Origin of the sequence: Bartonella schoenbuchensis R1 (genome assembly GCF_002022685.1) — a bacterium.
GTDB lineage: Bacteria > Pseudomonadota > Alphaproteobacteria > Rhizobiales > Rhizobiaceae > Bartonella > Bartonella schoenbuchensis.
This window is the reverse complement of the sequence record NZ_CP019789.1, coordinates 692,059-807,401: the sequence shown is the minus strand read 5'-3', so window position 1 is coordinate 807,401 and position 115,343 is coordinate 692,059. Positions and strand designations below refer to the sequence as shown.

General features: G+C 36.1%; 103 protein-coding genes, 3 tRNA genes and 18 pseudogenes (1 of these 124 running past the window's edge). 72 read left to right on the top strand and 52 right to left on the bottom strand.

From position 1 onward, the window contains the following. Positions 1 to 142: 142 nt before the first annotated feature. Together BscR1v2_RS03455 and BscR1v2_RS03450 are read right to left on the bottom strand one after the other, a co-directional pair. Positions 143 to 1,021: a septal ring lytic transglycosylase RlpA family protein gene (locus tag BscR1v2_RS03455; RefSeq protein WP_078689756.1), complete on the bottom strand. Its 879-nt coding sequence runs from the start codon at positions 1,019 to 1,021 to the stop codon at positions 143 to 145. Between the two features lie 372 nt (positions 1,022 to 1,393). Then, positions 1,394 to 1,469 (bottom strand) — tRNA-Lys (locus BscR1v2_RS03450). Positions 1,470 to 2,388: 919 nt separating this feature from the next. Between BscR1v2_RS03450 and lexA the strand changes: the two genes are divergently transcribed. Beyond that, a complete protein-coding gene (gene lexA / locus BscR1v2_RS03445) occupies positions 2,389 to 3,102 on the top strand; it encodes a transcriptional repressor LexA (protein ID WP_078689755.1) in 714 nt (237 codons plus the stop codon). 273 nt (positions 3,103 to 3,375) lie between these two features. Then, a complete protein-coding gene (gene rimO, locus BscR1v2_RS03440; RefSeq protein WP_078689754.1) occupies positions 3,376 to 4,689 on the top strand; it encodes a 30S ribosomal protein S12 methylthiotransferase RimO in 1,314 nt (437 codons plus the stop codon). Position 4,690: 1 nt separating this feature from the next. On the opposite strand, the gene ttcA is transcribed toward rimO, so the two are convergent. The 4 genes from ttcA to BscR1v2_RS03420 all read right to left on the bottom strand — a co-directional run bounded on the left by ttcA (position 4,691) and on the right by BscR1v2_RS03420 (position 8,274). Then, complete coding sequence (gene ttcA / locus BscR1v2_RS03435; RefSeq protein WP_034990074.1) at positions 4,691 to 5,521, bottom strand: tRNA 2-thiocytidine(32) synthetase TtcA; 831 nt, start codon at positions 5,519 to 5,521, stop codon at positions 4,691 to 4,693. Positions 5,522 to 5,833: 312 nt separating this feature from the next. After that, entirely contained in the window at positions 5,834 to 6,451 is a 618-nt protein-coding gene (rpsD, locus tag BscR1v2_RS03430) for a 30S ribosomal protein S4 (RefSeq protein WP_010703743.1), read from the bottom strand. Positions 6,452 to 6,629: 178 nt separating this feature from the next. Continuing rightward, positions 6,630 to 7,442 (bottom strand): glutamate racemase, encoded by an 813-nt coding sequence (murI, locus tag BscR1v2_RS03425; RefSeq protein ID WP_078689753.1) that lies wholly within the window; start codon positions 7,440 to 7,442, stop codon positions 6,630 to 6,632. Continuing rightward, positions 7,435 to 8,274 (bottom strand): RNA methyltransferase, encoded by an 840-nt coding sequence (locus tag BscR1v2_RS03420; RefSeq protein WP_078689752.1) that lies wholly within the window; start codon positions 8,272 to 8,274, stop codon positions 7,435 to 7,437. Before BscR1v2_RS03420 ends, murI begins: the two co-directional genes overlap by 8 nt. 322 nt (positions 8,275 to 8,596) lie before the next feature. On the opposite strand from BscR1v2_RS03420, the gene sfsA reads away from it, so the two are divergent. Genes sfsA through radC form a run of 3 tightly spaced genes read left to right on the top strand, consistent with a single transcriptional unit; the run spans position 8,597 to position 10,948 of the window. Next, complete coding sequence (gene sfsA / locus BscR1v2_RS03415) at positions 8,597 to 9,322, top strand: DNA/RNA nuclease SfsA (protein ID WP_078689751.1); 726 nt, start codon at positions 8,597 to 8,599, stop codon at positions 9,320 to 9,322. Further along, positions 9,306 to 10,136 carry a type I methionyl aminopeptidase gene (gene map, locus BscR1v2_RS03410; protein ID WP_078689750.1) on the top strand — a complete coding sequence of 277 codons (831 nt, stop codon included), beginning with the start codon at positions 9,306 to 9,308 and terminating at the stop codon, positions 10,134 to 10,136. The genes sfsA and map overlap by 17 nt, the downstream gene beginning before the upstream one ends. A 17-nt stretch (positions 10,137 to 10,153) precedes the next feature. Then, a complete protein-coding gene (gene radC, locus BscR1v2_RS03405) occupies positions 10,154 to 10,948 on the top strand; it encodes a RadC family protein (RefSeq protein ID WP_078689749.1) in 795 nt (264 codons plus the stop codon). Positions 10,949 to 10,997: 49 nt separating this feature from the next. Here the strand turns inward: radC and BscR1v2_RS03400 are convergent, their stop codons facing one another. The 4 genes from BscR1v2_RS03400 to BscR1v2_RS03385 all read right to left on the bottom strand — a co-directional run bounded on the left by BscR1v2_RS03400 (position 10,998) and on the right by BscR1v2_RS03385 (position 14,045). Next, a complete protein-coding gene (locus tag BscR1v2_RS03400; RefSeq protein WP_010701184.1) occupies positions 10,998 to 11,210 on the bottom strand; it encodes a DUF3126 family protein in 213 nt (70 codons plus the stop codon). Between the two features lie 858 nt (positions 11,211 to 12,068). After that, a complete protein-coding gene (locus BscR1v2_RS03395; RefSeq protein ID WP_010703737.1) occupies positions 12,069 to 12,842 on the bottom strand; it encodes an alpha/beta fold hydrolase in 774 nt (257 codons plus the stop codon). Beyond that, positions 12,839 to 13,285, bottom strand: a complete 447-nt coding sequence (locus BscR1v2_RS03390) for a DUF192 domain-containing protein (protein WP_236829018.1) — start codon at positions 13,283 to 13,285, stop codon at positions 12,839 to 12,841. The genes BscR1v2_RS03395 and BscR1v2_RS03390 overlap by 4 nt, the downstream gene beginning before the upstream one ends. 184 nt (positions 13,286 to 13,469) lie before the next feature. Next, complete coding sequence (locus tag BscR1v2_RS03385) at positions 13,470 to 14,045, bottom strand: cold-shock protein (RefSeq protein WP_078689747.1); 576 nt, start codon at positions 14,043 to 14,045, stop codon at positions 13,470 to 13,472. Positions 14,046 to 14,349: 304 nt separating this feature from the next. Between BscR1v2_RS03385 and BscR1v2_RS03375 the strand changes: the two genes are divergently transcribed. The 5 genes from BscR1v2_RS03375 (at position 14,350) to BscR1v2_RS03355 (ending at position 19,217) form a co-directional block, all read left to right on the top strand. Then, on the top strand, positions 14,350 to 15,483 hold the full coding sequence (locus BscR1v2_RS03375; protein ID WP_078689745.1) for an ABC transporter substrate-binding protein: 1,134 nt from the start codon (positions 14,350 to 14,352) through the stop codon (positions 15,481 to 15,483). A gap of 123 nt (positions 15,484 to 15,606) precedes the next feature. Further along, the gene (locus BscR1v2_RS03370; protein ID WP_078689744.1) at positions 15,607 to 16,683 is read left to right on the top strand and encodes a branched-chain amino acid ABC transporter permease; all 1,077 of its coding nucleotides are present in this window, start codon (positions 15,607 to 15,609) and stop codon (positions 16,681 to 16,683) included. Next, positions 16,683 to 17,741 (top strand): branched-chain amino acid ABC transporter permease, encoded by a 1,059-nt coding sequence (locus BscR1v2_RS03365; protein WP_078689743.1) that lies wholly within the window; start codon positions 16,683 to 16,685, stop codon positions 17,739 to 17,741. Before BscR1v2_RS03370 ends, BscR1v2_RS03365 begins: the two co-directional genes overlap by 1 nt. Beyond that, positions 17,738 to 18,520: an ABC transporter ATP-binding protein gene (locus BscR1v2_RS03360; RefSeq protein WP_078689742.1), complete on the top strand. Its 783-nt coding sequence runs from the start codon at positions 17,738 to 17,740 to the stop codon at positions 18,518 to 18,520. The genes BscR1v2_RS03365 and BscR1v2_RS03360 overlap by 4 nt, the downstream gene beginning before the upstream one ends. Continuing rightward, the gene (locus BscR1v2_RS03355) at positions 18,507 to 19,217 is read left to right on the top strand and encodes an ABC transporter ATP-binding protein (RefSeq protein WP_078689741.1); all 711 of its coding nucleotides are present in this window, start codon (positions 18,507 to 18,509) and stop codon (positions 19,215 to 19,217) included. Before BscR1v2_RS03360 ends, BscR1v2_RS03355 begins: the two co-directional genes overlap by 14 nt. Before the next feature lie 103 nt (positions 19,218 to 19,320). Here the strand turns inward: BscR1v2_RS03355 and gatA are convergent, their stop codons facing one another. Together gatA and gatC are read right to left on the bottom strand one after the other, a co-directional pair. Then, the gene (gatA, locus tag BscR1v2_RS03350) at positions 19,321 to 20,805 is read right to left on the bottom strand and encodes an Asp-tRNA(Asn)/Glu-tRNA(Gln) amidotransferase subunit GatA (protein WP_078689740.1); all 1,485 of its coding nucleotides are present in this window, start codon (positions 20,803 to 20,805) and stop codon (positions 19,321 to 19,323) included. A gap of 29 nt (positions 20,806 to 20,834) precedes the next feature. Then, positions 20,835 to 21,122: an Asp-tRNA(Asn)/Glu-tRNA(Gln) amidotransferase subunit GatC gene (gene gatC, locus BscR1v2_RS03345; RefSeq protein WP_078663314.1), complete on the bottom strand. Its 288-nt coding sequence runs from the start codon at positions 21,120 to 21,122 to the stop codon at positions 20,835 to 20,837. A gap of 155 nt (positions 21,123 to 21,277) precedes the next feature. Here gatC and ruvX point away from each other — a divergent pair, with 155 nt between their 5' ends. Continuing rightward, complete coding sequence (gene ruvX, locus BscR1v2_RS03340; protein WP_010703727.1) at positions 21,278 to 21,757, top strand: Holliday junction resolvase RuvX; 480 nt, start codon at positions 21,278 to 21,280, stop codon at positions 21,755 to 21,757. On the opposite strand, the gene BscR1v2_RS03335 is transcribed toward ruvX, so the two are convergent. After that, positions 21,742 to 23,367, bottom strand: coding sequence for an acyl-CoA dehydrogenase family protein (locus BscR1v2_RS03335; protein ID WP_078689739.1), 1,626 nt, complete (start codon positions 23,365 to 23,367; stop codon positions 21,742 to 21,744). The genes ruvX and BscR1v2_RS03335 overlap by 16 nt on opposite strands. Before the next feature lie 112 nt (positions 23,368 to 23,479). Here BscR1v2_RS03335 and BscR1v2_RS03330 point away from each other — a divergent pair. The 4 genes and pseudogenes from BscR1v2_RS03330 (at position 23,480) to dprA (ending at position 27,596) form a co-directional block, all read left to right on the top strand. Then, positions 23,480 to 24,444 (top strand): annotated as a pseudogene (locus tag BscR1v2_RS03330) (aspartate carbamoyltransferase catalytic subunit). After that, the gene (locus tag BscR1v2_RS03325; RefSeq protein ID WP_078689738.1) at positions 24,441 to 25,745 is read left to right on the top strand and encodes a dihydroorotase; all 1,305 of its coding nucleotides are present in this window, start codon (positions 24,441 to 24,443) and stop codon (positions 25,743 to 25,745) included. Before BscR1v2_RS03330 ends, BscR1v2_RS03325 begins: the two are co-directional and overlap by 4 nt. A gap of 8 nt (positions 25,746 to 25,753) precedes the next feature. Beyond that, positions 25,754 to 26,407 (top strand): glycerol-3-phosphate 1-O-acyltransferase PlsY, encoded by a 654-nt coding sequence (gene plsY / locus BscR1v2_RS03320; RefSeq protein WP_078689737.1) that lies wholly within the window; start codon positions 25,754 to 25,756, stop codon positions 26,405 to 26,407. Next, positions 26,364 to 27,596 (top strand): DNA-processing protein DprA, encoded by a 1,233-nt coding sequence (dprA, locus tag BscR1v2_RS03315; protein WP_194284952.1) that lies wholly within the window; start codon positions 26,364 to 26,366, stop codon positions 27,594 to 27,596. Before plsY ends, dprA begins: the two co-directional genes overlap by 44 nt. Here the strand turns inward: dprA and BscR1v2_RS08495 are convergent. Further along, positions 27,526 to 27,732, bottom strand: coding sequence for a hypothetical protein (locus BscR1v2_RS08495; RefSeq protein ID WP_007477340.1), 207 nt, complete (start codon positions 27,730 to 27,732; stop codon positions 27,526 to 27,528). The two genes, dprA and BscR1v2_RS08495, sit on opposite strands and share 71 nt — an antisense overlap. Positions 27,733 to 27,978: 246 nt before the next feature. On the opposite strand from BscR1v2_RS08495, the gene topA reads away from it, so the two are divergent. The 5 genes from topA to BscR1v2_RS03285 all read left to right on the top strand — a co-directional run bounded on the left by topA (position 27,979) and on the right by BscR1v2_RS03285 (position 35,432). After that, a complete protein-coding gene (topA, locus tag BscR1v2_RS03305) occupies positions 27,979 to 30,528 on the top strand; it encodes a type I DNA topoisomerase (protein ID WP_078689736.1) in 2,550 nt (849 codons plus the stop codon). A 59-nt stretch (positions 30,529 to 30,587) separates the two neighbouring features. Then, positions 30,588 to 32,864 carry a ribonuclease R gene (gene rnr, locus BscR1v2_RS03300; protein WP_078689735.1) on the top strand — a complete coding sequence of 759 codons (2,277 nt, stop codon included), beginning with the start codon at positions 30,588 to 30,590 and terminating at the stop codon, positions 32,862 to 32,864. Between the two features lie 606 nt (positions 32,865 to 33,470). Then, complete coding sequence (rpmG, locus tag BscR1v2_RS03295) at positions 33,471 to 33,638, top strand: 50S ribosomal protein L33 (protein WP_007477349.1); 168 nt, start codon at positions 33,471 to 33,473, stop codon at positions 33,636 to 33,638. A gap of 542 nt (positions 33,639 to 34,180) precedes the next feature. Then, complete coding sequence (locus tag BscR1v2_RS03290; protein ID WP_078689734.1) at positions 34,181 to 34,753, top strand: thermonuclease family protein; 573 nt, start codon at positions 34,181 to 34,183, stop codon at positions 34,751 to 34,753. Between the two features lie 43 nt (positions 34,754 to 34,796). Then, a complete protein-coding gene (locus BscR1v2_RS03285; protein WP_078689733.1) occupies positions 34,797 to 35,432 on the top strand; it encodes a uracil-DNA glycosylase family protein in 636 nt (211 codons plus the stop codon). A 525-nt stretch (positions 35,433 to 35,957) separates the two neighbouring features. Here the strand turns inward: BscR1v2_RS03285 and cobT are convergent. From cobT to glpD, 3 genes are all read right to left on the bottom strand, one after another. Continuing rightward, entirely contained in the window at positions 35,958 to 36,956 is a 999-nt protein-coding gene (gene cobT, locus BscR1v2_RS03280; protein ID WP_078689732.1) for a nicotinate-nucleotide--dimethylbenzimidazole phosphoribosyltransferase, read from the bottom strand. A 525-nt stretch (positions 36,957 to 37,481) separates the two neighbouring features. Continuing rightward, entirely contained in the window at positions 37,482 to 38,462 is a 981-nt protein-coding gene (dusA, locus tag BscR1v2_RS03275) for a tRNA dihydrouridine(20/20a) synthase DusA (RefSeq protein ID WP_078689731.1), read from the bottom strand. A gap of 436 nt (positions 38,463 to 38,898) precedes the next feature. Continuing rightward, positions 38,899 to 40,404, bottom strand: coding sequence for a glycerol-3-phosphate dehydrogenase (glpD, locus tag BscR1v2_RS03270; RefSeq protein ID WP_078689730.1), 1,506 nt, complete (start codon positions 40,402 to 40,404; stop codon positions 38,899 to 38,901). A gap of 674 nt (positions 40,405 to 41,078) precedes the next feature. Between glpD and BscR1v2_RS03260 the strand changes: the two are divergent. The 4 genes and pseudogenes from BscR1v2_RS03260 (at position 41,079) to BscR1v2_RS03245 (ending at position 44,290) form a co-directional block, all read left to right on the top strand. Next, positions 41,079 to 41,935, top strand: a pseudogene (locus BscR1v2_RS03260) (DsbA family protein). 225 nt (positions 41,936 to 42,160) lie between these two features. Continuing rightward, a complete protein-coding gene (accB, locus tag BscR1v2_RS03255; protein WP_078689728.1) occupies positions 42,161 to 42,646 on the top strand; it encodes an acetyl-CoA carboxylase biotin carboxyl carrier protein in 486 nt (161 codons plus the stop codon). Between the two features lie 14 nt (positions 42,647 to 42,660). Then, positions 42,661 to 44,007: an acetyl-CoA carboxylase biotin carboxylase subunit gene (accC, locus tag BscR1v2_RS03250; protein ID WP_010703712.1), complete on the top strand. Its 1,347-nt coding sequence runs from the start codon at positions 42,661 to 42,663 to the stop codon at positions 44,005 to 44,007. A gap of 207 nt (positions 44,008 to 44,214) precedes the next feature. After that, positions 44,215 to 44,290, top strand: a tRNA-Thr gene (locus BscR1v2_RS03245). Positions 44,291 to 44,405: 115 nt separating this feature from the next. Here BscR1v2_RS03245 and BscR1v2_RS03240 read toward each other — a convergent pair. From BscR1v2_RS03240 to BscR1v2_RS03220, 5 genes are all read right to left on the bottom strand, one after another. Then, a complete protein-coding gene (locus tag BscR1v2_RS03240; protein ID WP_078690308.1) occupies positions 44,406 to 44,591 on the bottom strand; it encodes a helix-turn-helix transcriptional regulator in 186 nt (61 codons plus the stop codon). Positions 44,592 to 44,676: 85 nt separating this feature from the next. After that, on the bottom strand, positions 44,677 to 45,297 hold the full coding sequence (locus BscR1v2_RS03235) for a lambda exonuclease family protein (protein ID WP_078689727.1): 621 nt from the start codon (positions 45,295 to 45,297) through the stop codon (positions 44,677 to 44,679). Between the two features lies 1 nt (position 45,298). Then, positions 45,299 to 46,090: a recombinase RecT gene (locus BscR1v2_RS03230; RefSeq protein ID WP_078689726.1), complete on the bottom strand. Its 792-nt coding sequence runs from the start codon at positions 46,088 to 46,090 to the stop codon at positions 45,299 to 45,301. A 13-nt stretch (positions 46,091 to 46,103) separates the two neighbouring features. Then, positions 46,104 to 46,862 (bottom strand): antA/AntB antirepressor family protein, encoded by a 759-nt coding sequence (locus tag BscR1v2_RS03225; protein ID WP_078689725.1) that lies wholly within the window; start codon positions 46,860 to 46,862, stop codon positions 46,104 to 46,106. Between the two features lie 52 nt (positions 46,863 to 46,914). Beyond that, the gene (locus tag BscR1v2_RS03220) at positions 46,915 to 47,271 is read right to left on the bottom strand and encodes a hypothetical protein (RefSeq protein ID WP_078689724.1); all 357 of its coding nucleotides are present in this window, start codon (positions 47,269 to 47,271) and stop codon (positions 46,915 to 46,917) included. Between the two features lie 242 nt (positions 47,272 to 47,513). On the opposite strand from BscR1v2_RS03220, the gene BscR1v2_RS03215 reads away from it, so the two are divergent. After that, positions 47,514 to 48,008, top strand: coding sequence for a hypothetical protein (locus BscR1v2_RS03215; protein ID WP_078689723.1), 495 nt, complete (start codon positions 47,514 to 47,516; stop codon positions 48,006 to 48,008). On the opposite strand, the gene BscR1v2_RS03210 is transcribed toward BscR1v2_RS03215, so the two are convergent. The 3 genes from BscR1v2_RS03210 to BscR1v2_RS03200 all read right to left on the bottom strand — a co-directional run bounded on the left by BscR1v2_RS03210 (position 48,003) and on the right by BscR1v2_RS03200 (position 49,465). After that, positions 48,003 to 48,365, bottom strand: a complete 363-nt coding sequence (locus BscR1v2_RS03210) for a hypothetical protein (RefSeq protein ID WP_078689722.1) — start codon at positions 48,363 to 48,365, stop codon at positions 48,003 to 48,005. The genes BscR1v2_RS03215 and BscR1v2_RS03210 overlap by 6 nt on opposite strands. A 176-nt stretch (positions 48,366 to 48,541) precedes the next feature. Next, positions 48,542 to 48,820 carry a hypothetical protein gene (locus tag BscR1v2_RS03205; RefSeq protein WP_078689721.1) on the bottom strand — a complete coding sequence of 93 codons (279 nt, stop codon included), beginning with the start codon at positions 48,818 to 48,820 and terminating at the stop codon, positions 48,542 to 48,544. Between the two features lie 9 nt (positions 48,821 to 48,829). Then, complete coding sequence (locus tag BscR1v2_RS03200) at positions 48,830 to 49,465, bottom strand: S24 family peptidase (RefSeq protein ID WP_078689720.1); 636 nt, start codon at positions 49,463 to 49,465, stop codon at positions 48,830 to 48,832. A 47-nt stretch (positions 49,466 to 49,512) separates the two neighbouring features. Between BscR1v2_RS03200 and BscR1v2_RS03195 the strand changes: the two genes are divergently transcribed. The 8 genes from BscR1v2_RS03195 to BscR1v2_RS03145 all read left to right on the top strand — a co-directional run bounded on the left by BscR1v2_RS03195 (position 49,513) and on the right by BscR1v2_RS03145 (position 55,217). Next, on the top strand, positions 49,513 to 49,845 hold the full coding sequence (locus BscR1v2_RS03195; protein WP_078689719.1) for a helix-turn-helix domain-containing protein: 333 nt from the start codon (positions 49,513 to 49,515) through the stop codon (positions 49,843 to 49,845). After that, entirely contained in the window at positions 49,842 to 50,348 is a 507-nt protein-coding gene (locus BscR1v2_RS03190; RefSeq protein ID WP_078689718.1) for a hypothetical protein, read from the top strand. Before BscR1v2_RS03195 ends, BscR1v2_RS03190 begins: the two co-directional genes overlap by 4 nt. A 157-nt stretch (positions 50,349 to 50,505) precedes the next feature. Then, complete coding sequence (locus BscR1v2_RS03185) at positions 50,506 to 50,871, top strand: DUF1376 domain-containing protein (protein ID WP_078689717.1); 366 nt, start codon at positions 50,506 to 50,508, stop codon at positions 50,869 to 50,871. Then, the gene (locus BscR1v2_RS03180; protein ID WP_078689716.1) at positions 50,861 to 51,958 is read left to right on the top strand and encodes a DUF1376 domain-containing protein; all 1,098 of its coding nucleotides are present in this window, start codon (positions 50,861 to 50,863) and stop codon (positions 51,956 to 51,958) included. Before BscR1v2_RS03185 ends, BscR1v2_RS03180 begins: the two co-directional genes overlap by 11 nt. Then, on the top strand, positions 51,918 to 52,337 hold the full coding sequence (locus BscR1v2_RS03175) for a hypothetical protein (protein ID WP_153301976.1): 420 nt from the start codon (positions 51,918 to 51,920) through the stop codon (positions 52,335 to 52,337). Before BscR1v2_RS03180 ends, BscR1v2_RS03175 begins: the two co-directional genes overlap by 41 nt. 1,203 nt (positions 52,338 to 53,540) lie before the next feature. Further along, a complete protein-coding gene (locus BscR1v2_RS03155; protein WP_078689712.1) occupies positions 53,541 to 54,164 on the top strand; it encodes an antA/AntB antirepressor family protein in 624 nt (207 codons plus the stop codon). Between the two features lie 40 nt (positions 54,165 to 54,204). Beyond that, complete coding sequence (locus BscR1v2_RS03150) at positions 54,205 to 54,945, top strand: phage regulatory protein/antirepressor Ant (RefSeq protein WP_078689711.1); 741 nt, start codon at positions 54,205 to 54,207, stop codon at positions 54,943 to 54,945. Continuing rightward, a complete protein-coding gene (locus BscR1v2_RS03145) occupies positions 54,942 to 55,217 on the top strand; it encodes a hypothetical protein (protein ID WP_078689710.1) in 276 nt (91 codons plus the stop codon). The genes BscR1v2_RS03150 and BscR1v2_RS03145 overlap by 4 nt, the downstream gene beginning before the upstream one ends. 48 nt (positions 55,218 to 55,265) lie before the next feature. Here BscR1v2_RS03145 and BscR1v2_RS03140 read toward each other — a convergent pair whose 3' ends face one another. Both BscR1v2_RS03140 and BscR1v2_RS03135 read right to left on the bottom strand, forming a co-directional pair. Further along, positions 55,266 to 55,577: an addiction module antidote protein gene (locus tag BscR1v2_RS03140; RefSeq protein WP_078689709.1), complete on the bottom strand. Its 312-nt coding sequence runs from the start codon at positions 55,575 to 55,577 to the stop codon at positions 55,266 to 55,268. Beyond that, complete coding sequence (locus BscR1v2_RS03135) at positions 55,564 to 55,866, bottom strand: type II toxin-antitoxin system RelE/ParE family toxin (protein WP_078690285.1); 303 nt, start codon at positions 55,864 to 55,866, stop codon at positions 55,564 to 55,566. The genes BscR1v2_RS03140 and BscR1v2_RS03135 overlap by 14 nt, the downstream gene beginning before the upstream one ends. 420 nt (positions 55,867 to 56,286) lie before the next feature. Between BscR1v2_RS03135 and ssb the strand changes: the two genes are divergently transcribed. The 16 genes and pseudogenes from ssb (at position 56,287) to BscR1v2_RS03055 (ending at position 67,737) form a co-directional block, all read left to right on the top strand. Next, on the top strand, positions 56,287 to 56,706 hold the full coding sequence (gene ssb / locus BscR1v2_RS03130) for a single-stranded DNA-binding protein (RefSeq protein WP_078690307.1): 420 nt from the start codon (positions 56,287 to 56,289) through the stop codon (positions 56,704 to 56,706). 15 nt (positions 56,707 to 56,721) lie between these two features. Continuing rightward, on the top strand, positions 56,722 to 57,258 hold the full coding sequence (locus BscR1v2_RS03125; RefSeq protein WP_078689708.1) for a hypothetical protein: 537 nt from the start codon (positions 56,722 to 56,724) through the stop codon (positions 57,256 to 57,258). Positions 57,259 to 57,363: 105 nt separating this feature from the next. Beyond that, the gene (gene relB / locus BscR1v2_RS03120; RefSeq protein ID WP_010703919.1) at positions 57,364 to 57,591 is read left to right on the top strand and encodes a type II toxin-antitoxin system RelB family antitoxin; all 228 of its coding nucleotides are present in this window, start codon (positions 57,364 to 57,366) and stop codon (positions 57,589 to 57,591) included. After that, positions 57,575 to 57,844 (top strand): type II toxin-antitoxin system RelE family toxin, encoded by a 270-nt coding sequence (locus BscR1v2_RS03115; protein ID WP_010704170.1) that lies wholly within the window; start codon positions 57,575 to 57,577, stop codon positions 57,842 to 57,844. The genes relB and BscR1v2_RS03115 overlap by 17 nt, the downstream gene beginning before the upstream one ends. Before the next feature lie 320 nt (positions 57,845 to 58,164). Then, positions 58,165 to 58,584: a hypothetical protein gene (locus BscR1v2_RS03110; RefSeq protein WP_078689707.1), complete on the top strand. Its 420-nt coding sequence runs from the start codon at positions 58,165 to 58,167 to the stop codon at positions 58,582 to 58,584. A gap of 42 nt (positions 58,585 to 58,626) precedes the next feature. Beyond that, a pseudogene (locus BscR1v2_RS03105) lies at positions 58,627 to 59,418 on the top strand (N-6 DNA methylase); the annotation flags it as partial. A gap of 129 nt (positions 59,419 to 59,547) precedes the next feature. After that, positions 59,548 to 60,123: pseudogene (locus BscR1v2_RS03100) on the top strand (hypothetical protein); the annotation flags it as partial. Positions 60,124 to 60,391: 268 nt separating this feature from the next. After that, positions 60,392 to 60,961, top strand: coding sequence for a hypothetical protein (locus BscR1v2_RS03095; protein ID WP_078689706.1), 570 nt, complete (start codon positions 60,392 to 60,394; stop codon positions 60,959 to 60,961). Then, positions 60,918 to 62,851 (top strand): annotated as a pseudogene (locus BscR1v2_RS03090) (phage terminase large subunit family protein). The gene BscR1v2_RS03095 and the pseudogene BscR1v2_RS03090 overlap by 44 nt, the downstream one beginning before the upstream one ends. Before the next feature lie 3 nt (positions 62,852 to 62,854). Continuing rightward, positions 62,855 to 63,112, top strand: a complete 258-nt coding sequence (locus BscR1v2_RS03085; protein WP_010704175.1) for a phage head-tail joining protein — start codon at positions 62,855 to 62,857, stop codon at positions 63,110 to 63,112. Next, complete coding sequence (locus BscR1v2_RS03080) at positions 63,112 to 64,623, top strand: phage portal protein (protein ID WP_153301975.1); 1,512 nt, start codon at positions 63,112 to 63,114, stop codon at positions 64,621 to 64,623. Before BscR1v2_RS03085 ends, BscR1v2_RS03080 begins: the two co-directional genes overlap by 1 nt. Then, positions 64,613 to 65,467, top strand: a pseudogene (locus BscR1v2_RS03075) (S49 family peptidase); the annotation flags it as partial. The gene BscR1v2_RS03080 and the pseudogene BscR1v2_RS03075, both read left to right, overlap by 11 nt. A 41-nt stretch (positions 65,468 to 65,508) precedes the next feature. Next, positions 65,509 to 65,940, top strand: a complete 432-nt coding sequence (locus BscR1v2_RS08195) for a hypothetical protein (protein WP_236829014.1) — start codon at positions 65,509 to 65,511, stop codon at positions 65,938 to 65,940. Further along, positions 65,937 to 66,302: a head decoration protein gene (locus BscR1v2_RS03065; RefSeq protein ID WP_078689705.1), complete on the top strand. Its 366-nt coding sequence runs from the start codon at positions 65,937 to 65,939 to the stop codon at positions 66,300 to 66,302. The genes BscR1v2_RS08195 and BscR1v2_RS03065 overlap by 4 nt, the downstream gene beginning before the upstream one ends. A gap of 13 nt (positions 66,303 to 66,315) precedes the next feature. Beyond that, positions 66,316 to 67,392: a major capsid protein gene (locus BscR1v2_RS03060; RefSeq protein ID WP_078689704.1), complete on the top strand. Its 1,077-nt coding sequence runs from the start codon at positions 66,316 to 66,318 to the stop codon at positions 67,390 to 67,392. A 1-nt stretch (position 67,393) separates the two neighbouring features. Further along, positions 67,394 to 67,737 (top strand): annotated as a pseudogene (locus tag BscR1v2_RS03055) (head-tail joining protein). Positions 67,738 to 67,776: 39 nt separating this feature from the next. Here BscR1v2_RS03055 and BscR1v2_RS03050 read toward each other — a convergent pair. Beyond that, entirely contained in the window at positions 67,777 to 68,058 is a 282-nt protein-coding gene (locus BscR1v2_RS03050; RefSeq protein WP_010703932.1) for a type II toxin-antitoxin system YafQ family toxin, read from the bottom strand. Next, entirely contained in the window at positions 68,045 to 68,308 is a 264-nt protein-coding gene (locus tag BscR1v2_RS03045) for a type II toxin-antitoxin system RelB/DinJ family antitoxin (protein WP_010703933.1), read from the bottom strand. Before BscR1v2_RS03045 ends, BscR1v2_RS03050 begins: the two co-directional genes overlap by 14 nt. Positions 68,309 to 68,444: 136 nt before the next feature. Between BscR1v2_RS03045 and BscR1v2_RS03040 the strand changes: the two are divergent. The 7 genes and pseudogenes from BscR1v2_RS03040 to BscR1v2_RS03010 form a co-directional block, all read left to right on the top strand. Beyond that, positions 68,445 to 68,976: pseudogene (locus BscR1v2_RS03040) on the top strand (hypothetical protein). Next, a complete protein-coding gene (locus tag BscR1v2_RS03035) occupies positions 68,960 to 69,745 on the top strand; it encodes a phage baseplate assembly protein V (protein ID WP_078689703.1) in 786 nt (261 codons plus the stop codon). Before BscR1v2_RS03040 ends, BscR1v2_RS03035 begins: the two are co-directional and overlap by 17 nt. Continuing rightward, positions 69,742 to 70,083, top strand: a complete 342-nt coding sequence (locus tag BscR1v2_RS03030) for a GPW/gp25 family protein (RefSeq protein WP_078689702.1) — start codon at positions 69,742 to 69,744, stop codon at positions 70,081 to 70,083. The genes BscR1v2_RS03035 and BscR1v2_RS03030 overlap by 4 nt, the downstream gene beginning before the upstream one ends. Further along, positions 70,080 to 70,904, top strand: a complete 825-nt coding sequence (locus BscR1v2_RS03025) for a baseplate J/gp47 family protein (protein ID WP_078689701.1) — start codon at positions 70,080 to 70,082, stop codon at positions 70,902 to 70,904. Before BscR1v2_RS03030 ends, BscR1v2_RS03025 begins: the two co-directional genes overlap by 4 nt. Before the next feature lie 2 nt (positions 70,905 to 70,906). After that, positions 70,907 to 71,815, top strand: a complete 909-nt coding sequence (locus BscR1v2_RS03020; protein WP_236829013.1) for a phage tail protein — start codon at positions 70,907 to 70,909, stop codon at positions 71,813 to 71,815. Positions 71,816 to 71,828: 13 nt separating this feature from the next. Beyond that, on the top strand, positions 71,829 to 72,122 hold the full coding sequence (locus BscR1v2_RS03015; RefSeq protein WP_153301973.1) for a hypothetical protein: 294 nt from the start codon (positions 71,829 to 71,831) through the stop codon (positions 72,120 to 72,122). Position 72,123: 1 nt separating this feature from the next. Continuing rightward, a pseudogene (locus BscR1v2_RS03010) lies at positions 72,124 to 73,749 on the top strand (DUF4815 domain-containing protein); the annotation flags it as partial. Between the two features lie 325 nt (positions 73,750 to 74,074). Here BscR1v2_RS03010 and BscR1v2_RS08190 read toward each other — a convergent pair. Then, positions 74,075 to 74,320, bottom strand: a complete 246-nt coding sequence (locus BscR1v2_RS08190) for a single stranded DNA-binding domain-containing protein (RefSeq protein WP_257787981.1) — start codon at positions 74,318 to 74,320, stop codon at positions 74,075 to 74,077. A gap of 471 nt (positions 74,321 to 74,791) precedes the next feature. Here BscR1v2_RS08190 and BscR1v2_RS03000 point away from each other — a divergent pair, with 471 nt between their 5' ends. Further along, positions 74,792 to 75,358 (top strand): hypothetical protein, encoded by a 567-nt coding sequence (locus tag BscR1v2_RS03000; protein ID WP_078689698.1) that lies wholly within the window; start codon positions 74,792 to 74,794, stop codon positions 75,356 to 75,358. A gap of 600 nt (positions 75,359 to 75,958) precedes the next feature. Here BscR1v2_RS03000 and BscR1v2_RS02995 read toward each other — a convergent pair. The 3 genes and pseudogenes from BscR1v2_RS02995 to BscR1v2_RS02985 all read right to left on the bottom strand — a co-directional run bounded on the left by BscR1v2_RS02995 (position 75,959) and on the right by BscR1v2_RS02985 (position 79,403). After that, positions 75,959 to 77,169, bottom strand: a pseudogene (locus tag BscR1v2_RS02995) (multidrug effflux MFS transporter). Positions 77,170 to 77,588: 419 nt separating this feature from the next. Further along, positions 77,589 to 78,076 (bottom strand): annotated as a pseudogene (locus BscR1v2_RS02990) (hypothetical protein). Positions 78,077 to 78,224: 148 nt separating this feature from the next. Next, on the bottom strand, positions 78,225 to 79,403 hold the full coding sequence (locus BscR1v2_RS02985) for an alpha/beta hydrolase (RefSeq protein WP_078690304.1): 1,179 nt from the start codon (positions 79,401 to 79,403) through the stop codon (positions 78,225 to 78,227). Between the two features lie 374 nt (positions 79,404 to 79,777). Between BscR1v2_RS02985 and BscR1v2_RS02980 the strand changes: the two are divergent. Then, positions 79,778 to 80,214, top strand: a pseudogene (locus BscR1v2_RS02980) (Arm DNA-binding domain-containing protein); the annotation flags it as partial. A gap of 20 nt (positions 80,215 to 80,234) precedes the next feature. On the opposite strand, the gene BscR1v2_RS02975 reads toward BscR1v2_RS02980, so the two are convergent. Together BscR1v2_RS02975 and BscR1v2_RS08490 are read right to left on the bottom strand one after the other, a co-directional pair. Then, a complete protein-coding gene (locus BscR1v2_RS02975) occupies positions 80,235 to 80,735 on the bottom strand; it encodes a phage major tail tube protein (RefSeq protein WP_078689697.1) in 501 nt (166 codons plus the stop codon). Continuing rightward, positions 80,735 to 81,465: pseudogene (locus BscR1v2_RS08490) on the bottom strand (phage tail sheath protein); the annotation flags it as partial. The pseudogene BscR1v2_RS08490 and the gene BscR1v2_RS02975, both read right to left, overlap by 1 nt. Between BscR1v2_RS08490 and BscR1v2_RS08185 the strand changes: the two are divergent. Then, a pseudogene (locus tag BscR1v2_RS08185) lies at positions 81,460 to 81,654 on the top strand (helix-turn-helix transcriptional regulator). The pseudogenes BscR1v2_RS08490 and BscR1v2_RS08185 sit on opposite strands and share 6 nt — an antisense overlap. A gap of 109 nt (positions 81,655 to 81,763) precedes the next feature. Here BscR1v2_RS08185 and BscR1v2_RS02970 read toward each other — a convergent pair. Beyond that, positions 81,764 to 81,848: transfer RNA gene (locus BscR1v2_RS02970), tRNA-Leu, on the bottom strand. Positions 81,849 to 81,993: 145 nt separating this feature from the next. Next, positions 81,994 to 82,614 carry a GTP cyclohydrolase I FolE gene (gene folE / locus BscR1v2_RS02965; protein ID WP_078689696.1) on the bottom strand — a complete coding sequence of 207 codons (621 nt, stop codon included), beginning with the start codon at positions 82,612 to 82,614 and terminating at the stop codon, positions 81,994 to 81,996. 125 nt (positions 82,615 to 82,739) lie between these two features. Here folE and BscR1v2_RS02960 point away from each other — a divergent pair, with 125 nt between their 5' ends. The 3 genes from BscR1v2_RS02960 to thrS all read left to right on the top strand — a co-directional run bounded on the left by BscR1v2_RS02960 (position 82,740) and on the right by thrS (position 85,614). Further along, positions 82,740 to 83,177: an iron-sulfur cluster assembly scaffold protein gene (locus BscR1v2_RS02960; RefSeq protein WP_010703703.1), complete on the top strand. Its 438-nt coding sequence runs from the start codon at positions 82,740 to 82,742 to the stop codon at positions 83,175 to 83,177. After that, entirely contained in the window at positions 83,170 to 83,514 is a 345-nt protein-coding gene (yidD, locus tag BscR1v2_RS02955) for a membrane protein insertion efficiency factor YidD (protein ID WP_078689695.1), read from the top strand. The genes BscR1v2_RS02960 and yidD overlap by 8 nt, the downstream gene beginning before the upstream one ends. Before the next feature lie 120 nt (positions 83,515 to 83,634). Beyond that, complete coding sequence (thrS, locus tag BscR1v2_RS02950; protein WP_078689694.1) at positions 83,635 to 85,614, top strand: threonine--tRNA ligase; 1,980 nt, start codon at positions 83,635 to 83,637, stop codon at positions 85,612 to 85,614. 40 nt (positions 85,615 to 85,654) lie between these two features. Here the strand turns inward: thrS and BscR1v2_RS02945 are convergent, their stop codons facing one another. From BscR1v2_RS02945 to BscR1v2_RS02925, 5 genes and pseudogenes are all read right to left on the bottom strand, one after another. Beyond that, a complete protein-coding gene (locus BscR1v2_RS02945; RefSeq protein WP_078689693.1) occupies positions 85,655 to 86,173 on the bottom strand; it encodes a MerR family transcriptional regulator in 519 nt (172 codons plus the stop codon). A 208-nt stretch (positions 86,174 to 86,381) separates the two neighbouring features. Continuing rightward, positions 86,382 to 86,693: an integration host factor subunit alpha gene (locus BscR1v2_RS02940; protein ID WP_078689692.1), complete on the bottom strand. Its 312-nt coding sequence runs from the start codon at positions 86,691 to 86,693 to the stop codon at positions 86,382 to 86,384. Between the two features lie 75 nt (positions 86,694 to 86,768). After that, positions 86,769 to 87,741: pseudogene (locus BscR1v2_RS02935) on the bottom strand (beta-ketoacyl-ACP synthase III). A gap of 93 nt (positions 87,742 to 87,834) precedes the next feature. Then, on the bottom strand, positions 87,835 to 88,863 hold the full coding sequence (plsX, locus tag BscR1v2_RS02930) for a phosphate acyltransferase PlsX (RefSeq protein WP_078689691.1): 1,029 nt from the start codon (positions 88,861 to 88,863) through the stop codon (positions 87,835 to 87,837). A 135-nt stretch (positions 88,864 to 88,998) separates the two neighbouring features. After that, positions 88,999 to 89,556, bottom strand: a complete 558-nt coding sequence (locus BscR1v2_RS02925) for a YceD family protein (RefSeq protein WP_078689690.1) — start codon at positions 89,554 to 89,556, stop codon at positions 88,999 to 89,001. Positions 89,557 to 89,770: 214 nt separating this feature from the next. On the opposite strand from BscR1v2_RS02925, the gene BscR1v2_RS02920 reads away from it, so the two are divergent. Next, positions 89,771 to 90,244 carry an outer membrane protein assembly factor BamE gene (locus BscR1v2_RS02920; RefSeq protein WP_078689689.1) on the top strand — a complete coding sequence of 158 codons (474 nt, stop codon included), beginning with the start codon at positions 89,771 to 89,773 and terminating at the stop codon, positions 90,242 to 90,244. 77 nt (positions 90,245 to 90,321) lie between these two features. Here BscR1v2_RS02920 and nusB read toward each other — a convergent pair whose 3' ends face one another. The 6 genes and pseudogenes from nusB to glyA form a co-directional block, all read right to left on the bottom strand. Then, entirely contained in the window at positions 90,322 to 90,792 is a 471-nt protein-coding gene (gene nusB / locus BscR1v2_RS02915) for a transcription antitermination factor NusB (RefSeq protein ID WP_078689688.1), read from the bottom strand. A 2-nt stretch (positions 90,793 to 90,794) separates the two neighbouring features. Then, positions 90,795 to 91,253, bottom strand: coding sequence for a 6,7-dimethyl-8-ribityllumazine synthase (locus tag BscR1v2_RS02910; protein ID WP_078690303.1), 459 nt, complete (start codon positions 91,251 to 91,253; stop codon positions 90,795 to 90,797). An 85-nt stretch (positions 91,254 to 91,338) separates the two neighbouring features. Continuing rightward, positions 91,339 to 91,956 carry a riboflavin synthase gene (locus tag BscR1v2_RS02905; RefSeq protein WP_078689687.1) on the bottom strand — a complete coding sequence of 206 codons (618 nt, stop codon included), beginning with the start codon at positions 91,954 to 91,956 and terminating at the stop codon, positions 91,339 to 91,341. After that, on the bottom strand, positions 91,938 to 93,062 hold the full coding sequence (gene ribD, locus BscR1v2_RS02900; protein ID WP_078689686.1) for a bifunctional diaminohydroxyphosphoribosylaminopyrimidine deaminase/5-amino-6-(5-phosphoribosylamino)uracil reductase RibD: 1,125 nt from the start codon (positions 93,060 to 93,062) through the stop codon (positions 91,938 to 91,940). The genes BscR1v2_RS02905 and ribD overlap by 19 nt, the downstream gene beginning before the upstream one ends. Beyond that, positions 93,055 to 93,537 (bottom strand): transcriptional regulator NrdR, encoded by a 483-nt coding sequence (nrdR, locus tag BscR1v2_RS02895; RefSeq protein ID WP_010703690.1) that lies wholly within the window; start codon positions 93,535 to 93,537, stop codon positions 93,055 to 93,057. Before nrdR ends, ribD begins: the two co-directional genes overlap by 8 nt. A gap of 12 nt (positions 93,538 to 93,549) precedes the next feature. Further along, positions 93,550 to 94,862, bottom strand: a pseudogene (gene glyA, locus BscR1v2_RS02890) (serine hydroxymethyltransferase). Positions 94,863 to 95,181: 319 nt separating this feature from the next. On the opposite strand from glyA, the gene argC reads away from it, so the two are divergent. Next, positions 95,182 to 96,117: an N-acetyl-gamma-glutamyl-phosphate reductase gene (gene argC, locus BscR1v2_RS02885; RefSeq protein ID WP_078689685.1), complete on the top strand. Its 936-nt coding sequence runs from the start codon at positions 95,182 to 95,184 to the stop codon at positions 96,115 to 96,117. A 21-nt stretch (positions 96,118 to 96,138) separates the two neighbouring features. On the opposite strand, the gene BscR1v2_RS02880 is transcribed toward argC, so the two are convergent. The 4 genes and pseudogenes from BscR1v2_RS02880 to hfq form a co-directional block, all read right to left on the bottom strand. Next, positions 96,139 to 97,215, bottom strand: a complete 1,077-nt coding sequence (locus BscR1v2_RS02880; protein WP_078689684.1) for a COX15/CtaA family protein — start codon at positions 97,213 to 97,215, stop codon at positions 96,139 to 96,141. 149 nt (positions 97,216 to 97,364) lie between these two features. Then, positions 97,365 to 99,127, bottom strand: a pseudogene (locus BscR1v2_RS02875) (GumC domain-containing protein). 139 nt (positions 99,128 to 99,266) lie between these two features. Continuing rightward, positions 99,267 to 100,627 (bottom strand): annotated as a pseudogene (gene hflX, locus BscR1v2_RS02870) (GTPase HflX). Positions 100,628 to 100,683: 56 nt separating this feature from the next. Beyond that, positions 100,684 to 100,923 (bottom strand): RNA chaperone Hfq, encoded by a 240-nt coding sequence (hfq, locus tag BscR1v2_RS02865; RefSeq protein WP_078689683.1) that lies wholly within the window; start codon positions 100,921 to 100,923, stop codon positions 100,684 to 100,686. 1,157 nt (positions 100,924 to 102,080) lie between these two features. Between hfq and BscR1v2_RS02860 the strand changes: the two genes are divergently transcribed. From BscR1v2_RS02860 to mazG, 8 genes are all read left to right on the top strand, one after another. After that, positions 102,081 to 106,775, top strand: a complete 4,695-nt coding sequence (locus BscR1v2_RS02860) for a rhoptry family protein (protein WP_078689682.1) — start codon at positions 102,081 to 102,083, stop codon at positions 106,773 to 106,775. Between the two features lie 1,054 nt (positions 106,776 to 107,829). Next, a complete protein-coding gene (locus tag BscR1v2_RS02855) occupies positions 107,830 to 110,163 on the top strand; it encodes an NADP-dependent malic enzyme (protein WP_078690302.1) in 2,334 nt (777 codons plus the stop codon). Positions 110,164 to 110,364: 201 nt separating this feature from the next. Next, entirely contained in the window at positions 110,365 to 110,649 is a 285-nt protein-coding gene (locus tag BscR1v2_RS02850; protein WP_078689681.1) for an acyl carrier protein, read from the top strand. An 11-nt stretch (positions 110,650 to 110,660) separates the two neighbouring features. Next, complete coding sequence (locus BscR1v2_RS02845) at positions 110,661 to 111,836, top strand: beta-ketoacyl-ACP synthase (protein WP_078690301.1); 1,176 nt, start codon at positions 110,661 to 110,663, stop codon at positions 111,834 to 111,836. 11 nt (positions 111,837 to 111,847) lie between these two features. Beyond that, the gene (locus tag BscR1v2_RS02840; RefSeq protein ID WP_078689680.1) at positions 111,848 to 113,125 is read left to right on the top strand and encodes a beta-ketoacyl-ACP synthase; all 1,278 of its coding nucleotides are present in this window, start codon (positions 111,848 to 111,850) and stop codon (positions 113,123 to 113,125) included. Between the two features lie 61 nt (positions 113,126 to 113,186). Beyond that, a complete protein-coding gene (locus BscR1v2_RS02835) occupies positions 113,187 to 114,215 on the top strand; it encodes a zinc-binding dehydrogenase (RefSeq protein WP_078689679.1) in 1,029 nt (342 codons plus the stop codon). A 3-nt stretch (positions 114,216 to 114,218) separates the two neighbouring features. Further along, positions 114,219 to 115,151, top strand: coding sequence for a lipid A biosynthesis lauroyl acyltransferase (locus tag BscR1v2_RS02830; protein WP_246316821.1), 933 nt, complete (start codon positions 114,219 to 114,221; stop codon positions 115,149 to 115,151). 33 nt (positions 115,152 to 115,184) lie between these two features. Beyond that, positions 115,185 to 115,343, top strand: partial view of a nucleoside triphosphate pyrophosphohydrolase gene (mazG, locus tag BscR1v2_RS02825; RefSeq protein ID WP_078689678.1) — the 5' end (the start) only. The gene runs 663 nt beyond the window's last position; the window shows 159 of its 822 coding nt (coding positions 1–159); the start codon lies at positions 115,185 to 115,187; its stop codon lies beyond the right edge, outside the window.

Here is a 115,343-nt window from a genome sequence, read left to right as displayed (position 1 = left end):
AGGATTTGCTTATAACATTTCATTCAGTTATTGGCTTGCTGTAAATATATTTAATTCAGCTTTGTTTTTTAATGAAAATATTTATATTTCCTTGGATCATTTGCTACTTTTTGCGTTTTTTCTTAAGATAATTACAATAGGCTTATCTTGAGTTTTCTTTATTGAGTTTATGAGCAAAAGCTAGTTGATTAAGTGATGTAGGTTTATTAATCAAAATAGGGCCAATATCTGGTAATTTTATCGGAAAAGTTCCAATTGATTGTTTTGGATTTACTGCAGCCTTCATCAGCTGTTTTTGGTGACTTGTATTAAACGCAAAAAATACATTATCTTCTTTGTCTTCTAGAGTATTTGCTAATGCTAGCATCATAGATGAATTATAATCTCTAGATGTATAAGAGGCCATTAAATAAGCACTATCATAATCATTTACAGGCGCTTTGCTGACATACTCTACTTTAATATTCGTCACCCCTTTATTGACATAACCAAGAATTGTTGCAGCTTGTTTGGATAAGTCAATAATTCTATCTTTTATAAAAGGACCACGGTCATTTACCCTAACAATAATAGAAGAGCCATTTTCTAGGTTTGTAACGCGAGCATAACTAGGCAAAGGCATCGTAGGGTGGGCAGCAGTTAAGAGATTCATATCATAGATTTCACCATTTGCAGTTAAACGCCCATGGAAATCTGAACCATACCATGATGCTTGACCAACACGTTTATAAGTTGGATCATCTTCTGGATAATACCATTTTCCTTTTATTTGATAAGGTTTACCAACAACAGCTCTACTGCCTTTATTTTTTGATTTATGCTGTGTATTTAAAGCCTTTTCAGGTACAGTAACAGCCTTTCCAGCCTTTACCTTAGGTGTTGTATTGGTGGAACTTTTCCCTGCAAATTGTGTTGTTTGGTTTGCACAAGCTGTTAATAAACCAACAGCAGCAATCATAGGCACAAATTGAAATATCATTTTAACAACGGAGGTTAACTTTCTTTTACTATTTAAAAGCATTTATCAGCCCGCTTACCCTTTTTCAGCTTTTATTGTAATGAAAATTACATTCTTTGTGTATGGTAGAATTTTATACCCATGAATGACTATATTCGTTAGATTTATGGTATTCTAAAAAATAATCTTTCATCAAGCTATTAACATAATATAAAAGAATATTTGTTATAATTTATGAAAGGTGATGTGTGCCTAAGGTTGATAAAAATTAAACAAAATAAATAAGTTATAAGCATAAAATCAGAAACAAAACATCATAATATAAACTGTGAATTAAGCCGAGCTTACTTTATATGAATAATAGAAGGTAGGTATAATTTACAAATAGCATAAATAATTTTTATCAATTTACAAGGAATTTGGAAACATTATTTATGGTGAGCGCGCAGGGATTCGAACCCTGGACCTACTGATTAAAAGTCAGTTGCTCTACCAACTGAGCTACGCGCTCCCACACAATTATTTTGCTTGTGGAAAATGAATGGGAACATACGGTCGACTTTTCATTTGGTCAACACCTTTTATGAAAAAATATTATTTTTTACTTTGTTTATCAAAATACTGTTTATTGCACCCAACCTTCTTATTATTTCATGCACTCTTTTAGGATACAAAATAATACACAACAGCATATTGTACTCTTTACACCCATTAATATAGGTAGAAGATATGCTTTTCAGTAAATGCAAACGACATCATTCAAATGAAAACAGAATATTAATGATTCAAATTTTGAAGAATTCTTTGCTTCTTTTTTACACAATTTTAGTGTGGCTTAATTTTTCAAACAGTAGCTAACATTGTTGTGAATTAATCATTTGATAAAATGATTCTAGCTATGCAATTCGTAACTGGCTACATTCAATTGAAAAGTTGTTCTTTAATTGATCTATTATTATAATAATAAAGTAGGCAAAATATTTGAGTCTATCTCTATAAGGTAGAGATAACGCTTTTCAAAAGCTGATCATAAAATCATACGACAATTATTTATTCAACCTGAGAAAAGTCTTAGTTGATATCCACAAAATCACACTAAAAACTATAATTATGTCTGTTAAAAATACAGCCTAATATAAATTAAAATTTAAGAAATTTTCTATCCATCAATAATCAATTTATATTCTTACCTAAAAAATGATATTCCATATAGCTGATAACTAAAAAATATAAAATTTGACCGGTGATATATACGAATATTGACAGATAAAAAACAAACGACCCCACATCCTTTATTTCTAGGCTTAAATTTCTAGACGCAAATAAAATGAAGAGTTTTGCGTTATTTTAAAAAAATTGTAGAATAATCATAAAATACTTATGCTTTGTCTTCTATTTTTTCTTTTTCGATTTTTTGATTGGAATGTTGAATGCTGACATGTAAACAATATGAGCTACTTTTATTCATTCACAATCATATGAAAGAAACTGGTGTTCCCCCCTCCTTTGATGAGATGAGAAATGCATTAGAGCTTGCTTCAAAATCCAGCATTCATAGGCTTATTACAGCTTTAGAAGAGCGTGGTTTTATACGTCGTTTGCCAAACCGTGCTCGTGCAGTAGAAGTTATCCGACTTCCTGATAAAATAACATTCGATCTTTCCTCTGCACGTAAAATTTTTCCAAGTATGGTAGAAAAAAACAAAAAGAAAACATTTCAAGACCTTGATAATCTTGATCATTCTGACACGAAAAACAAACAAAATATTACTATCCCTATTATGGGCCGTATTGCTGCTGGCGTACCTATTTCGGCAATACAGCAGCAAACAAATACACTTTCTCTTCCACCAGATATGATTGGTTTAGGTGAGTATTATGCCCTGGAAGTTAAAGGTGATTCTATGGTTGAGGCAGGTATTATTGATAGAGATACTATAATTGTTAAACGTCAAAATACAGCAACACAAGGTGAAATTATTGTTGCATTAATTGATAAACAAGAAGCAACTTTAAAACGTTACCGACGTAAAGGGGCTTCGATTGCATTAGAAGCTGCAAATCCTCATTATGAAACGCGCATATATAAGCCTGAACGTGTTCATATACAAGGCAGACTCGTTGGGCTTATTCGTCATTATTAAAAGACAAAATAGTTGAAAATATAAATAAACAGCTGTGTACGTTTTGGAAATGTCTATATACAAAGTCGTCACCGTGATGATTATAGATAACGCTATTTATTAGCGTTTTTGTTTTTTGTATTCTGTGTGCTCGTGATTATAAATAAGTTTACATAACTTTGTAGCAAAATGTATCAAATGCGTCTAAAGGTTAAAGAGTATGCAGACATTATTCCTAAAAAATAGGAATAATGAATCAGTTAGATTTTCGTTAAAGAATTACAAGGATTAATTATGGCAGCACCTCGCATTAGTTTTGTTTCTCTCGGTTGTCCAAAAGCACTTGTAGATTCTGAGCGTATTATTACAAGTCTTCGTTCTGAAGGTTACGAAATCTCACATAAGCACCAAGGAGCGGATCTCGTTATTGTTAATACCTGTGGTTTTCTTGATTCTGCACGAACTGAATCACTTGCTAATATTGAAAAAGCTATCAAAGAAAACGGAAAAGTTATTGTAACTGGATGTCTTGGTGCTGAACCTGAGGTTATCCGTCAAGCACACCCTAGTGTATTAGCTATTACTGGACCACAAGCATATGAAAACGTCATACAAGCAGTTCATACAGTCGTTCCTCCAGTCCATGACCCCTTCGTTGATTTAGTTCCTCCGCAAGGTATCCGCCTTACACCTCGCCATTATGCTTATTTAAAAATTTCTGAAGGATGTTCTAATCGATGTAGTTTTTGTATTATCCCTGCTCTGCGCGGTAATTTGGTCTCTCGCCCTATAGGCGATATTCTCCGTGAAGCAGAAAAGCTTGTACAAGCAGGCGTAAAAGAACTCTTGATTATTTCACAAGACACTAGTGCTTATGGTATTGATATTAAATATGCTGAAAGCTCTTGGAAAGACCGCACAATAAAAACTAAATTTTTAGATCTTTGTCGCGAACTAGGAGATATGGGTGTTTGGGTGCGTATGCACTATGTTTATCCTTACCCTCATGTTGATGCAGTTATTGAACTGATGGCTGCAGGAAAAATCCTCCCTTATTTAGATATCCCTTTTCAGCACGCATCACCAACTGTTTTACGCAATATGAAACGCCCTGCTCATATGGAAAAAACGAATCGTAGAATTGAAGAGTGGCGAAAAATTTGTCCAGATCTCACTTTGCGATCAACATTCATTGTTGGTTTTCCAGGAGAAACCAATGAAGATTTTGAGATGCTTCTTGAATGGTTAGAAGAAACAAAAATTGAGCGTGCTGGTTGCTTTAAATATGAGGCAGTAAAAGGTGCTGCTGCAAACGATCTTGAATTAGGAAACGTCGCGGAAGAAGTGAAAGAAAGTCGTTGGCATCGCTTTATGGCAAAACAACAACAAATTTCTGCCCGTCTTTTAAAGAAAAAGATTGGACAAAGGCTTCAAATCCTTATTGATGAAAGTCAAGGTAAAGTGGCTAAAGGCCGCAGTAAGTATGATGCTCCAGAAATAGATGGCGTTGTTCATATATCATCACGGCGACCACTTCGTAGCGGTGAATTTGTTACTGTTAAAATCGAACAATCCGATGCCTACGATCTTTATGGTATTGCTGTTTAAATTATAGTAAAGCATTAAAAGCGAAAAGTTTTTTATCAAGCAAATGACTTGGGCGTACATTTGTTAAAGCACGAATCATAGTATCTTTCCGCCCTGGCATTCTTTTTTCGATATCATTTAGCATTTCTTTTATTACATTGCGTTGTAAACCACTTTGGCTACCACAAAGATTACAAGGAATAATAGGAAATTGCATTGCTTGAGAAAACTTTTTCATATCTTCTTCAGCTGCATAAACAAGAGGGCGCAAAACAAAAAGATCCCCCTCATCATTTATAAGCTTTCCAGGCATAGCTGCTAAGCGGCCACCATGAAATAAATTCATAAAAAACGTTTCTAAAACATCATCACGATGATGTCCCAGTACTAATGCAGAGCACCCCTCCTCACGTGCGATACGATACAAATGCCCGCGCCGCAACCTGGAACAAAGCGAACAATATGTTTGCGTTGGTGTCAGCTTATCTGTAACAACTGAATAAGTATCCTGATATTCAATGCGATAAGGAATTTGATAATTATTCAAATAATCAGGAAGAATATGCTTTGGAAAGCCTGGTTGACCTTGATCAAGATTACAAGCTAAAATTTCAATTTGTAAAAGACCACGCCATTTTAAATCTAAGAGAAGAGCCAGTAAACCATAAGAATCTTTCCCACCGGATAAAGCAACAAGCCATTTTTTCCCTGAAGATAACATAGAGAAATCATCGAACGCTTGCCGTATATGACGTAAAAGTCGTTTACGTAATTTATTAAATTCTACAGTTGAAGGGGCAACTCGAAACATTGGATGGCAATCATCAACACTCTCCTCCAAAAGACCACCCATACCTACATTTTCTATTGTTCGATATTACTTAGAAAGTTTAATTGATAATACTATACCCTGTATAATAATACAATGGCTCACTTTCAATCATAATACAAACAGCAACAAATATAACAGGATTTAAATTTATGCTAAATCCTGTCTGTAAATTGGATACCCATAATCAAAAAGATAAAAACGTACGTACTCTATCGCAGAAAAAACTGATAACCTCAGCAAATTAATGATGTTATCAGTTCCAACGATTGCGAAACAACGTAGCTCTTTTAAAATACATAATCAAATTAGAGAGTGATAAACCTACTAAAAAATTTAGCGTGAATAAAATTCAACAACTAAATTAGGTTCCATGTGAACAGCATAAGGAACATCTGAAAAAGCAGGAATACGAGTAAAAGTCGCTTTCATTTTGCTATGGTCTGCTTCAATATATTCAGGTACATCACGTTCAGCTAACTGTATAGATTCTAAGACCAAAACAAGCTGCTTTGATTTTTCACGAACTTCAATAACATCACCTGGCTTACAACGGTATGACTGAATGTTGGTACGTCGACCATTTACATTGACGTGACCATGATTGATAAATTGACGAGAAGCAAAAATAGTAGGTACAAATTTTGCGCGATAAACAATAGCATCTAAACGTGACTCTAGAAGACCGATAAGATTTTCACTTGTATCACCGCGACGACGAACAGCTTCTTCATAAATTTTACGAAATTGCTTTTCTGAAATATCACCGTAAAATCCTTTTAATTTCTGCTTAGCACGCAACTGGATACCATAATCAGAAAGTTTACCTTTACGGCGCTGTCCGTGTTGACCAGGACCATATTCACGACGATTTACAGGAGACTTGGGACGCCCCCAGATATTTTCCCCCATACGGCGGTCAATTTTATACTTTGTTGATTCGCGCTTACTCATCGCATTTCCTTTACATAAAAAACAAGGTCAAAATATAGACCTCAAGGAAACGCACCCTCCTCTGCCTTCTAAAGTGAAGACTGACAGGATATCTCACACACAAATTTGAAAGCTATCCACGGGACACGTCAATTAATATTATTTTCTTAAAAGAAAAATTTAAAATAACTTTATTCAATTATACTTTAAAGTCAACTCCCTTTACTATACTAAAACCAAACTTTTGTAATAAATGCTCAGTTGCAACTCCTATAGTTTGCGATGTAAATAAAGCACAGTCTTCATGTTTCTTTATGTTTTTATTTTGTATTTCCTCTAATAATAACGATCTGGTGCGCCTGGCTATAGCTTTTGCTGGATCAATCCAACTTACCGGCCATAAAGCCTGCTTGTGAAATAAATTAATTAAAAAAGGATAGTGTGTGCAAGCCAAGACAATAACATCTGTATATTTGCCATTTTTCTCAACAAAGCACGGTAAGATTTCATGACGCAATTCTTTGTCATCGATAGGATTCCCACGTAAATAATTTTCAGCAAATCCTGCAAGTTTTGTACTCCCTACAAGCTGAACATGGCACTGATTGGCAAAAGAATCTATTAATTTATGTGTATATGCACGTTGAATCGTCCCAGGAGTTGCTAACACTGAAATAAGACCTGACTTTGTCTTTTTAGCTGCTAATTTAATTGCAGGTACAGTTCCAACAAAAAGAATATTAGGAAATTTTCGTCGTAAATCTGTTATCACCAATGTAGAAGCCGTATTGCAGGCAATAACACATAAAATAGGATTATAAAGTTTTAATAGATTTGTAAAAATCTTTAAAATGCGTTGTTTCAAAGCATCTTCACTCCAAATACCATAGGGAAATCCTGCATCATCAGCAACATAAATAAATTGGAATTCAGAAATAAGAGCGCGTACTTCCTCCACCACTGTTAACCCACCAATACCGCTATCAAAAAAAAGAAGTGGTCGCTCACTCATTAATGTTTACACCTGTTGTGATTTTCTTTTTGCGATTACGCCCCACAGGTGCACCGCTACCCCGTGGAAATTCAGGTGAAAAATGATCTAGTGAAGATATAACTCCCCGTAGCAGTCGAATTTCAGATTCACTCAATTTAGCACGTGTAAAAACAGAGCGTATATTGAGGACCATCACTTCTTTGCGTTCTTGCGGTCTAAAATATCCACGAGAATCCAAAGCATTTTCTAATTGCGATAAAAAACCGTGCAGCGTGGCTTTATCCGCTGATTTCATTTCTGCTACACGAAAAGCCGTATCGTTTAAATCATCTAAACCAGATTTCATCCACTCATAAGACATCAACAAAACTGCTTGGGCAATATTCAATGAAGCAAAAGCAGGATTAACCGGAAAAGTAACAATTTCATCAGCAAAGCTAATTTCGTCATTTTTAAGCCCCCACCTTTCTCTACCAAATAAAATACCTATTTTATGCCCAATACCTTCATGATAACGTAAAATACCTGCTGCTTCTACAGCACTTCTAACCGTCTTAAAACCACATCTTTTACGTGCTGTTGTGCCCAAAACATAATTTAAATCTGCGATTGCGTCATATAATGTATTAAAAACTAACGCATTATCAATTATATGATCAGCTTTACTGGCTGCAGCTCTAGCTTTTTCATTTGGAAATACTTCCCGTGGTTTAACCAGCCGAAGATTAGATAGTCCAAAATTTGCCATCGCTCTTGCCACCATACCAATATTTTCTGGCAATTGCGGCTCAACTAAGACAATAATTGGACCATTCATTATATTTTGACGACTCCTATTTGTCCCAGCCATTTCATCTCACCGATCTTCATAAATCATATCTCTATAGCTATTTTTTTCTGCAACTCAACCTCTCAAATCAATACTCCATGAAATAACCTTTTTAGTGACAAATTGTAGTCAATTTTATCTTCTCAATAGAAATTCATTGATTTATCTAAAAAAGGATTAAGTATGAATTCCGAAAGAAAAATGACTCTCGCACTCATAACAATGTTATTGATTGTTACAACTATTATTTTTTATGCCAATGTAACTATATCTGATGTGCTTCAACTCATCTAAATATAATTCTTGAGTTGAATTATAAGATTATGCCCTTTAATAAGGGAATATGTTCTTTGTTCCTGAACTCTATCCTGCAAAGCTTGTCCGCCGTTATAAACGCTTTCTTGCTGATGTTAGAAAGAATGATCAGCATATCTTTACCGTTTCAGTTCCCAACACAGGCTCGATGCTTGGGTTAACAACTCCCGACTCTAATGTTTGGCTTTCATACAGTAATGATCCTAAGCGAAAATATCCATATCGATTAGAAATTGTCGAAGCAGATAATATTTTGGTTGGCATTAATACAACTTTGCCTAACAAACTTGCATTAGAAGCAATTCAAAATGGCTTATTGCCCGAATTAAGCGGATATAAAACCATTTTAAGTGAACAACGTTATGGTACACACTCACGTATTGATTTTCTTCTACAAGATGACACCCTTCCAGAATGTTATCTGGAAGTAAAAAACGTTCATTTCATACGTCAAAAGGGATTAGCAGAATTTCCCGATACCGTAACAAAACGTGGTGCACGCCATCTTGATGAGCTCATAAAAATTGTGCAACAAGGAAAGCGAGCAGCTATGCTTTATATCATTCAACGAGAAGATTGCTCAGCTTTTACAGTTTGCCGTGATCTTGATCCCACTTATGGATGTAAATTTGATTTAGCTTTAAAATCAGGGGTAGAATTTTATGCTATAAAATGTCACGTAAGTATAAAAGGTATTTTTCCGATTCACCAAGTAAAAATAGAAAATAGCAAGAAAAATGACCAGTTATATTGAATATAATAAAGTACCCTTAAAATTTAATGGACAAATTCGTATCTTTGACGACTATGCTTTTTCTGAAATGCGTAAAGTTGGTCGCATTGCAGCAGAATGCCTTGATGCACTCACAGATATCATTAAACCTGGTATCACTACACAAGAAATTGATGATTTTGTCTTTATTTATGGAGCTGAACGCGGTGCTTTACCTGCTGACTTAAATTATCATGGATACAGCCACTCATGCTGCACATCTATCAATCACGTTGTTTGCCATGGCATACCCAATAAAAGGCCTTTGCAAGAAGGTGATATTGTTAATATTGATGTAACATTCATTCTCAATGGTTGGCATGGAGATTCAAGTCGTATGTATCCTGTTGGAAAAATCAAGCGTGCTGCAGAACGCTTGCTAAAAATAACCCATGAAAGCCTTATGAGGGGAATTGCAGCAGTTAAACCTGGTGCAACTACAGGTGATATTGGTGCAGCCATTCAGCGTTATGCGGAATCTGAACGGTGTTCAATTGTGAGAGATTTTTGTGGCCATGGAATTGGTCAACTTTTTCATGATGCACCAAATATTTTACATTACGGAAATTCAGGGGAAGGTGAAGAATTAAAACAAGGTATGATATTCACAATTGAACCCATGATTAACCTTGGCAAGCCACAAGTTAAGATTTTATCTGATGGCTGGACCGCTGTGACACGTGATCGTTCACTTACTGCACAGTATGAACATACAATTGGCGTAACAAATCAAGGATGCGAAATATTTACTGAATCTCCTAAAGATATTTTTTATGTTCCAAATTCATATGCTTAAATAAATGTAGTAATATTATGGCTAAAAAATCAAATAAAAATGGAGTCATGCAAAGCAATTCCTTTGAGCTAACATCAAGTGCTTCGCTTAATCCGACAGCACAAACAAAAAATGAAAAGCTTAAAACAAATTCAAAAATAACTAAACATTATGAAGGACATCGTGAACGTCTGCGTAAACGCTACTTAAAAACGAAGGGCAATGCAATTGAGGATTATGAATATCTTGAGCTATTGCTTTTCCGTACTCTTCCTCGAGTAAACACAAAAATAATAGCCAAAAATTTAATAGAACGTTTTGGCTCATTAACTGATGTGTTAAACGCTGATATTAACCTTCTTCAAGAAGTTCCTGGATGTGGCCCAGCTACTGCAATAGACTTAAAAATTATTTCAGGTGTCGCAGGACGCCTTGCTCGCGCACAACTGTCTAAACGTGATATTTTTTCTACGTGGGATAAAGTATTAGCTTATTGCAAAGCTGTTATGGCACATGAAACACGGGAACAATTTCGTGTTCTATTTCTTGATAAGAAAAACGGCCTACTTTCTGATGAGGTGCAACAAACTGGCACTATCGACCATACTCCTGTCTACCCTCGTGAAGTTGTCTCTCGAGCTTTAGAATTATCTGCATCAGGGCTTATCTTAGTTCACAACCACCCTTCCGGCGATGCTACACCTTCTGATGCAGATATATCAATGACGTACAGATTAAAAGACATTGCCAATGCACTCGGAATTATTCTTCACGACCACCTTATTATCGCGCGTAACGATTACACAAGCTTTAAAGCACTAAAACTTATATAAAACCAATTGAATGCAGAAGAAAATCGTGTTCCAATTACAATTAATTGCGTCACTTTCCTAGATCAATATCTAATATAGCCATTGAAAAGTTATAGGATAATTCATCTTCATCCTCATCCCGGTAAATAATACCCAAAAATTCATCCCCGATATAAACTTCACAAGAATCATCTTTTTTCGGCCGTGCTTTTACTTGCAATGCTGAATTTTGGAACGTCTTTTTAAAATAACTATCAAGTTTTCTTATTTCATCAGCATTCACTGCACTCTCCTACATTTTAAGATTATCAATTAATTCCTTTTTTGCAGATAAAATACTTCTATGATTCTGCAAAGATGGTAAAAATTTTTTATTCCCAATCTTTAATCCTGTTATTTATGTTTAAAACAAGATCATTTTTACAAACTTTATTGAATAACTTTCAATAAAAAGCCTATAATTATTATTAAATTCTAAAATAAAAAAATAAACAACAATCTTCGTTTTATTTTTTTATTTAGCCCCCTCTTCTATAAAGATATTCGAAACATACCTTAAATATCAATCGCCACAATGCTTAGTTATTTTATTTCAAGTAAAGTCATTATAAATAAAAACATTATTTCCTACAAACAATGTTTTACTTACCATGAAACTTTTTGCATAATCTACAGTAATCTTTTTCCAATAATTATTTACTAAGTAAATAAATACCAACAGAAAATATTTTTGAAAAATAAATTTACTCTTTTGTTTTTATTTCTATAAACAATAACTTTGAACTAAAAAGAAAATAAGTTCAATTAATTTATCGTGAAGAAGATTTTTATTCTAGCATAAGTTGTATTAAATTTATAGAAGTTACGATTTGTCTATAAAAATCTATGATATAAAAATTATTCCATTTATTTTGCAAATTAAAAAACTGAAATATTTAATTGAATTATATTATTTATTTCAATATTTTTATATATAAAAATTAAATTATAATATAATCGCTTAATGTAAGCTTTTACCAATATCTTTCTGTTTTTAAACATAAGCTGTACAATAAAACAGAAATTCCGAATAAGCTGTTTATATTTTCAAAACAACAAAATGTTAAATTTTATTTTAGCTTTCTATAAATATAAATGAATTTCATGCAATCGGATAACGAGAAAGAAAGTCGATAACACCTTTTTTATAGACCTGATCTCCCACAGCAAGCATATGATCTCTTCCAGGAATTTCTAACACTTCACCATGTGGCAACAAAGCTACTAATGGTTCTGCCTCACCACTGATATCATCCAACGAACCAACAGCAACAAGTGCAGGTTGCTTGATTTTATGAACATCAGACTCTGTTAATTTTTGTGCTGATGTCATGATACAAGTAGCAAGAGCGCGTCTGTCACTTTTAGTTTGATCTACAAACTTACGGAACATTAGACCACGTGCATTAGTAATAGTTGAAACATCCTCTGCTAAAAGAGCTTCTGAAACGGGTTTCCAGTCACCTCCCCCTGTTACCATACCAATCCCTAAACCTCCAAAAATAACACTATGCACATATGTTGGATACAAAAGCGCCATAAATGCACTGATCCGAGCACCCATGGAATATCCCATAACATGAACTTTAGATAATCCTAGGTGTTGAAGCAATTTAACCGCATCGCCAGCCATAGCTTGAGGAGTGTAAAATAAAGGATCATAACTTTTAACTGAATCACCATGGCCACGATTATCGAGAGCTATAACTCGATAACCTGCTTCAACAAGGCTACGAAACCACCCTGTTGCATACCAATTAATCCGTGCAGAAGATCCAAAGCCATGAATCAACAAAATAGGAATACCTTGACCTTCTTCGCGATAAGCAAATCGTAAACCATCGTGTTCAAAAAAATAAACATCTTTTGCTGTCATTCTCTATTACCTTTACATTTCCCACAAATAGCAGGATGAATAACACGCTGCCCTTTTTGTATGTTTTTATCAGCAACTTCACCAGCATTGAGTTCAATAGCGAAAGCTGCCGGCACTATTGATGAAATAATATCTTCCGAAAATATACGGGTATTTTCAACAATTGAAACAATAATTCCCTCAGAGTTTAAAAAAATCATATCCAAGGGTAAAGGAGTATTTGCCATCCACATAAACATTTCCTGTGTATTCTCAGATGTATTATTTACTGAATTTTTAAATAACATTGCATGATTTTGAGGAAAATTAGTGCGGTACATCAAGCCAGCACTTGACTGAGCTTGTGAAAAAGCAATTTCAACATTGTAAGAAAGTACACCTTGTTTTGTATGAATTATTAAAGGGGTTGAATCAACTGGAATTTGTATAGGCTTTTTTGCCATAGTCACCTTTATACCTACACAAAAAAATACCCCTATACAAAAAAAGATCAATTGAATGATTTGTTTTCTTTTAGAAAACTTCAAATATCTTACTCCTTTTTAATGATTAATTTCATCTTTATCAGAAGATAAAAAACATTAAAATTTAAAACAAAAGAAATAAAATAAATTATAATATTGAAATTTAATGCGTAGCAAATGGAAGTGCTATATCAGGGTAAATTTCTGCTGTCATCAGGCCTTTTTCTCCTTTACCAAAACGCACAATAACAACTTGACCAGAACGGAGCTCTGCTAAACCAAAACGACGCAATGTTTCCATGTGAATAAAGATATCTTCTGTTCCCTGCCCTCGGCTAAGAAAACCAAAGCCTTTATCACGATCAAACCATTTAACAATTGCACGCTCTAAACCACTTTCAGGAGTAACTATAATATGTGTACGTACCGGAATTTCTGATGGATGAACAGCAGATGATAAATCAACAGACTTGACCTGGACACATTTTAATCCCCGTTCAGTTTTCTTTACAACGCAAATAATTTTAGCGCCTTCCAAAGCTGTTTGAAATCCATCTCGTCGCATTACAGTAACATGTAATAATATATCAGGAAGACCACATAAATCAGGTACTATAAACCCATACCCCTTACTGCCATCAAACCATTTAATAACACCACTAATTTCAGTAATTTCACCACAAATATCGAAATTATCTTCAGACAGGGAATAATTTTTTAAGGTATCCTTACTCGTCATAATCAAACATGATTCCTGTAGGGTTAAATTCTACAAATTGATTCTTATCACGTTCAGTAAACATTGCTATTGTATCAACAAGCAAGCCCCAAGATAAGATTTCCCCTACATTGTAGTAACACCTAAAATTTGGCAAATTAATCCACAATATAAATACTTCTCTGAAACGCTTAATCGTATACTTCACACAGTTAATAAAGAACCTTCATACACAATGATTAATTTTTATTAATTGTGTAACTTGCATGATAATAGAGTTCAATATAAAGTGTAAAATTACAATTATAAATAAGGGGAGTATACAATGCAATTGAAGAAATTCCTCACTATAATCGCTACAATGGTGATGCTTATAGCAAATGCTTATGCTAATGCTCCTATTAAAATTGGTGTTTACCTTCCATTAACAGGCCAAAATGCATTTGGAGGCCAACTTGAACTGGAAGGTATACAGTTGGCACATAAAAAAATACCCGAGATACTAGGACGTAAAGTCGAGCTTATTATTATTGACAATAAATCCGATAAGGTAGAAGCAGCTAATGCTGTCATGCGTTTAACTGCAAATGACAATGTTAACGGTATTATTGGAACTTATGGTTCTTCATTAGCATTAGCTGGTGGAGAAGTATCTGAAAAAGCAAAAACTCCTGTTATCGTGACTTCAGCAACAAATCCGCTTATTACGCATGGCAAAAAATACTCTTTTCGCACATGCTTCATTGATCCTTATCAAGGTGCAGGTGCTGCAACTTACGCAATTCAAAATTTACATGCAAAAAAAGCAGCTATATTAAAAGATATATCAAGCGATTACGCAATTGGACTTGCAAATTATTTTAATCGTTCATTCAAAAAATTAGGTGGTGAAGTTATCTTAAATTTAAACTATAATTCTGGAGATCAAGATTTTTCAGCTGCTCTCACACAAATTATAGCACAAAAACCTGATGTTTTATTTATCCCATCTTATTTTTCTGAAGGTTCCATTATCATGAAACAAGCACGTGAATTAGGTGCACAATTCCGCATCATGGGGGGTGATGCTATGGACAACCCAGAAACTATTGCAATTGCAGGACAAGCTGCAGAAAACTTTTTACATACAACACTCCCCTACGATAAAAATATGCCAAATATGTCAAGAGCTGCACAAGAATTTACAAACGAATGGAAGACAGCTTACCCTCATAAAGAGCCAAATATCAATTCAGTTTTAGGGTACACAGCTTACATAATGTTTATGAAAGCTATTGAAAATGCTGCAAGTGCTGATCGTGAAGCAATCACTATAGAATTGAGTAAATTGAAAGATGTACAAACACCTTTTGGTAGTATGTCTATGGATGAAAATCACAATCCTCAAATCCCTATCGGTGTTATTGAAATAAAAGGTGGCAAACGTATCTATTTAAATGAAATCAAGCCTGCCATTTAATTTTAGAACATTGATCATTAAATCAAAAATATAAGATCTGATTGAAAATTATTCTTTCAATTAAATTATTCAAAAATCTTATATTCTACCCTATATGAACTAACAAATGCAGAAGGACAAAAGATGAATACTGAAATGTTCATTCAGCATTTTTTTAACGCGCTAGCATTGGGATCGCTTTATGGGCTTATCGCGATTGGTTATACCATGGTTTATGGTATTTTAAGATTAATTAATTTTGCTCACGGCGATATCTTTATGTTAGGGGCATATTTCGTTTTCTTTTCTACAATTAGCTTTATGCCTGCGTGGGTTGCTGTCCTGCTTATATTGTTAGCTCTCCTCATTTATTATTCAGTGTTTATAGGGTTTAAAAAACGCCCTGAAATTTATTGGATTGCAATTCTTTTTATCCTTATTTTAGGGCTTATTTATTATTCAAAAATTGCTCCACAAAATTTCACACCGATTTGGATTTTGGCCATTTGTTTCTCAATTTTTATCACAAGTGCACTAGGTATTGCTGTTGATCAATGTGCCTATAAGCCTTTGCGTAATGCTCCACGAATTTCGGTGCTCATCAGTGCAATTGGTATTTCCTTTTTCATTGAAAATCTTGCAACTGTACTTTTTAGTGGTGTTCCCAAGGGTGTGAAACAGCCAGATTTTCTTGTCACACCAATCCAATGGCATTTCGGACAAGGATCAGATGCAATTATTCGAATTAGCCCTATGTCCTTTATTGTTCCTGTTGTTTCCTTTATTCTTGTTGTTCTCTTGTTATGGATTATTCATAGAACAAAACCTGGTCTTGCTATGCGTGCAATTTCGCATGATATTGAAACTGCTCGTTTAATGGGTGTTTCTGTTAACAAGATTATCGCATTCACATTTGCTATAGGTTCGGCATTAGGTGCCATAGCAGGAATCATGTGGGCTTTACGTTATCCTCAAATCCAGCCTTATATGGGTATACTTCCTGGACTAAAAGCATTTATCGCTACTGTTATTGGAGGTATTGGATCAATTCTAGGAGCAATGCTCGGAGGATTATTATTAGGTTTTCTTGAAATTATGATTATCGCCTTTTTCCCAGCTTTATCTGGATATCGAGATGCTTTCGCTTTTATTTTATTAATTGTTATCCTGCTGGTAATGCCAACTGGTTTAATGGGCAAAAAAAGTCAAGAGAAAATCTAATGGCAAAATCAACTACGCTTTTTCTATCATTTATCAGTATTGTGGCTCTCATCGGTTTTTTATTTTATGCCGATACTCATTTTAATAACTATACACTGCGTATTATCAATCTTATTGCTATAAACGCCATATTGGCAATCTCTCTTAATTTGATTTACGGATTTACAGGTATGTTCTCTCTTGGACATGCTGGTTTTATGGCTATTGGTGCTTATATATGTGCAATTTTACTTCTCTCTCCTGAACAAAAAGAAATGATGTGGATTCTAGAACCGATAGCTGAACCATTGCAAAATTTGCAATTACCTTTTTTTATTGCTGTCATTATAAGTGGTTTATGTGCTGCAGCTATAGGCTTATTGGTCGCTTTGCCTATATTACGCCTTGGTGGTGACTATCTTGGAATTGCAACATTAGGTTTTGCAGAAATTATTCGCGTCATTATTACCAATGCTACATCTTTAACAAACGGTTCATTGGGAATTAAAGGAATACCCCAAAATGCTACATTGTGGTGGAATTATGGTTGGTTAGCATTTACAATTATTTTTATAACTCTTCTATTACAAAGTAATATTGGTAATGTATTGCGCGCTATTCGTGATGATGAAATCGCCTCAAAAACAATGGGCGTCAACACTTTCTTCTATCGTAGCCTTTCTTTCACTGTTGGTGCATTTTTTGCAGGTATTGGAGGTGCATTAACAGCTGCTCTTATTTCAACCATCGATCCTAAAATGTTCAACTTCCTTCTAACCTTTAATATTTTGATGATTGTTGTTGCCGGTGGTCTTGGTTCTATTACAGGAAGTATTGTAGGCAGCATTATTATTACAGTGATGCTTGAATCACTTCGTATTATTGAATCTCCATTAAATTTAAGTTTTATATATATTCCAGGAATACCAGGACTACGTATGGTTGTTTTTTCACTTCTATTGCTGATAATTATCTTATTCTGGAGAAAAGGATTATTAGGTCAACGTGAATTTTCATGGAATTGGATTTATTCCCTTTTAACAAGGAGGACACTCTCTAGTAGTGAGGAAAAGTCATGAATGACATTATTCTTTCACTTAATGATGTTATAATGCGTTTTGGCGGATTAATCGCTGTTAACAATATCAATATGGCTATTAAACGGGGAACAATTACTGGATTAATTGGTCCCAATGGTGCTGGAAAAACTACTGTTTTTAATATAATTTCTGGTTTTTATACACCTACAAATGGAAAAATTCTTCTAGATGGAGAAAATATTTGTGGTCTTTCACCTCATATTATTTGTAAACGCCATATTGCACGAACATTTCAAAATATTCGCCTTTTTTCAGGATTAACAGTATTGCAAAATGTCATGGTTGGTGCCCACGTTCGGCAAAAATACCCATGGTTTGCTTCCGCTCTTTTATTACCAAGTGCAATTAAAGAAAAAAACAAACTTTATAAAGAATCGATGGAGATTCTTGAACGACTTCAGCTTGCTTATCTCGCCAACCAGCCAGCAACTACCTTGGCTTATGGTGCACAACGGCGTTTAGAAATAGCTCGAGCTTTAGCGACAAAACCTAAATTACTTCTTCTTGATGAACCTGCTGCTGGAATGAATCCTCAAGAAAGCGAAGAACTTAGAAAATTCATAGAAAAAGTAAGAACAGAATTTGATCTTACAATTCTACTCATTGAACATGATATGAAAGTTGTCATGGGGCTTTGCCAAGACATTTGGGTGTTAGAATATGGCCGTTGCATCGCCAATGGCACACCAGATGAAATTCGCCATAATCCTAAAGTTATTAAAGCTTATCTTGGGGGAGATATGTATGAACATTCTTGAAATAAAAAATCTTCACGTTCATTACGGCGCTATTAAAGCTGTTCAAGATATTTCTATGTTCATAAAAAAAGGGAATATAGTAACTTTAATTGGTGCCAATGGAGCAGGAAAAAGCAGTACTGTACGTTCTATTGCAGGACTTAACCGGCCTATTTACGGAGATATTATATATAAAGGTGAATCTATTACAGAAAAGCAGCCCGAAGAAATTTTACAATTGGGCATTGCATTAAGTCCTGAAGGGCGGCGTATTATGCCTCATTTGACTGTTTTAGAAAATCTCCAGCTAGGCGCTTATATTCGTAATGACAAAGTCGGTATTGCTCATGATATTGAATGGATATTTGACTTATTTCCACGGTTACGTGAAAGATCCAAACAATTGGGTGGTACGATGTCAGGCGGTGAACAACAAATGCTGGCTGTAGGACGTGCACTTATAAGCAATCCTGACATGGTGATATTGGATGAACCGTCTCTTGGTTTAGCACCACTTCTTGTACAAGAAATTTTTTCGATCATCCGCAAAATTAATGAAATGGGAAAAACTGTTCTTCTTATTGAACAAAACGCATTTGCAGCTCTTTCTGTTGCCGATTATGCTTATATTTTAGAAGCGGGTAAAATTTCATTTCATGGTAAAAGCCAAGCTATGCTTTCTGATCCACGAGTAAAAGAAGCATATCTTGGCGGCTAAAAAATTATAATACGAAACTACAGTCCACTCCCAAAGATCTTTCCCTGTCTCTTAAGGAGAGAGTATTTTTATTTCTTCATAAAAAATGTAAGCTTGTGATTTTTTATGGCCACCATTTTTCAGCATTTAACGTTCCCGCTGCCTGCTCTATAATGTAAGCTATCTGAAAAATTGTTTCCTCAGCAAAAGGCTTACCAATCAATTGCAATCCTAGTGGTAAACCATTTAATGATAAACCTGCAGGAACAGAAATACCTGGTAATCCCGCCATATTAACTGACACAGTACAGATATCGTTTAAATACATTGCTATTGTGTCATTCTTTATTTTTTCATCAGCAATACCAAAAGCTGATACCGGTGTTGTAGGCGTTAAAATAGCGTCAACACCAGCAGTAAAACATTGATCAAAATCACGTTTAATTAATGTTCGCACCTTTTGAGCTCTAAGATAATAAGCATCATAATAACCTGCAGAAAGAACATAGGTACCAATTAAAATACGCCGTTTAACCTCATCACCAAAGCCAGATGAGCGCGTATTCTCATACATTTCAATGACATCTTTCCCTGGCATACGAAGCCCAAAACGGACACCATCATAGCGTGCTAAATTAGAAGACGCTTCTGCAGGAGCTACAACATAATAAGCGGGCAAAGCATATTTTGTATGAGGTAATGAAATATCAATAATCTGAGCCCCTGCTTCCTTTAGCCAATCCATCCCTTTTTGCCAAAGATCAACAATTTCAGCAGACATTCCTTCAATATAGTATTCTTTTGGAATACCAATTTTCATTCCCTTAATTGATTGACCTATATAATTTTCATAATCAGGCACAGGTACATTAACCGAAGTTGAATCTTTATCATCAAAGGAAGCCATTGATTTAAGCATAATCGCGCAATCACGCACATCTCGTCCGATAGGCCCAGCTTGATCAAGCGATGAAGCATACGCTATGGTCCCCCACCGTGAACACCGCCCATAAGTCGGCTTTATTCCCACAGTACCAGTAAATGCTGCTGGCTGGCGTATTGACCCACCAGTGTCAGTTGCTGTTGCTCCTGCACAAAGTCGTGCTGCAACAGCAGATGCAGAGCCACCTGAAGAACCACCTGGGACAAGTTTTTCATCTGATCCTTTTTTCCGCCATGGATTAATAGCTGGCCCATAATGTGATGTTTCATTAGACGATCCCATCGCAAACTCATCCATATTAAGTTTGCCTAACATAACCGCCCCATCTTTCCACAAATTAGCCGTTACTGTTGATTCGTATTTAGGTTTAAAACCATCGAGAATATATGAACAAGCTTGAGTATGGACATCTTGTGTTGCAAAAAGATCCTTAATTCCTAGTGGAATCCCCTCTAAAATACCAGCTTGCCCTTTCGCAAAACGCTTATCTGATTCAGCAGCCATTTTTGTTGCTTGTTCTGCTGTTAACGCCACATAGACATTTAAAGTTGGATTAGCTAACTCAATTGCTTTTAAATAAGCTTCTGTTAATTCAGTTGCTTTTAGATCTCTCTTTGTTAAAGCATCACGAGCTTGTGCAATCGTTAGGGTTGTTAAATCAGTCATATTGATTCTCGAATTTTAAATATTAAAAATTACTCGACGACCTTTGAAACAAGAAAGAAATTTTCTTCTGTTATAGGTGCATTTGCTACAATTTCTGCAGCTTTATTACCATCTGTAATATTATCTTCACGCATTCGCAAAGCCATAGGCATTACCGATGTTAATGGTTCAACTCCATTGATATCAACTTCATTAAGTTGTTCTACAAACTCTAAAATGGCATTAAATTCCTTTGTCATGCGTTCTGTTTCATCATCATGAATAGCAATACGCGCTAAATGTGCCACTCTTTTGACTGTTTTATTATCAACAGACATATTATGCCTTTCTGCTCAAATTTGATTGCGACATTACTCTCTTCATGTTTTGGCTATACAAGCTCACTTCTATAAGCGCAAGAATATTGATATCTGTATCAAAACTTCACTATAAATATTAACCTAAAATATTAAGAAACTCTAAGTATAAACACATGGCTGTCATTAACATACATGAAATTACTACACATCTTTTACCCAAACAAACGATAGCAGGTTTGGATTTGGGCACAAAAACTATCGGAATTGCTATTTCTGATATCAGTTTAACCTTTTCAAATCCACGTCCCGTCATTCAGCGAAAAAAATTTACATTAGATGCCCTTACACTTGTTCAAATCTTTAATAATGAAAATGTAGGGGTTGCCGTTATTGGCTTGCCTGTTAACATGGATGGAAGTAACGGCCCTCGTGTTCAAGCAACCCGAACTTTTGTTAGCAATATGGGAGCATATACAAAAATTCCATTTGTTTTTTGGGATGAACGATTGTCAACAATTGCTGCACAACGCTCCCTTTTAGAAATGGATGTATCGCGCGCTAAAAGAGCAGCCCGTATTGATTCTGCAGCTGCTGCTTTTATATTACAAGGCGTTCTTGATAGAATTCAGAACCTAAATCACACAGAAGGATAAAGAATCTCCAATAATTGTCCGGGATTATATCGTGCAATCATCATACCATAGGATAGTCTCCATTGTCCTCCAAGGCGGCTTTCCATGTAAGCATTTACAATATATTCCATTTCCTTATAACGTAATGATGCAGTTGCAGCAGCATATGCCACTTGCTCAACAAAAAAACGACCTGCTCCTTCATTTGTTGAAGCCATATGGATAGCAGATTTGATAATTTCAACTGCTCGCGGACCTGCTGACCCAATATTAGTTGCAATTTTTTCTAACAGTTGCTGAAATAATCCAGGTGCTTTATTAGCTATAAGAATCGCGTCCCTCACCAATTGATTAGAATCATTATTTCTAACTATCCGTGCAGATCCATCATGTAACATTTGCGATAATGGATTGCCTTCCACAAAACTTTCTAAACCAAGCTGTGCAATAATTTCACTAACAATAGGAACAACTAATTGATTTACATGACAAGCAATAATAGGCGTCATAATACGTGCAAAAGCTGCTTCAGCGCGACTATTTGTAGCATTATCAAATGCCCGTGCTAAACGTAAAACCAATGCTTGTGAAGCAGCAATATCAAGTGCAATATCAGCAAAAATACGCTCTGTTAGTGGTGGTAAAGGCTGATTTGGCATTTTTTGTCGAAAAAAGTCTATGCCAAATTGAAGTGCTGCGCGCAAAACACCTGTTGATATCACAGACTGATCAAAGCGTGTCATAGTCTCGATATCTTTAATTATTTTAGCCCCCTCCCCAATATTTCCCAAAAGCCAACCATAACTGCCTTGGAAATGGACAACCCCCTCTGGCACTGAATATTCTCCAGAACGCTGCAATAAATAATGAATTGAGATATTATTTATTGCACCATTTTCTTGCACACGTGGAACTAAAAAGCAGCTTAAATGACCATCTATTTCCGCACTGACAAGATATCCATCAGCGACCGGATTAATAACATTGGTTTTCACACTATTTAAATGATACAGATCACGCCCCATCTTTTCATCAAAAGAAACTTTCTGAGCAATTGGAAAACTAGAAGGATATTTTTCACTTTTTGCAACATTATCAAAAGCGCAAGTAAGAGAAGCACCTTTTTTATCATCAATAGGCTTGAGGGATGAATCATATTGACGTGACAAAAGAACGTTTCGCCATCTTTTAAATAACTTAATGTCACCAATTAATACTGCAATAGCTGCACTTGTTATAATAACCTCATTCAAATGACCGGTTTCCAGACCGGCAGATAAAGCTAAACGAATAGCACGTGCCTGATAACGTATTCCACTTTCCGAAGCTATATTTTCCCACAGTGAAGTACTTAACCCCACTTGTCTAGAATATCTTTGAAGAGTATCATAGGCAGGGTGAATTTCTAACTGTTCTGTTAATTGGCTCCATTCGGTATTATAGCGTAATATGGGGCGATGGTGATTTGCTAAACGGGAGAGATCTCGTGCTTCATGGCTAGCTACAAATGCCCCTATTTCTTCAAAACTTGCTAATAAAGATGCAGGCAAATTAGATGCAATACGAAACATAAGTGTATCACTAAGAAACGCATTTTTTCGGTGGCCATTCTGCATAAACAGAGCACTCATAGTATATTCCTTATTCGAATCATTGATATCATAGACTATTTATCTTTTTACATTTATTACATTCAAACAAATACTTGTTTAAATTCTTTAGAAATCTCTAGAAAAGAATGTTATGACTCAAAATACTCTTTTTCCGATTTTCCCCTACCGTCATCTTTTAGGTATTAAAGGTTTAAATGTACAAGACCTTACCACACTGCTTGACCGTGCAGATGCAAATATTACTTTTTCCAAGACAATTGACAACAAAAAACCACACTGCACGGACGTACTCAAATTAATCTTTTCTTTGAAGCCTCCACGCGAACACAATCCTCATTCGAACTAGCTGGTAAGCGGTTAGGAGCCAACGTGATGAATATGGCTATCAGTAATTCATCCGTCAAAAAAGGAGAAACATTGATTGATACAGCAATAACTCTCAATGCAATGAATCCGGACATACTCATCATTCGCCATAACTGCGCCGGAGCAGCTGCTCTTTTAGCACAAAAAGTTGATTGTTGTGTCATTAATGCAGGCGATGGTGCACATGAGCACCCAACACAAGCTTTATTAGATGCCCTGACTATTCGAAGAATAAAAGGACGTATTGAAGGATTAACTGTTGCAATTTGTGGAGATATCTTGCATTCACGTGTCGCACGTTCCAATATTATTAGCCTTAATGCTTTAGGAGCACGTGTTCGTGTTATTGCTCCTTCAACACTTCTGCCAACTGGAATAGCAGACATGAGCGTTGAAGTTTTTAACACAATGAAAGAAGGTCTTAAAGGTGCTGATGTTATCATGATGTTACGCTTACAACGCGAACGTATGGTAGGTGCCTTTATTCCTTCCGTTCGTGAATATTTTCATCATTTCGGTTTACATAAAGAGAATTTAGCTTATGCAAAAAGTGATTGCATCGTCATGCATCCTGGCCCAATAAACCGTGGTGTAGAAATTGCTTCTGACATAGCAGATGGAGTACAAAGCGTGATCCACACACAAGTAAAAATGGGAATCGCTGTGCGCATGGCTGTAATGGAAGCCTTACTCGATTCGCGTCATAATTGGAGTGGAGAAAAGAAATGACAAAACCAATGGTTTTTCAAAACGCTCGTATTGTTGATCCTTCGCGTGCAATTGACGAAATTGGTACAGTTATTATTGAAAATGGACTGATTATAGCAGCTGGCAAAGAAGCTTTAAATCAAGGAACACCCGAAGGTGCAGAAATTATTGATGCGCAAAATAAAGCGATTCTACCTGGACTTGTTGATGCACGAGTTTTTGTTGGTGAGCCAGGAGCTGAGCACCGTGAAACAATCGCTTCAGCTAGCCAATCTGCGGCAGCAGGAGGTATTACTTCCTTCCTCATGATGCCAGATACACAACCAGTTATTGATAATGTGGCGCTTGTTGAATTTATTACGCGCACAGCACATGAAACGTCATTGGTCAATATTTATCCTGTTGCTGCTATCACCCAAGGTTTAGGTGGACAAGAAATTGCCGAATTCGGTTTATTAAAAAATGCAGGTGCTATCGCTTTTAGTGAAGGGAAAAAAACTCTTCAAAATTCATCTGTTATGCGACGCGCAATGACTTATGCGCGTGATTTTGATGTCACTTTGATTCATGAAACACAAGACAAAGATCTTACAGGTCAAGGTGTTATGAACGAAGGTTTATTGGCAAGTTGGCTTGGCCTTTGTGGAATTCCGCGTGAAGCGGAAATCATTCCATTGGAAAGAGATTTACGACTGGCTGCATTAACACAAGCACGCTATCACGCTGCACAAATATCAACAGCTATGTCTGCCGATGCTATTCGTTTAGCAAAACAGAACAATACAAAAATTTCAGCCGGCGTATCCATTAATCATTTATCCCTTAATGAAAATGATGTCGGTGAATATCGTACCTTTTTCCGTTTAATGCCTCCACTGCGTGCAGAAGAAGATCGTATAGCAATGATTGAAGCAATAAAAGATGGAACAGTTGATATTATTGTTTCTTCTCATGACCCTCAAGATGTTGATACAAAACGCTTACCATTCCAAGACGCTCAAGCAGGTGCTATTGGCATGGAAACTCTCTTAAGTGTGGCTTTACTCCTCTATCACAATGAAATGATATCTCTTTTGAGGTTGACTGAACTCTTATCAACAGCACCTGCAAAACTCTTTGGTCTTAATGCTGGAACACTCATAAAAGGTGCTAATGCAGATCTCATTTTAGTTGATCTTGATGAACCATGGATACTATCTTCAGATATGCTTCATTCACGTTCAAAAAACACACCATTTGAGAACACACACTTTCAAGGACGTGTTATCCAAACACTTGTTAAAGGCCAGTCAGTGTTTAAGCTTGATCAACAAATTAAATGAGATTTTTGATGAATGAAATAGAAGTGCTCTTTCAAGTTCATATAGGATTTATTTTTCTGATATCTTATCTCATCGGTTCTATCCCATTTGGACTGCTTTTCACACGCTTTGCTAAACTTGGCGATATAAGGACAATTGGCTCTGGAAATATTGGAACGACAAATGTTTTACGTACAGGAAATAAGACAATTGCAGCTCTTACTTTTCTTTGCGATATGCTAAAAGGAACTATTGTTATCCTAATTGCAAAACTTCTAATCTATCCAGCAGGAAGCAGTATTCCAGTAGAACACAGTATTATTGTTATTCTAGCTGGCTTTTTTGCTTTCTTAGGACACATTTTCCCCATATGGCTTAAATTTAAAGGTGGCAAAGGTGTTGCTACTTATCTAGGTGTATGCTTAGGGTTTTACTGGCCATCAGCAGTTGTTTTTGTCATCATCTGGATAGGAATTTTTCTATTTACGCATTATTCTTCATTATCCGGGCTTATTGCTGTTATTATTGTTCCAATTTTTATTTATTTTTTTTCTCCTTACTTCTATGCTCATTGCATAATAGTAATAATGAGCATACTTGTAATTATAAAACATCACACGAATATCAGTAGATTATTAGTTGGGAAAGAAAGTAAGATTGGCACTAAAAACAGAAATAAATAAAGGGATTCCACTTACTGATCATCAACGTTTAAACTGGTTGCGGTTATTACGTAGTGAGAATGTTGGGCCTGTTACTTTTCGTAATTTAATTGATCATTATAAAACAGCAGAAAATGCTTTGGCTGTACTTCCTGAGCTTAGTAGAAAAGGTGGTCGTTGTGCACCTATTCGAATAGCAACGTTAGAAGATGCTGAAAAAGAGATGCAAAAAGCTGAAAAATTGGGTATTCGTTTTGTCGGCGTAGGAGAACCAGATTATCCAGCATATCTTAAGGTAACAGAAGCCTCCCCACCACTCATTACTATCAAAGGCAATGTTTCAGTTTTTCATAAATCCTCCGTTGGGATTATTGGCTCTCGAAACGCTTCGGCAGCAGGTAAGAAGCTAACTGCTCAATTTTCTCATTTTCTTGGTAACGCTGGTTTTATAACCATTTCTGGACTTGCACGTGGAATTGATAGTATTGCTCACCAAACAAGTTTAAAAACAGGTACCGTTGCAGTTATGGCTGGCGGAATTGATCATATCTATCCTCCTGAAAATAAAAAACTTTATGATGATATTATCACGAATGGTGGAGCAATTATTAGTGAAATGCCTGTTGGTTGGAAACCACGTGCTATCGATTTTCCAAGAAGAAATCGTATTATTGCAGGTTTATCGCTTGGCCTCTTAGTAACAGAAGCAGCTATGCGGTCAGGATCCTTAATTACAGCCCGTCAAGCTGTTGAAATAGGACGATTAATTTTTGCCATTCCCGGTTCTCCACTTGATCCAAGATCAGTTGGTACAAATAATCTTATTAAAGAAGGTGCTTTATTGGTTACACACCCTTCTGATATTATAGAAACACTTACACCATTAGTCTCAAATACTGTAAGTTCTCAGCTCAATCTTTTTGAAAAAGAATATCCAATTCAATTTCAACAGGAAGGTTTTAGTTTACCTAATACAGAAACTGATAAATCTGCTTCTACTAGAAATGATTCAGAACGCCTAGCTGTCCTTTCAGCTCTTTCAACAACTCCAATTGATCTAGATACATTAAGTAGTCATTCAAATATTCCCTTACAAAACCTTTACCTCTTATTAGTTGAACTTGAACTTGCTGGGAAGCTTATTCGACACTCTGACGGTTGTGTGTCATTGTCGGCGTTGAATCCTCCCCAAGCCCCTCAGAGTTATTAATAATACTTTGCCCCTCTTTGGCTACCATATCCAAGAGTAATGCTAAAAGTGGACTATGAGCTTGACGCGCCATTTGACTCATTTGTTTTGACATATCCGTGATATAATGGATAATTTTTAAACGATTTATAAGCATATTTTTTTTATCCTTGAGCATTCTCCCCATCTCTCAATAGATGTTATCTTAATATTTTACCGCATACTTTTTTATATGAGCCACGGAAAATAAGTTATGCAGTCTCTTATAAAGTGTATTTTAAATAATAACAATCAAAAGTTGTATAATATAGTTTTTTTATGTGTTCTTGACTAATTGCCATTAGCTATTCATTTGAAAGGAGTTTATAGAGAGAATTTTTTATTTTAACATTCGGATAAAATCATGGATATCGTTATCGTCGAATCTCCAGCTAAAGCAAAGACAATTAATAAATATCTTGGACCTCAATATAAAGTAGTAGCATCATTTGGGCATGTGCGTGATTTGTCTGCAAAAGATGGCTCGGTTCTACCTGATCAAGATTTTGCCATGAAATGGGATGTCGATACTGCTTCTGCAAAACGTTTAAATGAAATAGCAAAAGCAGTTAAAGAAGCTGATAGTCTTATTTTGGCAACAGACCCCGACCGTGAAGGGGAAGCCATTTCATGGCACATTCTTGATGTTCTTAATCAAAAAAAAGTTTTAAAGGATAAACCTGTTAAACGGGTTGTTTTCAACGCAATCACTAAAAAATCTGTACTTGATGCTATGAATAATCCGCGTGATATTGATATATCGCTCGTTGATGCTTACCTTGCGCGCCGCGCTCTTGATTATCTGGTTGGTTTTACACTTTCACCTGTTTTATGGCGTAAACTACCAGGTTCCCGTTCAGCTGGTCGTGTTCAATCGGTTGCTTTACGTATTATTTGCGATCGCGAATCAGAAATAGAACATTTCATTAAAGAAGATTACTGGTCGATTACAACATCCTTAAAAACGATTCGAGATGATAATTTTTACGCGCGACTGGTAGCATTTAACCAAGAAAAACTTGGAAAGCTTGATATTAAATCCTTAGAACAAGCAGAAAAAATCCGCTCCATGCTGGAGGAGGCAGAATATCGTACTTTAAATGTTGAAGCAAAACCTATAAAAAGAAATCCTTCCCCACCATTTACAACATCCACGTTACAGCAAGCTGCCTCTTCAAAATTAGGTTTCTCTCCTTCTCGTACTATGCGAATTGCACAAAAACTTTATGAAGGTGTTGAAATTAATGGTGAAACATCAGGTCTTATCACTTATATGCGTACAGATGGTGTACAAATGGCAACAGAAGCCATTGATTCAGCACGAAAAGTGATTAAAGAATCCTTTGGTAATAACTATGTTCCTGAAAAACCACGTTTTTATTCAACAAAAGCAAAAAATGCACAAGAAGCGCATGAAGCTATTCGCCCAACAGATTTTCAACGCAACCCCAATCAAATACGCAATTTTCTTGATAGTGATCAAGCAAAATTATATGAATTGATATGGAAACGCGCTATTGCAAGCCAAATGTGTTCTGCTGAAATTGAACGTACAACAGTCGAAATTCAAGCGATTCAAGGAAAAAATAATGCAAATTTGCGTGCAACAGGGTCTGTTATTCGCTTTGATGGTTTTATTTCTGCCTATACCGATCAACGAGATGAAGAAAATAGTGAAGATGATGAATCAGCGCGCCTACCCCACATCAACGCTAATGAAGCACTAACAAAAGAAAAAGTTGAGGTAACTCAACACACTACAGAGCCCCCTCCCCGTTATTCTGAAGCTTCATTAATCAAAAAACTTGAAGAATTGGGTATTGGTCGCCCTTCAACTTATGCCTCTATATTAGCGATACTTTCTGAACGTGGCTATACTGTAACTGATAAACGAAAGCTTGTTCCTGATGCTAAAGGACGTATTGTCACAGCTTTTCTTGAAAGTTTCTTTAACCGTTATGTAGAGTACGACTTTACAGCAAATCTTGAAGAAAAACTCGATCTTATATCGGATGGAAAACTAGCTTGGAAAGATGTTTTACATGACTTTTGGAATGAATTTAATGCATCCGTTACCGATATCCAGAAATTGCGTATAACGCATGTCCTTGATGCCTTAAACGTAATATTAGCACCTCTTGCTTTTCCTACGCGTGAAGATGGAAGTGATCCCCGATCTTGTCCTCTTTGTACAAATGGCCAGTTATCGCTAAAATTAGGGCGTTATGGTGCATTTGTTGGCTGTTCCAATTATCCTGAATGCAAATATACACGCCAACTTGGTATAGATACAGAAGAAGAAAGTGAAGCTGTCCGCAGTGACGAGCCTCTTGTACTTGGCGTTGATCATGAAACGGGAAAAGATATCTTTCTTTGCACTGGTCGCTTTGGTTCATATATTCAACTTGGTCAAGATAAAGGAGCAAAACGTGTAGGGCTACCAAAAGAGTGGGCAAGAAAAAATATTGATCTTAATCAAGCCCTATCTTTGCTATCTCTTCCCCGTGAAATTGGAGTTCACCCTGAAACAGGAAAAATAATCACAGCCACAATTGGGCGATATGGCCCCTATCTTTCTCATGACGGAAAATCTGCAAATCTTTCTGATATCAATGAAGTTTTTGAAATTGGTATCAACCGTGCTGTTACAGTGTTAGCTGAAAAACAAGAAAATAAAACAAAACGGGGCCGGATAACACCTGAAGCACTGATCACATTAGGTGAGCACCCAGAAGGTGGAACTGTCACTGTGCGCGATGGACGTTATGGTTTGTATGTAAATTGGGGAAAAATTAATGCCACATTACCAAAAGATAAAGACCCCGCTGATGTAACACTTTCAGAAGCATTAGACCTTCTCTTAGCCAAAGCATCCACCCCTAAAAAAGGGCAAAGAGTGAATAGGAAAAAATAGTTACACAAGAAAAAGACAACATCGAAAGAATCCCTTCTAAAATAAAAGAGGCATAAATTTTGGTTAAAGGTCAGAAAAAAACAAAATATCTTCAGTCTTCTTATACTGAACGACTACCTAATAAAGCAGAAATTTTGTCCTTTATTACTGATAATCCTAACCTATTAAATAAACGCGAAATCGCTAAGGCTTTTAATTTAAAAGGCGATTCTCGCCGTTGGTTGAAAGATATGCTCGATCAGTTGAAGGATCCTAGCTCTATATCAAAAAAACATAAGAAAATAACGACTCAAGAAAGACTGCCGCCTGTTACTTTAGTTAAAATAAGTGCATCAGATAATAATGGCGGTTTTATTGCACACCCTCTTGAATGGAAGGGTGATTTAACGCCAAATATTGAAATACCTCCTCGCTATATAAAAGGAGTCAGTATTAGTCTTGGAGATCACTGTCTTGTAAAAATTTTTCGAAATAAGACCCCTCAAAGTTTTTCCTATACAGGGCGTATTATACGCAAAATTAATAAGCAAGAAAGGACTATGCTTGGCATAGTAAAAAAATTAGAAAATAACCAATGGCAGCTTTGTTCTATAGACCGTAAAACTAATGACCTAATTATTGAAACACCCTTAGATGTTGATATAAAATCGGGTGATCTCGTTGAAGCTGAAATTAGAAAAAATACAGCTTACAGATCAAAAAACGCAAAAGTAAAAAATGTTTTGGGATCTATCGATAGTGAAAAAGCACTTTCAATGATTGCGCTTATTTCAAAAGGAATTCCTTATGTTTTTCCTGAAGAGGTCTTGAAGCAAGCTAAAGATGCAAAACCTATTGTCAGCACAACAAATCGTGAAGATTGGCGACAGTTACCGTTTATTACAATTGATCCACCAGATGCAAAAGACCATGACGATGCCGTTTATGCCGTAAAAGATGAAGATCCTGCAAATAACGATGGTTGGATTGTCACTGTAGCAATCGCAGATGTCTCTTATTATGTGAAAACAGGAAGTGCTTTAGACCAAGAAGCATTGAAACGAGGCAATTCTGTTTATTTTCCTGATTGCGTTGTACCAATGCTTCCTGAATACATCTCTAATAATTTATGCTCTCTTCTTGAAGGAAAAGACAGGCCTGCTTTAGCTGTTCGTATGATTTTTGATGCAAATGGCAACAAACGCAAACATAGTTTCCACCGTATTATTATGCGTACGGTAGCTAAACTATCCTATCAAGAAGTACAATGTGCAATTGAAGGAAATACAAATGAAAAAACAGCCCCTCTTCTTGAGAATATCTTGCAACCATTGTGGAGAGCTTATACCAAACTCAAAATTGCACGCAATCGTCGAAAACCACTTGAATTAGAGGTACCAGAAAAAAAGATCATTCTTGATCAAAATGGGCGCATTAAAGATGTCGTGGTTCCACCTCATCTAGAAGCACATCGTTTAATTGAAGAATTTATGATACAAGCTAATGTTGCAGCCGCGGAAACATTAAAAGAACATCATCAGCCCTTTATTTATCGCGTTCATGACAAACCATCTCTCGCAAAACAAGAAATACTACAGAACTTTCTTCAGAGTTTAGGGATATCATTTTCTCGAAAAGCAGAACTTACATCAGAACGATTCAATAATATTCTTACGCAAGTCATTAATACACAACAACAGGAATTGGTTAATCAGGTTATTTTACGCTCACAATCTCAAGCTGAATATAATCCTGAAAATATAGGTCACTTTGGCTTAAATCTGCATAACTATACACATTTTACATCACCAATCCGTCGTTATGCTGATTTAATTGTTCATCGAGCGCTTATTAAAGCCCTGCAATTAGGTGACGACAAACTAACAGATTCACAAGAACAAAATTTAACAGCAATTGCCATACAAATCTCTGCATATGAACGCCGTGCAATGATGGCTGAAAGAGAAACTGTTGATCGGCTTGTTGCACATTATTTGGCTAATAAAATAGGCCATTCATTTAAAGGTCGCATTTCTGGAGTTACAAAAGCAGGTCTTTTTATTTCACTTGATAAACTAAATGCAGACGGCTTTGTGCCCATTTCCACACTTAAACGCGATTACTATCATTTTGATGAAACACAACATACCCTTATAGGAAAATGGAGTTGCAAAGGCTATCAACTTGGCGACGAGGTAGAGGTAAAGCTTATAGAAGTACAGCCTCTTGCTGGTGCTTTATGTTTTGAAATATTAACGCAACCTCATTCGTTTACTTTTTCATCCATTCCCTATCGTAAAAACAAATTTACAGCAAAAAAACGGGAACGTAATTCCTATAAACAAAGACGATATTGAAAAAATAAAGCTATATCTTTGTCCTTAGATATTACCTTTTTCTAAGAAAGAATTTAAATTATCACTACGCTATAAGAATATTTATTCTCACTTCAATTGATTCTGTCCGTATTTGAAAAAGTTGCAGTTCATTATTTATAATTAGACTATACAAACGATCACACTTATCATTGTTCAAGAAGCATATAAAAAAATAAGATTAATTTTTTAAAACCCTACCCTGCTTAGATTAAGTGTTAACATTAAAAGCAGAAAACACAATTTGCTTTACTGCTAATGACTAAACAGATTTTTAAAAACATCATTAATTATAGTGAAATCACAACAGTTACCATGGATCATTTTCGATCTAGAATTAGCATACTCATTGAAGTAATTGTTATTGGTCAAGCAACAAATATTTAAAAACTTTTTTATTTTTCCTCTGTGATGATTTGCTTCCTTGGCTGATATATTAATCTAGTACTTACACTTACCTGATAAGAAAGCTAATCAAGTCTTGACTTTTTTTATAACATCCGTAGTGTTGGCAATGAAATATAATTGCATCAAAAATGAGTTTTGAGAGCAAAATAGTATCATTTTCAGTTTAATAGGATCCTTATTATGGCTAAAGCAGCAACTATTAAAATTAAGCTTTTGTCAACTGCAGATACTGGTTTTTTCTATGTAACAAAGAAAAATAGCCGCACAATGACAGACAAAATGAGCAAACGTAAATATGACCCAATTGCTAGAAAACACGTTGAGTTTAAAGAAACAAAAATCAAGTAATTGATTTCATCTATTTAAATTGTAGCGCTGTTTATTTCTGCTAATTATATAAACACACTTAAAAAACACTAATAAGTGTTGAGCGTTTTTTAAAAGCTTTATCTTATAGCTACTATTTAAAGCAAAATTGGTTAAATAATTGGTTTGTATTTTGCTCTAAATAATGGCGATTTATCTTGCCAAAAATTCCATTAATTGTCGGATATTTTGCTGCTTTATTATGGTAAAGGGCTTTTTATATTGAAGGTAGCAAACAAAGGTTGTTCAACTAAGGCAGTTAAAATAGCTCAGACAAATGGATTTTTTTTACTGTATACGTAAAATTATAAGAAAATAAACTCAGTTAGTTAACGAACAACATTATAAATTTGAATATTTGAGTATTCAAAAGGGCTTTTAGCCGTATAATATTAATACTAATGGGTATTGCTCCCTAGATGTTTATTATCATAATGATGTAATCTACATTAAAAAAATAAGATAATTCCACAATATAAATTGTATCTTGACTTAATGGAACACATTATGATATTAACTCTTTCATGAAAAATAATGCTTTTTATTTTGATTTAAGTGACTTTTATCGGAAAGTTACAGTTTTAGGGGCTTTTATAGCCGTCAACGTTTTCATTAATGTAACGATTAATGTGAGGTGCGCTTGGTCGCGACCTCAAGAAGTAGTTTCTGCTTCAACAGAATCCATTACGGGGAATGCGATTGTTATTGATGGTGATTCAATCAGAATTGGCGATGTTATGATCCGACTTGTAGGAATTGATGCTCCTGAACTGCGTCAATTTTGTGGTATCGAGGCAGAGCGTTACCCATGCGGCATTAAAGCCAAAGAGCATTTACAAAAGCTTATAGCAAACCAATTTGTTACCTGTTATTGGGATAAAAAAGATAAATATCAGCGTGTTCTTGGAACATGTAGGACAGAAAAAGTCAAAAATATTAATGCAAAAATGGTGCGTGATGGCTGGGCTATAAGTTACTATGGTTATACCTACCAGAAGGAAGAGCAAAAAGCCAAAGCGCAAAAAAAAGGTATATGGCAATCGTATTTTCAACAACCGCAAGAGTGGCGAAAAGTTCACCCTTATATAAAAAGATAAAATTATTGCTTTTTCGTAATGCTGTCATTAGTTTTTATCTATCATGACGCAGCAAAAATGTGATCAAATTGTTAAATTGGGAGAACAAATTCGTTCTTGTCGTGTTTGTGTTGAACGTCCACATTATTTTCCTCCTCTTCCCCATGAACCAAAACCTGTTGTTTATTTATCCAAAACAGCTTCTATTGCAATTGCAGGTCAAGCCCCGGGATTACGTGTTCATGAAACCTCTATTCCTTTCAATGATCGTTCTGGAGATAGATTACGCGATTGGCTAGGTGTAACAAGCAACGAATTTTATGATAGATCGTTATTTGCTATTGTTCCCATGGGATTTTGTTTTCCTGGTTATGATCAAAATAAATCTGATTTACCACCAAGACGCGAATGTCAAGAAATATGGCATGAAAAAGTATTTCAAGCTATGCCACAAATAAAGCTTGTTCTTGCTATTGGAAATTATGCACAAAAATGGCACATTGCAGAACTTAAACATAAAACCGTTTCAGAAACCGTTAATGATTGGAAAAACATTCTTTCTATCCGTCAACCCCGAGGATACAATGTTATGCCCTTACCCCATCCATCATGGCGAAACACTTTTTGGCTACAACAACATCCATGGTTTAATGATGAATTGATCGTATATCTTCGTCATTTGGTGCGTAAATTTTTATAATTTAGTATTGCAGAAAAAAGGATAAATTATCTTGATCTTAAATTTATCTTTCACAAGAAAATATCATCATTTTCTGTCATCGATTTGCCTTAAAAAAATGATTTTGATCCTCTTTTCTGGCACAAAATTTAAAAACTCTAAAAAATAGTACTATTTAATGTTGTGTTGTTACTTTTTCTTTTTAAAACAGCTGCGTACATCACAGTTCTTCCTATTTGACTCAAGTAACACCGTGAACACCTCTAATATTTTCAAAAATTATAAAAAATTTCACGAAATGATTAAATTTTATCAAATAAAGTTTGAAATACCTACTACTTATTGCGTTTTGTAGTTCCAATATTGAAAGCATAATGGCTTTTATAAAAAATGTTAATTGTTAAATTAACGTTCTGCAGCTTCCCATCTTCTTTCATAATAGAATTAACTGATGGCAATATACCCCTTGATTATATAAAACAGCAAAAAAATGAGTAGAACTCTTAAAACTCTTCTCGATATTTATTGATCACATTATTATTTTTTCTAATCTTCTTGTTCACAAGCTGTCATTTGTGCATGGGTTAAAAGAGCAGCCTTGACCACACCCGCAGCCATAGCCGCACCTGTTCCTTCTCCAAAACACATCTTTAAATCTAAAAGCGGTTCTTTTTCAATTTTTTCCAAAAGCTTACGATGAGCTGGTTCAGAAGAAATATGACCAATAATAATATGATCAAGTATCCTTGGATTTATTTTATATAATACTGCTGCTGCTACTGTTGCTACAAAACCATCCAAGATAACTGGAATTTTTTCCATTCTTGCTGCTAAGATAGCACCCACCATCGCTGCAATTTCACGCCCTCCTAAGCGACGCATAATTTCAAAAGGATCATTTAAATAACCCTCATGCAAAGAAATAGCTGTTTTTATTGCCCTCACTTTGCGTTCATAAAATTCTCCTACAGCCCCCCTACCAGATTCAGCCCATTCTTCAGCCTCCCCACCAAATAAAGCCAGACATAAGGCTGATGCTACTGTCGAGTTACCAATTCCCATTTCACCTATACACAAAAGATCTGTTCCTCCAGCAATTGATTCCATACCAAATGCCATCGTTGCAGCTGTATTACGCTCACCCATTGCTGCATCTTTAGTAATATTCATTGTTGGACATTCTAGAGCTAAGTCAAATACCTTTAGTCTAAGATTATAAGCCATGCAGATTTGATTGATGGCCGCACCACCAGCAGTAATCTTTTTTACCACCTCTTGTGTCATAGATTGCGGAAACGGTGTAACATTTTCCTCAAGAACACCGTGATTACCAGAAAAAATAGCCACTAAAGGCTGTGTTATAATTGGCTTTTCCTCACCTCTCCACCCTGCATACCAAACCGCGATATCTCCCAACTTTCCTAGAGCTCCTTGTGGCTTTACTAATTGTGCTTGCCGTTTTCTAGCCAAAATTATAGAAAACTCATCAGAACTTGGTAAATTTGTTAATAATGCACGAAAATCATCAAATGGACTGCTGTTCATAAAAATATCTTTTTAACTCTATAGCGTATCAATAAAATTTTATCTTATAAACAGAGTATAAATAATTCGTTGTTTTTTTACAGTATAAATATACTACGTTGTAATTGAAGTAATGATTTATCTTTAATTTTTTAAAATCATTTATTTCTAAATGCTGATAATATTGCTAATAATGCGACTTATTTTTATTATAGAAATGCTTATCTGTACCCTACTCATAACATCTATATATAACTAGCATGCTTTAACAAAGGTAAGCTTACCGAATTTATGGATTCTTTACCGCGAAAACATTCCAAAAATCGTAATGTTTCAGTATTTATTACATATGCATTTATAAAAAGTCCTTCACATCTTCTTTTTCAAATTTTAACAGGGTTTCATTATCAATAGATGATCGTATTTAGTACCTCCCCTTTTGATTGTTTAATATATTCATAAAATTATATATAAATTACAACATATAATATGAATAAATTAATGTAAAATATTAGAATATAATTTAGAATTTCAACGAAATTTATCTTAAACAAAAGCAGCAAAAGCTTCTTTTAAAACAGACACATCTGCATCTCTTCTTGTTGCGTCATTTGATAATATTTGCCGCCACCGACGTGCACCATTTCGACCATGAAATAAATTAATCATATGGCGTGTCACATGAGAAAGACGTCCACCTGAAGCTATATGTTTAGCAGCATAATCACACATAGCATCAATGAGATCACAATCACTAAGATCGCTGTGTGGTTGACCATATATTTTAGAATCAATGGACATGAGTAAAGCTGGATTATGATAAACTTGTCGTCCCACCATGGTGGCATCACATAATTTTAAATGTTCTTTGACTTCATCAATTGATTGAATTCCACCATTTATCCCAATAAATTTATGGGGATATTTACGTTTTAATCTATAAACTCTTTCATAATTAAGTTCTGGAATACCACGATTTTCTTTCGGGCTTAATCCTTTTAACCACGCTTTGCGTGCATGCACCCAGAGCGCATCACAGCCGGCGTTCCACACTTGGTCAGCTAAAATATCTAAGGCTAATTCTTCATCTTGTTTGTCTACACCAATACGACATTTAACAGTCACAGATATGGTCACAGCCTGTTTCATTGCTTCTACAGCTCTTGCCACAATATCAGGATGAAGCATCAAACAAGCACCAAACATGCCTGCTTGAACACGATTTGATGGACAACCAACATTGAGGTTTATTTCATCATATCCAAAGTCTTCTGCAATTCGCGCCGCTTCTGCTAATTTTTGCGAATCCGATCCACCTAATTGCAATGCAATTGGGTGTTCTTCATCACTAAAACCCAATAGTCGTTCACGAATGCCATGGATTGCAGCATCTGCTACAACCATTTCAGTATAAAGCAGCGCCTTTTTTGTTAAAAGACGATAAAAAAAACGGCAATGCCGATCCGTCCAATCTAGCATTGGTGCTACTGCAAATTTTACTAATGATGGAGAATTATACAACGTCATAAAAGCATTACTTATACATTTTCATTCATAGCATTTTATTCATGTATACGAGAAATGTCTTTTTTCCTACCCACAATAGTTTTTATCACTTTCTACTATCGGTTGAGGATATAAAAACGCGCTTTATACTTATTGCCTTTTCTAAATTACCTAAATTTTGTTAAAATTAAATAGCAAATACAAAAGGCATTGTTCTCCTTCATTAGATACAGCTAAATTTGCTTTACTATTCCATATTTTAACTACGGAACACTCGTACCTCAAATTCATCTTTGCTATTTTTTCACAACACATTTTACTATTTTAACATCTAAAGGATTTTGATCATTTTAAAATAAGGTAATAACAAGACTAATATTGTGATATCTTAGAAATTGTCTCGGTACAAATATACTAAAAATACCGTAGTGCTAATTAATCAATAAGATCTATAATTTTAGTCGATCTTTCTTTTATCCTTTATATAAGTAGCAAGAACATCAGTTTCTTGTTTATTCAATAAAAGTCCAAGTTTTGAACGACGCCATAATACATCTTCACACGTCTTAGCCCATTCCTTTTCCATTAACCATTTGACTTCTACTTCATAAAGTCCATGCCCAAAATCTTTTCCTCTATCTGCCTTACCATTGGCAAATATTATGAGCGCTTCTGTACCATAGGAGCGAGCAAGCCTGCGCCATGTAAATGCATCTAAATCTGGAAGCAAAAGAGCAATCTTTTTTTCAATCATACCCAGTTGATCACACGGAAAATCACCACCAGGTAGCACTGAATTTATTGTCCACGCCACCCCCTTAGAACCAAGCGCCTTTTCAACAAACTTCATTACATCTTCAGCTAATTTACGATAAGTTGTAATCTTGCCACCATAAAGATTAAGAATTCGTGGAGCACTTCCTATGCCCACTTCTTTTAAAACATAATTACGTGTAGTTTCTTGTGCTTTTGTAGCACCATTATCATAAAGCGGGCGAACGCCAGAATAGCTCCACACAATGTTTTCACGTAATATTGGTTGAGCGAAATATTCATTTGCTGCTGCGCAAATATAGTCAATCTCTGCATTGCTAATACGAATATCAGTAAAATCACCTTGATAGTCACAATCTGTTGTTCCAATCAATGTAAATTTTTCCTGATACGGAATAGCAAAAATAATACGGCCATCATTATTTTGAAAAATATAAGCACGATCATGAGTATAAAGGCTTGGGACTACGATATGAGACCCTTTGACAAGCCGCACTGGTGAATATTCTTTATAATCTAAAACATTGCTTAAAATATGATTGACCCAAGGTCCTGCCATATTTGCAATATAGGAGGCAGAAACAAAATATTCTTGATTATTTAACTTATCATGAAGCGTTATAAGCCATTTTTGTTCTTCTATTTTTAAAGATAAAACTTCTGTGCGTACTTTTATATCAGCCCCTCTTTTTTTTGCATCGCGTGCATTGGCAATAACTAAACGGGTATCATCTACTGTTGCATCGGAATACTCAAAACCTTTATTATAAATTTTCTGAAGTGGAGTGCTAAATTCTTTTGAAAAATCAACCTTTTTGCTACGCCATAGTTTTTGATTCCAACCACCAAGATAGTCATAAAGGAAAAACCCAAAACGTAACATCCAAGCAGAACGCATTCTTTTATGATAGGGAAGAATAAAACGTAAAGGACGCACAATATGTGGAGCCATACGCCAAATAATTTCTCGTTCCTTCAATGCTTCACGAACAAGTCCAAATTCATAATGTTCAAGATAACGAAGACCACCATGAATAAGCTTTGTTGATGCACTTGACGTACCCGATGCAAGATCGTTCATTTCAGCTAATCCAACACTAAACCCACGACCTGCTGCATCTCTTGCCACTCCACATCCGTTTATCCCACCCCCAATAATAAACAAATCATAATGCGTTGTGGCTTTCATAATTTCACTTTCATATTAAATGCATTTTGCTTCACTGTGCTCAATATAAAAGATAATTAAATCGGTATGAATTATTCTCACTCCAATATGGGTCTACTGTTTGTTTATTTAATATAAACAATATTGATACCAGAATAAATTAAAATGGCATTAAATAAAAAAAGAAAATATCACCGTCAAGCTATTGTAAAAACTAAAAAAATATAGCTTCAAAAGAATAGATATATTAGAGCAAAAAATAAACTGTCTAATAAACATTTTAGTGGTCAATATTTAAGGCATTGAGAAAATATTTATGGTTCTTCAAACATTTTGTAAAATTTGCATTGTTTTGCCATACTTTGAGATAACTATAATAGAAAGGCATTATATAACACACAATATAGCAGCTTTAAAAAAAGTTTTTATTAAAATGACCTATGGCATTAAGATTAGAAGAATATTTATTTTTGTGCGTTTATTTCAGGTTTTTCAATACAAAAAACAACCTGAGTAGAAAATATAGCTACTGCAAATCGTGCATCATAGAATAATTTTTCATAGTAGTAAAAAAAGCAATTGATGTTATTTCTATTACCCACTAAGTTTATGCCATGATTCAATGTTTTGTTGCGTATACATAATACTTCCCCTATAGTTTTATAGATACTCTATTAAAATATAAAGATATATAGATGACACATCAGCTTCAACACTTAACAACAACATTTATTGCAAAATTTTCAGTGATAGTTACGTTAAGTATTTTAATCTGCTTACCTCTATCAAGCTTAAAAGCAAAAGAGACAACATTAAATAATTCAATCACAGAAAGCCTTAAAATACAGCTTCTGGAAGATTCCACTTTTTTATCCAAACTTAGTGAAAAACTCACAACACGTACAAACGATGATTATATCCGAGAAATTGTAAAAGACTACCTTCTCCAAAATCCAGAAATTATGATTGAAATGCAGCTTGTCCTCCAAAAAAAGCTGGGGGGATAGAGGAACAACAAGCTTTTGTTGTTAAATCATTAGAAAAGGAAATTTTTCAATCTCCTCACGATGCTGTTTTTGGCAATCCAAATGGTAAAGTAACACTTGTTGAATTTTTTGATTACAATTGTAATTTTTGTAAACGTTTTTACCCTAGTATGGTAAACTTAATAAAAGAATACCCAGACCTGCGAATAATTATCAAAGATTTACCCATTTTAGGTCCTGATTCGATAGAAGCACATACAATTGCTTATGCTTTTCGACAACAATTTCCAGAGAAATATTTCCAATTTTATAAGGAACTTTTAACGAGCCAGAATCGTGCAAACAAGGCCAAGGCTATAAAAATAGCAGTTTCATTAGGAGCAAATGAAAAAGATCTGTATAACGCAATAGAAAACCCGAACCTGCGAAAGTCCTTTAAAAGAAATATTCAAATTGCTTCCACATTAAATATTAACGGTACTCCCTCTCATATTATTGGCGATAAAGTATTCATTGGAGCTGTAAGTGAAGATATTTTAAAAGAAGCAATAGAGAGCATACAATGAAACCCTTTTTTACCCCACTAAAACTATTGAGAGATATCAAAATATATTTTCTAACTTTCTCTTTTTGTTAACAAGCTTATAAGTGTGACTTTGTCGAGCAGAATAAACTAAAACTGCAAAGTGTAATGAAAACACCAGACAAAAAGGTAATGAACCGCCTAGAAACATTTAAGCATAAAAATGTAAATAGCGATGATCTTTATTGATCAAGGAGTTATAAATAAAATGGCAATAAAAAAAACGGATGCGACTAAACATACCGAAATTAATATGGAACTTATCCGCGACCTTGCTAAAATTTTGAATGATACAAATTTAACTAATATTGAGCTTGAACAAGGCGGGCTTCGTATTTGTGTATCACGCCAAAACACTTTAGCGGCTCCTGAACAAACAATTTATGCGTCTATTCCGGCTCCTACTGTAACCTCTTCTTCAAACCTAACGGCTCCAACACCGACAAAAGAAGAGCAATCAAATAACGCAATAACATCTCCAATGGTTGGTACTGCATATCTTGCACCTGCACCCGGTGCACAACCTTTTGTAGAAATAGGACAAAATGTTTCTGAAGGTCAAACATTGCTCATTATTGAAGCAATGAAAACAATGAATCATATTCCGTCACCACGTTCAGGCACCGTAACTGCTGTTCTTGTTAAAGATGCTCAACCAGTTGAGTTTGATGAACCACTTATTATTGTTGAATAAAGCGAGAGGTAGATATGATTCAGAAAATCCTCATTGCTAACCGAGGAGAAATTGCTCTTCGCATCCTACGGGCTTGTAAAGAGCTTGGAATCAAAACTGTAGCTATTCATTCAACTGCTGATGCTGATGCTATGCATGTTCGTCTTTCTGATGAAAGTGTTTGTATTGGCCCTCCTCCATCTCGTGATTCTTATTTAAATATTCACCAAATTATTTCTGCGTGCGAGATTACAGGAGCTGATGCTATTCATCCAGGATATGGATTTCTTTCTGAAAATGCAAAATTTGCAGACATTTTAGAAGCCCATGAAATTACATTTATTGGCCCAACATCTGCGCATATTCGCATCATGGGTGATAAAATTGAAGCAAAAAAAACCGCTAAAAATCTTGGAATTCCTATTGTGCCGGGTTCAGATGGAGCTGTAACTGATGAAAAAGAAGCTCTGCGTATTATTGATGAAATCGGTTACCCTGTTATTATTAAAGCTTCTGCAGGTGGCGGCGGACGCGGTATGAAAGTCGTTCGTTCTGAAAAAGAACTTTCCACTGCTTTCAATACAGCACGTTCAGAAGCTCGTGCTGCATTTAATGATGATGCAGTTTATATCGAAAAATATTTAGAAAAACCACGCCACATTGAAATTCAAGTTATAGGTGATGGAGCTGGCAATGCCATTCATTTAGGAGAACGTGATTGTTCACTTCAACGGCGCCATCAAAAAGTATGGGAAGAAGCCTACTCACCTGCCCTTAATGAACTTGAACGAAAAAAGATTGGTTCCATTGTTGCAAATGCTTGCGCAAAACTTGGTTATCGTGGAGCAGGAACTATTGAATTTCTTTATGAAAATGGAGAATTCTATTTTATTGAAATGAATACCCGTTTACAGGTTGAACATCCTGTAACTGAGGCAATTACAGGTATAGATTTGGTCCATGAACAAATTCATATTGCATCTGGTCAAGGGCTTTCAGTTGCACAAGATGATATTCGTTTTTCTGGCCATGCTATTGAATGCCGTATTAATGCTGAAAATCCAATTAACTTTACGCCATCACCAGGACTTATCACACATTTTCACACACCTGGAGGTTTAGGGGTTCGTGTCGATTCAGGTGCTTATTCAGGTTATTATATTCCACCTTATTATGACAGCTTAATTGGCAAATTAATTGTTCATGGGCGTACACGCTTAGAGTGTATGATGCGTTTACGACGTGCTTTAGATGAATTTGTGGTTGATGGAATTAAAACTACGTTACCTTTATTTCGTGATCTTATTGGTAACCAAGATATTATTGATGGAAACTATAACATCCACTGGTTAGAAAAATATCTTGCTGATAAATCAGCTTGACCAAATTTATAAACAGTAGCAAAAGTGATCAGGTTTGAATAGCGCTTTAGTTATCTCTTATAATAAACATTAAAATTGTAAGAGATAAAAACATAATACAAATCCAACTATTTCAACTTTAAAATATACTTTTTTAAAAATATGTATTGAAATCTATAATTTTCTATTTGCCTTTTTGTAAGTTTGTGTTACTTCCGATACAGTAATGCCCTTATAGCTCAGTTGGTAGAGCACCTGATTTGTAATCAGGGGGTCGGGAGTTCGAGTCTCTCTGGGGGCACCATTATTTATATTTAACATGTTAAAATATATAGATTTTTTTTAATTTTATAATTTTTAGTCCACCCTTTAGTCCACCCTTTGGAGTTTATATAATTTTATCTAAATTGTTGTTATTTTCAGCTTATTTCCTTTGGAGTAAATGCCAAGATTTCTTTTTTTCTCCATCTTACTGATTTACCCAGCTTATATGGTTTGGGAAATAATCCTCGTGTCACCCAATTGCGAATCGTTGTTGTTGATACGCTAAAAAGTTGAGCACATTCACGTGTTGTGACATATCTATCGCCATCATCAAATATCATCTCATTACCTTTCTTTTTTATATTACATAAATTGGGTGGGGGCGCTTTAGAAGGAGACGTGAGGAAAAAAGCACCCCCTATGGGGTTAAGCAGCTTGCGTAAAGACACGCGTTTCTTGTTCTATTTCTTCTAAAAAAGTTTCGACAGCCTTATTGATACGTTCAATCTGCTCATCATCGCGTTGAACGCGTTGAACTTTGATACATAAGTGAGGTGATTTATCTACAAACAAGGGGTTGTAGCTAACAAAATCACACCATTTTCGCCCTGTGCAAGCCATTTGGAATTGCATTTGTAAGATATATTCAGGCTTGATTTCACTATCTAACAAAAAACGTGTATACGTTGTTAGTTGAGGGCATTTGACCTCTATGAGCCCCTCATCACCAATAAGACCATCAGGACTAGCCCCTGCCATTTCAATTGTCGGATGAGGAATAAATCCGCACCGTGTGACAGTAACCAAACGTCTAAGGCTGTATTTTTGAATTGCACTGTCTTCATATTTACGTCCCCATCGCATAGCATGTGTTTCATAAGATAGACTTGTTATGCCCGTTAAGCGTTCTCCAATGAGTTTGAGTTTGTACTCTTCATATTTGCTTGTCGGTGAGCCTTTAGCTGTTTTATCAACGATGCTGTTAATATTTGAAGCTGTGACTTTACCTAAACGAGCTTGAAACCACTCTGGTGTTCTTTGTTCCATATCACACCCCTGGTAGATCTTGTTGAGTTGGTGTGTGTGGTTGTTTTGGTGAAGGCAAAGTTTGTTGCTCTTCTTCCATTTGGAAGCGTTGCCTTTCCTTTAAACCTTCTAAAATAATTTGCCCCGTCTCATGAGACATTTCTGTGAGGCTTGCGACTTTTGCAAAAGAGAGTACCTTTTTTTCTTCTGTTTTTGTTTGTTCCATTAATTCTCTGATTTGTGCAAGCACTTCATCAGATACCCTCTCGTTTTGGGGATTGTGATTAACTTCACTGATAAAAGCCTCATCAATACAATCAGCTTCATATTCGTTATAGATATTAGGAAGACCGAATGCATAACGTGCACACTGTGTAATAGCCTTATGACGTAACATACGAATAGGATATTTTCTCCAATGTTCCGTGTCGCGTTTACATTCTTCCATCTCTTCAGAGATTTCTATTGGATATTTAATGTTCTTCAAATATATAGCGCATTCATAAGCAATTACCTTGCCTTCATTATCGCGTTCTTTTTTTAATTTCATTCCATTAAAGTTAGGACGTGAACGTATGATATTGAGCCATCCTTCAATAGAAGTCATCACACTAATACCGCCCCCTCTTTTAGGGATGACGTATATTTCTTTGTCTAGAGGATTTAACCTATACCTATCGGCAAGGTAGATAAAATCTTCAAAATCTTCCTTAGAAATATTGAAATTGATACAATTCTTTATGATCTTTTTGCAAAATTCTTGTTCTGATAAACCATATTTCTGCGCCACTGTTGCTACGATAGAAGTTGTCATTATCTTTATATCCTTAATGCAGAGTCTGTTTTTGGAGTTCCACACTTAGGCGTGTTAATCCTTTTGGTGTAATTTTTGCATTGGAAACACTCATTTCTCTTCCGCCGGCTATTTGGATAGTTCTAGATACACAATCCATCAGTCCTTCATTGATTTTGCTCTGATAAGGTAACAAAGGTCCTTTTTGAGTACGACGATAAGCCCAACGATGATTAAGCAAATAGTTCGTCAAATCTTTTGTGAGTAAGCCTAACATTTTTGCTGTATCACTTACACAATGCAGACCATCAGATCGTTCTAAACGTTTAAGTGCTTCTGCCTTTGGGATTAACTGAGCAATGACATGATCTTTGCGTTCATTTTCATTTTTTAAGTGCGTAAAAACACCTAACATGACTTGGGGATTTGAGTAGTCAATTTGAGGGGTTGTTACTTGTTTTGCTTTCCGTTCACACTCAATGAAATATTGACGAGCTTGTTTACCTTTCTCATTACGTTCAACCATAGCAAGTTCTTTCGCCATGTCTAAGGTGAGATGGTAGTTTATTACAAGGACAGCTCTAGATTTTGCGCTCCCCAATTTTGGGGACCGCAAATCTTGTGTTTTTATAAAGTCTTTTCCTTCTTCAAATTCATATTGACCAATACGATCTTTAATCCAAGTAGAAAAATCTTTACCAACTTCCAAAAACGTATGTAACTCACGTGCATTGACTGTCTGAACAGGTTCTTGATTAATTGTATTGTTATGAATAGCGATAAGCGCTTCCATTGCAAACCTCATAGTGTTTGGATTAATTTTCAGATGTGTTGGGAAAAAAGGGTTATTGCTGACAATTACTGTAGAATGGACTTGTATTTTCCCGTTCTCTTATTTTGTCTAAGACATCACTGTATGCCCAGCTGTCAGCTATAAAGGGATATGGGGCATCTTCTACAAAATAATAATGGTCATTATCGTTTAAGTATTTTTGAACATAAAGTTCAGCAACTTCTTCAGAAATATCATCATAACGGTTTGAATGAAGATCAATGCGGAGGATACTTACAACATCACCTACACCGTTAATAATGTTCATGATTTCAGTTTCATCAATTGGTCCTGATGAAGAAAGGTGATGACCATCATCACACACAGCTAACAGAATCTCATGATCAGCTATAGAAACCTGTTTACTCATCTTCCATCCCCTCTTATTCGCGTTAGTAGTTGAATTTATATTGCGGACAAACCAGATCAGCTAGCTTTCTTATACCTTTTAATGATATAATTAATTTGCGCTTCTTCGTGGTTTATATACTAAATATGTAGTGAATTTAGTAACAAATGTCAATAAAAATGTAGTGATTTTAGAAACTTTTTGCATAAAAATGCAAAATAGCTCAGAAAATTAAAGCTGTAATTACTAAAAAAGGAGGGGATATGTTTAAAAAAGTTAAAGTTTTAACAGTATATATTACTGGATTTGTAATTTTGCGGTTTTTAAAAATAGAAAAAAACGCTGAATTTATTCAAGCTATTTTAATGTTTTCATCTATTGCTTTTGGGGTAACAATGACTTTCATGACAGCTTTCTTTAACTCCCGACTTGCTTCAGAATTGTATCACAACCCTAAACATCAATATGAAAAAACAACGGATTTGAATATTGTAACAGATTATTTGCACAAAAATTTGTATAGTTTTTTACATCTGTTTATTATAGCGTCTTTGTTGTTACTTTTTCCACGCAATCTTAAACAAGAGATTGTTTTGCCTTTTTTTCCTTGGGACTCAAAATGGGAGTTCCATTTTTATTGGGATGTCTTGTTGTGGTATTTTTTTCTAATTTTCGTGTTTAATATTATATTTCAAATGTACGGCTTCATAAATAATCTTATAAAACTACTTAGGTTAAATAGTGTGCACTTCTCATAACTTATCTATTTGCGATATTATTTGTTTTTGTATCGAATCTTCTTTATAGAGACCATTCTCATCCTTTTCTGCAGTAACAGCCACTTGTTGTTGAAATTCTTCAGTATTAAAAACTGCATCAAAATTATCTTGTGTTTTACCTGTGCAACGTAGTTTTCCTACTTTGTTATTTTTAAGAAAGTTATAAAAAAAATTTTGTATCCAATTGTGATTTTGAACTTTTAAGTCAACAGATAAATCTATTTTGATGATATCATCACGAGGGAATGGTTCGCTTATAGCTTCGTACATATCGGATACTTCTTTAGATGGAAATACTAAATCTGGATTTTTAAGTGGATCATGATTTATACACATTTCAATTTTGTTTATTATTTTAAGTTTTTCAGCAAATTTTTCACTATCAAGAAAAGTAGGCTTAAAAATAACCTTTTTTGAGAAAAGTGTTTTTTGTAATAAGAAACTAAAAGATTATTGAGCTTTTTATTTGAGGCATAAAAAGTAGATATTTTAGGAAGAAAAAATCCAAAAAACTATTTGTTTTGCTCAACTAGTGTTTTAGTACGCGGATTGGTGACTTTTTCAAGTTTATCTGTGTTAGTATCAATAACTTGATTATTATAGGGATCCTTATTTCCTACTAAAACAGAAACCCAATAAGCATCTCGATAGAATTCTTTTATCGTTAAGGTAATGCATTTATCGTCCATTTGATAAGTAGTTGTGGCATCCTGAAAAAGAGCCCCTATATCTTCTACTGTAACAGCTTTTGCATTAACAGATATATCGTAAGAACGGAAAACTATACTCATTTTACTACTTTAAAGTCTTGGTGGTTTTATCCAGTCTATAGGTGCAGCCCATACTAATTGGATATCTTTTATTTCTGGATATAGCCTATTTAAACTTTCTAAATTAAATAAATCGGGTTTACTGCCTTGCTTCACGATCTTTACAAAACAACGTCCATCCTGCGTGTAGACAATTGCTTTTTTGTTAAGAAGTAAATTTGGAGACATGTTTTGTGAGTAAAACAAAATAGATTTATCTTCAATGAATGGTTCCATTGAGTCGCCCTCAACTTTTACTGCGTATGTATCTTTTGTGATGTATGGAGGTATTTCCACTTCCTCAAGCCAACCATCTTCATAGGGAGTAACTTCTGAACCTGCTCCCACATAGCCCATTAAGGGTATAGTTTTCTTGCGCGGAAGAGGATATTTTGTAATTTCTTCAATTGCTATACCCTCTTGCATACTTATTCCCCGTTCTCCTGTTAGCATTTTATTGACTGCAGAACGATAGATAGGGCGCTGCATTTTCTCACTCAGTTGTCTAGCAAGTGATGATTGAGATAATCCAGATTCTTGCAAGGCCTCACTTAACCAAATTTTCATAATGCTATTCATAGTTTTCATTATATCTTTGTTAGAAAAAAAATCTTTTGTGATTTTCATTACATTTTTTGTTGATTTTGTACCGAAATAAGCTACGATAATAAATTATGAAACAATTTTACGAAATAATAGATTTATTGGGTGGTGTTCGTAGAGTATCTCAATTACTTGGGGTTCATAGAACACGTGTATATGTTTGGCTTCGTCCTGTATCAAAAGGTGGGACTGGTGGAAGGATTCCAATAAAGCATATTCCACTCCTTTTGAGTGAAGCCAAGAGAATTGGTGTGCCAATTAAAGCGGAAGATTTTTTGTCATTTTCATACAATTCACCATTACGTGATTCCGTATTATCTCCAACGTCTACATGTACCGATAGTTCCACCGTTAATGAATATCACCAGGATAATTCATCCTGTCAAACAGAAGAAAGATTATGAAAGCAAAGGAAATGTTAAAAGAAATTTATACACGATTTTACAGATTAGTAAGTCGTAATAAGAGAATAGAAAATGCAAGTGTATTAATAGAAGAATACACAGGGGTAATACCACCTGAGGATAGTACAGATGAGTTCGTCATACAATCTTCTACTCAAGAAAATGTTCGCTTACTAAAAGAAAATGTCCCTTCATTAAAAGAGATGTTGCATAAGTCAAAAGTCGAAAGTTGTCTAAAACGCTATGAAGAGGCTCTTGAAGAAGAAGGTCAATTGATTGAAGAAGAGAAAATTGCACTTGAAAATCTGTCTAATCTAATTGAGCAAAAAAATAAGGCGTTACAGCAGCAAAAGAAAAAGCTGGATGTAAAGGTAAAGTTGTTTGATGTACTAAATGGACAAAACAATCCTGAAGTCAACGTAAAACAGCTAGCTAAATCAATAGAGTTTTCATCGCCCAAAAAAGTTATTCCTTTTGAACAAAAGGAATGTGCTCAGGCTTAACCTCGTATTCCATTTAAACGTGGCCATCTCATTAGTTTAGTGTTCAGAGTTCTTAAGAAGGCTACTTTTTCAAAAATATTGTTTCAATAGAGCTACGCGCTAGACGCTCTGTCATAGCGTGCATGGCCGTATATTACCTAAACTAAGGAGGTATGTAATGTCTACTCAAAAAAACTGGGTAAAGTTTTATCATAATCAATTTTTAAAAGAGCTTATGGGTTTGAAGCCAGCAGAAACCGCCGTTTACGCAATATTGGTGTTTCTCATGATTGATAAGGGCACACCTATTTTGAATAATGCTTCTTATTTATCAAATTTGTGTGGCTGTTCAGTGCGGACGTTTAACAAGATATTAGAAGCTTTAATGAGCTATGGTCATATTATTCATTTAGAAGATGACAGCTTATGGCACACATCATTAGCATTTGATGTCAATATGAGTAGAAAAACTTCAGAGAAAGCTTCCAAAGCAGCCACTGCAAGATGGAATAAGAAAAGAGAGGGGGAAAGTTATGTCAACTAAAATGTCATGGACAAGGCTTTTTGCAGACAAGTGGATACTTGATCTGACTTATTTGTCTCCTATTGAAAGCAACGTTTATATAAGATTACAGCTAGAAATGTTGCGTACTAGTGAGCCACTTTTAAATAACATGAAAGTTTTAGCTCGGTATACCGGTTGCACAGTCAAAACATTTGTAAAAGCATTAGATGTTTTACTGAGCATTGGTCATGTTACTCGTTTAGAAGATGGCCGTTTGTGGAGTCAGCAGGTTGAAGAAGAATTAAATGACAGCAAAGAAAACTTAAATAAGTTTTCGGAAAGAGCTTCCAAAGCAGCACAAGCGAGATGGGACAAACAAAAAAAGTTAGATAATTCAAGTAATAATGTTAAGCACAATGCTAGTGATATATCTAGCATTATTAAGCATGATGCTAACGATATGCTTGTTGATGCCATTAACAATAACAATAACATATATAATAAAAAAACTAACACTATCGTGTTATCAAAAAAAGAAAATGCTTTGGAAGATTTAGCAACTGAAGTTTCGGTTCAAAGTGAAACAACCGATGATGCTGTTGAGCAGCAGTTGGATCACGATGCACCCTCATCAGAAAACCAATCACCCGTTTCACAGCAAAAAAGCACTGAAAAGAAAACCAAGCGGTCTGGAGATAAACGGGGATGTCGCATTCCTGAGGATTTCGAACCTAACTTGAAATACGCAATCGACAAGGGCTTAACGCATGATGAGGCGTTGTCAGAGTTTGAGAGATTTAAAAACTTCTGGATAGCCAAGACGGGAAAGGATGCAACCAAAACGGATTGGCAACTGACATGGTACAACTGGGTTACTTCTGACTATGGAACTTTAGCTAAGAAAAAAGCAAAACTGGAAAAGGAAAAACGAAATGGCGTTTATGGAAATTACCCCCAACGGGAAAAAAGCATTGGCGAACGTATCGCAGACAACATCCGTAATCTCAACTCTAGAGGTTTCTTTAAGGCAAATTTGCAAAATGATAGCGCCGGGATTCCCATTACACTTGAAAGCTGGGAGCTCATTGACGAAACAGCAAGAAACGATAGCGTTGAAAGCTTATGAGCGACTTCAAGAACTGTTTGCTGTGAAAGCTGATGGAGAGGTCATTGCAACAGCTATGCGTATACTTTCGTGTGGTTTGAAAATATCGCAAAACTCAGATGATGAAGGTATGTCGCTTGCGTATGGAATGGCTCTTGAGACAGTTTCAGAGTGGGCACTTATAGAAACAGTTAAACGTATTTTGCGTGGTGAAGTGAAAACTATATCCGAGACATTTTTCCCTAGCACTTGTGAATTTGTGCGATTGTGCCGTGATTTAGAAGAAGGTCTTTTGACAACAGCAAATCTTGTTCGCAAGGCTGTTCTGAATACACAAGCAAAGACAGTGAAACAACAAGAGAGACGAGAGAACGTCATTCCACTGACAAAAACGGCTTGATGAGTTTTAGAACAGCAAAATAGAGAAAAGTGCTGATCATTTTTGGATTAGATATGCATTTAAATCAACAAAAACGCACCTTAGAGAAAGATTTGGAAGTTTTTTAATGAATTCCACATCGGGAACATAAAACGCTCTGTACGGGGCTAATTTGAGAAAAGTAGAACAGATGCAAAAATCGGGACAATTGGATATGTTTAAAAAGATTAGAACTGTAGTAACATACAGCATAGGATTTGCGGTGTTGCAGTTTTTACAAATAGAAAAAACACCGAATTTATTCAAGCTGTTTTAATGTTTTCATCGCTTGCTATTTTGATAACCATGATTTTTATGGCAGCCTTCTTTAATTCCAAACTTGCTTCAGAATTGTATCACAACCCTAAACATCAATATGAAAAAACAACAGATTTGAACATTGTAACAGATTATTTGCAAAAATATTTGCATAATTTTTTGCACATAGCTGTTATCGCACTTCTTTTATTAATTTTTCCAAACAATCTCAAACAAGAAGTTGTTTTGCCTTTTTTCTCTTGGGATTCCAAATGGGAATTTCATTTTTATTGGGATGTTTTGTTGTGGTACTTTTTTGTGATTTTCGTGTGCACTATTTACCTTAAAATGTACATCTTCATAAACATCTTTGTAGGATTACTTAGGTTAAATACTGTCCACTTTCTTTAGAGTAAATGGCTTTGAAGAATTAAAGTACTGAACTCAAAATTGAGGGGAGTGATTTTGCAGATTAGATTACTGAACGTATTAATCAATTTGAATTTGTTGAAAATCAAGACTTTGTTTGCTCCCCCATTTTGGGGAGCAAAGGCAGAGGCGGCCGTATGTCTATTAAACAAAGGAAGGATATGACTTTCGCTAAAATTTTAGCGAAACCCCCTTACTTAACTAAGTGCGGTGAATTTTTTGTTTGACAAAATCACGGAAGCGTTTATATATGCGAATCAGGTGCTTAACAAACACCTTAAGTGCATAGCGGATAGATTGCCGAGACAGTCTTTTTTCCGTAAATTAAAGGCTTTGACTCATTGTATGCGTGTAGCGTATAGTGACCTCGTCGGGTGTGGTTATGCTATACAATACCCTCATGGGAAAAGCATAACGACGGACTATGCACCGTGTTTGTTAACACCCGGCGCCCTTCTGGGTGTCATTAACAAACATTTAACTGCATAGGAGTTCATTATGAACACTCTCATAACAATATCAGAACAAACTGTTGGACAGGAAACTGTTCAAACAGTCAATGCACGTGACTTACACGCTTTTTTGGAAGTCGGCAAAAAGTTTGCGGATTGGATTACAAACCGCATTAATCAGTATGAATTTGAAGAAGGAAAAGACTATATTATAACGCTTCCCAAAATTGGGAAACGTAAAAATGTGGTATTAAAAGAATATCATCTCACCTTAAGTGTAGCAAAAGAGCTGTCTATGGTTGAGAATAACAAGAAAGGTAAACAAGCCCGTCAGTACTTCATTGAATGCGAACGGAAAGCAAAACAGCCTTTAAATCTCGCAAATGCTTTACAGAATCCTCTCACAATTAGACAATTGCTTTTATCTATTGACAACATAGCAGGAATACGTCTATATGCGAATCAGGTGCTTCAAAAACACCTTAAAACAACTAGCGGATTGGTTGCCGAAATAATCAGTCTTCCGCACATATTAAAGGCTTTGACTCATTGTATGCGTATGACGTATAGTGATCTTGTCGGGTGTAGTTATGCTATACAATACCCTTTATGGGGAAAGCATAACGACGGGCTAGTTGCCGTGTTTTTGAGCACCCGGCACTCTTTTTGAGTGTCAATCAAAAACGTTTATTACAACTAGGTGAAAAAATATGAACACTCTCATAGAAATAAAAGAAAGCACTGCTAACAGTGCGACGGTTCAAACTATGTCTAGCCATGAAATTGCTGAATTATGTGGTAAAAGGCATGACCACGTTATGCGTGATATCAAGAAAATGCTTGAAGAACTTAACGCCCCCAAATTTGGGGCGGTTAGTTTGATGGGCAATTACTTTGATAAAAAAGGGGAAAGTCGCCCCTGCTATTATCTTCCAAAACGTGAATGTTTAATTCTTGTATCAGGTTACAGCACAACATTACGAGCTAAAATTATAGACCGCTGGCAAGAATTGGAAAAACAAGGAGGAAATTCCCAACTAGACCTCGCAAATGCTTTACAGAATCCTCTCACAATTAGGCAACTGCTTTTAGAGAGCATTACACAATTGGAAGATTTAAGAACTGAAGTTAAAACACTTAAACCAAAAGCAGAAGCACTTGAACATTTAAAACGGTCTGACGGCCTGTTTGCTTTATATGAAGCTGCAAAGATGTTAGATGTACGTCCCACAGATTTTACTAAGCACTTACAGTTTCATAAGTGGGCTTATCGTAATTTTCCGGGTGGACCCATGTTACCTTATCAGGATAAAATTAGGAAAGGACTGATGGATTGTGTAATCCACACCATTCAAAAATCAGACGGAACAAAAATGAGCGTTTCCAGTGCAAAAATCACAGTCAAAGGATTGGCATGCCTAAGAGAACAATTCCATGGAGGTGTGCAATGAGTAACAGTGTCGATTTTTTATGTGATTTGTGGATGACTTTGTTTCAGTTTGCCGATCGTGAGAATATTGAAATAGATGACTGTAGGACTCTGGTTAAAATTATGATTGTAGTAGAAAAGGCTTTAATTGCAAAGCTTCAAAGTGAGACTCCAGATACTCTCAAGATTTTGGCAATTCTTACAGATTTTGGCAATTCAGAACTTCCCCGAACATTGGATCCTTTGTTGAAAGCTTATAGCCCATGTTCGGATGAAGTATCTTATCAACTGTGAAATAAACCACCTTCCCCTTCCCATCTTCTAAAGGTGGGGAGAGGTTCTTTAAGCTTTTTCTAAAGATGTATGTTCTTCATTTTGAATGGGTGTTAGGCTAATTTGCAAATTTAAAGCACTCAAAACATTAAGAAAGGTTGAGAGTTTAGGATCACCTTTGTCGCTTAAAGAGCGATAAAGAGATTCTCTTGACAATCCAGCGTTTTTAGCAATTTTACTCATTCCTTGGTTTTTTGCTATTATCCCAAGAACATGAGCAAGATACTGACTATTTTTAGTTTCAAGAGCGTCTTGTAAAAGAATTTGTTGAGCTTCAGGAGTTTTAAAATACTCACTTGTATCAAATTTAGTGATTTCCATGTTTGAGTTCCTTTACTATTCGCAGGGCTTTTTCGATATCCTTTTGTTGGGTAGATTTATCACCACCATTAAGAAGTAGAATAATTTCTTGCCCTTGTTTTATAAAATAAACCCGATAGCCAGGGCCATGATTTATTTTTAATTCCCCAATGCCATGAAAGAATTTTACATTGCCCAAAAGCCCCGTTTCTATCCTTGCTATCCGTGTTACAATATGCGCTTGTGCAATCTCATCTTTTAAAGAATCTAGCCACTGTATGAAATATTTTGTCTTGTACACTGTAAACATATGTAACTTATAGGATACAGTTGTTACAATGTCAAACATAATTTCTATTTGATGACAGAGAAATTTTCTTAATTATCAAATATGTTTTATTTTAAATTTCCACTGAGGTAGTTTAGAGAGAGTGAGTGCAATTTGTTCTCTGTGACACATGGCTACATTTTCTTCAAAACAAGTAATTGCAATGCGTTTTCTGTTTAAAAAAAGTTGATTGCGCTGGTTTATGATTTGCTTAAAAGCAAACAAATGAAATTATAGCACAAAAAAGCATTTATGCACGGATAAAATAAACAATAAAATGTTTATTTTCAGTTATTTATGCTGTTTTTTCTTTGGAAAAATGCACTGTGTCATGCTATAGTAAAAGCAGCTTTTCATATCCGTATTTCATTTCAATTATTTTCCTTAGAAAAGATAAAAAACATGCTTAATAAAGTAACTTTAATTGGCAATCTCGGTGCCGATCCCGAAAGCAGAACAATGCCATCTGGTGCAGAGGTGGTGAACTTTCGTATAGGCACTTCTCAAAGCTATGTAGATAAAACAACTTCTCAAAGAATAAATAAAACAGAATGGCATTCTATAGTGGTTTTTAATCCGCATTTTGCAAAGGTTGCACTTCAGTATCTAAATAAAGGTTCCAAGGTTTATGTTGAAGGTCAATTACAGACGCGTAAATGGGAAGATAAAAGCGGACAAACACACTACACAACAGAAATTGTCTTACCGCAATATAAAGGTGAACTGAAAATCCTTGATAGTGTTCAAAAGCAAATAATGGCATGGGAGAGCGGTGATCGAGAATATTTAGAAACGACTTTGGATGACAACATCTCGTTTTAATCAGGAGGTTTTCTTATGAAGAAACGTAAGAAACGGGGAAGACCTAGAATAGAAGGTCAAATAAGAGAACCCAATGGACGTATTTCACGTGCAAAAAAGCCTGATAAATCTTCATATCAACAGACACTTGAAATGCGTGCCAAGCGTTATGGGGCGAGTATTCAAGATGCGAAAAATCCGCTTATTGGCACTTATGTAGGGCGGTTATATTTATTGGAAAAAAAGATTAATCAAGATCAGTACGATGCATCACAACAGTATATTCGAGTGTTAAACGATTATCGGTGTGCGAAAGGATTTCCGGGAGTAGTCTATGACGATGTAAATCCTAGTCACGATCAAGACAGTCTTGAGAGATGGGCTGAAATAGCAACTGATCGTTATAAAGCGATGCAAGAGGTTATCAGAGAAGCACAAGGGTTATATCGTCAGTATAACCTTCACGCTGCGTTACAGTATATCGTTATTGAAGATCAACAACTGCCATACCTTGTCAGTTCTCTACGCATGGCTCTCAATGCTCTTCAGAAATATTTTTCGCAAAAGCGTTAAAATAAGATACACAAACTTTCGAAAAAAAAGACATGACGTAAAACGTTTTTCTGTACAATGCGTTATACTTGTATTACAATGAACACAAGAGGTGAGGAATATGCTATGACAATATCTATTCGATTGCCAAGTGATCTTGAAACGCGTTTGAATAATTTAGCCCTTAAAACAGGACGTACAAAGTCTTTTTATTTGCGTGAGATTATTGAACAGGGAATAGAGGAAGCTGAGGATTATTATTTAGCTTCACAAGTAAGAGAACGTGTTCGAAAGGGAGATGCTACTTTTTATAGCTCTGAAGAGGTGAGGAAAGAGCTTGGTTTGGACGATTAAATATGAAAAAAAAGCTCTCAATTTTTTAAAAAAATGTGATAAAAGAGAAGCGCGCCGGATTGTTGATTTTTTAGATAAGCACATTGCCGTCCTTGAAGATGTGCGTGTAGTGGGTAAACCTTTAAGAGGTCCATTATCAGGCTTGTGGAGATATCGTGTGGGAGATTATAGGATATTATGTGATCTCCACGATAAAGAGCTTTTGGTCTTGGTTTTGGCTGTGGGACATAGAAAAAATATATATAAAAACTAAAATAACCATTTGCGCTTAGAAAGTACCATATTTAGGTTGATTGAAATAAAAAATACCAGATTATGATTTTTTAGTTGACATGGGGATATAAATAGTATTTAATGACACTGCGGCGTTAGTTTTATTGCGCCTAAAATTACAGATTTATGTAAATTTTTCTTTTGAGTTTTGTTGTTAAAAGCCCTGCAAATGCAGGGTTTTTTATTAAACAACTCAAATTTAGTCACTCCTATTTATTGACATACACTTATTGACCTCACTCTTCTTTCCTCCTGAGAGTGAGGTCTTTTTTATGTCTCAATCTCTCCAAAGGAATAATTATGGGAAAAGTACAAGTAGTTATCACAAAACCTATGTGTGTTCTTGGTGATAACAAAACAACCGTTCGTTTTGAGCCTTCCACAAAAAGTGAGCCATTCGTTGAGGTTTCTTATCAGGTTTACTGTCGTCTTAAACGCGCCGGTGCTGCCAAAGTTTATCAAGAATGGCTATCACAAAACGTTAATGAAAAACCTAAACCTAATGAGCAAGAGGTTTCTGTAGAAGTTACACAGGTTGTTGAGCAGATTACACAAACGTCTATAGAATCTGACAAACAATCTCAAAAAGAGCCTAATGAGCAAGAAGTCTCTGTAAATGTAGACACTCAAGATGTTGAGCAAACGTCTATAGAATCCGACGAACAATCTCCAAAAGCAAAAACTTCTAAATCCACAACGCGTGCGACAAAGAAAGCTTAAACTGTGAAATCAAATAGCCATGCAAAGCAAGTTGAACGCTTTGCTGAGACTGCTCAAAATTATATCACGCGCTTAACAAGCATTTTAGCAGAGCCAAATACTGAAGTACGGCAAGCCTTTGACAGTTTCTTAGCAAAATTGCGTGATGATTTAAATAACACGACTACAGAAGGCGATGCGATTGAAATGCTTGCACAGCATATTATCATGCTTCCTGTATTTGAAGTGTTGTTTGAAGGGTATCAATTTACTCGTGAAAATCCTGTATCACGTGCTATACAGTGTGTTCTTGATGCGCTTAAGAAAGCTAACTTTGAGCAAGAATCCAAAGATCTTGAGAGCTTTTACGCTGGTGTAAAATTACGGGCCAGTGGAATTACTGATCCACAAGAAAAGCAAAACTTGATTTTAGAGATTTATGAGAAGTTTTTTCGTTATGCTTTTCCACTCACTGCTCAAAAACTAGGTATTGTCTATACTCCTACTGAAGTGGTCGATTTTATTATTAATTCAGTTAATGAGGTATTACAAACTGAATTTGGCAAAACACTTGGTTCACCTGGTGTTAAGATTATGGACCCGTTTACGGGAACGGGAACTTTTATCACACGACTTTTACAATCTGGACTGATTAAAAAAGAGGAGATGGAATATAAGTTCCGTCATGAGATTTATGCCAATGAAATAGTACCGTTAGCATACTATGTCGCGGGCATTAATATTGAAGCCACATATCATAGCATTATGGGTGGAGATTATGTGCCATTTGAGGGGCTTTGTTTAACCGATACATTCCAGCTTTATGAGCGACAGCAGGAAAAAGACCTGCTTACCCCTTAGAATTGTTTCAACGGGTAATTACTGTAAGTCTAGAAACAATGAAAATTGTTCGTCATCTTCCAAAATTGGAAATGAGAGAAGTCGAAAATACTCAAAAAACTCTACACTAAAAAGGCTTAGGTTTTGGGGTTAAAGATCCATGCCAAGTGGTATCTGCAACAAGCAGAAAATACTTTTACTAGTCTTCAAGCACCGCGTCTTCATTGGGCTTTGCGTAATGCCATTAATAGCACAGCAAAGCAGGTTGAACGTTTTGCTGAAAAGAAAGTTGCAGAGGATGCTTCAATTCCACCAAAGCGCGTTAAGAAAGGTATTTATATTAGCGGCAAAGCCACAGCAAAATTTCTTGAAACGGATATCATTGGTTCAGCTTCGCTATTGCCTCTTAAGATTTTTAAGGCAAGGGAAACGAAACGTGGCGTGATTTATAAAATCTTCGGCAAAAGAGAAATTATGCCCCATGGTTTTATTCGGGGAGGAAAATTTCCAGAGCGTGTCAATCTAAAGATGGGAGGACACGTCTTTACAAGAACCTCTGGAGATAGGTTCCCAATTGCAAAACAAGAAGGCACCTCGATTGCTTATGTCATGTCTAAACCAAAGATCTCAAGTTCTATTGAACACCATGCACGTGAGAGGCTAACCAAAAATATACAGAGCCAAATTGCTCGGCAAGAATATATGGTCAATCAAAAGGCCCACGCTCTTAAACTATACCAATTATATACAAACAATATGATGATTTTAATGTTTCAAACCAAATTATCGGAAGAAAAGTTTTTAAAAGGTACTTTCCAGTGGGGTACGTGTGTTGCGGGGCAATCAAGCGCAACATATCGCTAGCGACAGAATTTTTAAATGACTGTACATTGTACACATAAATTATTGGAAAATAACAATTATCATACGCTATCTTCCTTCCATGGTGAGATAGCTTTTAAACCATAACGTTCAATCACGGAAGATTATGAATAAAAAGAACAGACAAGGACTGTCGATTCGTGCTTTTGCGAAGAAGATGGGTGTTTATCCTAATGCAGTTGTTGCTCGTTTTAAAACGGGAAAGTTTGATGAAGCCATTTATGATGACGGTTCTATCAATGAAGAATTAGCCACTGTTCTATGGAATGAGAATCCCACCAAGCAAGCCTATATTGTAGGCGATGATGGAAAACCTCGCACAAAAACAAAGCAGGATTCTATAGAAGGAGCTAACGAATACGAGATAAAACTCAAGAGAATGCAAGTTGCTCTTGAAAGAGAAAAAATTGCTCTTGAGCAGTTACGAGAGACAACTGTTGATCGTGAAGAAATGAAGAAGGCGGTAAGTTGTTTTGCAAGAACCCACCGTGATGCCATGTTGCATTTTCCTCATCGTTACGGTGCGCGTATTGCAGCTCAGGTCGATTGTGATACTGCAAGCCTCATTGGTACCATTGATTACTATATACGAGAAGCTTTACAGGAGGCAGTTGATATTCCTCTTCCTTTTCATGATCAAAACCATCCCGATCATAAGGAGGAGAAAAGTGATTGATACAGTAATTAAGGAAGTTTTTTTAATTGCCAATGAAGCACGTAAACCAGATCCTCCCTATACAGTTTCACAATGGGCAGATAAAAACCGTTATTTGAATACAGTAGCCAGTGCTGAACCTGGATTATGGAGAACTAAACGCACCCCTTATTTACGGGAAATCATGGACAATCTTTCCTCTTACGTACCAGTTGAAACAACGGTAGTAATGAAAGGTGCGCAGATTGGTATGTCAGAGGCTGCGTTAAACTTTTGTGGTTATGCTATTCATCATAGTCCTGGCCCTGCTCTTTATGTGATGCCTACAGTTGATCTGGCTAAGAGAGTGTCTAAGAACCGTCTTGACCCTATGATTGAAGCTAGCCCTGCATTAAGCGAACGTATCTCCCCTGCCCGCGCTAGAGACAAGGGGAATACAATGTTCTCGAAAGAATTTGATGGTGGAACATTGATGCTTACAGGAGCAAACAGTGCTGCTAGTTTGCGATCGATGCCTGTTCGTTATTTGGTCCTTGATGAAGTTGACGCCTATCCGCTGAGTGTTGATAGAGATGGTGACCCATTAACTCTTGCTGAAGAACGCACCTCGTCTTTTGTCAAACGCAAGATTTTTAAATTATCAACACCAACTCATCGTGACATAAGTCGTATAGCTCAAGATTTTGTCTTAGGAGATCAGAGATATTACAATGTGCCTTGTGATGGATGTGGTACGCTTCAGCCCATTGTTTGGTCGCAAATTAAATGGCCAAAAGGGGCTCCTGAAAAAGCTGTGTTTGTTTGTGCGCATTGTGGTCATGAACATGCTGAACATCGTAAAGAAGATTTATTGTCTGAAGAAAGGGGGGCTTGTTGGATACCAACACAAGAGCCAAGCGAGCCTGGTTTGCGCTCTTACCATATTTCAGCACTGTATTCACCTTGGAGAACATGGAAAGAGTGTGTACGCAAATTTTTAAAGGTGAAAAATGATCCTGCGCGTTTACAGGCTTTTGTCAATACTGTTCTAGGTGAACCATGGGAAGATAAATCAGGAGAAGTCATTGATCCGGATAGCTTGTATGCACAACGTGAAGACTATCCTCTTGCCCCTGCTCAAGTAGTCCTCCTTACAGCGGGTATTGATGTACAAAATGATCGCTTAGAGCTTGAAGTTGTGGGCTGGGGGCGTGATGAAGAAAGTTGGAATATTGATTATCAAGTTCTACCGGGTAATCCCTCTTCTCTAGACGTTTGGGATCAGTTGGATGAGTATCTTCAAAAACGATGGCCACATCCTGGTTTCAAAGACGGGATACAAATAGCAGCAGCTTGTATTGATACAGGAGGCAACCATACACAAGACGTTTACAATTATGTGCGTCCTCGTGAAGGAAAGCGTATCTGGGGCATTAAAGGACAAGCAGGACCACGCCCTGTATGGCCACGTCGCCCCAGTAAAAATAACAAAGGACAAATTAATTTATATATCGTTGGTGTTGATTCAGCAAAAAATACCATCACAAGTCGCTTTAAAAATTCAGGTCCTGAAGCGTCAGGAGCTGGTGCAACGCACTTTCATAAAAACCTTGATCGAGAATATTTTGAGCAGCTGACTGCTGAAAAAAGGTGGTCAAATATTTTAAAGGCCATCAGCGAATGGAATGGCATAAAAGTGACACAGCAAGAAACGAGGCTCTCGACTGTAGGGTTTATGCTTATGCTGCCTTACAGGGTCTGATTTTAGCGGGACTTAATCTCAATAAAGAAGTCGACATCTTAGAAGAGCGCTTGAAAAACATTGAAAGCCCTTCAACAGATTCATACTACCCAAAAAGACTAAAACCAGAACCTGAAAAGCAATTTATCAGAACATCGATCAGTGCTTACATGCAAGGGAATAGGGAGTAATTTATGTACGAAAAATCAAACCAAGTGAACTGGAAATACGAAAGACTTGCACAGCTTAAAAAACGACGCGAGCAATTGGAAAACGCACTTTATTCAGGAGCACAATCTGTCCGTCACGGTGATAAGCAAGTCAATCATCGTTCTACTGAAGATATACGCAAAGCCCTTACAATGCTGGCTGAGGAAATAGCAATTCTTGAAGGGTACAAGCCTTTATACCCTTTCTACTCTTTTTATCTTAACACATCACGAGGTTATTAATGATGTCTTCTCTTGTAAATCAAATCAATCATAACCCACATTTTGAAGCCGCAAGCCGTAGCCGTCGATTAAATGGATTTGACCCTGCAAAAAAACACATCAATAAAGCTATTGAAGAATGTGGCGATACAATTGTTGCTCGTTCAAGATGGCTTTACGATAATGAACCCCTTTACGGATCTGCAACGGAAGAATGGGTTTCAGCAGCAGTAAGTGATGGGATTAAGCCCTACCCTAGAATTGAAGGGTTTCAGGAAGAAAAGAAAAAGCTTCTTGATCTTTGGTGGCAATGGGTCGATGAAGCTGATTATGATGAAGATGCTAATTTTTATGGTCTTCAAGCAACAATTGCTCGTGAGGTTTTTTTAACTGGTGAGTGTTTTGTAAGACTACACTATACCGACTTTTATGAGCGCTCACGTGTACCACTTCAATTACAAATTTACCCTTCAGAAATGCTGGACTTAACCTATAACGGACCAGCAGAAACTAAAGGCAACACCATTCGTATGGGAATTGAATTTAATGCAAAGGGTAAGCGTGTCGCTTATCATTTTTGGAAACGTCACCCTCACGATGATCCTCAGATAACTCAGGTATTTACAGGTCAAGAACGCATTAGAGTGCCTGCTGAATTGGTTATTCATATTAAAGATCGCCGCACTGCAGGACAACTGCGTGGATGCCCCAAAGTCACGCGCTGTATGACGAAGATCTTTCAACTTGAAAGTTATGATGATGCAGAACTTGAGAGAAAAAGAACCGCTGCTCTTTTTGCTGTCTTTATCACAGGATCAGACTCTGGTGAGACGATAGCGCCAGACAATCATGGTGAAAATAAATCCGAACCTCCTTCACAAACACTTCCCGACTTGCCAATGACGCCAGGATCAATCAATGTCGTGGATGGCAATAGACAAATTACATTCTCCAATCCTGTAGAAGTTGGAGGTTCTTATGAAGCCTTTCAATATCGCAATAATTTAAAAATTAGTGCAGCTTTAAATATACCTTATGCCATTGTTACAGGTGATGTAACACGAGGTAACTTTTCTAACGTACGCACATCCATTATTCAGTTTAGACGTCACATCAAACAATGGCGTGAAAACATCATCGCTTTTCAATTCAATCGCGTTATTTGGGAACGCTTTGTCCAACTAGCCGTGCTTGCTGGGTGTGTTGAGTTGCCAGGATGGGAAGAAAATCCTTTACCATGGATCCAATGTGAAAGCTTTGCGCCACCACTTGAGATGATTGATCCAAACAAAGACATCTCAGCTGAGAAAGAAGAAATCCGAGCAGGTTTAAAAACACGACGCATGGCACTTGCTGAGCGTGGTTTTGATATTGATACCATTCATGCAGAATTTGAAGAAGAGCAAAAAGACGCACAAGCACGAGGATTATCATTCGACACAGATGGTGAAGATTTTTCTACTGGTTTGAGTAACACTGACGAACCCGATGAAAATGATCACAACAATAAAGCGCATGAAGATGAAGAATAACATTGATATGCCCTTTTTGGTTTCACGACTTTTTAATGTACCGCATATGCTCGCCCCTACAAAGTTTGATGTCATTCTCAATTTAATGACACCACGCCTTTTTGAGGGAAATAAATTTTCCCCTGGGGCATTTTCTCAAGAGGATTCTATCTTTCAAGCTCCTCCAGAAACTTATGTGGTTAAAAATCATGTCGCTATTCTTCCGGTTCATGGCACGCTTGTGCGTCGTGGTGCGTGGCTTAGTGCTGCGTCAGGATTAACTTCTTACAATGGTCTGCGCGAGGCTTTTCAAGAAGCCATTGGGCAACCTGATGTTCGTGCAATTTTACTGGATATTGATAGTGGCGGCGGCGAAGCAGGTGGTGTTTTTGATTTAGTTGACGCGTTTCGTGCGCTTTCACAAGAATACAATAAACCCATCTGGGCACATGCTAATGAAATGGCCTGTTCAGCAGCTTATGCCATTGCTTGTGCGGCTTCTCAAATTTGGGTTGCACGCACGGGTATTGTTGGATCAATTGGGGTTGTGTGTGCTCACCTTGATCAGTCCCGTGCTGATGAAATGGACGGATATAAATGGACTTTTGTCTATGAAGGAGATCACAAAGTTCACGGTAATCCTCACGAGCCATTGGCTGATAAAGCCCTTGAAAAGATGCAAGCAGATTGTGCGCTTCTCTATGACATGTTTGTCGATTTAGTTGCACAAAACAGACCTACAAGTGCTCAAGCGATCCGCGACACGAAAGCAGAGACATTTATAGGCACCCAAGCTGTAGAGCTTGGGTTAGCAGATGCGCAAGGCACATTTGCACAAGCTTTGGAAGCTCTAACCGCTTCCATTCAATAATCATGAATATGAAATCAAACAAAGGAATTAAATATATGGTGAATCTATTACGGACAAGATATCGCGCCAAAGATGATGGTGAGCTTTCTGTACAATCATCTGCAGGAGAGGAAAGCGAAAAAATTGAAGCTTCTGCAGAAGTAAGCGCTGTTGACATTGGTGTTAACGCTGAGGTCTTTAATGAAGACAAGGATGCAGGTATTCAAGCGGCACTTGAACAAGAAAGAAAGCGTGCTCAGAGCTTTATGACTCTGGAAAAGCAAGCTCAGCGTCTAGGTGTTTCTTTTAATGCTGCACAAGCTATTCAAGATGGTATGAGTTTAGAGGAAGCAAAGAGCATTATTCTAGCTAATGCTACGTCACAAAGCGAGGCTTTAGCCGTATCGCCTTATGCACCCCATCCGGAAGGAAACACTCAAGCAAATATTTATGCAAAATGGGATAAAGTTTGGAGCACAATACAATGAGTAAAGTTTTTTATGAAGGCCCTCGTAATAGCGCTTATCTTGGGCGTTATGATCCTGACATGTCAAACGAGGAAGTAATCTTTGCACAAGGAGATGAAGTTGTAGCGGGAACCGTCATGGGGCTTGTGACATCAACGGGTAAATATGTGCCGTTTAATCCTGATGCATCAGATGGCAGTGAAATTCCAGCGGGAATTTCTTATGCCAATGTTGATGTATCACAAAGCGATCAACGTGCAACGATTACAGTGCGTTTATGCACAGTAAAAAAATCTGAACTGATATGGCCTGACAAAATTGACGAAAAGAAAAAGGAAACTGCCATTCAGATCTTAGAAAAAAATAACATTCTATTGCGATAGGAGACATACAAATATGGATATAAGTTTTTTTAATCACAACGCATTCTCAATGGCAACAATGATGAAAGCGATTGAGAATTACGCGTTTAAACCTGATCTGATTGGTTCACTTAACCTTTTTGAGGAAGTTGAGACAAACAAGACAACAGTTGGCATTGAGAGACGTGACAACAAATTATCACTCATTCCAACAAGTGAACGCGGCTCACCTTTAATAGAAGCAGGTAGAGATAGTCGCAACGTTCGGTTTTTTCCAACAACACGTATTGCTAAAAGCGACACAATAAAGGCGGAAGAAATTCAAGATCGGCGAGAATTTGGTACAGAAGATCAGCTTGAAACAGCGATGAAATTTATCGCTAAAAGGCAAAAGAAGCTGATTGAGGAAATTGAACTGACTTGGGAAAATATGCAGCTTGGAGCTATCCAAGGTATTGTTCTCGATGCTGATGGATCAGTGCTTTATGATTGGTATAAGGAATGGGGGATCACACCACCAGAGCCTATTGATTTTAAACTAAATGAGGACACAACCGATGTTTCTTATATGGTTAATCAAATTCGCATCAAGATGGTTAAAGCTTCAGGCAATACATTTTCCACTCGTTCACGAATTATTGGGTTTTGTGGAGATGAATTCTTTTTCAAGTTAAAAAATCACAAAACAATTCGTGAAACTTATCTCAACACATCTTTAGCACAAACATTAAATAGTACAGCAGGTATCGCAACGCCTGGAGCTATTGAATTAGGAAGCTTTGGAAGTTTTGATTTTGCTGGTGCGACGTTTGTTAATTACTGCAACATTCATGATTATAATATGAATACTAAATCCAAGACAAAACGAAGCATAGGTATTAAGCCTGATGAATGTCAATTTGTTCCTGTTAATGTGCCTGGTGTATTCCAAAAAACATTTGCTCCAGGTGAAAGTTGGAAGGTTGTTAATACAGTCGGTAAACCTCTTTATCCTACACTTGTTATAGATCGCGATAATGACGCGTGGGTGAGAGCTGAAGTATACAGTTATCCACTCTTCATTTGCGCGCGTCCTGAAATGCTCTTCAAAGCAGTAGTGAAAGCACAATAAAATGCAATGGTATGGGCTGCTCAGTCAAATGATTGAAGATGTACGCGACACTTTTGGGCAGCCCGTTATCTATACACGAAAGAAAACAGGGCAATCTTTTCATATCATAGCGATTTATAGCATTAAGCATGCAGAGCCAGAAGCTGGGGAAGAGTAAAAACAACAATCCCAAGAAAAGAACTTGATGTTTGCATCAATGATATTGGAGGCGTGCTTCCTGAACTAGGAGATCGTATTGTTCTTCTTGCTTCTCAAGAGAATTTTTCTGTCGCAAATGTACAAGCTTCGGAATCAAATATGTATAAGCTTATCCTTCGTGAGGACGCTGTGTCTGATGTAAAGTAAAAATTATTATTTAAAACAAAAAGGAGATCGATTCTTCAATCATAAATCAAGTTCAGAATGAGAACCAAGACGTACCAAAACCAATCTATCCTGACTGATTAAACGATAAATCAATACCAAATCAGGTCGAATATGACAGTCTCGGTAATCACTCCAATTTCCGGTTAATGCATGATCATGATGCCGCGGTTCTAACGGTTGGTCATTGGCTAATGCTTCAATAATTTTGCGCAAATCACTCTCTAAAAGGTGGCGATACCTTCCTTTCATTTCACGTTTGAAATCACGTTTGAAAATAGTAGTACGCTCAATCGTCCGCATACAAATCATCAAATAATTCGTCTACTGAATTAAACTTTTTTAAACCACCTGTTTCGAGTTCAGCAAAGGCTTCCAATGTTTCTGCATTAGGTTGAAACAACACTGATGGAATAGCTTTATCTTGCGCGATACGGGTCATCAATACTCTAACTACATCACTCACTGACAAACCAGAGGCCTGAATGACCTGACTAGCTACATTCTGAATATCTTCTGGGACACGTGCTTGAACCATACGACTAGTAACCATAACAGTCTCTCCTAACTCATTTGTATTGCACTGTAATACAATATAATACAATTGATATTTAATTTCAAACACAGCGTTGTCTTGTTATTTTAACAGAAAGTACTTTTACCTATTAGACAATATAACAGGATTTAAGATGCATCCACGAGAGACGATAAGAGAAACGTTTGTTGAGTTGATTAAAGCTGGCAAGACATCGGCTGGTGATGAAGTTTACAATATGCGAGACTTTAATTTCTCTACTGGAGATCACCCATTTGTTAATGTATCAACCCAAAGCGAAACAATAGAAGATGGGCACGATTATGGGGCAAGACGACGTATTTTAACGGTTGATGTTGAATGCTATGACACAAGAGAAAATGGAGCACGTTTTGTTGATCAATTAGCTTGGGAAATTGAAGCGATTTTCCATAGCAATCCTAGTCTTAACAACACAGTTGAAAACTGTCGCTTACAAAACATTGCCATGGCCTTTGGTGATAATGGCTCCTTAGCATTGCATGGTTCTATTTTAACCTTTGAAGTCACTTATGTAACCAATATCCCTTCTGAAGAAGAAGATGCTGCCTTTTTTGAGCCTTGTGTAGGCTTTGATCCCGATACAGGTCTTAACAATAAGGATCAATATCAAACCACTGGAAATTCCCCATGTTAGAGCGGCGTGATAGCGAAATTACAGATTTAAAAAGGCGTGTGGCAAATATGGTTATGGTAGGCAAGATTAGCCACGTTGATCATAAAAACGCACGCTATCGTGTTCAAAGTGGTAATATTGTAAGTGATTGGATTCCAGATACACAGGCCCGTGCAGGAAAAACTCGTTCCTATGAAGGGCGTGATGTGGGCGAGCAAGTCATTGTCCTTTCCACATCAGGTGATTTATCACAAGGGATGATTATTGGCTCTATTCATACAGATGCCAATCAAGCAGCTGATAAGGGCAATATCCATACAACCATATACCCTGATGGCACAACGATTGAATATGATGATGAGACAAGCACTTATTCATTGACGATTAAGTCAGAAGGAAAATTCATTTTAACGATATCCGATGGCGTTTCCATGAAAGGTGAAGGGGGTGAATTAGAAATCACCGCTCCGGATGGTATAAAGATTATTTCAGAAAGTGATATGACTTTAAAGGCAGATGGAAACATGACACTAGAGGCACAAGGAGATGTTTCTATCAAGTCAAGTGATGGAGTTTCTCTTGAGTCAGGCAATGATATGTCACTCAAATCAAGTGGTAGTGCATCCCTTGAGTCAGGCAGCCATATGTCCCTTAAATCAAGTAGTGGCACCTCTCTCAAAGCGGGTGGTGAGGTGTCTGTTAAGTCAAGTGGGTTAAAACATAATAGCGTTAACGTCGGAAGCGGCCATAAACACCCTGGTGTTACACCTGGTGGTGCTATGACGGGAGGCCCCATTTGAGTATAGGAATGAATTGTGAAACAGGCAAATCCATGATCGGGCTTGACCACTTGCGTCAGTCCATCATGGATATTTTAATGACGCGGATAGGTACACGGGTTATGCGTCGTGATTACGGATCACGTGTTCTTGATCTGATTGATGATCCGGTCAATGAAACCTTTAAGGTGGCCATTTATGCAGCCGTTGCAGAGGCTTTAGATAGATGGGAGCCTCGTTTTAAGCTTAAACAAGTGAATTTAACTTCTGTTGAAGAGGGAAAAATTTCCATATCTTTTGAAGGAATTTACGTCCCTTCAGGAAAGCCAATAACTATGGAAGGATTACAGATAGGATGAATGAGGATTTCATAAAACCAGAAATCATTCCAGAGCTTTCTATTGAAGAAATACGTGCTGCCTCTCTTGAGAGTTTAAAACAGCTTTTGCCTAATTACACACCTTTGGAAAGTGATCCAGCAGTTAAAATCATTGAGGTTGCAAGTTATAGGGAGTTTTTATTAAGGCAGCGTATTAATGAGGCTGCACGTAATACCGTTCTTGACTTTGCCAAGGGGGAAGCTCTTGATGCTTTAGGGCAATGGCATGGTGTTGAACGCTTGGAGGGTGAAAGTGATGACAGTTATCGTGAACGCATTAAGCTTCGTGTACGGGCTGGTAAAGGGGGTGGAACAGAGCCTTATTACAGATATTTCGCCTTATCAGCAGATAACCGTGTGAAGGATGCGATCATTTATCGAAAAGGGAGAAATCCTACTATTCACGTGGCTATTTTTGGCAAGAATGAACAAGGAACAGCCAGTGAGGATTTATTACAAAGAGTCAAAGAAGTGCTGACGGATAAAAGCGTGATTATGACGAATGATACAATTGAAGTTCACGCTGCAGTAACAACAGTTTTAGATTTAGAAGCAGATGTTTGGCTTTTACCTGAAATTTCTTTAGAGATCTTAACACAAATGGAGGCAAATTTACGGGCAGCTTGGAAGAAAGAGCAAGCCCTTGGTCGTGAATTGAGTTCATCATGGTGGATTTCAAAACTGATGATCCCTGGTGTGCAGAAAGTCATTGCTGTTACCCCTACGCATGATACTGCCGTCTCCAGTGAAGAGGTTTTAGCCATTGGTAAAGTAACACTCAACTTCAAAGGTCGTCTATAGTAATGCTTGGGTGCTTACTTCCAACAAACACAACAAAATTTGAAAAGCGCCTTGCCGATGCTTGTGACTTTCATAAAAGTATTGAAGATTCAATCAATTTTATCTCTCGTGCAAAGCTTGATATCATAGACCCAAGCTTCTTGCCATGGTTGGTTGAAGAATATGGGCTTGGAGAACTGACATCTTATGTTCCAGACTTCTATGTTTTGCTTGAAACGGGACCTGGGTGGCAGCGGGTACGTGGATCTTTAGCAGCTATTGATAAAGGGCTTGAATGGTTAGACCTTAGTGCACATTTCGTAGAGGCATGGCCAGAGCGAAAATGGTGGAATTCATTTCAGCTTTATTTTGATCAATTGCCCGATACAGACAAAATTAAAGCCATTGAAGGGATTGTCAAGCTTTCTGAATGTTTACGCTCTGATTTCTGGCGTGGTGTTCATGGTTATGACGCCCCCATTGTAGAGGGGAATATATCTCGCTTAGATGACAGCATATTTGACTCTCAAAGTGGTGCGTGCGCGACAGAAGGTGGCACAGTATTTTCCTTTGGGCGTTCTACAGAAATAAGCCTTACTTTAACTGAAGAAGACGGAAAGCTCATTGGCAATTGGATTGATGATCAAGAAGAGCTCGTTTGGGAAGGTTTGGATTACTCATGGGATAGAGCCAATTTCCCTTGGGGTTCAGCACAAAAAAGCGAACATAACCTATTGAATTTTGTTGATGATGAGGATGATGAGTTCAGCTGGAAAAGTTTAGATTATCCATGGAATGAAGCAAATGTTCCTTGGGTATCAGATCAAAAAAATGGGCGCGATATATTGATGGCGGATTGGTTTAAAGGTCGCACCCTTTATCTGGCTTTAAGAGATAACGATGATAAGCTGATTGGGTTATCGAAGATGTAACATTGTCCAGCAAGTGACAAGAGTTTCAGATGGAGTTTACAGTCATTCAGGTCATCACTTTACACCATTTATAAAGGGTACAAAAGTTTTGCTTGCTGCACGAACGCAATTTCATGATGTTGATAATAAACAAGCAGCATCTGTCTCTATTTTTGTTCATGCGACCCCTGCAAAACACATTTCGCCTGGCAAACTGTGGTTAAAACCTGATGAGCTTATCGGTGGCGTGGAGATTCTTAAAACCCCTATTTCTCTATCTTTACGTAAAGATATTCGTGAACAATTCAAAATTTTATTGAGGTTTTAATATGGAGCATGAAAGCGGTTTACCGTTTGCAATTGACCGATCTGTAGGTAAAGACGAGCAACAAAGTGTTGTATTCTATGGAGAGCGCCCTTTTATTCAAAGTGCAGAACTCAATGAAGTTCAAACCATTATTCGCGGCCGTCATGACCGTTTAGGAAGACTTGTGGCCAAAGAAGGTGACCGTATTGAGCGTGCAGATGCTTTTGTTGATCAAGAAAACAAAAAAGTTACTTTGACAGAGGGAAAGATCTTTATTGCAGGTGATATCTTCCCTGTATCAGAAGCCATTTTAAACAATATTCCCATGCTTGGACGTGTGGAGATTGGTGTAAAGCTTCAAAAACAATGGATAACGCATGAAGATGATCCACAATTATTAGGTCAAATTCCAGGCACATTGGCAGAAGGTGAACCAGGAGCAGCAAGGGAAACAGCAAAGCTTGTATGGGCTTTGGAAAATGACGAACAAGAAGGTGTTTTCTTCCCTGTCTATATCTTACAAGATGGTACTTTGATTGATCAAAAGCCCCCTTCATTGTTAGAACCTGCTTTGCAAGCTATTGCAACTTATGACCGTGCTCATGGGCATTATATTGTCAATGGTTGTCGGGTGACAGCCTTAGGACAAAATGACGGCAAACAAATATTTAGTATAGAAGAAGGTGAAGCCAATATTAATGGCTTTAAACATAAACGCCTTGCTGCTTTAAGGCATGAAGAGCCAGAAGACTACTGTGAAGGTATAGTGCCAAGTGAAACACATCTCTTTACATCCAAGAAAGCCAAGGCAACTAAATCGGAGAAGGCAAGCTTTACGTTTGAAACTTATTATTTTCCCATCGCAACTGTTCACTCTATTTTACTCACAAAAGAAAAGACCACTAATGTCACACGTGGTGCAGTAGCATCAGGGCGTGATGGTGTTCCCGATAAAAGTATTGTGAGTTTTGTTAAGGTGACTCAGGATAAAAAGGAATTTAAAGAAGGCGTAGACTTTAAAAAGACGGGTGATACGATTGACTGGTCTTTATCCGGTGATGAACCTAAACCAGGTAGCACTTATGAAGTCACCTATCATTATCGTGCAAAGGTGAATGCTGATAAGATTACAGCACGAGAAATTACTGTCTTAGATGGTGCTGAAGGTGGAGATATTATTGTCAGTTACACCTACAAACTGCCTCGTATTGACCGCATAGGCTTAAATGCTCAAGGAAATGTAGTTTATATTCAGGGGATTTCAGCAGACAATCCCATAGCACCTAGTGTTCCTGATGATATCTTATCGCTTGCAACGATCACAAACAATTGGCTTGATTATCCACATGTCGATAATAATGGCACGCGTGTTGCCCCTTATGCTGAAATGTGGCGCTATTTTAACCGTGTTCTTGATCTTGATCGGTTGTTACAGCTTGAAAAGATTAAGAGTAATGTTGATTCAAAAGAACCTGTCTCCAAAAAAGGGATGATTGCTGATCCTTTTCTTGATGATAGCCTTCGCGATGAAGGAATAGAACAAACGGGTGCAATAGGTCATGGTTTATTACGCCTTGCCATTGAGCCTACATTTTACTACGCTACCTTAAATGAGCCTGTCACCCTTGATTGGGAGAATGAAGTAATCCATTGTGATTGAATCACCCGCTGTTTTTCCTGATTCATCCTCAACTTGGATGATGCTATTTTTACCTTTCCCATAAGTGGTGTAATGGGCAATGCTTTTAAAATTTCTGTATTGAGCTCCTTAGCAAAAACGCTAATTGCTAATGGGTCATTGATATCTATTTGTGTTGTAGCCATTTTTAAAAATACCTTTCTTTGTTTTGTTTAAAAAAATGCCGCATTTGTGCGGCATAATCAAGCAACATCACCTGGTTATCTTTAGTGAGCTAAGGTGCATATCTTTTACATGCCCGCTCATAACTTATTCAAACTTTTTAGAATTTTGCTCAATCCATGCTACAAATTGAGCTTTTGTCATAGAGTAAAGCCTTCTCTTGACAAAAATCATCATCATTTTCTCTGCACAGTAGCTTTAATTTACCCTTATATGGCGGCAAGACAATTCCCGTTATGTAACGTTCTTGTCCATTTTTACCTTGCCATTCGTGCGTTTGTAATTGATCTTTAATACAGTAAACTCTGGAGCCTTTGTTGAGATATTGCGGCACAATCTTTGAAAAATGTAGAAAAATTACGACAGAATGTCATTCTGTTTTCTCTATTCTTTATTCTTTGACCTATATATCTTTGAAAGTGGTTATACAAAAGTTCACCCTTTCTACTCTAGATGCCATAGATTATTCCTTTTGAATGATTGAGATATAAAAAAGACCTCACTCTCGAGAACAAAGAGAAGGTCAATAAATCGTCAATCAATAAAAACGAATAAACTTGATATTTTTAACAAAGAACCCCGCATTTGCAGGGCTTCTAGCAATATAGTAAAAAATAAAAATAGTATTGTTACTGTAATTTTTGGCACAATAAAACTCGTATCGTAATGTCATTAAATACTGTATTCTTTTACCCCTGTCAACTAAAAAATCACGATCTAGTATACTTTTATCTCAATCAATCTAAATTAGTGTAAATTGCTCCCTTTCAACGAATCGATTATACGGTAGTAAAAAATTACTGATTAACCAAAAGGTGGGGAGAATATCATGATACGTATCGTCAAATTTATAGTTTTATTACCCGCCTTAGTGATATTTGGATGTACCAATGTAAATGATTTAGATCAGTATAATGCGCTTTATGACAAATATGTGAGTAAAAAATACAAAAATTTAGAACACTACGAAAAAATGCAAAAAGCATCAGCATATATATACTCTCGTGGTTATAATAACTTCTTTTCAAGATTTCATTTAGTACGACATCGTCACATACTTATTACTCTGTGTGGGCGTTATGCAAATTTATTACAGGGTGATTATAATAAAGAAATGTCATGGACAAACTTGCCAGCATATATACGTACACTACGCTATGACTATAATTGGAAAGAAAATGCTTTTATTTCGGCACAAAATTTTAAAGATCCAATGTTTAAGTATGCAGAAAAATTTCTTACTTCTCCTGATGGTATGACCCCAGAAACGCAAATGGCAGATCTAGTGTCTACAATAGATGTAGCAATTACTACACCTGCTTATAGTGAAATTATTAAAAAGGTTCCACAATTTTGTACAGATATTCAAAGAGTATACGATATGATGGAGCCATAATATAAGTTAATAGTTGTAAATAATATCAATTATTAAATATTTTTAATGGAGGATACAAAGATATGATGTTAATTTTAAAATAGTCGAAGCATTTGCCTTAACTTTATATATATTCTTCCTGTATCCAACAGCCAAAACTAACACAACAAACTCCTTATCATAGGAAGTTACAGAGTATCCTGTAATCTCCTGCATGATGCTTCTATAAACCTAATAATTGACCTCTGGACTTACCCATTGCACATACATTTTCGAGAGGAGCAATGTATTGACATAAAAATTATAATCCGCCGTGCTTTTTACTTTATTTTTAAAAATTGGGAACTTTTTTCATATCTATCGTCCAAGCCAAGCTCACGCCGCACCTCCTCAAAGTTATAAAAAGCATCTCCATTCCAAACACGCTCTTTCACTTATCAAGCTAAGTAATAATCCTCCGCTTCCTTTATTCCGTGTTTAATAATCTCTTGCAAATAAAAAGCTTCGTAACATCCTATTTAACAGCTAAATTACTCAAACGTGTTCAAAATTGCTTGTAACCGAAAAAATTGAAACTTCCTCACAAAGCAAAAATTTTCCCATTGTATCCTTTAAGTTAGCTTACGATTTTATCTCCAAAGTCATAAAATAATGCGCTCTTCGAATATAAATGATAAAACCTACTAGGCAATATGTAGCCAATAAAATTGCTACAATCCATGGAATATGTCCAGATATTTTTCCGATAATTGCGGTACTCAATGCAGCGCTACCCAATTGCAAAGCTCCCATAACGCCAGATGCTGCTCCAGCAGCGTGTGAATGAGATGAAATGGCCAATGCAGTTCCCAACGGCAATAAAAAACCATTACCAAAAGTAATAATAGAAATAGTTATTAAACTTGTCACAAGTGGCCATGGGCTTACAAATATTTGTAAAGTAAACAACATTCCCCCTATGACAAAATAATATATCCACGCCGTATAGTTTGTTCCATAGCCTCTCTCTTGAGAAACCTTCTCGCTACTAAATTACCCAAGATATAAGTTAAAGAAACACCAATGTAACTATAACCAATGTAGGCGGACGACAAACCTAAAGCTGTTAGTAAAAAAGGCGATTCTACGATATAAGCAAAATAAGTCACGTAAGCAAAACACGGAATAAGTGCATAAAAGAGAAACTGTTTATTTTTTAAAACCCCAAAACTATTCTTAATGAGTCCTACAGTAGTAAAAGATTGACGTTTTATAGGAGGTAAAGTTTCTGTCAGTACAAAGCAACATAACACAATAGTTAAGAGTATAAAAAGACTTAAAAAGATAAAAGTCGCCTGCCAATGAAAAGTCTGTAATAATATTCCCCCAATGAACGGTGCTAGTGCTGGCGATGCCCCCACAAACGGAAAAATAACTAGATAAAGTTTCCCTGCTTCTTTTTTATCCAACAAATCATTGATAATAGCGCGGCTCAAAACAATCCCTGCACAAGCTCCAAGACCTTGCAAAAAACGCAATACAAGTAAAGCCTGGAGAGTATCTGTATAAATTATACCAAGTGTTGCAAACAGCCATAAAAACAAACCAAATAAAAGTGTCTTTTTACGCCCAAAATTATCGCTAAAAGGCCCATAAATTAGTTGCCCAGAAGCTAACGCCAATAAAAAAATCGCTATTGCATTTTGGATTTGAGATTCAGTAACTTGATAATGATAACGCATATCTCCAAGTGCAGGCAAAAAGATATCCGTAGAAATCAAACCACCTACTGATAAACACACAATAAGTATAATAAATAGCAATGTAGGTTTATAAGTAGGTTTATAATTCATCAAAAATGTACTTTATAAGTTAAAACTCACTTTATTATAATATTTTTATAATCATTTAAATTGTATTTATTTTTTATCCACAAATGAAATACTTATCATAATATATTAATTTTATTTAAGCATAATTACTTTTTATTATTCTGTTAACAAACAATAATTTATATTTTTTCAAATTCACTATAATGAATTCAATTCATAGTGTATTATTATATACTTTAATAATTGAATTTAAGGGAAAATAACACTATAAATTTCAAGGTTATAAGTAATTATCCATCATTATTAAATGATCTCTAAATAAAAAGAACAGTTTTATTTATAATCAGTATTTTCTATTTTGGTAACCGAAAAAATTGAAACTTCATCACAAAGCAGAAATCTCAATCTAGAAAGCATTTTAGTTCTAATTTTATGCAATCTTACTCTTCAAAGAGATGCGGATTTTCAAAAGAAAGCTTTTCTCGTGCTTTTTGTAATCGTTTAATGACTTCATCAATTTTTGACGTAGAACAAGAAGATTCTTGATTATTTAATAGAGATTGTTTCTCTCTACCTTCACAAAAACACTGCATTTGAGATTGAAGTGTTCTAATTTCTTGAAATAAAAAACGACTCGTTTCTTTAAAATTATTATTCAATGAAAATAGTTGATCAGAAATTGATATTAAAACTTGTTTTAAAAAACGCTCATGTTCTTGACGCTTGCGATATTCCAAAATAAGAGCATAACTCATCTCATCTAGCTGCTTTTTAGTAACATCAATTTGACGCAATAAATCTGGGCTTTTTCCCTTGCTATTTTTTTTACCTTCAAAAGCATAGCATAAACATCTAATAGCTTAACTGCAGAATAGGATAAATAATCAACTAATGTAGATGTGTTAACATAGTGCTTTTCTGTAACCATCACAAACTCACCTAATGACTGGTTTTACAAAATTATCCCACTATTCACTTTTACCTTATAAGACTATTCTAAAAAAAGTGCTAAAATACTTACAAAATATTGCCCTTAATTCATTTATAGTAGACATTATGCTTTCTAAGCCTCACATTTAATAATGAGTTAAAGGAGACAAAAGATGTATAGGTGCAGAAAGAATAAAGTCTGTTGTTTTCTTCAAAATATGACCACTATCAGCAAAAATCTCTTGACCAGGTGATAATTCCGTACCCTGCATAATCGCTGAAGCCAAAGACCCTTCCCTAGAAAGAGCCATTAATGTTGGAGAAGATGCAAATACACTATGCGCCCCACCATCAACATTAGAAAAATCTAAAACTGCTATTTTATTCTTGCGCAATATTTCAATACTTGAACCATCCCCTACGCGAGCATGCCCACCCGTAAGACGCCTTGATAAAGCGAGAGCTTTATCCTTGCGAGATACTAAAATAGCTGTTGGATGAGGTAATTTTTTAATATCATGAAGTTGGCGTTCAAATACATCAAGATCAATATCTGGTGCAGCCATTAAGAAGCTTGTAATACGGTAAATTGGTTTATACTTTTTCTGCAAAGCTAAAGTTCTAAATGCTTCCATGATAACGAAATTGCCCATAGAATGCGCAATAACCGAAATTTGATCAGCTGATGTTTCACTGATAACTGTTAAGAGCTCTATTAACCCGTCACGTGCAAAATTAGCACTATCACGATCATAAATATAAAAAGGCATGGATCCAGCAGAAGGCCACGAATAATGTACAGCAACTGTATCTAAAGAATAATCATAAGAAAATTGAGCTGTGCGGAATGTGCCATCTGCAAAATTATTATTATAACCATGAATAAAAAGAAAAATTTCTTTTTTTCCTTTTGGCTTTTTGGCTAATGCAAGATTTAATTGCTGTTTAAACCGTTCTTTATTGTCATATTGTTGCAAAGCCACTGCTGTAAAATATTTATCAAGACTGGGTTTATATGCGTTTTTTTCAACGATACCCTTCATATGCTGTTGAGGAATTCCTACATCAACGCGATTGTAATACACTCTATTTGATCGCTCTGCCCCATAAGGTTGAGAATAATTGTCTTGGGCCCTGCGACTTGTTGCAACATACACTGGAACAATAGCTTTCGGAGAAATTAATCCACCTTCAACTTCTCGTTGCGTAACAATCATAGATGGTGTTGCATTTATCCCATGCCAAAGCACAGCACGCTGATTGGTACACGCTACGAGCAAAGTGGTGCAAATAAAAAATATTACGCATTTTAAAAATATTTTCATTACAACACCACCCAATCTTATTAAAAAAAGAGCTCACGCTTTAAGTTTATAATAAAAAATGACTCTTCACAAACTTAAACAGAATTACTATTAGAAATGTATTATAACAAAAATAGATAAAGAAGGAATTTTTGTGTTCATCCACACTTCCACAATAATAAAAGAAAATACAAATAGTAATAATAAAGAATATAAATAATACTACGAGAAGGCAAAGCAGGCTTTAACAATATGAATCCAATTATATAAAATGGTGCAAAGACGTGCTGTTGTGTATAACGTTTTATCATTCAATAAAAAAATTAATTGTTAAAGAAAAAACCTCATATCAAAAATTAAAAATGGACTAAAAAGTGATCAAGAAAGAGGATTAAGTGAGGGCAATTCATAGGCTATCAGCATCGTTTATAAAGACATCTCCTCAGGGCAAGCATTGTGACGGAGCAGGTTTGTGGTTGAATGTTCGAAAAGACAATACACGCGCTTGGTTTTTTCGTTACACCTACCGCAATAAACGCCGTTGGGGCTTGGTTCTGTTACAAAAATTTCTTTAAAAGAAGCACGCGAGCTTGCTAAACATTATAGCGATATTCTTAAAAGTGGCAATGATCCTATTGTGTTTCGAGAACAAAGCATTTTAAAGCAGCAAAGCAATGTTTTTCAAGAAATTGCTCAAGCAGCTTTTGAGAGTAAAAAAGCTGAGTTAAAAAATGAAGGCAAAAACGGTCGTTGGTTTTCTCCACTAGAGTTACACGTTATTCCACATATAGGTAATCTTCCCATAGAAAAATTAACAGCGAATATTATTCAATTTTTGGTTCTGTAATCATTTTACAATCCTAAAAGTTCTCTATATTCTGCTAATTGATCAACGCCATTGAATTTTCTCACCATGTTGGGACCATCAATCTCAACGATTTCCTTGTCATTTTGAACATATTTGAAATAATGCAACCTATAATCAATCACTGTGGTAGGCTTATTAAAATCATAGCTACCTTTACAGCCCGTGCAACATCCACGTATAGAGATTGCAACCCCTTCTTCTGACGTTCCCCGTACTTGCATTGTACCACGCAGAGAAATACCAATATCGTATTTACTTAAAGCATCCAGAAGTTCTTTAGAACAATCTGCAATAGTCATAGAAAGTGTGAGTGGCTCCATTCCCATCTCAATAGGAATGGGGGCATCCATGCCTCCTCCACGGAAATATTCAAAGACGAATTTTAAACTTGGTAAAGTAACCTTTTCACATTTTTCTCGATAGGGAATCCCATCAACATAAATATTAAGACGCTTCAAATCTCTTGGTAATGGAGGTGCAATCATTAAAAGATCTCCTTTATGTAATCACTGATAATACGTGAACAAAACATGATATGTTCTGTTGACGTTGTTGGTCGGAATTCGACATCAAAATAGATTTTTTTTGCTTTCAATAGCGCTTATTAAGTTCTGTGTTAGTATAATAATCCCCTTCAATGTGACGCCTTGCGCTTTTAAATCACGCTAATAGATATTAATACTTTCATTTATATCGTTTATATAAGTTTTGGAGATGTTCAAAACAACCCCTATACCCATGCAAAATAGCGTCATTGATCATATCTGCAGTTCTCAACATTGATATAAAAGCAAATTTTGGATCTCTAATGAAAGCGTACGATTACCTCATAAGCGATAGCTATTTTCACGAATGATTGTTGTGATACGGCTCTCTTTGAGCAAATTAACGACTAGAACTGTCACCAATGGCAAAATCAATTAGCTGTGTTGTGCCACTAATGCCATTGATCACTTTGTTTGAAAGAGAATTTCAAAAACCAAAGAGTGAAATCTATTTTAGCAATAATACCCGCAGCTGCTGAAATTTCTTGTTCTTGTGAAATTTTTCCTTCACGAACAACACTTACAAATAGCTCAGCTATAATGGCATGTTTGGAATCAAAATCTCTGCTAGCTTCAATCGCTTTTTCATCCGTTGTGTTTGACCATTAATTACAACAATAGCACACAAGTGCTCGGCAATACCAATCAGCTCTACCGCTACGAGATTAGATTAATATTTTATGATGGCGATAGATATGTCACGACACGTGAATGTACACAGCTTTCAGCATATCAATAACAAGGATTCGCAATTGGGTGATGAAAGGAGTATTCCCAAAATCATATAAGGCTAGGTAGGTCAGTAAGATGGAAAAAAGAGACCTTGGCATTTCTGTCAAAGACAATACGCTGTAAATAACAACAATTTAAGTAAAACCGTATAAACTCTAAAGGGTAAACTAAAAGATAGGCTAAAATTATCTAATTAAGTAAAAGTCTATATATTTCAACATGTTAAATAAATAAAATGGTGCGGTCGAGAAGACTCGAACTTCCACGGGTTGCCCCACAGCGACCTCAACGCTGCGCGTCTACCAATTCCGCCACGACCGCACATGGTAGAGGCCAAATACATTACACTTTGGGGGATTTAACAAATCATAAAGCGCGATACAAGCCCATTTTCGTGTTTTTATAACTTATTTTACTCAACTACCACAGTATATTTTAGACACAAACCGCCAAACTCCGCACTTTATCATAACTGGCGAAGTACCATCATTAAATTAGCCTGCGCAACTTGATCTTCTTTATAAGAGCCATGAAAACTTGTTGTAATTGTTGTAGCTCCTTGCTTTCGTATCCCTCTCATAGCCATGCACATATGTTCAGCTTCAATGACCACTGCAACACCGCGGGGTTTTAGATGTGTTTTTAGAGCATTAGCCACTTGAGCTGTCATGGCTTCTTGTGTTTGCAAACGGCGAGAAAAAACATCTATGACACGTGCAATTTTTGAAAGACCAACAATTTTTGTATCGGGAAGGTAGGCGATATGAGCTTTACCAACAATTGGAAGAACATGATGCTCACAATGTGAATAAAAACTAATATCCTTCATAATTATCGGCTCATTATAACCTGAAACTTCTTCAAAAACTGTTCCTAAAATCTCCTCAACTGATTCATCATAACCAGAAAAAAGTTCACTATACACTTTAGCAACACGTTTGGGAGTATTTAAAAGCCCTTCTCGATCTGGATTTTCCCCTACCCATAACAACAACGTACGAACCGCTGCTTCCACTTCTTTAAAACTAGGACGCTTTTTCTCAGATAGAGAAAGATCTTTAGCGATTCCTTTCGTAGGACTATGCATTTAAAAAACTCCAGCTTATTATGTATAAAATAATTTAATACACATTATTTATTTTATAATAATCTTTACGCAAGTGAATTAAAAGCTTGAATAGTGAAAACTCTTAAAATTCCAAGCAACAGCTCATGATGGACAACATTTATAGCGATAAAATTCTTGAATATGCTGCCCATATAAGTAAAATTGGGCGTCTTAATAATCCTGATGCAACGTCAAAAAAACATGCACGTCTTTGCGGATCAACAGTTCTTGTGGATTTAAAAGTAGACAATGATATTGTTATAGATTTTGCCCATGAAGTATATGCATGCGCACTTGGACAGGCTTCATCTTCTATTTTAGCGCATCATATTATTGGCAAAAAAATGCAAGATCTTAAAGCATTACGTGAAACTATCCTTTATATGTTAACAGAAAATGGCCCTCCTCCCCCAGCTCCATTTGAGGCATTTTCCTGTTTGCAACCCATTAAGGATTATAAAGAACGCCATGCTTCAACAATGCTTACCTTTGATGCAGTGGTAGATTGTATTGAACAAATTGAAGAAAAAATAAATGGTTAAATTACAGCCCAAACAAAAAAAAATACAAACTCGCAATTATACAGGTCCTTGGCGAAAAACACCCGGACGATTACTTGGTACTACGTTGATACGTCTTTATCAAATAACACTTTCCAGTTTGATTGGAAATCAATGTCGCCATCTTCCAACTTGCTCAGAATATGCCTATGAAGCGATTGCACGCTATGGTTTGTGGGCTGGTGCATGGATGGGCTTTTTTCGTATCATACGTTGTGGCCCATTTGGAACATATGGTTTTGATCCTGTACCAACTTCTCTTGATTACTCCTATAAACCTTGGCGCTATTGGAAAATTTCTGCTAAACATGATAAATAATTGCTTTTCTTTTTTTATGCATATTGATAGAAAATTAATCTACTAACTCTATCTGGCTATTGTTAAATTTTCACAAAACCATCCGCAATCGTTGGCGGAATTGGACTAAAGGGGTGTTTCATGTCTGACCTTATTTTTCTTTCTTTTCCTGACGGTTCAAAACGTGATTACCCCTCTGAAATGACAGGTTTAGAATTGGCCGAGTCTATTTCTAAATCACTCGCAAAAAAAGCAGTTGCCTATAGCCTTAACGGAATCATCCGAGACCTTTCAGATCCATTAGAACAATCTGGACAAGTGGAAATTATCACTCGCGACGATCCACGTGCACTTGAATTGATACGCCATGATTGTGCCCACGTTTTAGCTGAAGCAGTACAGGAACTGTTTCCTGAAACACAAGTTACAATTGGCCCCGTTATTGAAAATGGTTTTTATTATGATTTTGCACGTAAACAACCTTTTACGTTAGATGATCTCACCATTATTGAAAAAAAAATGCGTGAAATTATTCAACGAAACAAACCTTTCAGAAAAGAAATTTGGTCTCGTGAAAAAGCTAAGAAAATTTTTTCTGAAAAAAACGAATTGTATAAGGTTGAGATTATTGATGCTATCCCTGAAGATCAAGACGTAAAAGTTTATTATCAAGGAGATTGGTTTGATCTTTGTCGTGGTCCACATATGCAATCTACTGGCCAAATTGGCAATGCCTTCAAACTAATGAAAGTCGCAGGAGCTTATTGGCGTGGGGATGCCAATAATCCTATGTTAACGAGAATTTATGGTACAGCATTTGCTAACGAAAATGACCTAAAAGCCTATCTCCATACGCTAGAAGAAGCAGAAAAACGCGATCATCGCCGCTTAGGGCGTGAAATGGATTTATTTCATTTCCAAGAAGAAAGCCCAGGAATGATTTTCTGGCATCCAAAAGGTTGGAAAATGTTCCAAAATTTAATTAGCTATATGCGTCGCCGCCTTGATGATCATAAATATGACGAAGTTAACGCACCACAAGTTCTTGATAAATCACTTTGGGAAATATCAGGTCATTGGGGATGGTATAAAGAAAATATGTTTCAAACAACCCCAGCTGCTGATGATTGGGATGATCAATGTATTTACGCTCTCAAACCCATGAACTGCCCTGGTCATGTGCAAATTTTTAAACATGGTTTAAAGTCTTACAGAGATTTACCTATTAGACTTGCTGAGTTTGGTATTGTTCATCGTTATGAACCTTCAGGTTCTCTACATGGTCTTATGCGCGTTCGTAGCTTTACACAAGATGATGCACATATTTTTTGTACAGATGAACAATTAGCTGATGAATGTCTTAATATTAATGATTTAATTCTATCAACTTATGCAGATTTTGGTTTTGAAGAAATTAGTCTCAAATTTTCAACGCGTCCAGAAAAACGTGTCGGTTCTGACGAATTATGGGACCATTGTGAAGATATAATGTTATCTGTTCTTAAAACTATTGAGAAAAAATCAGAAGGACGTATTAAAACAAGCATTCTTCCAGGTGAAGGTGCATTTTATGGACCAAAATTTGAATATACATTGAAAGATGCTATTGGTCGCGAATGGCAATGTGGAACAACACAAGTAGACTTTAATCTACCTGAGCGTTTTGGAGCATTCTATATTGATAAAGATTCAGAAAAACGTCAGCCTGTTATGATTCATAGAGCTATTTTGGGATCAATGGAGCGTTTTCTTGGCATATTAATTGAAAATTTTTCTGGACATATGCCGCTTTGGCTTGCCCCTCAACAGGTTGTTGTTGCTCCAATCACATCTGAAGCAAATGAATATGCAGAAAAAATAACGAAAAAACTCAAAGCTATTGGCCTTTCAGCCACAGCAGACCTTCGTAATGAAAAAATTAATTATAAAATACGTGAACATTCTTTACAAAAAGTCCCTGTAATCCTTGTATGCGGTAAACGTGAATCTGAAACAAATAGTGTGAGTATGCGCCGTTTAGGAAGCACGGATCAGACTGTTTTATCTATAGAAGAAGTGATGAAACAACTCTCAAATGAAGCAACTCCCCCAGATTTACGCCGTTTAATAAATATTCAATAATGAAAGCAATTACAATATTAAATCTAGAATTGTTGAGCGCTTATCGTGCTCTATCAAGCATGCGTTTACATTCAATCAATTCGAAGAGTGTTTCCTGTAATAATGCTTTATCAGTCTTGTCTTGATGGCTTTTAACAGCACCAACAGATTCTTCTTCACCCTTCATAAACCCTAAAAGTCCAAACGCTGCCTTTTTTGACTTAGTTTTAGTGGATTCATTAATTTTGGTAGATTCAGATGTTTGTTCTGCACATTCTTTTTCTATTATAACATTCATGTCATCAAGATCGCTATTACCAAGCGCAATAACAAAAGAAGTGCCATTTTCTTTTAAAAGGCGTTGCACACCCTTTATAGTATAACCTTTTCCATAAAGTAATTGTTTAATACCATTGAGCAAATCAACATCAACAGGACGATAATAACGCCTTCCACCACCACGCTTTAGTGGCTTAATCTGAACAAAACGTGTTTCCCAAAATCTTAACACGTGCTGTGGTAGCCCCAGTAATTCTGCTACTTCGCTAATTGTCCGAAAAGCATCAGGGCTCTTGTCCATTTTGCAATACCTTATTTAAATTTAAATATTGTACTAATGATTTTATAATAACTGAATAAGTTCAAATTTCTTGCTAAGATTGATCAAAAATAGAGATTATCCTCAATTATATTTTAATACAAAATCTGTTACTTAAACAGAAAAAATTACCCATATTAAATTCTTTATCAAACCTCAGATATTTAAAATATCGCTTATTTGCACGGATTTACTTCTGCTTTGCACGATGAGCATCTAAAATTCTTTTTTTCAGTATATTCGCAGCTTTAAATGTTACCACACGCCGTGGTGGAATAGGTGCTTCAATACCTGTTTTGGGATTGCGCCCAATTCGTTCACTTTTACTACGGACCTGAAAAGTTGCAAAAGAAGATAATTTAACCACTTCATCCTTTACAAGTGAATTGCAAATCTCATCCAAAATCAACTCAACCAAAGCTGACGATTCAGTATATGACAAGCCCACTTTCCTACAAACCGCACTAGCCAAATCTGCACGCGTTACTGTCTTACCTGTCATCATAACCACCTATTAAAATTTAAAGTTACAAAACGATTTATACGTTTTATTCAAATATGGTCAAGCCGCTATAATCTACCAACGAACAAGAATCGCCCCCAGGTAAATCCCCCCCCATGGCTTCTAACATAACGAGATCTCCCTTTTTAATTCTTCCATCTTGAACAGCAGTTGTTAAAGCTAATGGTACTGACGCTGCAGACGTATTACCATGTTGATCAACGGTCATCACAACTTTATCTAATGTGATCCCTAGCTTTTTAGCCGAGGCTTCAATAATGCGCCTATTAGCCTGATGAGGTACAAACCAATTTAATTGAGAAGAATTCATATTAACAGCTGCAAAACAATCATCAATCACATCGGTTATCATACCAACTGCATGTTTAAAAACCTCTCGTCCTTTCATGCGTAAATGACCTGTTGTTTGTGTAGTTGAAGGACCACCATCAACATATAATTTATCTACATATGCACCATTAGAGCGCAATTTTGCAGACAATATACCACTATCAACAATAACATTACCTTCAACTTCTTGCGCTTCCAAAATAGCTGCACCTGCACCATCACCAAATAAAACACATGTCGTACGATCTTGCCAATCTAAAATCCGAGAAAATGTCTCCGATCCAATTACTAAGATTCTTTTTGCTGCTCCGCAACGTAAATATACATCTCCTGTTGTCAATGCAAAAATAAAACCAGAACAAACAGCTTGAATATCAAAAGCAAAACCATGCTTCATTCCCAAAGCATGTTGAATTTCAACAGCAGAAGCAGGGAAAGTATGGTTAGGTGTTGAAGTAGCTAAAATAATACAATCAATATCTTCTATTGTCATGCCTGAATTTTCAAGTGCAGCTTGTGCAGCTGCTACCCCTAAAGAAACAGTTGTCTCATTTGTATCAGCAATGTAACGTTGGCGAATTCCTGTACGTTGAACAATCCACGAATCAGATGTCTCAACAAATTTGGTAATCTCATCATTCGATAAACTTCTTTTTGGTAAAGCACTTCCTACACCACATATAACTGATCGAATCATACAGTCCTCACCCTCTCTTAGAATTTTTTATCTCTACTACGAATACCGATCATATTGTTTGCGTATTAATTGACAGCTCTACCTTCATCATTTTCAAAGTGTCATTTTATTTTCATGAAAGTGTCGTAAATCTTCAACTATTTTTTTCAAAAGTTCATTATTTACCATTTCATAACCAATGCGAATAGCAGAAGCAAAACCGCCAGCATTAACACCACCATGACTTTTTATAACAATACCATTTAAACCTAAAAGCACACCACCATTAATCCGATCAGGATCTATTTTCTGTTTCAGTTGACGGAAAGCACCTCGAGACAAAATGTATCCAAGGCGCGAAAAAATAGAACGGCGCATAACAATATTTAAAAGCCCAGCTATTTGCCGTGCAGTTCCTTCTGCAACTTTTAAAGCAATATTACCGGAAAACCCCTCAGTGACAACCACATCGACTACCCCTTTTCCAATGTCATTGCCTTCAATAAATCCCTTATATTCTAACCCTTCTAATTGCACTTCACGCAATATTATTCCAGCTTTTTTGATTTCATCCAAGCCTTTTACCTCTTCAACACCTACATTCAAAAGTCCAACGCTTGGTTTTTCAACATTATATAAAGTACGAAACATACCGGCACCCATAACCGCTAAATCAACTAATTGATCAGCAGATGCACCAATTGTTGCACCAATATCCAGCACAATACTCTCCCCACGAAGAGTTGGCCAAATACCAGCAATTCCAGGACGGTTAGATTCTGCCATCATTTTTAAACAAAAATGAGACATTGCCATAAGTGCACCAGTATTGCCAGCAGAAACACAAGCATCAGCCTCGCCATTTTTTACAGCTTCAATTGCATGCCACATTGATGATTTACCGCGTCCAATGCGAAGCGCTTGGCTTGGCTTCTCATCCATACGTGTATAACTTTCTGTGTTATAAAATTGCGATGCTGCAACCAAATGAGGATATTTTTTTAAAATTGGCTTAACAACCTCTTCTATCCCATAAAACAAAAAATAAATATTTGGCAAATGTTTTTGCGCAACTGCTGCCCCCTCAATAGTAACCTCTGGGCCATAATCGCCACCCATGACATCTACAGAAATTCTAATCACACTTGCACATCCTATATTTAAATTCACACCGAAATTTTTCGTTATTTAACAAATCACAAAAATTATCACTACAACAGGCTTACAGAAATATTATCCCTTTAACCATATAGCAGGTGTTTTTTACATATTTTATAATCATTTCCATTCTTTCAAAACAGAAAACGGTGATGTTTTTTGTTCAATTTCTTCTGAATTTTTAACTAAACTCATATTATCATCTTCTTTGCGTGGATAATGATTAATCGATAGTTCAAAAAATTCTTCCATAACTGCACCTATGTCAATTTTATCGCCATAAAAAACTTCTGGTATATCTGGTCCATCTGCATCTAAAAGCAATTCCCTTGTATCCTTTGATACTTTTGGTTTAACCAAATTTGAATCTTCAGGAACAAACGTAATCTCAATATTCTCATGAAGAATATTTTCCAACGGCTCCAGTGTAATGACGCATGATTGTACTATATGTGCTTTCAATAAACCTTTTACATATACCCCACGCTTTTTCCACGGTAAAACATGAAACTCTCCTTCACAAGATTTCACTTCAAGTAAATCATGATTCTTGGCTAAATGCGCGCATTCTTGTTGATCTGCGCAAATACGAATTTTTACCCCCTTAGCAGACAATGAGCGTACTGACACTGGATAAGTCAGAGCAAACATCATTTGAGAAACATTTTTAACACTCATTGATAACTCCAAAATAAAAAAATGTAGTATATTGTAACTTCGTTTAATCAACATATTTTATAACTTTTAAAGCAGTTTTCTATAAAATTACTGATTTTATAACAGAAGAAACTCACTGTAAGCTATTGCAGATTATAGCAAATTAAGCTAAAAGTTGGAAAATCGCGGGTCACTTTCTTATCTATACTTATGTGTAAATGGAGATATCATTCAGATGCCTCACTTGGTAAATTTAATCAAACATAAATTATTGATTAGCTTATTTATAGCGAGTATGGCAGCGTTTGCTGGATGTAGTTCAATGCATTCTTTAACTTCAAGTCAAACCTATAAGGAAGGTTATGTTCTTGATCAAAATGCTCTCGATTCTGTTTCTGTTGGATCAAGTCAGGAGCAGGTTCTTTTAGCTCTAGGAACTCCCTCACTAAAAACAAAATATGATAACGAGGTTTTTTATTATATTTCACAGACTCGGTATCGCAAAATGCGGTTTATGAAAACCAAAATTATTGATCGTAAAGTCTTGGCTATTTATTTCAATAGAAATGGTCAGGTCGCAAGGATAGCCAATTATGGTCTACAAGATGGTCAAATATTTGATTTTATCACTCAAACAACACCAACAGGTGGTAGTGATCAGTCTTTTTTAATCCAAGTCGTTAAAGGCCCTGCCAATAATTCACGTTAATCAATTACCTCCCTGTAGTCTTAACTGAACTGACGTTTATAAAATTCTAATAATACTAGGATTTTATTTTATTATCCTTACAGGCGAATTTCTTTTGCTATTCTATCAAGAATTGCATTGACAAGTCTTGGCTCATCACCTTCAAAAAACGCTTTTGCTACATCAACATATTCACTTACAATAACGGCAGTGGGTATGTTCTTGTGATTCATTAGCTCCCATAAACCTGCACGCAAAATTGCACGTAAAATCGAATCAAGACGTGAAAGTGACCATTCTTCAGAAAGTTTTTGCTGAAGCATAGGGTCAAGTTGCTTTTGATTTTGTACAACACCAGCTATAACAGCTCGAAACCACTGAAAATCAGCATCAAGATATTGATCACCATCAATATCTTTTCCTAAACGATAAGCTTTATATTCAGCTGCTATTTCCCTAACACCAATGCCAACTATATCCATTTGATATAGCGCCTGCACTGCAGCAAGCCTTGCTACTCCGCGTTTATTAGCCAAATGCGAAGAATGTTTGCTTTTTATATCAACCATATTTAATGATTATCTCCAAATTTCTTCTTTAGAGCAATCATACATAAAGCAGCTTCAGCAGCAAAACCACCTTTATTCTTTTCACTCTGTTTAGCACGTGCCCATGCTTGTTCTTCATCCTCAACAGTCAAAATACCATTTCCAATAGCCAATTGCCTATGAAGAGTTAAATCCATTAATGCTCGACAAGAATTATCAGCAACAATTTCAAAATGGTATGTATCACCCCGAATAACACAACCAAGCGCTACATAACCATCATAGGGTATTTTATTGTTTTTTTCAGCAAAAGCTATTGCACCAGGTATTTCTAGTGCCCCTGGAACTGTTACAACATCATAACTTACTTCAGCTTTTTGTAAAACATTCACCGCACCTGCAAGAAGTTCATTTGAAATTTTATCGTAAAAGCGTGCTTCAACAATTAACAAATGTAACTTTTTATGTATTTTTTTTGTCACAACAAAACCCCCATCTAAAATCAATAAAGGACTCAAAGATTACATAACCATCAAACTTCAAAAACAATACAAAAATTTTTTCAGTTTACTTATCTTTCATTTTAAAATTAGAAAGCCTGGCAACATAACGAGCAAGCTGATCAACTTCTAAATTCACTTGGTCCCCCACTTTAGCCTGCCCCCATGTTGTCATTTCAAGTGTATGGCGAATAATAAGAACATCAAAAATATTATTTTCAATACAATTAACGGTTAGAGATGTACCGTTAAGCGCAATAGAACCTTTTTCTGCAATAAAAGGCGCTAACCGCATTGAAGCTTTTAAATAAAAACGAATTGCATCACCTTCATTTTTTTGATCAACGATCTCAGCCAAACCATCAACGTGACCAAAAACCAAATGCCCACCTATCTCATCACCAAGCCGCAATGAACGCTCCAAATTAACAAAAGTCCCTTTTGTCCATTGAGCAATATTAGTCAAACACAATGCTTCTTTCCATGCTTCTACAACAAAGCAATTAGCATTCGCTTGTTTTAGCTCACGTTCAATAACGGTTAGACAAATACCTGAACACGCAATTGATGCGCCAATTTCTATAGTCTCTACATCATAATGTGTAGAAATACTTAAGCGTATTCCTTGTTTTAAAGACTGAATGTCTTCAACACAACCGATATCTGTTACAATCCCTGTAAACATAATGTTTTGCGCCTCCATTTGCACAAACGATCATTTCCTAACATTTTCGTCTCAATTTCATTAAATTCTGAAAGATAAGTTGCAAAATGGGGAGCATCAATACGATCTGCACCTAAAATAACTGGTGCATGAAAACATATCAACTGATCCACACAACCAGCATTTAAAAAAATTTCTCCTGTCTTTGCTCCCCCCTCAAGCAAAATACTATTGATTCCACGCTGACAAAGCAGCTGTAAAATAGCAAAAGGCTGCATCAAATGAGCGCTCATTTCTATTGGAAATATACATACACCACACTGTTCTAGTGCTATTTTTTTACTTTTTTCTGCAAAAGTTGCATTACAAATAACCCATGTAGGGATTTTTGTCGCTGTTTGTATAACCTTTGCATCAAATGGAATACGTAAATTTGCGTCTAAAATAATACGTACAGGAGAGCGCATTTCAAGCCCAGGCAAACGGCAACTTAATTGTGGGTTATCTGCTAATATAGTACCAATACCAACCATAATAGCATCATTTTGAGCACGCAGAATATGAGTATATGTATGAGCTTGCGCCCCGCTAATTTCTACCCTCCCCTTCTTTTTTATTCCTATACCATTATCTGCAGAAATTGCCATTTTTAAAGTTACTTCACACCGCTGCAGTTTTTTTATGCATAAATAAGCACTTAACGTTTCAAAAGCCTCCCTAGCCAGAACTCCTTCAACGACTTCAATGCCAGCTGCACGTAAAAGAGCAATACCACGACCACAAACCCGTTTATCTGGATCAGTAAGTGCAATAACAACCCGAGAAATACCTGAATCAATAAGCGCATTTACACAAGGTGAAGTCTCACCATAATGTGAACAAGGCTCTAAAGTAACGTAAGCAGTAGCACCATGGGATAATGGGCCTGCCATTAATAAGGCTTGCACTTCAGCGTGTGGTCTTCCATGGATAGCTGTTACACCATAGCCGACAATGGATGCCTTTCCATCATCATCTCGGACAATTAGTGCGCCAACAGATGGGTTTTGTCCGGTAAGCCCGATGTGACGTTGTGCTAAACGAATGGCCGCGGCCATAAAGCGGTTATCTTGTGCTTCTTTATTCATCAAAATAAGATTTTACATCCGCCACGTCTTTTGAAAGTTCGTTTATAATATCATGAAAATCAGTTGCATTACGAAAGTCGCGATACACGGAAGCAAAACGAATATAAGCAATGTCATCAATGCTCTTCAACCATTCCATTACAAGATGCCCAATTTTTTCTGAAGCAATTTCGGGTTCCCCTAAATTTTCAAGCTGGCGTACAATACCCGAAATTGCTTGTTCAATATGATCAGGGTCAATATTACGCTTACGCACTGCCACATTAACTGATCTCATTAATTTATCACGGTCAAACGGTTCACGCCGACCACTTTTCTTAAAAACTGACAATTCACGTAACTGAATACGCTCAAAGGTCGTAAAACGACCACCACAAACAGAACACACACGTCGACGACGAATTACCGCGCCCTCTTCTGCAGGACGTGAATCTTTGACTTGTGTATCTTCATATTGACAGTAAGGGCAGCGCATCTTTTTCGTGCCTCAACAAGTGCTCAAATGAGAATAAAGAGGAAAATTATCTGTCATATCTCTTACCTTTTTCTTAACAGCGTTTTCAATAGAAGCATTATCTTCAACGCTTTGTGCTGTTTTAAGACCATCAAGAACTTCTGAAATGAAGTCACCAATTTGGATAAATTCATTTTCTGAAAAACCACGTGTTGTTGCTGCAGGTGTACCCAAACGAATACCTGAGGTTACAAATGGTTTTTGGGGATCAAAAGGAATACTATTTTTATTACAGATAATACCAGCACGTCCTAAAGCCAATTCTGCACTTTTTCCTGTTAAATTTTTAGAACGCAAGTCAACCAATAATAAATGATTGTCTGTGCCACCGGAAACAATATCAAAACCACTGTTCTGCAAGCGTTTTACTAAAGTTTTAGCGTTAGAAACCACATTGGTAATATAATCTTTAAAAGCAGGCTGTAAAGCCTCTCCCAATGCAACTGCCTTAGCAGCAATCACATGCATTAAAGGACCACCTTGCAAACCAGGAAAAACAGCTGAATCAATCTTCTTAGCTAAGGTTTCATCATTGGTTAATATCATACCACCACGGGGACCACGGAGTGATTTATGCGTTGTAGTGGTAACAACATGAGCATATGGCACAGGTGAAGGATGAACACCACCAGCAATTAAGCCTGCAATATGAGCCATATCAACCATTAAATAAGCCCCAATCTCATCAGCAATTTCACGGAACTGTTTCCAATCCCATATGCGTGAATAAGCTGTTCCTCCTGCTAAAATAAGCTTTGGCTTATGCTTTTTTGCAAGGCGTTCAATACTCTCCATATCAAGAAGCTGATCTTCTTGACGCACACCATAAGAAACAACATTAAACCATTTTCCTGACATATTAACAGGAGAGCCATGCGTAAGATGACCGCCAGAATTTAAATCTAATCCCATAAATGTATCACCAGGCTGAAGCAAAGCTAAAAATACAGCTTGATTCATTTGGCTACCAGAATTGGGTTGAACATTTGCAAAAGCAGCACCAAAAAGTTTTTTGCTCGTTCAATTGCCAATTCCTCAATTAGATCTACAAAATGACAACCACCATAGTAACGCTTCCCTGGATAGCCTTCTGCATATTTATTGGTTAAAACGGATCCTTGAGCTTCAAGAACTGCTCTTGAAACAATATTTTCTGATGCAATCAGCTCAATCTCATGATGTTGGCGTTTAAGTTCACCACTGATTGCATCAAAGACTGCAGAATCAACAGTTTGCAAATTACTGTTAAAAAAGCACTTTTGTAGATCACTTGCTTTCTTAGTCATAAAGCATGCCCTAACGTTAAAACAAAATAAAAAGTAACATAGTACGTATCACAGACAAAATATTTTTGAATCATTTTAATTCAAAAACTGCAAACACTATAATATCTATCTTATTCTTTTACTATTTAAGCAATAAAATTCTAGCCACACAAAAATAAATGATGCAAAATAAGTGTCGAGCTTTTTAAAAATTCTCTTTATTACAACATCTTCCATGTAAGCAAGACAGACTATAGTCTCAAAGTACTCAATTATTTAGGCTGTATACGATATTCACAAGCTTAATATGACAGAAAACATCAGTTTAAGGTAAAATATAATGGTAACAAAAATCTTTATTGATGGTGAGCATGGAACAACTGGATTGCAAATACAAAAGCGATTAACAGAGCGCTATGATTTAGAATTGCTCTCTATTCCTTATGCAGATCGGCATAAAATTGATGTGCGCCAAGAATATCTTAACCAAACAGACATTGCTATTTTATGTCTTCCAGATGATGCTGCACGCCAAACAGTAGAATTGCTCAAAAACAATAAAAAAATTAGAATTATTGATAGTTCAACAGCACACCGTATTGCACCAGACTGGGTTTACGGTTTTCCTGAAATGACAACAGGACAAAAAAAGCGTATCCAAGAAGCACGTTACGTTTCCAACCCCGGATGTTATCCAACCGGTGCAATTAGTTTAATTCGACCATTACGTGAAGTAGGCTTACTAGACGCTCATTACCCAGTATCAATTAACGCTATATCTGGTTACACGGGTGGAGGTAAACAATTAATTGCACAAATGGAAAATCACTCTCAAGAAGATACTCTTCGAGAAAATTACTTTACTTATGGTCTTAATCTCAAACACAAACATGTACCAGAGATTAAATTTCATGGGCAGATCAGCCAAACACCTATTTTTATACCAAGTGTTGGCTGTTTTCCCCAAGGAATGATTGTAAATCTCCCACTCCATCGTCATTTATTTGCAAAATCAGCTAACTGCTCCAATCTGCGTGAAATTTTCAATGCTCACTATAATGGTCAAGATATTATCTCAATCGCATCGCAAGAAGAAACTGAAACACTTACTAAATTAAATCCAGAATGTTTAGCGCATAAAGACGGTATGAAACTTTTTGTCTTTGGCAATGACAATGAAGGTATTTTCAACTTATGTGCCATATTAGATAACCTTGGGAAAGGTGCATCCGCGGCTGCTATCCAAAATCTTGATTTAATGCTTGCAAATAACTAACCTTTTTCTGATTGCAGATCTTTATTCAATAACGCGATATGCTCCCTTTGTTGCTCGCCAATGTACAACTGAAAAATACAATATAACTAACGCAACACCTTGATGAAGAACTCCCCAACCTAGGGGTACTTCATTTAATAAGGTAACAATGCCAAAAAGCGCTTGAACAACTATGGCAATGCATAAAAAAAACGCACGACGAGCATGCGCTGAATGTGGAATGTTTTTTCGTACATAGAAAGCATGAACAAGCGCTATAATAAATAAAAAGTAAGCAAAACAACGGTGAACAAATTGAACTGTCAAAGGATTTTCAAATAAATTAATCCAAATTGGATCATAATTCAGTAAACCGTCAGGAATAATCTGCCCATCCATCAATGGCCATGTATTATAGACTTTACCTGCATGAAGGCCTGCAACCAAAGCACCAAAATAAATCTCAATTAAAACAAGAAAAACAAGCCAACCTGCAAAACGCTGAACAGCCTGCGTTGCTGGTTTTTCTGTACATTCTGTAAGACCTCGAGACAAATAAGTGACAAAAACAATAACAAAACATGCTGCCATGAGATGAATTGCCAGACGATATTGACTGACACTTGTCAGATTGCTTTGACCAAGCCCTGATGCTACCATCCACCAACCAATAACACCTTGAACAGCGATAAGAATTGGCACAACAATAAGTTGGCACAAAATACCTCTTTCAATACGTTTGGTAATCCAAAACCAAATCAAGCCCAATAAAGCTACAAGACCGACAAGACGACCAAGAACACGATGCCCCCACTCCCACCAGAAAATAACCTTAAATGCACCTAATGTCATATCGCGATTAAGCAACTTATATTGCGCTATCTGTTGATATTTCAAAAATTCTTCCTGCCACTGATCTATACCTATAGGTGGAATTACACCATGAATTGGCTTCCATTCAGTTATAGATAATCCTGACCCCGTCAAACGGGTAGCTCCTCCCACTAAAACAATTGCCAAACAAAGCAATAAAATGGCATAAAGCCACACTTGAATCTGTTTCCGATTTTGTTTTTGCAGCGATGTCAAAGCTACATCATTCAATTTCTCTATTGCCATTTTGGGTTTCCTTTAGTTTGTCTTCAACTGCAAATATTTCTTAAATCTAAAAATTAAATCTCAATTGTTTTTATAAGATTCACCAATACTATGCAAAAAGAAAGTGCTTTTGCCACAATACGTGATTACCGTGCCTGTTTTGCCAATGTTCAATACGAATTCACACGACAAACAGTTTTTGGAAATCTGGATATCATCTGCACTATCCAGTTATATTTATCAAGAGCAGCATTACAAATATAATAATCTGTCGATTGCGCAATTTGCTCAGACCCGTATTTGGGTTCGCTAGTTATTTCTAAAATGATTAAATCATAATTTTTTTAAATTCTTCTAATAAACGGGGAATATCATTTGAAAAATCCTGAGCACGAACAGCACTCGCCAACCCTTGTGGAAGAATATCAACTCCCGTATCGTAATCGCGATAAATAACATCTTGTAACTGCGCATCGCCAGTTAATACATCACTCAATCCTCGATGTGGGCCAATTATTTTTTCTATTTGTTGACCAGAAACATCTACCAACAAAACTGTTTTTTTCTCTTTTACAAGATGAAGAGATAATTTTGCCGCCATCCGAGCAGCCTGTGCCCCAATTATTGAAACAACCATCGAAGAATGTAATTTTAAAAAAACCGATAATCCTTCTATTGTCATAAAAGTTTCAGAATTTTCTATCACTTTAAGCAGTAAAGCATTTCTACTGCTTTCTAAATCTTCTGCCGATTGAGTTTTTCTTGTTCCAGAATATCTTTGAAATAATAATAACCCCACTAAAAAAGCTATCAAACTTGCTAATATACTCACAAGAACACTTTTGCCATAAAGAGCCATAAAAGAAACAGGAGCTACTGCTATTGGAACAATTATGCGAATCTTTGCATTTTGTAATAAAGGAGTATGAAGGTTCATCTCTTTATTTTGCTCATCTATTACTACTTTTACTTTATTTTCCAGTTCATTTAACATTTGATTGAAAGACTGAGATTGATCCTTTACAAAAATTCTAATTTTTTCTCTTAGTTGTATTTCAAAATTTTTTGCAACAGTCTCATCTGAATGAATTTGATTAGTAATCTGCAAAATTTTATCTTCTAACTGGGTAGAAAGTGCTTTTGATTCCGCAATCATCGCTTTGATTTGAGGATGTTCCCAACCTAATTGGGCAGCCATATGAGCTTTCTGTGTTTCCAAAAGATTAATTTTAGCTTCTAATGCAACAATAGCTGGATTATTTGCAATAAATGACAAAGACAATAAAGACTGACCATTTTTACGCATCATTTTTATGGTCGAATTTAAAATTGTTAAATGAATACGCCTTAAAGTTGCATCCGTTAATTTTGCATAAAGGTTATTAAGTTCAGCCTGTTTTGCTTCATGGTGAATGGAAGAATTAGTAGATGAGCGAAATGTCTGAAGTATATTTAATATTGCAGTATTGTCATATTGTTGATCAGCTTTTTTTTCTATCGACAATAATTTTTGATTTCGTTTAATGACTGTATCTGAAAAAGCAGAAAACCAACTTTCTAACCCTTTTTGAGCTTCTTCAGCAGTTTTTGCTTCAAAAGCAAGCTTGATCAGATCATCATCACGAGAAAACCGAATATTTTCATGAAGCTTTTTCTTATGTACATCATAAGGAAAAAATCTTTGTGTATTTGAATTATTAAAAAAGATAGGTTGGGCAAATAGTAATGCAACAATACTATCTTGTTCATCACTTGGTAATGAGATTCCAACAGAATCAGACAACGTAAATGTTAAGGTCGCTTGATAGGACCGTGGCTGAACAAAATAATATAACCAAATCAAAAATACGCATAACATTGCCGAGAAAAAAACAATTAAAGCGTTTTGCGATATTATGCGCATTAACAATCTTTTATCACGCTCAAAATTCATCTTATTTCAACCAACAAAATATTTCACGTTTTCTATTTAAGAGAAAGGAGTAACTATCCTCTTAACTCAAAGCTATATTATTTAAAGCTATGTTATTTTGGATTAGAAAAACGTAAAGATAAAAGAAGTTTTGCTGAGGTCATAGCTTAAAAGAAGTGTTTATACATATTTTTTGAAGATGATCTAACCGTTTCTTTGCTTCACAAGTAAGAAGTGCTCGGATAGTAACAGAACCATCATCATGATTTTCCTGTTCTATCTTACCAGAATTTTTATAAAACCAATCAATAAGCTGCATTTCATCAGGCTTTAAAACCAATTTAACGCTCTGCATTTCTCCAGAAAGCCGCCTTTCAATTGTTATTAACAATTGATTTAGTCCCTCCCCAGTGAGGGCCGATATCATTAATGCAGGATTTAACAATGTTCTTGCACTTGTTTGCAAAACATTCAATGTATGCTCATCCAACATATCAGCTTTATTCCAAACTTCCACGATACGATCTGTATTACCAATATCAACACCTAAACTTGAAAGTATTTCTAATACATCCTGAGCCTGAGCACGATGATCAGGATCTGATATATCTTTTACGTGGATAATTAAATCAGCTTCAATTACCTCCTCGAGAGTTGCTCTAAAAGCTGCAATCAAATGTGTTGGTAAATTAGAGATAAAACCTACAGTATCAGATAAAAAATAGTTTGCCCATGAGGAAGAATAACTTTGCGTAAAGTTGGATCAAGCGTTGCAAACAACATATCCTTTGTTAATACACCTGCATCACTTAAGCGGTTAAAAAGTGTTGATTTTCCCGCATTAGTATATCCTACTAAAGCAACAACAGGATGAGACGTCTTTTTTCTTTTAGCTCGATGAAGAGCACGTGTTTTAACAACATTTTCTAATTCACGACGAATACGAGTGATTTTATCTTGCAGAAGGCGTCTATCTGTTTCAATTTGAGTTTCACCAGGCCCTCCCAAAAAACCACTACCACCGCGTTGTCTTTCCAAGTGTGTCCAACTTCGGACAAGCCTGCTTTTTTGATAAGATAAATGTGCCAATTCGACTTGCAATTTTCCCTCTTTTGTTCGTGCACGACGACCAAAAATTTCAAGGATCAAAGCCGTTCTATCAATAACCTTGCAACTCCATAATTTTTCCAAATTACGTTGCTGCACTGGTGTGAGAACATGATCTATAATTGCAAGCGCAATATGATGCTCACTTATATAATCAGCAAATGCATCCACTTTGCCTACCCCAAACAAAGTCGAAGGGTGTGGTGTGCTAATATTAATGGTTTCATAATGGACAATATCTAACTCAATAGCACGCGCTAATCCTAATGCTTCTTTTATCCGAGAATCTATTGAGTGCTCACTTAAAACTTTTTCATTCTTGTTTACGGGGAAAAACGGTAAAAAAATAACAGCGCGTACCTGCTCTGCAACCTGTGAAATCAATTTCCCAGATCTTTTATTTGTATCCATCATAACAATTCAAGGTAATAGAAGAAAAAGAGCAAAAGATTTAAAGATAACAGCCCTATCTATTCAGCCCCCTCACCTTCAAACTTTTGTACAGATTGACCCGGCATAATCGTCGAAATAGCGTGTTTATAAACCAATTGCGCATGCCCATCTCGGCGCAAAAGAACACAAAAATTATCAAATGACGTTACAACACCTGTCAACTTAACACCATTCACAAGAAAAATTGTAAGAGAAATTTTTTGCTTACGAACTGTATTTAAAAATACATCTTGCAGGTGTTGTGATCGTTCTACCATATTTTACACCTTTGCTGCGAATCGTAAAAATATCCACTGTTTCATATCGACTAAAAAATAACAAATTGTCAACGTATCAGCATTAAAAATCCGGAAAAATTGCGCTTAATATTGGAAAAATAATCTATTACGTGTAAGTAATGAACAGCACAATTAATAAGATCAGAAATCAAATATAAAATTTTTAAACTTCCGTTTTTTACTGATTACTATGTCTAAAAACAATTTTTTGTACAAAAGGCATCAACATATATAATATTTTCTACATAATAGTATTCGTCATATATCTACTGACTAGGCTTGAGTGTCCATTCAATACAAAAATACCGAATATCAACAATATACTATAATTTAAAGGCATAACAAAGAGGCGCCTTCTTGCAGAGGATTAGATCATCAAATTCAGTTTTGTTATTATTAGCAAATTTTGCAACTATAGTAACAAAATCTATAATGGCGTGGAAAAATGCCTTTAAATAACATGACAAACCCAACATAGATTATTGCACATGCTATATTGGAATGGATAAAACAGCTAAAAATGCAATGCTTTGGTCTCGTATTTACCCCATTAATTTTTCATCTATTTTTTAAATATATTCAACTAACTTATCGCTATTATAGGCTGTTTATTTGTTTCTATTATAATGTATATGTTTTTATTGTTCAACGCAGCTCACTCCCTGCTCATCCATGAAATAACTTTAGCATGGTGTTAAAAAAACACATATCCGATTATTTGTTATATAATTAATTATTTTGTTTAAATTTTGTTATAGCATAATTACTTTGCATCAATTTAAACATGAGTGGTTATGCGCCTACAAGAACTGGCATATTGTGCAAAAATTTTAAAGCATCATATGTAATTGAAATGCTTATTCAATTGTTCCATCAAAACATATTAAGCTTATAATATTGGTTATTAGAATAAACAATCAACAAATTTTATCTCAGACATAATTTTTTACTGTATTGTTTTTTATGAATTTTCCAGCATTTTTGAATAAGCAACAAAATCCGCGTTAACCCTATCTTGATAAGTTGTAAAACTTTTACCTTATACATATTCCTTTCTAAATAATTAACAGCTAATATATTAGAAGTAACTGGAAAGGGGCGTATTTCTTTTCCATCTGTAAAAGTATGAGGCGAGTATGGCACGTAGAACCAAATTACAAGCATTTGAAGTCGAATTTGAAGAAGCTCTCGAAAAAGCAATGGACTTTAACCTTGATGATTCGATAATTGAAGCAGTATCATCAAATGATCCTTCAAATCCTATTCATGAGGATGATTTGATTCAAAAAATTGCAACAGCAGAAGAAGAACTTCTTTCTGAAAACAATGCTTCTACTCTTACCTCTAATGTTCATGATGATGTTGTTATTGATGAATCTGTTGCTGAACAACTTTTTGGACAAAAACCTACAGATGAGCTTTCCGGTGGAACTGTGCATGACACGTTATTAGCTACAAAGCCTCTCCCCGCTAATGACGACATAATAGAGCCTTTAAATTTAGGGCCATTAAAACAAAATTCTATCTCTCGGATTTATTGGAGTACAACAGCACTTAGTGCTTTGTGGGCAACAGGGGGTGCTTTTATTGCCCATAAATTAGCTCCTGCTGGATTAAACTCTTTAGCGAACATTACTGCCTTTATTACATCTCCTACTGGGCTCGCTGTAACTGCAGGGACTATGATTCCTATTCTCATGTCTTGGGGTTTTGCTCAGTTGACAAAACGTTCGACTGAACTACGCAATATTGCTGTTCTTATAACACATGCAGCACAACAACTTAACGAACCGCAGCACATATCTGAAAAGCAAGCTATTGCTATAGGAGAGACCATTCGTAAAGAAGTAGCTGCAATGAATGAAGGAATTGAGCGTACTCTTGGGCGTGCTGTTGAACTTGAAGCTATTATACAAAGTGAAGTTCATAACCTTGAACAGGCTTATGCAGAAAATGAATCGCGGATTCACAAATTAATAGAAGAATTAAATAATGAACGCATGGCAATTTTGAATCATGCCAACCGCGTACAGTCAACAATTAAAGGAACACAAGAACAGCTGAGTGGTGAGTTTGATTTGGTTGCGTCTAAAATTTCAACCAATATTGACAAACTTACGCAAACTCTTTCTCAAACTTTAGAGAAACAGGGTGAAGATCTTGTTACGAAACTTTCCTATGCAGGAGATGGTATAACAAAACAGCTTGTTGAAAAATTTAACGAAACAACGGTACACATTCAGCAAAAGAACACAGAGTTTTTCGATGAATTAGGAAAGAACTTTGATGGTTTTTCAGAACGCTTTGATAATAATGAAAAGCAATTAGAAAAAACCTTTAATGAAACAACTGCTAAAGCTGAAATGCATATTGCTAAAATTGCAGAGAACATACAAGCTGCAACAGATCAAACCCTCTCCAGTATTGATGAAAAATTTAAAACTGTCGATACAGTAATTGTTGATCGCCATAATCAATCACTGCAGAATCTGGATGAAAAAATCATACAGCTTGACGAACAGGCTTATAAAATCTCTTCTACATTCGATAATATCACCGCACAAGCACTTGAAGCTTTTGAAAACCGTTTGGCAAATGCTGATTTATCTCTTAAAGAGCATGGTGATTCTATTATTGAATCCTTTATTTCTCGTAGTCAAACCTTAGAAGATAACGTTGAAAAACTTGGTGGATTTTTGGAAGCTCATACCTTGCAAATTAATGCAAATCTTCAAGAAAGAACTGCTGATATTGCCAATGTATTTACAAACGGTCGTGATAATGTTCTTTCCGCAATTGACGAAAGCAAAAAACTTTTGAGAGAAGAAATCCAAAATGTTGATGATGCAATTGTTGATATTATAAAGGAACGTTCACAAGACTTTAAATTACAAATTGCTGATCAAAGAGATATAATGGAAAATATGCTCACCAGCGAAAAGGATAAAATTGCTGATACATTGAAAAATCAAATTGATGAGTTAACCCAAAATGTTTCATCTATTGAAAAAACTTTAACTGATAATATTCAAATCATTGATCAGCGCGCAGAAAATCATCTTTCCGCTATAGCTCACTGCACAGAAAAACTGCAAGAAACTATTACGCAAAGCTGCAAAACAACTCAAGATGCCTTAGAAATGCAGGCTAAAAATATTGACATACGTGCTGAAGCTTTGCGCGATTCTTTGGCTACCAATAGTTTTTCTCTTAACGAAGTTCTTGCAGATCAAACTCGCACGATCGAGCAACGTATGGAAACAATCCATAATATCATTGCAAAAAGTGATATACACATTGATACAGCCTTAAAACAGCAAATGGACTTGGTTGAAAATATTATTGACAGTAACAATAAAACTATCACCGAAACTGTCCAAGACCACATCAAAAACCTTGAAAGTCATACTGAAACTTTAAAGGATACTCTCTCTCAATCTAATGAGACATTGTTTGAAACCTTTGAAAATCGTATAGAGTCGTTCGATGAAAATCTAGAAAATAAAGCAGGTCAAATCTTTGAACGTGTAACTACGTTAGAAGAAAAATTATCTGAAAAAATGGGCCAAATATGTGAAACTATTAAGGAACAAACATCTGTATTTGAGGAACGCTCTGACACCTTAAAAACATCTATTGCTCTCAATAATGAACATGCCCAAGCAGTCCAACAAGCGCTAGAAACAAGCGTAGATAATATATGCGGTACATTAGAAAATTCCGTTAATACGGTTACAGGTAGTTTACATGACAAGCTTATGGAAGCGTCTGATATCCTTGCCTCTACCGGTGAACAAATGTTTTCATCATTAGATAATGAAACAAATAAAGCACAAGAAAAGCTTGTTAACGCTTCTCAGCAAGCAGCATTAATAATGGCTGATCAAGTAGAAAAATCAGAAACCTCTATTCTTTCTGCTGGTAACCAATTTGTTTCATCTGTTAGTGATGTTACTGCAAAAGCGGAAAATATTATTTTTGAATCTGGTAATCGTATTGTCTCAAACGTTGAACAAACAATTCACAATACCAGTGAAAAAATTCTCTCTGTTCTAGAAGAGCAGACAGCTCATACTGCAGAAGCATTTACAATAGCAGGTAATAATGCACAAACATTGTTTAATGAAGCAATTTATTCTTCAACAACAGCCATTGAACAATTACTTAATGAGCGCTCCAACGTTCTATATCAATCCATGCAGGAGCTCGAAAATAATTTAGGATATCGGTTATCTGATGTAGGTAATCGTTTAGAAGAGGTAAATAATCAAACAACTTCTCAAGTTTCAGGATATGTTGAACACTTAACAGAATTAACAGATTATTTAAATCAAACTGCACAAAATACAGCTGAATCATTTGGTAATTTAACACAGCACATCAGTGAACAACTTGCTCTCTCAACGCAAGATGCTGAACAAAGAATTTATGCACAAAATGAAGCATGGATGAATACTTTTGCACAGACAAATTCTGAAACTATTCAAACCATGGCTACTATGAAGGAAGACCTTATCAATAATATCTCGGCAATTCTTGAGCAATTAAATCAATCAATTTATAGTATTCACGAAAATAGTAATATTTTGATGTCAACAGTTCAAAATATTGATACTCAGTTTAATGAAACAACAAATAATTTCTTCCAAAATACTAACCAAGCAGCAGAGCATTTATCAATTTCAGGTCAAACACTCCATAATAATATGGAAGCTCTGCAAGGATTTATGCAAAATACATTTGATAAAATTAGTCATATAACAACAAATTTCAGTGAACACACTCAAACACTTTCTGACACCATTCATATGCTTGAACAATCAGAAAACACACTGGGTGTGACACTCGAAGAAAAGCGAAATGCGCTATCTACATTGAGCAATACTCTTATTTCAAAGTCTAATGAGATTAATCAACTTATCAGACATTATGAAGATGCTCTCAGTTCAGCATTTAAACGCACTGATGAAAATACACGTAATTCTACGCAATTACTGGAACAGACGCTTAATCAACTTACTAATGAAGTTTCAGTGCGTTTTTCAGGAGCTGCAGAAGACATACGCAAATCAGCTGATGAAATTCGTTTAGAACTTTTAAAAGTTAATAATGACATTAATGAGAATATTCAAAAACTACCAGCACAAACAAAAGAAACAATGCAAACAGTCCGTTACACTCTGAATGAACAAATTACAGCGTTAAAGGACTTGGCAAATGTTATACAAAACGATGACAAAAATAGCGAAAAAGAGCAATTGATGTCAGCCGCGCCTACATCATTAACATCAAATAGGGTCAATAGTACTTCTTCTGAAACTACAAAGAAGATAGTGCCACCAAAGCCTATTTGGTCGCAAGAACAAAGCAAACCAAACCAAAACAGATGGGTATCAGATCTGTTGGCAGGAGCTTCGTGTGAAAAAACACAGTCTGAAAGTACCAATAACAGTCCAATTCCTTCATCGGTACAAACAAAATCTCATCCTGCGAATGGATCTCTTAATTCATTAGCAACGAGTATTTTAAAAGCTATTAATCACAATGCCATTGTTGAGTTATGGAATCATTATCGGCGTGGACAAAAAAATATCATACCTGAGCAGCTTTATACTTCGAATGGGAAAATGATATTTGAAATAATTAAGCAAAAATATATCAGTGATATTAATTTTAGAGACTCCGTCAATCAATACATTGCAGATTTTGAAAAACTATTACGTGATGTATCCCGTAGTTCTGGAAATACCCATACAGCACGACAATATTTAATTTCAGATACCGGAAAAGTTTATACTATACTTGCCCATGCAAGCGGACGAATTCAATAAAATAATAAAAAAGGGAAAAAGAGTAACTTTTTCCCTTTTTTCAATTGCATTACTTAATCATCATCATGACGAATTTATTACAATATTATGAGTAATATTAATAAGTTTTGACCGTAAAGGTATCAAACTTTTACATTGCGTCAATTATAAGCCGGCAGTTCTTTCATCATTCAACTTGCCAATACTCTTTTTTAAGCATACTTAGTAAGTAAAAAGTGTAAATGTTGATTCAAAATCTCGTTGCTCGCTTATAAAAGAAATATACTTCAACTTCACGGGATTAGGATTAAAGAAACCACGAGCCATCGTTTATACTTAAGCAGGAAACAAAAAAAGTATGTGTACATGCACTAGAATAAGAAGATACATTGGTTATAAATGAACGCCACAACATACCTTAAAAATAACAACACAAACTATTGCTAATTTAATATAGAAATGACGTACACTATTGCAAATATATGGACAAAAGACAAACAAAGCATATCCACTCCAACACATTTACTTTGAATCTTTGTTAGTTAATAACGACAATCCCGCATGCTGCGAATTGGAAAATTTAAAATATGAAAAACTTATGACAAACCTCATCCAAAATGCAATTGTTCTCATAAGAATTATAAAAGTAATGCTAAATTATCTTATATTACAAATAGTTAAGCGTGATTTATATTATCTTCTCACCCCTTTATACATCAATCATAAATTTAGATCTTCCTTCCAGCACGCACATTAGGCTTGCATCATTTCTTGTAAGTATTACAAAAACATAACTATTTGTAACGTAACCACCAACGCTATCTTATCAGGACCTTTTCAAACTGATCAATTGCTGTAAAATTTGTTAAGGAGGCAAAAATAATAATGCTAATGTCAATGAAATTATTAATTAATGCAAATAAATTAATCTGGTGTATTAGTTTAAAAATTCAGAAGAATTTGCGCACGTTTATGCCTTTGTATATTTAGAAAAATCAAAATCTTTTAGCGGGCATTAATCCTATTATAAATGGCAATGTCCCTATAAACATATATTAACTTGGATATCACAAAAATGTCTAAAAAATCAAATAACAATGTCAGTTCACATCAAACTGAACTTGATAGTGCAGCGCTTTTTTACCACCAATATCCAAAGCCTGGAAAACTAAAAATACAAGCAACAAAACCACTTGGTAATCAACGTGATTTAGCGCTTGCTTATTCTCCGGGTGTTGCTGCGCCATGTCTTGCAATTCATAAAGATCCAAACCTAGCAGCTCAATATACTTCTCGTTCCAATTTAGTAGCTGTTATATCAAATGGAACAGCTGTTTTAGGATTAGGAAACATTGGCCCACTTGCTTCTAAACCTGTCATGGAAGGAAAAGCTGTTTTATTCAAAAAGTTTGCAAATATTGATGTGTTTGATATCGAACTTGATGCACCTGACATTGCGCAAATGGTAGAAATCGTATCTGCATTGGAACCGACATTTAGTGGTATCAATCTTGAAGACATTAAAGCTCCTGAATGCTTTGAAATCGAAGAGCAACTTCGTGCTAAAATGAATATCCCAGTCTTCCATGATGACCAACACGGAACTGCCATTATTGTTTCTGCTGCCGTATTAAATGGATTACATCTTGCTGGTAAAAAAATTGAAGACGTAAAAATAGTTACCTCAGGTGCAGGTGCTGCCGCTTTAGCTTGTCTTAATCTTTTAGTTCATCTTGGAGCAAAAGTTGAAAATATTTGGCTTAGTGATTTAGACGGTGTTGTTTATGAAGGCCGCAAAACACTTATGGATCGTTGGAAAATCAATTATGCGCAAAAAACTGATGCACGAACTTTATCCGAGATTATTGATAATGCAGACATTTTTTTAGGTGTTTCAGCAGGTGGTGTTTTAAAACCCGAATATCTCAAAAAAATGGCCCCAAAGCCTTTAATTTTAGCACTCGCTAATCCAACACCGGAAATCATGCCAGAAGAAGCACGTGCCGTGCGACCAGACGCAATGATCTGTACAGGGCGTTCTGATTATCCCAATCAAGTCAATAACGTCCTTTGTTTTCCTTATATTTTCCGTGGTGCATTAGATGTTGGTGCCACTGCAATTAATGAAGAAATGAAAGTAGCAGCAGTTCATGCTATTGCTGCCCTTGCCCGTGAAGAATCTTCAGATATTGCAGCACGTGCTTATTCAAAAGAAACATCTAATTTTGGTCCAGATTATCTTATCCCCTTCCCTTTTGATCCACGCTTAATACTGCGTATTGCACCTGCTGTTGCCAAAGCAGCAATGAAAACCGGCGTAGCAATTCGACCAATTGAAGATATTGCTGCTTATCATGATAGCCTTAATCGCTTTGTGTACCGCTCTGGTCTAACAATGAAACCTGTTTTTGCTACTGTAAAAACAGCAAAACGCAAACGTGTAATTTATGCCAATGGTGAAGATGAACGTGTACTTCGTGCAGCACAAATTGTTATTGAAGAACAAACTGCGATTCCTCTCCTCATTGGCCGTCCACATGTAGTGGAATCTAGATTAGAACGCTTTGGCTTAAGAATTCGTCCCGGCATAGATTTTGAACTCACAAATCCAGAGGATGACCCACGTTTTCGTGATTATGTTAATTTATTGCTTCGTTATACAGGTAGATGTGGTGTATCACCTGAGGTTGCAAAAACAATTGTAAGAACATCAACAACAGCTATTGCTGCCCTTGCAGTTATGCGTGAAGAAGCTGATGCAATGATTTGCGGTTTAGAAGGACGTTTTGAACGTAATCTTCAATTAATCGAGCAAATTATTGGACTTGATTCCAATGTTAGTCGTTTTTCTTCTGTCAGTTTACTCATCTCTCCACATAGTACTCTTTTCCTAACGGATACTTACGTTAATGAAAATCCTTCTGCTGAAGAAATAGTGGAAATGACAGTTTTAGCAGCACAAGAAGTTGAAGCTTTTGGTATAACACCAAAAGTAGCGTTATTATCGCATTCAAATTTTGGTTCCAAAAATACAGAAAGTGCACGTAAAATGCGCCGTGCAGCTGAAATCTTGGCACAGTTATATCCAGATTTGGAATCGGATGGGGAAATGCATGGTGATTCAGCACTTTCTCAAATTTTTCGTGATCGTGTGTTTCCTGATTCACGTCTTAAGGGTGAAGCTAATTTGCTTGTTTTTCCAACACTTGATGCGGCCAATATCACACTTAACATTGTAAAAAACCTAACAGATTCACTCCATGTGGGCCCTATTTTAATTGGGGCCGCACGTCCTGTACATATTCTCACACCTTCAGTAACTTCACGAGGAGTTGTTAATATGACAGCACTGGCAGTGCTTGCCGCAAATAGAAAAAAATCTCATAGTAAGGCAAATAAAAATAAATAATCCTCGTGTTTTACGATAAAATTTAGTGTTTCTTCTTATAAACAATCAAAAAGTAAGGGCTTAATCCATTGCAAATTCACTTTTCATATTGAAAAGACAGTTGCATTTTGGATTAAGTCTTTTTTTTTTAGGTAAAAAAGCTAGATAGAGTTATATTTAAATATTTTATGAAGCTATCAATCTATAATAAGGAATTACACATTGCCCTCTACTTTTGATAAAGTTGCTGATGTTATTGCGGAAATCAGTGAAATCGATCGCAGCATGATTACGCCTGAAAGTCATACAATTGACGATTTAGGAATCGACAGTCTGGATTTTCTTGATATCGTTTTTGCTCTTGATAAAGCTTTTGGAATTAAAATTCCATTAGAACAGTGGACTCAAGAAATTAATGAAGGTTCAGTTGCAACCGAAGAATATTTTGTTCTTAAAAACCTTTGTGCAAAAATTGATGAACTCATTGCCTTAAAACAGGCTAATTGATTTCTTGTATCATGCAGAATCAATCTGTATTCATTACTGGTATAGGACTGATAAGCTCCTTAGGTGAAGGGGTTGATTGCCATTGGAAAAAATTGAACGACCCTACAGTTACGCCAAATCTAGATTGTACGAGTTTTTCACCCTACACTGTCCATAAATTAACTGAAGTCGATTGGAATTTACAAATTCCAAAACGTAGTGACCAACGACAAATGGAAACATGGCAGCGTCTTGGTACCTATGCAGCTGGCCTTGCTCTTGAGGATGCAGGAATAAAAAACAATGAACAGTTAACATCAACAATGGATATGATCGTTGCAGCCAGTGGAGGCGAACGCGATATTGCTGTTGATACACAAATTCTTGCTAAAGCACGCACAACAGATGATCACGCTTCTATGCTTAATTCTGTCCTTTCAACTGAACTTCGCCCAACTTTATTTTTAGCACAACTATCCAATCTTCTAGCCGGTAATATTTCAATTGTTCATAAAGTAACGGGTTCTTCTCGCACATTTATGGGGGAAGAAGGTAGTGGGCTTTCTGCTGTGCAAGTAGCTGTTGCCCGAATTCGAGCAGGACAAAGTACGCACGTTTTAGTAGGTAGCTCTTATAATGCTCAAAGCTATGATATGTTGTTAGCTCATGGGCTTGGAGGTCTCTTAGCACGCAATGGGTGGTCACCAGTTTGGGAGCGTAAAAACTCTCTTGGCAGTGAAATAATAACCGGTTCTGCAGGTATTTTTCTAGTGCTTGAAAACGGCGAACAAGCAAAAAAACGAAATGCCCGTGTTTATGCTGAAATCAGCCAAATCATCACAGATCAAACAAATAGGACAAAAATTCCACTTAAAGACACAATTGCTACAATGTTAAAAACAATAAAGGCTAAATCTGCTTTTACAATTTCAGGTGCTTCAGGTTCCCATGAAGCAACAAAAGCGGAACAAAGTGTACTTGACGCTGCTAATATACCTTACCGTGGGATGACAACATTATTTGGCTACTTACGAGAAGCACAGTTTCCTTTAGCGCTTGCATTAGCTGCAATTGCTGTTGAGAAAAAGCTTAGCTTTCCAACACTGAGTGCTCATGAAAAACCATTTTCTGGAGAAGTACGTGAAGCATTAGCCACTACAGTTGGTATAAAAAGAGCTGAAGGTATAGTGCACTTAGCTGCTGTTTAAAAGGAATTTCTATGACGGAATATAACGATCATTTCGGACGTCCACTTATAGCAATAACTGGAGCAGGAGTTGTAACATCACTGGGGCAAGGCAAACAAGAAAACTGGCAAAAATTAATCAATGGCGTTAGTGGTATTCATAAAATAACGCGCTTTCCCGTTGAAGGGTTAAATACAGTTATTGCAGGAACTGTTGATTTTCTTGAAGAAAGTACAATTGGAGCTTCAGCTCTTTCTGAAAAACTAGCACATCTTGCAGCAGAAGAAGCTTTAGAGCAAGCCAATCTTGATAAAACAAATTTTAATGGACCATTATTCTTAGCAGCTCCCCCTGTTGAACTTGAGTGGAAAGCTCGTTTTGCTCTTGATCAAGAAGAGACATCTAATGATGAACCTTCTTATGCGCATCTTCTTGAAGTCTGTAGCCGTAAACCCCAGCATGCACTTTTTGAGACAACGCAATTTGGAGCAATTGCAGAAAAACTTCAAAAAACATTTGGAACAAAAGGACTTCCTGTTACACTTTCAACCGCTTGTGCATCTGGTGCAACAGCAATTCAACTAGGTGTGGAATCTATTCGACGAGGAGAAACAGATCGCGCACTTATTATCGCTACAGATGGTTCAGTTTCAGCGGAATCCCTTATTCGTTTTTCTTTATTATCTGCTCTTTCAACCCATAATGATCCTGCAGAAAAAGCATCAAAACCATTTAGCCGTGACCGAAACGGCTTTGTCATGGCAGAAGGATCGGGTGCTCTTGTTCTTGAATCTCTTGAGAGTGCTTTAAATCGTAAAGCAAAAGTTCTAGGGATTTTAGCAGGTTGTGGAGAAACAGCAGATGATTTTCACCGTACTCGTTCAAAACCCGATGCATCCCCAGCAACTGAAGCAGTCCGTAAAGCCTTAACTGATGCGCAAATAACAATTAATGAAATTGATTATATCAATGCACATGGAACTTCCACACCTGAAAATGAAAAGATGGAATATCTAGCATTATCAACAGTATTTGGAGATATTTTAGAACATATTCCCGTTTCTTCCAATAAATCCATGATTGGACACACTTTAACTGCTGCTGGCACTATAGAAGCTGTTTTTTCACTTTTAACTATCCAATCGGGAATACTTCCACCTACAATCAATTATGATGATCCAGATCCTACTATCCCTTTGGATGTTGTTCCTAATTATAGCCGTAAAGCTTGCGTCAATGCGGTTTTATCTAATTCATTTGGCTTTGGCGGTCAAAATACTAGTCTTGTTATTACGGCATATAAAGGGTAATCCTTTAATGATTAAATTTCGAAAACACCAATCTTAAGCAATATATTAACAGAGAATAATGATGCGTGCACTGCAACTACTCAATGAGCGTCAACTTGAGATCACTAATATTGCCCCACCACCACCGCCTAACTCTGGTGAAGTGACAGTCCGTATAAAGGCCGTTGCCCTTAATCATATTGATGTATGGGGATGGCGTGGTATGGCCTTTGCTAAAAGAAAAATGCCGCTCATTATAGGTGCAGAAGCTTCTGGTGAGGTTGTTCAACTGGGAGATGGTGTTGAAAATCTACAACTTGGGCAAATTGTTTCAATTTATGGTGCACAAACCTGTGGCGTGTGCAAACCCTGCCGTGAAGGACGTGATAATCTTTGCAGTGATGTAAAAGGCGTTTATGGTTTTCATCTTGATGGCTTTGCTTGTGAACTTGTTAATCTGCCAGCACGTTTATTGGTGCCAGCTCCACTAGAGTGTGACGCAATAAAAGCAGCTGTTGCTCCGATTACTTTTGGTACTGTAGAGCATATGCTTTTTGATAACGCAAAACTACAAGCTGGAGAAACAATTTTAATACAAGCTGGTGGTTCTGGTATTGGTTCAGCAGCCATCCAGATCGCAAAAGCTATGGGGTGTACAGTCATTACCACTGTTGGTTCAGACAATAAAATTGCAAAGGCACAATCTCTTGGAGCGGATTATGTGATTAATTATCGTAAAGATCGTTTTGAAGGTGTTGTCCGCAAATTAACTCAAAAAAAAGGCGTTGATGTTGTTTTTGAACACGTGGGTGCCGATACATGGACAGGTTCTATATTGTGTATGAAACGAGGAGCTCGTTTAGTAACTTGTGGTTCAACTTCTGGTGTTTCAGCACCTATGAATTTAATGCAACTATTTCAGCAACAACTTAAAATATTTGGTTCATTTGGCTGTCGTATGGAAAATATGGCAAATGCTATGCAGAAAATGGCACAAGGGATTGTTTCCCCCATTATTGATACGATTGTCGACTTTGATAAAATAGACACAGCTTTAAAACGAATGGAAAGCCGTGATGTTTTTGGTAAAATTATCCTAAAAATTGACTAAATCATGATAAAGTATTTTATCAAAATTTCAATGTATCGCATTAAAATCATTATTAAAAATTCTGTAAATTGGCTGTGGGCACATTTGCTTATTGCTTTTCTAGCTATTTTACGACATCTCCCTATTAACATTGGATTTTCTTTTATTTCCTGGTTAGCAAAGACATTTGGTCCTCTTGTATCTCGCCATCAAATTGCACTTGCAAATCTTAGAGCTGCATATCCAGAAAAAACGGAACAAGAATTACATGCAATTGCACTAGAAATGTGGGAAAATATGGGGCGACTTCTTGTCGAATATATCTTCCTCGATAAAATTTTCGATTTTGATCCCAATGCTAGCCAACCTGGTTTAATTGAAGTTAGTGGTGCTGAAATATTTCAACGATTAAAAAATGAAAAAAAGCCTCATATTTTTTTCACAGCGCATACCGGAAACTTTGAGCTTCTTCCTATATGTGCACAAAGCTTTGATCTTAATGTTACAGTGTTATTTAGACCACCCAACAACCCTTATATTGCAGACCGAGTTTTAAAAGCTCGACAAAATTCTATGGGGCATCTTTTACCATCTGCAGCGCATGTAACTTGGGCATTAGCAGAAAAATTAGCAAAAAATGAAAATGTTGGTATGCTTGTTGATCAAAAATTTCGCCGAGGCATTCCTAGTACATTTTTTAATCGGCCACTTAAAACTAATCCCTTAATCATAAAACTTGCCCGGCAATATAATTGTGATATTTATCCAGCACGTTGTATCCGATTAGCTGGAGGCCGTTATCGTTTGGAGTTATATGAGCGTATGGAACTTCCACTTGATGACAAAAATGAAATTGACATAAATGCCTCTGTGCAAAAATTAAATGATATTGTTGAAACTTGGGTGCGTGAATATCCTGGACAATGGATGTGGTTTCATAGACGCTGGGGTGAATAATGTGTCCATATCATCCTCACAAAAGAGACAAAAGTGTTAGCATCAAAAGATATTAATGACCTTATTACAATTATTACGATGTTACGAAATCGCGATAGTGGTTGTGCTTGGGATATAAAACAAACTTTTGAATCTATCATACCTTATACGATCGAAGAAGTTTATGAAGTTATTGATGCCATTGAGCGAGGT

What these genes read in the sequence shown, in the direction of transcription:
- lexA (WP_078689755.1), top strand. Translation starts at nt 2,389, where the DNA reads ATGCTGACATGTAAACAATATGAGCTACTTTTATTCATTCACAATCAT.
- BscR1v2_RS03080 (WP_153301975.1), top strand. Translation starts at nt 63,112, where the DNA reads ATGATGTCTTCTCTTGTAAATCAAATCAATCATAACCCACATTTTGAA.
- BscR1v2_RS03205 (WP_078689721.1), bottom strand. Translation starts at nt 48,820, where the DNA reads ATGAGTATAGTTTTCCGTTCTTACGATATATCTGTTAATGCAAAAGCT.
- BscR1v2_RS08195 (WP_236829014.1), top strand. Translation starts at nt 65,509, where the DNA reads ATGGTGAATCTATTACGGACAAGATATCGCGCCAAAGATGATGGTGAG.
- rimO (WP_078689754.1), top strand. Translation starts at nt 3,376, where the DNA reads ATGGCAGCACCTCGCATTAGTTTTGTTTCTCTCGGTTGTCCAAAAGCA.
- BscR1v2_RS03000 (WP_078689698.1), top strand. Translation starts at nt 74,792, where the DNA reads ATGATACGTATCGTCAAATTTATAGTTTTATTACCCGCCTTAGTGATA.
- BscR1v2_RS03110 (WP_078689707.1), top strand. Translation starts at nt 58,165, where the DNA reads ATGGGAAAAGTACAAGTAGTTATCACAAAACCTATGTGTGTTCTTGGT.
- BscR1v2_RS03240 (WP_078690308.1), bottom strand. Translation starts at nt 44,591, where the DNA reads ATGATATTTGATGATGGCGATAGATATGTCACAACACGTGAATGTGCT.
- BscR1v2_RS03180 (WP_078689716.1), top strand. Translation starts at nt 50,861, where the DNA reads ATGTCAACTAAAATGTCATGGACAAGGCTTTTTGCAGACAAGTGGATA.
- BscR1v2_RS03370 (WP_078689744.1), top strand. Translation starts at nt 15,607, where the DNA reads ATGAATACTGAAATGTTCATTCAGCATTTTTTTAACGCGCTAGCATTG.
- BscR1v2_RS03155 (WP_078689712.1), top strand. Translation starts at nt 53,541, where the DNA reads ATGAACACTCTCATAACAATATCAGAACAAACTGTTGGACAGGAAACT.
- ribD (WP_078689686.1), bottom strand. Translation starts at nt 93,062, where the DNA reads ATGAATAAAGAAGCACAAGATAACCGCTTTATGGCCGCGGCCATTCGT.
- BscR1v2_RS03060 (WP_078689704.1), top strand. Translation starts at nt 66,316, where the DNA reads ATGGATATAAGTTTTTTTAATCACAACGCATTCTCAATGGCAACAATG.
- BscR1v2_RS03395 (WP_010703737.1), bottom strand. Translation starts at nt 12,842, where the DNA reads ATGACAGCAAAAGATGTTTATTTTTTTGAACACGATGGTTTACGATTT.
- BscR1v2_RS03360 (WP_078689742.1), top strand. Translation starts at nt 17,738, where the DNA reads ATGAATGACATTATTCTTTCACTTAATGATGTTATAATGCGTTTTGGC.
- BscR1v2_RS03200 (WP_078689720.1), bottom strand. Translation starts at nt 49,465, where the DNA reads ATGAAAATCACAAAAGATTTTTTTTCTAACAAAGATATAATGAAAACT.
- ttcA (WP_034990074.1), bottom strand. Translation starts at nt 5,521, where the DNA reads ATGGGTGGTCTTTTGGAGGAGAGTGTTGATGATTGCCATCCAATGTTT.
- BscR1v2_RS02940 (WP_078689692.1), bottom strand. Translation starts at nt 86,693, where the DNA reads ATGACAGGTAAGACAGTAACGCGTGCAGATTTGGCTAGTGCGGTTTGT.
- BscR1v2_RS02905 (WP_078689687.1), bottom strand. Translation starts at nt 91,956, where the DNA reads ATGTTTACAGGGATTGTAACAGATATCGGTTGTGTTGAAGACATTCAG.
- radC (WP_078689749.1), top strand. Translation starts at nt 10,154, where the DNA reads ATGGCTAAAAAATCAAATAAAAATGGAGTCATGCAAAGCAATTCCTTT.
- BscR1v2_RS02960 (WP_010703703.1), top strand. Translation starts at nt 82,740, where the DNA reads ATGATGGACAACATTTATAGCGATAAAATTCTTGAATATGCTGCCCAT.
- BscR1v2_RS03385 (WP_078689747.1), bottom strand. Translation starts at nt 14,045, where the DNA reads ATGACGAGTAAGGATACCTTAAAAAATTATTCCCTGTCTGAAGATAAT.
- BscR1v2_RS03225 (WP_078689725.1), bottom strand. Translation starts at nt 46,862, where the DNA reads ATGGAAGCGCTTATCGCTATTCATAACAATACAATTAATCAAGAACCT.
- BscR1v2_RS02985 (WP_078690304.1), bottom strand. Translation starts at nt 79,403, where the DNA reads ATGAAAATATTTTTAAAATGCGTAATATTTTTTATTTGCACCACTTTG.
- rpmG (WP_007477349.1), top strand. Translation starts at nt 33,471, where the DNA reads ATGGCTAAAGCAGCAACTATTAAAATTAAGCTTTTGTCAACTGCAGAT.
- BscR1v2_RS03420 (WP_078689752.1), bottom strand. Translation starts at nt 8,274, where the DNA reads ATGGCTGGGACAAATAGGAGTCGTCAAAATATAATGAATGGTCCAATT.
- BscR1v2_RS03285 (WP_078689733.1), top strand. Translation starts at nt 34,797, where the DNA reads ATGACGCAGCAAAAATGTGATCAAATTGTTAAATTGGGAGAACAAATT.
- BscR1v2_RS02925 (WP_078689690.1), bottom strand. Translation starts at nt 89,556, where the DNA reads ATGAGTGTTAAAAATGTTTCTCAAATGATGTTTGCTCTGACTTATCCA.
- hfq (WP_078689683.1), bottom strand. Translation starts at nt 100,923, where the DNA reads ATGGTAGAACGATCACAACACCTGCAAGATGTATTTTTAAATACAGTT.
- BscR1v2_RS08495 (WP_007477340.1), bottom strand. Translation starts at nt 27,732, where the DNA reads ATGCTTATAAATCGTTTAAAAATTATCCATTATATCACGGATATGTCA.
- ruvX (WP_010703727.1), top strand. Translation starts at nt 21,278, where the DNA reads ATGGCTGTCATTAACATACATGAAATTACTACACATCTTTTACCCAAA.
- BscR1v2_RS02860 (WP_078689682.1), top strand. Translation starts at nt 102,081, where the DNA reads ATGGCACGTAGAACCAAATTACAAGCATTTGAAGTCGAATTTGAAGAA.
- nrdR (WP_010703690.1), bottom strand. Translation starts at nt 93,537, where the DNA reads ATGCGCTGCCCTTACTGTCAATATGAAGATACACAAGTCAAAGATTCA.
- folE (WP_078689696.1), bottom strand. Translation starts at nt 82,614, where the DNA reads ATGCATAGTCCTACGAAAGGAATCGCTAAAGATCTTTCTCTATCTGAG.
- thrS (WP_078689694.1), top strand. Translation starts at nt 83,635, where the DNA reads ATGTCTGACCTTATTTTTCTTTCTTTTCCTGACGGTTCAAAACGTGAT.
- BscR1v2_RS02880 (WP_078689684.1), bottom strand. Translation starts at nt 97,215, where the DNA reads ATGGCAATAGAGAAATTGAATGATGTAGCTTTGACATCGCTGCAAAAA.
- BscR1v2_RS02835 (WP_078689679.1), top strand. Translation starts at nt 113,187, where the DNA reads ATGCGTGCACTGCAACTACTCAATGAGCGTCAACTTGAGATCACTAAT.
- dusA (WP_078689731.1), bottom strand. Translation starts at nt 38,462, where the DNA reads ATGACGTTGTATAATTCTCCATCATTAGTAAAATTTGCAGTAGCACCA.
- accB (WP_078689728.1), top strand. Translation starts at nt 42,161, where the DNA reads ATGGCAATAAAAAAAACGGATGCGACTAAACATACCGAAATTAATATG.
- BscR1v2_RS03325 (WP_078689738.1), top strand. Translation starts at nt 24,441, where the DNA reads ATGACAAAACCAATGGTTTTTCAAAACGCTCGTATTGTTGATCCTTCG.
- BscR1v2_RS03185 (WP_078689717.1), top strand. Translation starts at nt 50,506, where the DNA reads ATGTCTACTCAAAAAAACTGGGTAAAGTTTTATCATAATCAATTTTTA.
- BscR1v2_RS02845 (WP_078690301.1), top strand. Translation starts at nt 110,661, where the DNA reads ATGCAGAATCAATCTGTATTCATTACTGGTATAGGACTGATAAGCTCC.
- BscR1v2_RS03210 (WP_078689722.1), bottom strand. Translation starts at nt 48,365, where the DNA reads ATGTGTATAAATCATGATCCACTTAAAAATCCAGATTTAGTATTTCCA.
- BscR1v2_RS03190 (WP_078689718.1), top strand. Translation starts at nt 49,842, where the DNA reads ATGAAAGCAAAGGAAATGTTAAAAGAAATTTATACACGATTTTACAGA.
- argC (WP_078689685.1), top strand. Translation starts at nt 95,182, where the DNA reads ATGGTAACAAAAATCTTTATTGATGGTGAGCATGGAACAACTGGATTG.
- BscR1v2_RS03145 (WP_078689710.1), top strand. Translation starts at nt 54,942, where the DNA reads ATGAGTAACAGTGTCGATTTTTTATGTGATTTGTGGATGACTTTGTTT.
- BscR1v2_RS03150 (WP_078689711.1), top strand. Translation starts at nt 54,205, where the DNA reads ATGAACACTCTCATAGAAATAAAAGAAAGCACTGCTAACAGTGCGACG.
- sfsA (WP_078689751.1), top strand. Translation starts at nt 8,597, where the DNA reads ATGTTCTTTGTTCCTGAACTCTATCCTGCAAAGCTTGTCCGCCGTTAT.
- glpD (WP_078689730.1), bottom strand. Translation starts at nt 40,404, where the DNA reads ATGAAAGCCACAACGCATTATGATTTGTTTATTATTGGGGGTGGGATA.
- BscR1v2_RS03365 (WP_078689743.1), top strand. Translation starts at nt 16,683, where the DNA reads ATGGCAAAATCAACTACGCTTTTTCTATCATTTATCAGTATTGTGGCT.
- BscR1v2_RS02945 (WP_078689693.1), bottom strand. Translation starts at nt 86,173, where the DNA reads ATGGACAAGAGCCCTGATGCTTTTCGGACAATTAGCGAAGTAGCAGAA.
- BscR1v2_RS03045 (WP_010703933.1), bottom strand. Translation starts at nt 68,308, where the DNA reads ATGGTTACTAGTCGTATGGTTCAAGCACGTGTCCCAGAAGATATTCAG.
- BscR1v2_RS02975 (WP_078689697.1), bottom strand. Translation starts at nt 80,735, where the DNA reads ATGATTGCACCTCCATTACCAAGAGATTTGAAGCGTCTTAATATTTAT.
- ssb (WP_078690307.1), top strand. Translation starts at nt 56,287, where the DNA reads ATGCTTAATAAAGTAACTTTAATTGGCAATCTCGGTGCCGATCCCGAA.
- map (WP_078689750.1), top strand. Translation starts at nt 9,306, where the DNA reads ATGACCAGTTATATTGAATATAATAAAGTACCCTTAAAATTTAATGGA.
- BscR1v2_RS03050 (WP_010703932.1), bottom strand. Translation starts at nt 68,058, where the DNA reads ATGCGGACGATTGAGCGTACTACTATTTTCAAACGTGATTTCAAACGT.
- topA (WP_078689736.1), top strand. Translation starts at nt 27,979, where the DNA reads ATGGATATCGTTATCGTCGAATCTCCAGCTAAAGCAAAGACAATTAAT.
- rpsD (WP_010703743.1), bottom strand. Translation starts at nt 6,451, where the DNA reads ATGAGTAAGCGCGAATCAACAAAGTATAAAATTGACCGCCGTATGGGG.
- BscR1v2_RS03085 (WP_010704175.1), top strand. Translation starts at nt 62,855, where the DNA reads ATGTACGAAAAATCAAACCAAGTGAACTGGAAATACGAAAGACTTGCA.
- BscR1v2_RS03025 (WP_078689701.1), top strand. Translation starts at nt 70,080, where the DNA reads ATGAATGAGGATTTCATAAAACCAGAAATCATTCCAGAGCTTTCTATT.
- BscR1v2_RS03455 (WP_078689756.1), bottom strand. Translation starts at nt 1,021, where the DNA reads ATGCTTTTAAATAGTAAAAGAAAGTTAACCTCCGTTGTTAAAATGATA.
- BscR1v2_RS03375 (WP_078689745.1), top strand. Translation starts at nt 14,350, where the DNA reads ATGCAATTGAAGAAATTCCTCACTATAATCGCTACAATGGTGATGCTT.
- BscR1v2_RS02855 (WP_078690302.1), top strand. Translation starts at nt 107,830, where the DNA reads ATGTCTAAAAAATCAAATAACAATGTCAGTTCACATCAAACTGAACTT.
- BscR1v2_RS03220 (WP_078689724.1), bottom strand. Translation starts at nt 47,271, where the DNA reads ATGAGTAAACAGGTTTCTATAGCTGATCATGAGATTCTGTTAGCTGTG.
- BscR1v2_RS03290 (WP_078689734.1), top strand. Translation starts at nt 34,181, where the DNA reads ATGAAAAATAATGCTTTTTATTTTGATTTAAGTGACTTTTATCGGAAA.
- BscR1v2_RS03215 (WP_078689723.1), top strand. Translation starts at nt 47,514, where the DNA reads ATGTTTAAAAAAGTTAAAGTTTTAACAGTATATATTACTGGATTTGTA.
- BscR1v2_RS03125 (WP_078689708.1), top strand. Translation starts at nt 56,722, where the DNA reads ATGAAGAAACGTAAGAAACGGGGAAGACCTAGAATAGAAGGTCAAATA.
- accC (WP_010703712.1), top strand. Translation starts at nt 42,661, where the DNA reads ATGATTCAGAAAATCCTCATTGCTAACCGAGGAGAAATTGCTCTTCGC.
- BscR1v2_RS03390 (WP_236829018.1), bottom strand. Translation starts at nt 13,285, where the DNA reads ATGGCAAAAAAGCCTATACAAATTCCAGTTGATTCAACCCCTTTAATA.
- BscR1v2_RS03035 (WP_078689703.1), top strand. Translation starts at nt 68,960, where the DNA reads ATGTTAGAGCGGCGTGATAGCGAAATTACAGATTTAAAAAGGCGTGTG.
- gatC (WP_078663314.1), bottom strand. Translation starts at nt 21,122, where the DNA reads ATGTCTGTTGATAATAAAACAGTCAAAAGAGTGGCACATTTAGCGCGT.
- gatA (WP_078689740.1), bottom strand. Translation starts at nt 20,805, where the DNA reads ATGACTGATTTAACAACCCTAACGATTGCACAAGCTCGTGATGCTTTA.
- BscR1v2_RS03335 (WP_078689739.1), bottom strand. Translation starts at nt 23,367, where the DNA reads ATGAGTGCTCTGTTTATGCAGAATGGCCACCGAAAAAATGCGTTTCTT.
- murI (WP_078689753.1), bottom strand. Translation starts at nt 7,442, where the DNA reads ATGAGTGAGCGACCACTTCTTTTTTTTGATAGCGGTATTGGTGGGTTA.
- BscR1v2_RS03095 (WP_078689706.1), top strand. Translation starts at nt 60,392, where the DNA reads ATGAATAAAAAGAACAGACAAGGACTGTCGATTCGTGCTTTTGCGAAG.
- BscR1v2_RS03140 (WP_078689709.1), bottom strand. Translation starts at nt 55,577, where the DNA reads ATGGAAATCACTAAATTTGATACAAGTGAGTATTTTAAAACTCCTGAA.
- BscR1v2_RS03195 (WP_078689719.1), top strand. Translation starts at nt 49,513, where the DNA reads ATGAAACAATTTTACGAAATAATAGATTTATTGGGTGGTGTTCGTAGA.
- BscR1v2_RS03020 (WP_236829013.1), top strand. Translation starts at nt 70,907, where the DNA reads ATGCTTGGGTGCTTACTTCCAACAAACACAACAAAATTTGAAAAGCGC.
- relB (WP_010703919.1), top strand. Translation starts at nt 57,364, where the DNA reads ATGACAATATCTATTCGATTGCCAAGTGATCTTGAAACGCGTTTGAAT.
- nusB (WP_078689688.1), bottom strand. Translation starts at nt 90,792, where the DNA reads ATGGTTGATATAAAAAGCAAACATTCTTCGCATTTGGCTAATAAACGC.
- plsY (WP_078689737.1), top strand. Translation starts at nt 25,754, where the DNA reads ATGAATGAAATAGAAGTGCTCTTTCAAGTTCATATAGGATTTATTTTT.
- cobT (WP_078689732.1), bottom strand. Translation starts at nt 36,956, where the DNA reads ATGAACAGCAGTCCATTTGATGATTTTCGTGCATTATTAACAAATTTA.
- BscR1v2_RS03065 (WP_078689705.1), top strand. Translation starts at nt 65,937, where the DNA reads ATGAGTAAAGTTTTTTATGAAGGCCCTCGTAATAGCGCTTATCTTGGG.
- BscR1v2_RS03230 (WP_078689726.1), bottom strand. Translation starts at nt 46,090, where the DNA reads ATGACAACTTCTATCGTAGCAACAGTGGCGCAGAAATATGGTTTATCA.
- BscR1v2_RS02830 (WP_246316821.1), top strand. Translation starts at nt 114,219, where the DNA reads ATGATAAAGTATTTTATCAAAATTTCAATGTATCGCATTAAAATCATT.
- BscR1v2_RS03135 (WP_078690285.1), bottom strand. Translation starts at nt 55,866, where the DNA reads ATGTTTACAGTGTACAAGACAAAATATTTCATACAGTGGCTAGATTCT.
- yidD (WP_078689695.1), top strand. Translation starts at nt 83,170, where the DNA reads ATGGTTAAATTACAGCCCAAACAAAAAAAAATACAAACTCGCAATTAT.
- BscR1v2_RS02920 (WP_078689689.1), top strand. Translation starts at nt 89,771, where the DNA reads ATGCCTCACTTGGTAAATTTAATCAAACATAAATTATTGATTAGCTTA.
- BscR1v2_RS03235 (WP_078689727.1), bottom strand. Translation starts at nt 45,297, where the DNA reads ATGGAACAAAGAACACCAGAGTGGTTTCAAGCTCGTTTAGGTAAAGTC.
- BscR1v2_RS02840 (WP_078689680.1), top strand. Translation starts at nt 111,848, where the DNA reads ATGACGGAATATAACGATCATTTCGGACGTCCACTTATAGCAATAACT.
- BscR1v2_RS03355 (WP_078689741.1), top strand. Translation starts at nt 18,507, where the DNA reads ATGAACATTCTTGAAATAAAAAATCTTCACGTTCATTACGGCGCTATT.